At 64.7% G+C, this 108939-nt stretch carries 123 protein-coding genes and 1 pseudogene (2 of these 124 only partly in view); 82 read left to right on the top strand and 42 right to left on the bottom strand.

Annotated elements, in window-relative coordinates; translation table 11 throughout:
* The 14 genes from ACQY5B_RS15680 to ACQY5B_RS15615 form a co-directional block, all read left to right on the top strand.
* Window positions 1–479: the 3' portion of a carbohydrate ABC transporter permease gene (locus ACQY5B_RS15680; protein ID WP_305970705.1), read on the top strand. It extends 550 nt beyond the left edge of the window; the window shows 479 of its 1029 coding nt (coding positions 551–1029); its start codon lies off the left edge, out of view; its stop codon occupies window positions 477–479.
* A gap of 14 nt (window positions 480–493) precedes the next feature.
* Complete coding sequence (locus tag ACQY5B_RS15675) at window positions 494–1375, top strand: carbohydrate ABC transporter permease (protein ID WP_305970704.1); 882 nt, start codon at window positions 494–496, stop codon at window positions 1373–1375.
* 12 nt (window positions 1376–1387) lie between these two features.
* On the top strand, window positions 1388–2443 hold the full coding sequence (locus ACQY5B_RS15670) for an ABC transporter ATP-binding protein (RefSeq protein ID WP_420324542.1): 1056 nt from the start codon (window positions 1388–1390) through the stop codon (window positions 2441–2443).
* Entirely contained in the window at window positions 2440–2937 is a 498-nt protein-coding gene (locus ACQY5B_RS15665) for an ester cyclase (RefSeq protein WP_371931796.1), read from the top strand. Before ACQY5B_RS15670 ends, ACQY5B_RS15665 begins: the two co-directional genes overlap by 4 nt.
* The gene (gene hisD, locus ACQY5B_RS15660) at window positions 2934–4265 is read left to right on the top strand and encodes a histidinol dehydrogenase (protein WP_420324543.1); all 1332 of its coding nucleotides are present in this window, start codon (window positions 2934–2936) and stop codon (window positions 4263–4265) included. The genes ACQY5B_RS15665 and hisD (ACQY5B_RS15660) overlap by 4 nt, the downstream gene beginning before the upstream one ends.
* The gene (locus ACQY5B_RS15655; protein ID WP_420324544.1) at window positions 4262–5017 is read left to right on the top strand and encodes an SDR family NAD(P)-dependent oxidoreductase; all 756 of its coding nucleotides are present in this window, start codon (window positions 4262–4264) and stop codon (window positions 5015–5017) included. The genes hisD (ACQY5B_RS15660) and ACQY5B_RS15655 overlap by 4 nt, the downstream gene beginning before the upstream one ends.
* Window positions 5017–6033, top strand: a complete 1017-nt coding sequence (locus ACQY5B_RS15650) for a LacI family DNA-binding transcriptional regulator (RefSeq protein ID WP_420324545.1) — start codon at window positions 5017–5019, stop codon at window positions 6031–6033. The genes ACQY5B_RS15655 and ACQY5B_RS15650 overlap by 1 nt, the downstream gene beginning before the upstream one ends.
* On the top strand, window positions 6034–7056 hold the full coding sequence (locus ACQY5B_RS15645; protein WP_420324546.1) for a nuclear transport factor 2 family protein: 1023 nt from the start codon (window positions 6034–6036) through the stop codon (window positions 7054–7056).
* Window positions 7053–8063 (top strand): nuclear transport factor 2 family protein, encoded by a 1011-nt coding sequence (locus tag ACQY5B_RS15640; RefSeq protein WP_305970698.1) that lies wholly within the window; start codon window positions 7053–7055, stop codon window positions 8061–8063. Before ACQY5B_RS15645 ends, ACQY5B_RS15640 begins: the two co-directional genes overlap by 4 nt.
* Window positions 8064–8280: 217 nt before the next feature.
* Window positions 8281–9246, top strand: a complete 966-nt coding sequence (locus ACQY5B_RS15635; protein ID WP_420324547.1) for a cupin domain-containing protein — start codon at window positions 8281–8283, stop codon at window positions 9244–9246.
* A gap of 93 nt (window positions 9247–9339) precedes the next feature.
* Entirely contained in the window at window positions 9340–10461 is a 1122-nt protein-coding gene (locus ACQY5B_RS15630) for a cobalamin-independent methionine synthase II family protein (protein WP_420324548.1), read from the top strand.
* On the top strand, window positions 10458–11159 hold the full coding sequence (locus tag ACQY5B_RS15625; RefSeq protein WP_420324549.1) for an alpha/beta fold hydrolase: 702 nt from the start codon (window positions 10458–10460) through the stop codon (window positions 11157–11159). Before ACQY5B_RS15630 ends, ACQY5B_RS15625 begins: the two co-directional genes overlap by 4 nt.
* A complete protein-coding gene (locus tag ACQY5B_RS15620; RefSeq protein WP_420324550.1) occupies window positions 11152–11847 on the top strand; it encodes an RraA family protein in 696 nt (231 codons plus the stop codon). Before ACQY5B_RS15625 ends, ACQY5B_RS15620 begins: the two co-directional genes overlap by 8 nt.
* A gap of 1 nt (window position 11848) precedes the next feature.
* Complete coding sequence (locus ACQY5B_RS15615; protein WP_420324551.1) at window positions 11849–13195, top strand: amidase; 1347 nt, start codon at window positions 11849–11851, stop codon at window positions 13193–13195.
* Here the strand turns inward: ACQY5B_RS15615 and hisD (ACQY5B_RS15610) are convergent.
* Both hisD (ACQY5B_RS15610) and hpaR read right to left on the bottom strand, forming a co-directional pair.
* Window positions 13177–14499, bottom strand: coding sequence for a histidinol dehydrogenase (gene hisD, locus ACQY5B_RS15610; protein WP_420324552.1), 1323 nt, complete (start codon window positions 14497–14499; stop codon window positions 13177–13179). The genes ACQY5B_RS15615 and hisD (ACQY5B_RS15610) overlap by 19 nt on opposite strands.
* Window positions 14500–14628: 129 nt before the next feature.
* Entirely contained in the window at window positions 14629–15105 is a 477-nt protein-coding gene (hpaR, locus tag ACQY5B_RS15605) for a homoprotocatechuate degradation operon regulator HpaR (RefSeq protein WP_420324553.1), read from the bottom strand.
* Between the two features lie 422 nt (window positions 15106–15527).
* Here hpaR and ACQY5B_RS15600 point away from each other — a divergent pair.
* Window positions 15528–15760: pseudogene (locus tag ACQY5B_RS15600) on the top strand (VOC family protein); the annotation flags it as partial.
* 54 nt (window positions 15761–15814) lie between these two features.
* A complete protein-coding gene (locus ACQY5B_RS15595) occupies window positions 15815–17212 on the top strand; it encodes a pyridoxal phosphate-dependent decarboxylase family protein (protein WP_420328638.1) in 1398 nt (465 codons plus the stop codon).
* 53 nt (window positions 17213–17265) lie between these two features.
* Here the strand turns inward: ACQY5B_RS15595 and ACQY5B_RS15590 are convergent, their stop codons facing one another.
* Entirely contained in the window at window positions 17266–17577 is a 312-nt protein-coding gene (locus ACQY5B_RS15590) for a DUF6476 family protein (RefSeq protein WP_420324554.1), read from the bottom strand.
* Here ACQY5B_RS15590 and ACQY5B_RS15585 point away from each other — a divergent pair.
* Window positions 17576–18601: an RluA family pseudouridine synthase gene (locus ACQY5B_RS15585; RefSeq protein ID WP_420324555.1), complete on the top strand. Its 1026-nt coding sequence runs from the start codon at window positions 17576–17578 to the stop codon at window positions 18599–18601. The genes ACQY5B_RS15590 and ACQY5B_RS15585 overlap by 2 nt on opposite strands.
* Here the strand turns inward: ACQY5B_RS15585 and ACQY5B_RS15580 are convergent.
* A complete protein-coding gene (locus ACQY5B_RS15580; protein ID WP_420324556.1) occupies window positions 18585–19226 on the bottom strand; it encodes a DUF4386 domain-containing protein in 642 nt (213 codons plus the stop codon). The two genes, ACQY5B_RS15585 and ACQY5B_RS15580, sit on opposite strands and share 17 nt — an antisense overlap.
* A 283-nt stretch (window positions 19227–19509) precedes the next feature.
* On the opposite strand from ACQY5B_RS15580, the gene rpoH reads away from it, so the two are divergent.
* On the top strand, window positions 19510–20406 hold the full coding sequence (gene rpoH / locus ACQY5B_RS15575; protein ID WP_305970687.1) for an RNA polymerase sigma factor RpoH: 897 nt from the start codon (window positions 19510–19512) through the stop codon (window positions 20404–20406).
* A gap of 77 nt (window positions 20407–20483) precedes the next feature.
* Here the strand turns inward: rpoH and ACQY5B_RS15570 are convergent, their stop codons facing one another.
* Window positions 20484–21563 (bottom strand): leucine-rich repeat domain-containing protein, encoded by a 1080-nt coding sequence (locus tag ACQY5B_RS15570; protein ID WP_420324557.1) that lies wholly within the window; start codon window positions 21561–21563, stop codon window positions 20484–20486.
* A gap of 124 nt (window positions 21564–21687) precedes the next feature.
* Here ACQY5B_RS15570 and ACQY5B_RS15565 point away from each other — a divergent pair, with 124 nt between their 5' ends.
* Window positions 21688–22662: a Gfo/Idh/MocA family protein gene (locus tag ACQY5B_RS15565; RefSeq protein WP_420324558.1), complete on the top strand. Its 975-nt coding sequence runs from the start codon at window positions 21688–21690 to the stop codon at window positions 22660–22662.
* A gap of 168 nt (window positions 22663–22830) precedes the next feature.
* The gene (locus tag ACQY5B_RS15560; RefSeq protein WP_420324559.1) at window positions 22831–24789 is read left to right on the top strand and encodes a TonB-dependent receptor domain-containing protein; all 1959 of its coding nucleotides are present in this window, start codon (window positions 22831–22833) and stop codon (window positions 24787–24789) included.
* Window positions 24790–24848: 59 nt separating this feature from the next.
* On the opposite strand, the gene ACQY5B_RS15555 is transcribed toward ACQY5B_RS15560, so the two are convergent.
* Window positions 24849–25817, bottom strand: coding sequence for an NADPH:quinone oxidoreductase family protein (locus ACQY5B_RS15555; RefSeq protein WP_420324560.1), 969 nt, complete (start codon window positions 25815–25817; stop codon window positions 24849–24851).
* 291 nt (window positions 25818–26108) lie between these two features.
* Here ACQY5B_RS15555 and ACQY5B_RS15550 point away from each other — a divergent pair, with 291 nt between their 5' ends.
* The 4 genes from ACQY5B_RS15550 to ACQY5B_RS15535 all read left to right on the top strand — a co-directional run bounded on the left by ACQY5B_RS15550 (window position 26109) and on the right by ACQY5B_RS15535 (window position 29300).
* Entirely contained in the window at window positions 26109–26483 is a 375-nt protein-coding gene (locus tag ACQY5B_RS15550) for a helix-turn-helix domain-containing protein (protein WP_420324561.1), read from the top strand.
* Between the two features lie 49 nt (window positions 26484–26532).
* On the top strand, window positions 26533–27342 hold the full coding sequence (locus ACQY5B_RS15545; RefSeq protein ID WP_420324562.1) for an inositol monophosphatase family protein: 810 nt from the start codon (window positions 26533–26535) through the stop codon (window positions 27340–27342).
* An 87-nt stretch (window positions 27343–27429) separates the two neighbouring features.
* Window positions 27430–28791: an 8-oxoguanine deaminase gene (locus ACQY5B_RS15540; RefSeq protein ID WP_420324563.1), complete on the top strand. Its 1362-nt coding sequence runs from the start codon at window positions 27430–27432 to the stop codon at window positions 28789–28791.
* A gap of 11 nt (window positions 28792–28802) precedes the next feature.
* A complete protein-coding gene (locus ACQY5B_RS15535) occupies window positions 28803–29300 on the top strand; it encodes a CAP domain-containing protein (RefSeq protein ID WP_420324564.1) in 498 nt (165 codons plus the stop codon).
* 15 nt (window positions 29301–29315) lie between these two features.
* Here ACQY5B_RS15535 and ACQY5B_RS15530 read toward each other — a convergent pair whose 3' ends face one another.
* On the bottom strand, window positions 29316–29711 hold the full coding sequence (locus tag ACQY5B_RS15530) for a DUF6524 family protein (RefSeq protein WP_305970678.1): 396 nt from the start codon (window positions 29709–29711) through the stop codon (window positions 29316–29318).
* Between the two features lie 140 nt (window positions 29712–29851).
* On the opposite strand from ACQY5B_RS15530, the gene ACQY5B_RS15525 reads away from it, so the two are divergent.
* Both ACQY5B_RS15525 and ACQY5B_RS15520 read left to right on the top strand, forming a co-directional pair.
* Entirely contained in the window at window positions 29852–31147 is a 1296-nt protein-coding gene (locus ACQY5B_RS15525; protein WP_305970677.1) for an adenylosuccinate synthase, read from the top strand.
* A 31-nt stretch (window positions 31148–31178) separates the two neighbouring features.
* Window positions 31179–31406, top strand: a complete 228-nt coding sequence (locus ACQY5B_RS15520; RefSeq protein ID WP_420324565.1) for a DUF2842 domain-containing protein — start codon at window positions 31179–31181, stop codon at window positions 31404–31406.
* 1008 nt (window positions 31407–32414) lie between these two features.
* Here ACQY5B_RS15520 and ACQY5B_RS15515 read toward each other — a convergent pair.
* The gene (locus ACQY5B_RS15515; RefSeq protein WP_420324566.1) at window positions 32415–34601 is read right to left on the bottom strand and encodes a hypothetical protein; all 2187 of its coding nucleotides are present in this window, start codon (window positions 34599–34601) and stop codon (window positions 32415–32417) included.
* 139 nt (window positions 34602–34740) lie between these two features.
* Here ACQY5B_RS15515 and ACQY5B_RS15510 point away from each other — a divergent pair, with 139 nt between their 5' ends.
* Entirely contained in the window at window positions 34741–35427 is a 687-nt protein-coding gene (locus ACQY5B_RS15510) for a thiamine diphosphokinase (protein ID WP_420324567.1), read from the top strand.
* Here the strand turns inward: ACQY5B_RS15510 and ACQY5B_RS15505 are convergent.
* The gene (locus tag ACQY5B_RS15505; protein ID WP_420324568.1) at window positions 35348–36298 is read right to left on the bottom strand and encodes a DMT family transporter; all 951 of its coding nucleotides are present in this window, start codon (window positions 36296–36298) and stop codon (window positions 35348–35350) included. The genes ACQY5B_RS15510 and ACQY5B_RS15505 overlap by 80 nt on opposite strands.
* Before the next feature lie 167 nt (window positions 36299–36465).
* Window positions 36466–37731, bottom strand: a complete 1266-nt coding sequence (gene purD / locus ACQY5B_RS15500) for a phosphoribosylamine--glycine ligase (protein WP_420324569.1) — start codon at window positions 37729–37731, stop codon at window positions 36466–36468.
* A 141-nt stretch (window positions 37732–37872) separates the two neighbouring features.
* On the opposite strand from purD, the gene xseA reads away from it, so the two are divergent.
* Complete coding sequence (gene xseA / locus ACQY5B_RS15495) at window positions 37873–39414, top strand: exodeoxyribonuclease VII large subunit (protein WP_420324570.1); 1542 nt, start codon at window positions 37873–37875, stop codon at window positions 39412–39414.
* A gap of 101 nt (window positions 39415–39515) precedes the next feature.
* A complete protein-coding gene (phaR, locus tag ACQY5B_RS15490; protein WP_305970670.1) occupies window positions 39516–40052 on the top strand; it encodes a polyhydroxyalkanoate synthesis repressor PhaR in 537 nt (178 codons plus the stop codon).
* A gap of 72 nt (window positions 40053–40124) precedes the next feature.
* Here the strand turns inward: phaR and ACQY5B_RS15485 are convergent, their stop codons facing one another.
* From ACQY5B_RS15485 to ACQY5B_RS15425, 13 genes are all read right to left on the bottom strand, one after another.
* A complete protein-coding gene (locus ACQY5B_RS15485) occupies window positions 40125–41318 on the bottom strand; it encodes a DegT/DnrJ/EryC1/StrS family aminotransferase (RefSeq protein ID WP_424976275.1) in 1194 nt (397 codons plus the stop codon).
* A 197-nt stretch (window positions 41319–41515) separates the two neighbouring features.
* On the bottom strand, window positions 41516–42817 hold the full coding sequence (locus tag ACQY5B_RS15480) for an NAD(P)/FAD-dependent oxidoreductase (protein ID WP_420324572.1): 1302 nt from the start codon (window positions 42815–42817) through the stop codon (window positions 41516–41518).
* Window positions 42818–42917: 100 nt separating this feature from the next.
* On the bottom strand, window positions 42918–44291 hold the full coding sequence (locus ACQY5B_RS15475) for a glutamine synthetase family protein (RefSeq protein WP_420324573.1): 1374 nt from the start codon (window positions 44289–44291) through the stop codon (window positions 42918–42920).
* A gap of 17 nt (window positions 44292–44308) precedes the next feature.
* The gene (locus ACQY5B_RS15470) at window positions 44309–45007 is read right to left on the bottom strand and encodes a type 1 glutamine amidotransferase (RefSeq protein WP_420324574.1); all 699 of its coding nucleotides are present in this window, start codon (window positions 45005–45007) and stop codon (window positions 44309–44311) included.
* Between the two features lie 55 nt (window positions 45008–45062).
* On the bottom strand, window positions 45063–46409 hold the full coding sequence (locus ACQY5B_RS15465) for a glutamine synthetase family protein (protein WP_420324575.1): 1347 nt from the start codon (window positions 46407–46409) through the stop codon (window positions 45063–45065).
* 204 nt (window positions 46410–46613) lie between these two features.
* Window positions 46614–47420, bottom strand: a complete 807-nt coding sequence (locus tag ACQY5B_RS15460; RefSeq protein WP_420324576.1) for an ABC transporter permease — start codon at window positions 47418–47420, stop codon at window positions 46614–46616.
* The gene (locus ACQY5B_RS15455; RefSeq protein WP_420324577.1) at window positions 47417–48298 is read right to left on the bottom strand and encodes an ABC transporter permease; all 882 of its coding nucleotides are present in this window, start codon (window positions 48296–48298) and stop codon (window positions 47417–47419) included. The genes ACQY5B_RS15460 and ACQY5B_RS15455 overlap by 4 nt, the downstream gene beginning before the upstream one ends.
* Before the next feature lie 42 nt (window positions 48299–48340).
* Complete coding sequence (locus tag ACQY5B_RS15450; RefSeq protein WP_420324578.1) at window positions 48341–49066, bottom strand: transporter substrate-binding domain-containing protein; 726 nt, start codon at window positions 49064–49066, stop codon at window positions 48341–48343.
* A gap of 64 nt (window positions 49067–49130) precedes the next feature.
* Complete coding sequence (locus ACQY5B_RS15445; protein ID WP_305970661.1) at window positions 49131–49904, bottom strand: ABC transporter ATP-binding protein; 774 nt, start codon at window positions 49902–49904, stop codon at window positions 49131–49133.
* Window positions 49905–50003: 99 nt separating this feature from the next.
* Complete coding sequence (locus ACQY5B_RS15440; protein WP_420324579.1) at window positions 50004–50729, bottom strand: phosphate/phosphite/phosphonate ABC transporter substrate-binding protein; 726 nt, start codon at window positions 50727–50729, stop codon at window positions 50004–50006.
* Window positions 50729–51166, bottom strand: a complete 438-nt coding sequence (locus tag ACQY5B_RS15435) for a tellurite resistance TerB family protein (protein WP_420324580.1) — start codon at window positions 51164–51166, stop codon at window positions 50729–50731. The genes ACQY5B_RS15440 and ACQY5B_RS15435 overlap by 1 nt, the downstream gene beginning before the upstream one ends.
* Before the next feature lie 40 nt (window positions 51167–51206).
* Window positions 51207–51650, bottom strand: coding sequence for a tellurite resistance TerB family protein (locus tag ACQY5B_RS15430; RefSeq protein WP_305972432.1), 444 nt, complete (start codon window positions 51648–51650; stop codon window positions 51207–51209).
* Between the two features lie 52 nt (window positions 51651–51702).
* A complete protein-coding gene (locus ACQY5B_RS15425) occupies window positions 51703–52494 on the bottom strand; it encodes a 23S rRNA (adenine(2030)-N(6))-methyltransferase RlmJ (protein WP_420324581.1) in 792 nt (263 codons plus the stop codon).
* A gap of 125 nt (window positions 52495–52619) precedes the next feature.
* On the opposite strand from ACQY5B_RS15425, the gene ACQY5B_RS15420 reads away from it, so the two are divergent.
* A complete protein-coding gene (locus tag ACQY5B_RS15420) occupies window positions 52620–53111 on the top strand; it encodes a hypothetical protein (RefSeq protein ID WP_420324582.1) in 492 nt (163 codons plus the stop codon).
* Here the strand turns inward: ACQY5B_RS15420 and ACQY5B_RS15415 are convergent.
* The 5 genes from ACQY5B_RS15415 to ACQY5B_RS15395 all read right to left on the bottom strand — a co-directional run bounded on the left by ACQY5B_RS15415 (window position 53092) and on the right by ACQY5B_RS15395 (window position 57742).
* Window positions 53092–53751: a DUF2306 domain-containing protein gene (locus ACQY5B_RS15415; RefSeq protein ID WP_420324583.1), complete on the bottom strand. Its 660-nt coding sequence runs from the start codon at window positions 53749–53751 to the stop codon at window positions 53092–53094. The genes ACQY5B_RS15420 and ACQY5B_RS15415 overlap by 20 nt on opposite strands.
* 212 nt (window positions 53752–53963) lie before the next feature.
* A complete protein-coding gene (locus ACQY5B_RS15410) occupies window positions 53964–54872 on the bottom strand; it encodes an FRG domain-containing protein (protein ID WP_420324584.1) in 909 nt (302 codons plus the stop codon).
* A gap of 13 nt (window positions 54873–54885) precedes the next feature.
* Window positions 54886–56529, bottom strand: a complete 1644-nt coding sequence (gene pyrG, locus ACQY5B_RS15405; protein WP_420324585.1) for a CTP synthase — start codon at window positions 56527–56529, stop codon at window positions 54886–54888.
* A gap of 456 nt (window positions 56530–56985) precedes the next feature.
* On the bottom strand, window positions 56986–57363 hold the full coding sequence (secG, locus tag ACQY5B_RS15400) for a preprotein translocase subunit SecG (RefSeq protein ID WP_420324586.1): 378 nt from the start codon (window positions 57361–57363) through the stop codon (window positions 56986–56988).
* A gap of 94 nt (window positions 57364–57457) precedes the next feature.
* Window positions 57458–57742 (bottom strand): hypothetical protein, encoded by a 285-nt coding sequence (locus tag ACQY5B_RS15395; RefSeq protein WP_420324587.1) that lies wholly within the window; start codon window positions 57740–57742, stop codon window positions 57458–57460.
* Between the two features lie 127 nt (window positions 57743–57869).
* Here ACQY5B_RS15395 and nthA point away from each other — a divergent pair, with 127 nt between their 5' ends.
* From nthA to ACQY5B_RS15380, 3 genes are read left to right on the top strand one after another with little or no spacing between them, the layout of a single operon-like run.
* Entirely contained in the window at window positions 57870–58490 is a 621-nt protein-coding gene (gene nthA / locus ACQY5B_RS15390) for a nitrile hydratase subunit alpha (RefSeq protein WP_420324588.1), read from the top strand.
* Window positions 58487–59161 (top strand): nitrile hydratase subunit beta, encoded by a 675-nt coding sequence (gene nthB, locus ACQY5B_RS15385; protein WP_420324589.1) that lies wholly within the window; start codon window positions 58487–58489, stop codon window positions 59159–59161. Before nthA ends, nthB begins: the two co-directional genes overlap by 4 nt.
* Window positions 59158–59463: a nitrile hydratase accessory protein gene (locus tag ACQY5B_RS15380; protein WP_420324590.1), complete on the top strand. Its 306-nt coding sequence runs from the start codon at window positions 59158–59160 to the stop codon at window positions 59461–59463. The genes nthB and ACQY5B_RS15380 overlap by 4 nt, the downstream gene beginning before the upstream one ends.
* Window positions 59464–59466: 3 nt before the next feature.
* Here the strand turns inward: ACQY5B_RS15380 and guaD are convergent, their stop codons facing one another.
* Window positions 59467–60753 (bottom strand): guanine deaminase, encoded by a 1287-nt coding sequence (guaD, locus tag ACQY5B_RS15375; RefSeq protein WP_420324591.1) that lies wholly within the window; start codon window positions 60751–60753, stop codon window positions 59467–59469.
* 107 nt (window positions 60754–60860) lie between these two features.
* Here guaD and mgtE point away from each other — a divergent pair, with 107 nt between their 5' ends.
* Both mgtE and ACQY5B_RS15365 read left to right on the top strand, forming a co-directional pair.
* Window positions 60861–62246 carry a magnesium transporter gene (mgtE, locus tag ACQY5B_RS15370; RefSeq protein WP_305972421.1) on the top strand — a complete coding sequence of 462 codons (1386 nt, stop codon included), beginning with the start codon at window positions 60861–60863 and terminating at the stop codon, window positions 62244–62246.
* Window positions 62243–62806 (top strand): 5-formyltetrahydrofolate cyclo-ligase, encoded by a 564-nt coding sequence (locus tag ACQY5B_RS15365; RefSeq protein WP_420324592.1) that lies wholly within the window; start codon window positions 62243–62245, stop codon window positions 62804–62806. Before mgtE ends, ACQY5B_RS15365 begins: the two co-directional genes overlap by 4 nt.
* A 4-nt stretch (window positions 62807–62810) precedes the next feature.
* Here the strand turns inward: ACQY5B_RS15365 and ACQY5B_RS15360 are convergent, their stop codons facing one another.
* The 11 genes from ACQY5B_RS15360 to ACQY5B_RS15305 form a co-directional block, all read right to left on the bottom strand.
* Window positions 62811–63734, bottom strand: a complete 924-nt coding sequence (locus ACQY5B_RS15360; RefSeq protein ID WP_420324593.1) for a DMT family transporter — start codon at window positions 63732–63734, stop codon at window positions 62811–62813.
* A gap of 82 nt (window positions 63735–63816) precedes the next feature.
* Window positions 63817–64752: an AEC family transporter gene (locus ACQY5B_RS15355; protein WP_420324594.1), complete on the bottom strand. Its 936-nt coding sequence runs from the start codon at window positions 64750–64752 to the stop codon at window positions 63817–63819.
* 26 nt (window positions 64753–64778) lie between these two features.
* Entirely contained in the window at window positions 64779–65579 is an 801-nt protein-coding gene (locus ACQY5B_RS15350) for an MBL fold metallo-hydrolase (RefSeq protein WP_305972417.1), read from the bottom strand.
* Window positions 65576–66379 carry a TatD family hydrolase gene (locus ACQY5B_RS15345; protein ID WP_420324595.1) on the bottom strand — a complete coding sequence of 268 codons (804 nt, stop codon included), beginning with the start codon at window positions 66377–66379 and terminating at the stop codon, window positions 65576–65578. The genes ACQY5B_RS15350 and ACQY5B_RS15345 overlap by 4 nt, the downstream gene beginning before the upstream one ends.
* 63 nt (window positions 66380–66442) lie before the next feature.
* Window positions 66443–67309: a hypothetical protein gene (locus tag ACQY5B_RS15340; protein ID WP_420324596.1), complete on the bottom strand. Its 867-nt coding sequence runs from the start codon at window positions 67307–67309 to the stop codon at window positions 66443–66445.
* A complete protein-coding gene (locus ACQY5B_RS15335; protein WP_420324597.1) occupies window positions 67306–67707 on the bottom strand; it encodes a biopolymer transporter ExbD in 402 nt (133 codons plus the stop codon). The genes ACQY5B_RS15340 and ACQY5B_RS15335 overlap by 4 nt, the downstream gene beginning before the upstream one ends.
* A gap of 4 nt (window positions 67708–67711) precedes the next feature.
* On the bottom strand, window positions 67712–68089 hold the full coding sequence (locus ACQY5B_RS15330) for an ExbD/TolR family protein (RefSeq protein ID WP_420324598.1): 378 nt from the start codon (window positions 68087–68089) through the stop codon (window positions 67712–67714).
* 3 nt (window positions 68090–68092) lie between these two features.
* Window positions 68093–68752 carry a MotA/TolQ/ExbB proton channel family protein gene (locus ACQY5B_RS15325; protein WP_306043631.1) on the bottom strand — a complete coding sequence of 220 codons (660 nt, stop codon included), beginning with the start codon at window positions 68750–68752 and terminating at the stop codon, window positions 68093–68095.
* On the bottom strand, window positions 68752–69114 hold the full coding sequence (locus ACQY5B_RS15320; RefSeq protein WP_420324599.1) for a hypothetical protein: 363 nt from the start codon (window positions 69112–69114) through the stop codon (window positions 68752–68754). Before ACQY5B_RS15320 ends, ACQY5B_RS15325 begins: the two co-directional genes overlap by 1 nt.
* A gap of 1374 nt (window positions 69115–70488) precedes the next feature.
* Window positions 70489–71043 carry a hypothetical protein gene (locus tag ACQY5B_RS15310; protein ID WP_420324600.1) on the bottom strand — a complete coding sequence of 185 codons (555 nt, stop codon included), beginning with the start codon at window positions 71041–71043 and terminating at the stop codon, window positions 70489–70491.
* Between the two features lie 136 nt (window positions 71044–71179).
* On the bottom strand, window positions 71180–71854 hold the full coding sequence (locus tag ACQY5B_RS15305; protein ID WP_421917643.1) for a helix-turn-helix domain-containing protein: 675 nt from the start codon (window positions 71852–71854) through the stop codon (window positions 71180–71182).
* A 122-nt stretch (window positions 71855–71976) separates the two neighbouring features.
* On the opposite strand from ACQY5B_RS15305, the gene ACQY5B_RS15300 reads away from it, so the two are divergent.
* From ACQY5B_RS15300 to ACQY5B_RS15240, 13 genes are all read left to right on the top strand, one after another.
* Window positions 71977–72228 (top strand): hypothetical protein, encoded by a 252-nt coding sequence (locus tag ACQY5B_RS15300; protein ID WP_420324602.1) that lies wholly within the window; start codon window positions 71977–71979, stop codon window positions 72226–72228.
* Between the two features lie 85 nt (window positions 72229–72313).
* Entirely contained in the window at window positions 72314–72763 is a 450-nt protein-coding gene (locus ACQY5B_RS15295) for a hypothetical protein (protein ID WP_420324603.1), read from the top strand.
* Window positions 72764–72819: 56 nt separating this feature from the next.
* Window positions 72820–73032: a hypothetical protein gene (locus ACQY5B_RS15290; protein ID WP_420324604.1), complete on the top strand. Its 213-nt coding sequence runs from the start codon at window positions 72820–72822 to the stop codon at window positions 73030–73032.
* The gene (locus tag ACQY5B_RS15285) at window positions 73025–73291 is read left to right on the top strand and encodes a hypothetical protein (protein WP_420324605.1); all 267 of its coding nucleotides are present in this window, start codon (window positions 73025–73027) and stop codon (window positions 73289–73291) included. The genes ACQY5B_RS15290 and ACQY5B_RS15285 overlap by 8 nt, the downstream gene beginning before the upstream one ends.
* Window positions 73288–73527 (top strand): hypothetical protein, encoded by a 240-nt coding sequence (locus tag ACQY5B_RS15280; RefSeq protein ID WP_420324606.1) that lies wholly within the window; start codon window positions 73288–73290, stop codon window positions 73525–73527. Before ACQY5B_RS15285 ends, ACQY5B_RS15280 begins: the two co-directional genes overlap by 4 nt.
* Window positions 73520–74401: a ParB/RepB/Spo0J family partition protein gene (locus ACQY5B_RS15275; protein ID WP_420324607.1), complete on the top strand. Its 882-nt coding sequence runs from the start codon at window positions 73520–73522 to the stop codon at window positions 74399–74401. Before ACQY5B_RS15280 ends, ACQY5B_RS15275 begins: the two co-directional genes overlap by 8 nt.
* Window positions 74398–76515, top strand: coding sequence for a transposase domain-containing protein (locus ACQY5B_RS15270; protein ID WP_420324608.1), 2118 nt, complete (start codon window positions 74398–74400; stop codon window positions 76513–76515). The genes ACQY5B_RS15275 and ACQY5B_RS15270 overlap by 4 nt, the downstream gene beginning before the upstream one ends.
* A 14-nt stretch (window positions 76516–76529) precedes the next feature.
* Window positions 76530–77279, top strand: a complete 750-nt coding sequence (locus tag ACQY5B_RS15265) for an AAA family ATPase (RefSeq protein ID WP_069210629.1) — start codon at window positions 76530–76532, stop codon at window positions 77277–77279.
* On the top strand, window positions 77276–77818 hold the full coding sequence (locus tag ACQY5B_RS15260; protein ID WP_069210630.1) for a hypothetical protein: 543 nt from the start codon (window positions 77276–77278) through the stop codon (window positions 77816–77818). Before ACQY5B_RS15265 ends, ACQY5B_RS15260 begins: the two co-directional genes overlap by 4 nt.
* Window positions 77815–78183, top strand: a complete 369-nt coding sequence (locus tag ACQY5B_RS15255; protein ID WP_420324609.1) for a hypothetical protein — start codon at window positions 77815–77817, stop codon at window positions 78181–78183. The genes ACQY5B_RS15260 and ACQY5B_RS15255 overlap by 4 nt, the downstream gene beginning before the upstream one ends.
* Window positions 78176–78406, top strand: coding sequence for a hypothetical protein (locus tag ACQY5B_RS15250; protein ID WP_420324610.1), 231 nt, complete (start codon window positions 78176–78178; stop codon window positions 78404–78406). The genes ACQY5B_RS15255 and ACQY5B_RS15250 overlap by 8 nt, the downstream gene beginning before the upstream one ends.
* Window positions 78403–78624: a hypothetical protein gene (locus ACQY5B_RS15245; protein ID WP_420324611.1), complete on the top strand. Its 222-nt coding sequence runs from the start codon at window positions 78403–78405 to the stop codon at window positions 78622–78624. The genes ACQY5B_RS15250 and ACQY5B_RS15245 overlap by 4 nt, the downstream gene beginning before the upstream one ends.
* Window positions 78621–79259, top strand: a complete 639-nt coding sequence (locus tag ACQY5B_RS15240; RefSeq protein WP_069210633.1) for a DUF3164 family protein — start codon at window positions 78621–78623, stop codon at window positions 79257–79259. Before ACQY5B_RS15245 ends, ACQY5B_RS15240 begins: the two co-directional genes overlap by 4 nt.
* Before the next feature lie 50 nt (window positions 79260–79309).
* On the opposite strand, the gene ACQY5B_RS15235 is transcribed toward ACQY5B_RS15240, so the two are convergent.
* On the bottom strand, window positions 79310–79591 hold the full coding sequence (locus ACQY5B_RS15235) for a hypothetical protein (RefSeq protein ID WP_420324612.1): 282 nt from the start codon (window positions 79589–79591) through the stop codon (window positions 79310–79312).
* A gap of 80 nt (window positions 79592–79671) precedes the next feature.
* Between ACQY5B_RS15235 and ACQY5B_RS15230 the strand changes: the two genes are divergently transcribed.
* The 10 genes from ACQY5B_RS15230 (at window position 79672) to ACQY5B_RS15185 (ending at window position 83734) form a co-directional block, all read left to right on the top strand.
* Window positions 79672–80118 carry a gp16 family protein gene (locus tag ACQY5B_RS15230; RefSeq protein WP_420324613.1) on the top strand — a complete coding sequence of 149 codons (447 nt, stop codon included), beginning with the start codon at window positions 79672–79674 and terminating at the stop codon, window positions 80116–80118.
* The gene (locus ACQY5B_RS15225; protein WP_420324614.1) at window positions 80115–80378 is read left to right on the top strand and encodes a hypothetical protein; all 264 of its coding nucleotides are present in this window, start codon (window positions 80115–80117) and stop codon (window positions 80376–80378) included. The genes ACQY5B_RS15230 and ACQY5B_RS15225 overlap by 4 nt, the downstream gene beginning before the upstream one ends.
* Window positions 80375–80758: a hypothetical protein gene (locus ACQY5B_RS15220; RefSeq protein WP_420324615.1), complete on the top strand. Its 384-nt coding sequence runs from the start codon at window positions 80375–80377 to the stop codon at window positions 80756–80758. The genes ACQY5B_RS15225 and ACQY5B_RS15220 overlap by 4 nt, the downstream gene beginning before the upstream one ends.
* Before the next feature lie 65 nt (window positions 80759–80823).
* Window positions 80824–81450: a holin-associated N-acetylmuramidase gene (locus ACQY5B_RS15215; protein WP_420324616.1), complete on the top strand. Its 627-nt coding sequence runs from the start codon at window positions 80824–80826 to the stop codon at window positions 81448–81450.
* On the top strand, window positions 81441–81986 hold the full coding sequence (locus ACQY5B_RS15210) for a 3TM-type holin (RefSeq protein WP_420324617.1): 546 nt from the start codon (window positions 81441–81443) through the stop codon (window positions 81984–81986). The genes ACQY5B_RS15215 and ACQY5B_RS15210 overlap by 10 nt, the downstream gene beginning before the upstream one ends.
* 43 nt (window positions 81987–82029) lie before the next feature.
* On the top strand, window positions 82030–82362 hold the full coding sequence (locus ACQY5B_RS15205) for a DUF2730 family protein (protein WP_424976257.1): 333 nt from the start codon (window positions 82030–82032) through the stop codon (window positions 82360–82362).
* On the top strand, window positions 82359–82658 hold the full coding sequence (locus ACQY5B_RS15200; protein ID WP_420324619.1) for a VpaChn25_0724 family phage protein: 300 nt from the start codon (window positions 82359–82361) through the stop codon (window positions 82656–82658). The genes ACQY5B_RS15205 and ACQY5B_RS15200 overlap by 4 nt, the downstream gene beginning before the upstream one ends.
* A 1-nt stretch (window position 82659) precedes the next feature.
* Complete coding sequence (locus ACQY5B_RS15195) at window positions 82660–83226, top strand: phage protein Gp27 family protein (protein WP_420324620.1); 567 nt, start codon at window positions 82660–82662, stop codon at window positions 83224–83226.
* Window positions 83223–83420 carry a hypothetical protein gene (locus ACQY5B_RS15190; RefSeq protein ID WP_420324621.1) on the top strand — a complete coding sequence of 66 codons (198 nt, stop codon included), beginning with the start codon at window positions 83223–83225 and terminating at the stop codon, window positions 83418–83420. Before ACQY5B_RS15195 ends, ACQY5B_RS15190 begins: the two co-directional genes overlap by 4 nt.
* Entirely contained in the window at window positions 83417–83734 is a 318-nt protein-coding gene (locus ACQY5B_RS15185) for a ubiquitination-like system serine protease family protein (protein WP_420324622.1), read from the top strand. The genes ACQY5B_RS15190 and ACQY5B_RS15185 overlap by 4 nt, the downstream gene beginning before the upstream one ends.
* Here the strand turns inward: ACQY5B_RS15185 and ACQY5B_RS15180 are convergent.
* Window positions 83716–84228, bottom strand: coding sequence for a hypothetical protein (locus ACQY5B_RS15180; protein ID WP_420324623.1), 513 nt, complete (start codon window positions 84226–84228; stop codon window positions 83716–83718). The two genes, ACQY5B_RS15185 and ACQY5B_RS15180, sit on opposite strands and share 19 nt — an antisense overlap.
* Before the next feature lie 74 nt (window positions 84229–84302).
* Here ACQY5B_RS15180 and ACQY5B_RS15175 point away from each other — a divergent pair, with 74 nt between their 5' ends.
* The 24 genes from ACQY5B_RS15175 to rsmH form a co-directional block, all read left to right on the top strand.
* Window positions 84303–85931, top strand: a complete 1629-nt coding sequence (locus ACQY5B_RS15175; protein WP_420324624.1) for a hypothetical protein — start codon at window positions 84303–84305, stop codon at window positions 85929–85931.
* A 13-nt stretch (window positions 85932–85944) separates the two neighbouring features.
* Window positions 85945–87570, top strand: coding sequence for a DUF935 domain-containing protein (locus ACQY5B_RS15170; RefSeq protein ID WP_420324625.1), 1626 nt, complete (start codon window positions 85945–85947; stop codon window positions 87568–87570).
* Entirely contained in the window at window positions 87563–89044 is a 1482-nt protein-coding gene (locus ACQY5B_RS15165; protein ID WP_420324626.1) for a phage minor head protein, read from the top strand. The genes ACQY5B_RS15170 and ACQY5B_RS15165 overlap by 8 nt, the downstream gene beginning before the upstream one ends.
* A complete protein-coding gene (locus tag ACQY5B_RS15160) occupies window positions 89037–89243 on the top strand; it encodes a hypothetical protein (protein ID WP_420324627.1) in 207 nt (68 codons plus the stop codon). Before ACQY5B_RS15165 ends, ACQY5B_RS15160 begins: the two co-directional genes overlap by 8 nt.
* Window positions 89244–89249: 6 nt before the next feature.
* Entirely contained in the window at window positions 89250–89765 is a 516-nt protein-coding gene (locus tag ACQY5B_RS15155) for a phage virion morphogenesis protein (RefSeq protein WP_420324628.1), read from the top strand.
* 56 nt (window positions 89766–89821) lie between these two features.
* Entirely contained in the window at window positions 89822–90838 is a 1017-nt protein-coding gene (locus ACQY5B_RS15150; RefSeq protein WP_069210652.1) for a phage protease, read from the top strand.
* Window positions 90838–91275, top strand: coding sequence for a hypothetical protein (locus tag ACQY5B_RS15145; protein WP_420324629.1), 438 nt, complete (start codon window positions 90838–90840; stop codon window positions 91273–91275). The genes ACQY5B_RS15150 and ACQY5B_RS15145 overlap by 1 nt, the downstream gene beginning before the upstream one ends.
* 13 nt (window positions 91276–91288) lie before the next feature.
* Window positions 91289–92182 carry a Mu-like prophage major head subunit gpT family protein gene (locus tag ACQY5B_RS15140; RefSeq protein ID WP_420324630.1) on the top strand — a complete coding sequence of 298 codons (894 nt, stop codon included), beginning with the start codon at window positions 91289–91291 and terminating at the stop codon, window positions 92180–92182.
* Between the two features lie 10 nt (window positions 92183–92192).
* Entirely contained in the window at window positions 92193–92576 is a 384-nt protein-coding gene (locus tag ACQY5B_RS15135; protein WP_420324631.1) for a hypothetical protein, read from the top strand.
* Window positions 92577–92675: 99 nt separating this feature from the next.
* A complete protein-coding gene (locus ACQY5B_RS15130) occupies window positions 92676–93104 on the top strand; it encodes a gp436 family protein (RefSeq protein ID WP_420324632.1) in 429 nt (142 codons plus the stop codon).
* Window positions 93104–93538, top strand: a complete 435-nt coding sequence (locus ACQY5B_RS15125; protein ID WP_069208285.1) for a phage tail terminator protein — start codon at window positions 93104–93106, stop codon at window positions 93536–93538. Before ACQY5B_RS15130 ends, ACQY5B_RS15125 begins: the two co-directional genes overlap by 1 nt.
* Entirely contained in the window at window positions 93535–93669 is a 135-nt protein-coding gene (locus tag ACQY5B_RS15120; RefSeq protein ID WP_305970447.1) for a hypothetical protein, read from the top strand. The genes ACQY5B_RS15125 and ACQY5B_RS15120 overlap by 4 nt, the downstream gene beginning before the upstream one ends.
* A 3-nt stretch (window positions 93670–93672) precedes the next feature.
* Entirely contained in the window at window positions 93673–94605 is a 933-nt protein-coding gene (locus tag ACQY5B_RS15115; RefSeq protein ID WP_420324633.1) for a phage tail tube protein, read from the top strand.
* 12 nt (window positions 94606–94617) lie between these two features.
* A complete protein-coding gene (locus tag ACQY5B_RS15110; RefSeq protein WP_305970449.1) occupies window positions 94618–94929 on the top strand; it encodes a hypothetical protein in 312 nt (103 codons plus the stop codon).
* 104 nt (window positions 94930–95033) lie between these two features.
* Window positions 95034–95279 (top strand): DUF1799 domain-containing protein, encoded by a 246-nt coding sequence (locus ACQY5B_RS15105; protein WP_420324634.1) that lies wholly within the window; start codon window positions 95034–95036, stop codon window positions 95277–95279.
* Between the two features lie 12 nt (window positions 95280–95291).
* Window positions 95292–97409, top strand: a complete 2118-nt coding sequence (locus ACQY5B_RS15100) for a GumC domain-containing protein (protein WP_420324635.1) — start codon at window positions 95292–95294, stop codon at window positions 97407–97409.
* Window positions 97406–97831 (top strand): hypothetical protein, encoded by a 426-nt coding sequence (locus tag ACQY5B_RS15095; RefSeq protein WP_420324636.1) that lies wholly within the window; start codon window positions 97406–97408, stop codon window positions 97829–97831. Before ACQY5B_RS15100 ends, ACQY5B_RS15095 begins: the two co-directional genes overlap by 4 nt.
* Complete coding sequence (locus ACQY5B_RS15090; protein ID WP_420324637.1) at window positions 97828–98349, top strand: hypothetical protein; 522 nt, start codon at window positions 97828–97830, stop codon at window positions 98347–98349. Before ACQY5B_RS15095 ends, ACQY5B_RS15090 begins: the two co-directional genes overlap by 4 nt.
* Window positions 98346–102050, top strand: coding sequence for a TipJ family phage tail tip protein (gene gpJ / locus ACQY5B_RS15085; protein WP_420324638.1), 3705 nt, complete (start codon window positions 98346–98348; stop codon window positions 102048–102050). The genes ACQY5B_RS15090 and gpJ overlap by 4 nt, the downstream gene beginning before the upstream one ends.
* A gap of 8 nt (window positions 102051–102058) precedes the next feature.
* A complete protein-coding gene (locus tag ACQY5B_RS15080; protein ID WP_420324639.1) occupies window positions 102059–104185 on the top strand; it encodes an SGNH/GDSL hydrolase family protein in 2127 nt (708 codons plus the stop codon).
* A gap of 10 nt (window positions 104186–104195) precedes the next feature.
* Complete coding sequence (locus tag ACQY5B_RS15075) at window positions 104196–105098, top strand: hypothetical protein (RefSeq protein WP_420324640.1); 903 nt, start codon at window positions 104196–104198, stop codon at window positions 105096–105098.
* 288 nt (window positions 105099–105386) lie between these two features.
* Window positions 105387–107132 (top strand): DNA methyltransferase, encoded by a 1746-nt coding sequence (locus tag ACQY5B_RS15070; protein ID WP_420324641.1) that lies wholly within the window; start codon window positions 105387–105389, stop codon window positions 107130–107132.
* A gap of 809 nt (window positions 107133–107941) precedes the next feature.
* Window positions 107942–108394 (top strand): division/cell wall cluster transcriptional repressor MraZ, encoded by a 453-nt coding sequence (locus tag ACQY5B_RS15065; protein WP_420324642.1) that lies wholly within the window; start codon window positions 107942–107944, stop codon window positions 108392–108394.
* Window positions 108395–108939, top strand: partial view of a 16S rRNA (cytosine(1402)-N(4))-methyltransferase RsmH gene (rsmH, locus tag ACQY5B_RS15060; RefSeq protein ID WP_420324643.1) — the 5' portion only. Its footprint extends 448 nt past the window's final position; only the first 545 of its 993 coding nucleotides appear in the window; its start codon is at window positions 108395–108397; its stop codon lies beyond the right edge, outside the window.

Genomic DNA, 108939 nt, shown 5'->3' with positions numbered 1-108939 from the left:
GGGCCGGGCTGCAGGCGCTGTTCGGGGATCCGACCCTGTCGCTCAAGGCTTCTCCGACGCTGACCTGGATCACGCTCTTCGTCTACGGGGTCTGGCACTCCGCGCCATTCGCCTTTGTGGTCTTCTACGCCGGTTTGCAGACCGTGCCGCAGGATACGCTGGAATCGGCGATGGTGGACGGGGCAAGCCGGTGGGAGCGGGTACGTTTCGTGACCATCCCCTACCTGATGCCGCTGGCGACCTTCATCGCGCTGATGCAGCTGATGGACAACTTCCGTATCTTCGAGCCGATCATCGGCTTCTCTGCCGCGGCCAGTGCCACCTCGCTCAGCTACCTGATCTACAACGATCTTCGCGCCGCTGAATCGCCGCTGTTCGGCTCTGCCGCGGCGACCTCGATGCTGACCATTGTCGGCGTCGTCATCCTGCTGTTGCCGGTCCTGCGCCGCAACTGGCGCGAATTCAACCGCAAGACCTGAGGGAGGGCCCGGTCATGTCCGATCTTGCCAACAAGAAACCGCCATCGCTGGTGGCCCTGTCGACGATCTTCGTGCTGTTCTGGCTGATCGTCGCCGCCTTCCCGTTCCTCTGGACGATGTGGGGTTCGTTCAAGGTCGAGGGGGATTTCTTTTCCCGCGCCGACTGGATGAACGCGATCACGGGTCCGGTGACGGAACGCCAGCATGGGGCGCCTTTCACGCTGGACGGGTATCGCGGCGCCTGGATCGAACAGGAATTCTGGCGCGCGGTCGTCAATACCGGCATCGTCGTCTTCTTTACCGTGATCATCTCGCTGACACTCGGCACGCTTGGCGGCTATGCGCTGGCGCGGTCGGGGTTCAAGTACACCTTCTGGCTGCTGATGGCGGCGCTGGTGTTCCGCGCCATGCCGCATGTGACGCTGGTTTCGGGCTACCTGCTGCCGTTCTTCCAGATGAACATCTGGGGCTATCTGCCCACAACGATCATCGTGCTGGTGGCGATCAACCAGCCTTTCACCCTCTGGATGCTGCACAGCTTCTTCCTATCGATCCCCAAGGATCTGGATGAGGCGGCGATGGTGGACGGCTGCACCCGGTTCCAGGCGTTCCGGCTGGCGATCATCCCGGTGATGTGGCCGGGTGTGGTCACGACGGGGCTGTTCAGCTTCCTCTTGGCCTACAATGACTTCGCCGTCACTTCGATGCTGCTTACGCAGGAAAACGCGACGATGATCCCCAAGATCAACTCGTTCCTGGGCTCCACCCAGGAAGAGGGCAAGGTGATGTATGCCGTCGCCGCCGTCGTCTCGGCCATCGTGCCGCTCTTCGTGCTCATCCTGTTCTTCCAACGTCAAATCGTGAGCGGCCTGACCGCTGGCGCCGTCAAGGGATAAGGGGCTTTTCAAATGGCCAGACTGCAACTCAAGAACGTGAACAAGCGCTGGGGTTCCTTCGTCGGCGTGGACAATTTCGATCTGGATATCGCGGACCAGGAATTCCTTGTCCTGTTGGGGCCCTCGGGCTGCGGCAAATCCACCACCATGCGGATGATCGCCGGGCTGGAGGAGGTGACCGATGGCGAAATCTGGCTGGGCGACCGGGTGGTGAACAACCTTGAGCCCAAGGATCGCGACATCTCGATGGTGTTCCAATCCTACGGGCTCTACCCGAACCTCAGCGTCTACGAGAACATCCGCTTTCCGCTGCGGGTGCGGAAGGTGCCCAAGGACCAGCATCACGAGATGGTCATGAAGGCCGTCGAGATGGTCGAATTGCAGGACTTCATGGATCGCCGTCCCGCCGAACTGTCTGGCGGTCAACGTCAGCGCGTGGCATTGGGCCGCGCCATCGTGCGCAAGCCCACGGTTTTCCTGATGGACGAGCCTCTGTCGAACCTCGACGCCAAGCTGCGGGTCAGCACTCGGGCACAGATCAAGAACCTGCAGTCCAAGCTGAAGACGACAACCGTCTACGTCACCCATGACCAGATCGAGGCCATGACCCTCGCGGATCGTGTGGTCGTCATGAACAAGGGCAAGATCCAGCAGGTCGGCACGCCCACGGATATCTACGACAACCCCGCCAATACCTTCGTTGCCAGTTTCATCGGCTCCCCGGCGATGAACCTGGTTGAAGGCAGGCTGGAAAACGGCGTCTTCGAGGGTGACGGCATCCGGGTCGAGGGCCTCGCTGCCGGCCCGTCCGGCAATGTGACCCTCGGTTTCCGCGCCGAGGATGCAGAGATCGTCGAGGGCACGGGCGAGATTTCCGCGCCGATGTATTCCATCGAGCTCCTGGGCGAGGCCTCGATGATCACCTGGCGGCTGGGCGGATCGCTCGTCTCGATCAAGACCAACAAGGAATACCGGGCAGAGATCGGCGACACGGTGAACGCCAGCATCCCGGCCGGGATCTGCCACCTTTTCGACACCGCAAGCGGAGAAAGGATCGCACAACAATGACCCCCGAGGAACAGGCCGAGGCCACGCGCCAGGTCATCATCCGCATGGAAGAGGCGCTGGGCGCCAACTCCAACGACATGGATCAGCATTTCCATGAGGACTTCCGCTGGATGGGCAATCAGGGTTGCGGCACGAAACCGGGGCTGGACGCCTTCCGCCGTAACTGGCAGCTGCCCTTGCGCGCCGCCTTTACCGAACGGGAGTACAAGACCGAGAAATTCATCTGTGAAGGTGAATGGGCGTCCTGTTTCGGTCATATCGAGGGCACCCATTCCGGGACCTTCATGGGCATCGCGCCCACCGGCAAGCGGGTAAAGATCCCGTACATGGATTTCTGGAAGGTGACCGAGGGGCGCATCGCCGACAATTGGGTGTCGGTCGATTTCGCCTCTGTCCTCGCCCAGCTGGGGCGGGACGTTTTCGATGGGCAAGGCTGGGAGCATTTTGACGACGGCACGCTCACGCCGCCGAGTGCAGAAAAGGAAACGACATGACCATCACCTATCTCAAGCGTGGCAAACCCGAGGCGGATCGTGCCGAGGACGACGCAAAGACCGCGTCCGTCGTGGCCTCTACGCTCAAGGACATCGAGACGCGTGGCGACGCGGCGGTGCGCGAACTGGCGGTGAAGTTCGACAAGTACGACCGTGAAAGCTATCGCCTGACCGAGGCCGAGATCGAGGCGATCATCGCCAAGGTCAGCCCGCAGGATCTCGAAGACATCAAGTTCGCGCAGGAGCAGGTCAGGAACTTTGCCCAGGCGCAGCGCGACTCGATGCTGGATATCGAGGTCGAGACGTTGCCCGGCGTGATCCTTGGCCACAAGAACATCCCGGTGCAGTCGGTCGGCTGCTACGTGCCCGGCGGCAAGTTCCCGATGGTCGCCTCGGCGCATATGTCGGTGGCCACGGCCAAGGTGGCGTGCGTGCCGCGCATCGTGGCCTGCACGCCGCCTTTCAACGGTGAACCGAACCCGGGCGTGATCGCCGCGATGCACCTGGGCGGCGCGGACGAGATCTATGTGCTGGGCGGCATCCAGGCGGTGGGCGCGATGGCGCTGGGCACCGAGAGCATCGCCCCGGTGCACCTGCTGGTCGGCCCCGGCAACGCCTTTGTCGCCGAGGCCAAGCGCCAGCTTTTCGGGCGCGTCGGTATCGACCTCTTCGCCGGGCCGACCGAGACGATGGTAATCGCCGACGAGAGCGCCGCCGATGCGGAATTGTGCGCGACCGACCTGCTCGGGCAGGCAGAACACGGGTACAACAGCCCCTGTGTTCTCATCACCAACTCCGAAAAACTGGCAAGCGAGACACTGGCAGAGATCGACCGCATTCTGGAGATCCTGCCCACCGCAGAGACCGCGAAGGTCAGCTGGCAGGACTACGGCGAGGTCATCGTCTGCGATACCTATGACGAGATGCTGCAGATGGCTGACGAGATCGCCAGCGAGCACGTCCAGGTGATGACCGACCGCGACGACTGGTTCCTCGAGCACATGACCTGCTACGGCGCGCTGTTCCTTGGCCCGCGCACCAACGTGGCCAATGGCGACAAGGTGATCGGTACCAACCACACGCTGCCGACCAAGAAGGCCGGCCGATATACCGGCGGGCTCTGGGTGGGCAAGTACCTGAAGACCCACAGCTATCAGAAGGTCTTGACCGACGAGGCCGCGGCCCGGATCGGTGCCTATGGCTCGCGCCTCTGCCTGCTCGAAGGGTTTGTCGGCCATGCGGAACAGTGCAACGTCCGGGTCCGTCGATATGGTGGGGTGAACGTGCCCTACGGTGCGCCCGCGCATCTGGTGGAAGCGGCGGAATGATCCTGCCGCGCACACCTTCGCTGCGCCTCGACGGCAAGCGCGCTCTGGTAACGGGGGCCTCTTCGGGCATCGGTCAGGCCTGCGCCGTGGCGCTGGCCGAGGCCGGCGCGCATGTCGTCTGCGCCGCCCGCGGGACGGACCGACTGAACGAGACCGTGTCCGAGATGCGGGCCGAAGGCTGGAGCGCCGAGGCGCTGTCGCTGGACGTCGGCGACCTGGACGCGATGCAGGCGGCCCTGGCGGGGCAACGGCTCGACGTGGTGGTGAACTCCGCGGGCCTCGCCCGCCACGGCCCGGCGCTGGAGACGACCCCGGCGGATTACGACGCGGTCATGGGCGTCAACCTGCGCGGGGCCTACTTCCTGTCGGTGGCGGCGGCAAAGGCCATGGCCGAGGGCGGCGGCTCGATCATCCACATCAGTAGCCAGATGGGCCAAGTCGGCGGCATCGACCGGGCAGTCTATTGTGCGTCGAAACACGGCCTCGAGGGCATGATCAAGGCAATGGCCATCGAATGGGGCCCGCGGCGGATCCGCATCAACTCGATCTGCCCCACATTTATCCGCACGCCGCTGACCGAAGGCACCTTCGACAACCCCGAGCGCGTCGCCTGGATCGAGGAAAAGATCAAGCTGGGCCGGGTGGGCGAGGTCGAGGATATCATGGGGGCCGTGCTTTATCTGGCCTCCGATGCCTCAGCTCTGGTAACCGGCACCTCCATGTTGATTGACGGAGGCTGGACGGCGGACTGATGGCAAGTGAACGGGTGACTTCGATACAGGTGGCGCGACGCGCCGGGGTGAGCCAATCGGCGGTGAGCCGGGTCTTTACACCCGGCGCCAGCGTGTCCAAGGCGACGCGGGAAAAGGTGCTGCGTGCGGCGGAGGAGTTGGGCTACAGGCCCAACGTCCTGGCCCGCGCCATGATCACCGGCCGGTCGCGCATCATCGGCCTGGTCGTCGCCTACCTTGAAAATCAGTTCTACCCGGAAGTGGTCGAGCGCTTGTCCGTGGCGCTGCAGAACGAGGGCTATCACGTCCTCGTCTTCATGTCCTCGCCCACGGTTGGCGACGTTCAGGACGTGATGCGCGAGATCCTCGATTACCAGGTGGACGGCATCGTTCTGGCCTCCGTCTCGATGTCCTCGGTGCTGGCACGGCGCTGCCACGATCACGGGATTCCGGTAGTCCTGTTCAATCGCGAGCAGGACGATCCGAGCATGTCTTCCGTGACCACGAACAACTATCTCGGCGGACGCGCGGTTGCCGCGCATTTTGCCGCCGCGGGGCACCAGAAGATCGGCTATATCGCCGGGCTCGAAGAGGCCACGACGCAGCGCGACCGTGAGGCAGGCTTTCGCGACGGGCTGGAAGAGGCGGGGCTGACCCTGTCGGCGCGCGAGCTGGGCAACTTCGAATACGGCCAGACCCGGGCGGCGGCGCTGGAAATGTTCGCCGGGCGCGACTATCCCGACGCGGTTTTCGTCTGCAACGACCACATGGCCTTTGCCGCGATGGACGTGATCCGGTTCAAGCTGGGCCTGCGCGTCCCTGACGATGTGGCCGTGGCGGGTTTTGACGATGTGCCCATCGCCGCCTGGCCGGCCTATGACCTGACCAGTTACCGCCAGCCCATCAATCGCATGATCGCGCAGACGGTGAAGGTCCTTCTGCGCCGGATCGAGGACCGTGACACACCGCCCGAGCGCATTACGCTGGACGGCGAGTTGAAGCTGCGCGGCTCGACGAAGAACATTGGAGCGACCTGAATGCGCGGATTCGAACCGAAATGGCAGGATGTGCCGCATTTCATCATCGGCATCACCAAGGAGATCTGGGAGGATCGGGAAATCGGTTCGCTGCGGCACCGCTATGCGCCGGGGCTGATCGTGCGTTCTCCGGCCTCGGTCGTGGTGGACAATTCCAACGTCATCGCCGCGACGATGGCCACGCTGGCGGAATTTCCCGACCGTGAGCTCTTGGGCGAGGACGTGATCTGGTGTGAGGATCCGGATGGGGCGACCGAGACCTCGGATGCTTTCCTGTCCTCTCACCGGCTGATCTGTACCGCCACCCATAGCCACCCCGGCATGTACGGCGCGCCCACCGGGCGGCGCGTGGCCTATCGCATCCTGGCCGATTGCGCGATCCGCGACGACGCCGTCTATGACGAATGGCTGGTGCGCGACCAGTCCGCCATCGTGGCCCAGATGGGTTTTGACGTGATCGACTGGACCCGTGACCTGATCGCGCGCGAGGGCGGGCCAGAAGCCTGCGTGCAGCCGATGACCCCGGCGACGGATGTGGCCGGCCCCTATGGCAGGCGCGGCAACGAGAACGAATGGGGCCAGCGTTACGCCGATGTGCTCTCGGCGATCATGGCCGCCGACATGAACGTGATCCCCCGTGCCTACGACCGTGGTGCGAACCTGCATTACCCCGGCGGGCAGGATGGCCTTGGCTGGGGCGATGCAGATCGGTTCTGGATGGGCCTGCGCGCCGCCTTTCCCTCGGCAGAGTTTCGGATCGAGCATATCGTGGGCCGCGAGGACCCGCTGATGCCGCCGCGCGCTGCCGTCCGGTGGAGCCTGCACGGATCGCATTCCGGATGGGGCCGCTTTGGGCGGCCCACGGGCGCCGAGGTCTACATCATGGGCATCAGTCACGCGGAATTCGGCCCCTTCGCGGGCAGCGGCACATGGGGGGACCCCACGGTGCGCCGCGAATTCACCCTGATCGACGAAACTGCGATCTGGAAACAGATCCTCTTGCAAACCGGAGCACATGAATGAAGGGGTTTTCCGACAAGTTCAGCGACCTTCCCGATTACATTCTCAAGATCACTAGGGAAATCTGGGAAGACCGTGGGCTGGCCACGCTGCACCACTACTATGGCCGCGACATCCCCATGCGCTTTCCTTCGGGGCTTGTGACCGGCAATGCCGGCGTCATCGACGGGACATTGGCCACGCTGGCCGAGTTCCCCGACCGGCAGTTGCTGGGCGAGGACGTGATCTGGTCCGAAGGGCCGGAAGAGGGGCGCTACCTGTCCTCGCACCGGCTGGTGACGATGGGCACACATACCGGCCACGGGGCCTTTGGTGCGCCTACGGGGCGCGGCTTTGTCATTCGGGCCATCGCCGATTGCGCTGCCAAGGGGGACGTGATCGACGATGAATGGCTGATCCGCGACGTCGGCGGTATCGCGCGCCAGCTTGGCCACGACCCGGCGGACTATGCCCGCTATCAGATCGAGACAGAGGGCGGGCCGGATGCCTGCCAGCGCCCCTTCCATCCCAGCCACGATGTGCAGGGCCCCTACACCGGCCGCGGCAATGACAACGAATGGGGCGCGCGCCTGACCGACATCCTGACCCGGATGATGGACAAGGATTTCACCGTCATCCGGCAGGAGTACGACCGCGCGGTGCGCACCGAGCACTGGGGGGCGCGGGGCGGCTGGTCCTATGACTTTGCCGAAACCGACTGGATGCGCCTGCGCTCGTCCTTTCCGACCGCAACATTCGAGATCCATCACCAGATCGGCCGATCGGACCCCGGCACGCCCAACCGCGCCGCCGTGCGCTGGTCGCTGACCGGCACACATTCCGGACACGGCTATTTCGGGGCGCCCACCGGGGCCGAGGTGCACGTCATGGGCATCACCCATGCCGAGTGGGGCGAATGGGGCCTGCGCCGCGAATTCACCCTGATCGACGAGGTGGCGATCTGGAAACAGATCCACCTTCACACCGGCGACGTGACCTGCCGAGCTGCACCGCTGGCAGAGGCGGGATGACGGCCGTCCCTTCATATGAGGGGTGTCTGTCGGGGGCCGGACCCAAGGCGCGGGACATGATCGCCCTGGCGCACCGTCTGCGGCCCCTGCACGGGTTCCTGGCCAGCCGCCGCGCGCGGCGGTTGAACAACCGCCCGCCGGGGGCGCTGAACAGATCTCACCGGATTTGTTCAACCCGCCGCGCCTGACATTGCGCGGCAACCAGAGGAAGACCCACATGACACCGCAAGACATGGCCGCGCGCATCGTTCGCTACGGCGAACTTCAACCCTGCAAGACCGCCTTCATCGACGCCCATACGCCCGGCTCTGATCAGAAGGAAAACTTTACCATCATCGGCGGCGGCGTCTCCGAGTCGCCAGACCAGCACGTCCACATCACCATCCCGCACGGGTTCAACATAGGCGCGGCGGGGCAGCCGCCGAAGTGCCGCAACTCGATGCACAACCATCGCACGGCAGAGGTGTTCTTCATCCTTTCCGGGCGCTGGCGCTTCTTCTGGGGGGAAAAAGGCGATGCCGGCGAGGTGATCCTTGAAGAAGGGGATATCTTCAACATCCCCACCAATATCTTCCGCGGGTTCGAGAACATCGGCACCGACTACGGGATGATCATGGCGATCCTCGGCGGCGACGACGCCGGTGGCGGCGTGATCTGGGCGCCGCATGTGATCGAGGATGCCAAGGATCACGGGCTGATCCTGGGCGAGAACGGCAAGCTCTACGACAGCAAGAAGGGCGAGAGCCTGCCCGAGGGCGTCAAACCGATGCCGCTTCTGACAAAGGAGGAGCTGGCCAAGGTAGATTGCCCGACCACGGCGCAGGTGATCGGCGGTTACGTCCGGCGCTATCTCGACATGGTGGCCCTGGCCAATGACGGGGCCGTCAAGGTGATTGGCGAAACCGGCATCATCCGCGACAAGCCGGGGTTCGAGGTCGATTTCCTGACCCGAGCCAATGCCGCCACGGAAAAACACGCGCATGACAAACCCTCGGTCCTGATGCCGGTCAAGGGACATTGGCGCGTCGACTGGGAGGGCGGCAGCGCCATCCTGGCGCCGGGCGACACCATGAGCGTGCCCGAGAATCTTGCGCATTCCGCCGTGCCTTCGATGACCGGCGAGGCCGCGATGTACAAGGTGATCGCCACCGAGGATCCGGCCGGCCAGACCTGGAAGGGGTGAGCCACCGCACGGACCGGCCCCGGGCCTGACCCGGGGCTTCTCTTTCGAACCATGAGGTCCCGGACCAGGCCCGGGACGGAAGGAGCCAGCACTATGCCCATCCAGACAACGCACGTCGGGTCTTTGCCGCGTACCCAAAAGGTGGTGGATTTCATCTTTGCCCGCGAAAAAGGGCAGGACTACGACGCCGGTGCCTTCGATGCCGCCATGACAGAGGCGGTGAGCGAGACCGTGCGCAAGCAGGCCGACGCAGGGATCGACATCGTTTCCGACGGCGAGACCTCGAAGATCAGCTATGCGACCTACGTCAAGGACCGCTACACCGGTTTCGACGGTGACAGCCCGCGCAATGCGCCCGCCGACCTGAAGCTGTTTCCCTCTTTCCTCAAGCGCATCGCCGACGATGGCGGCACGCCGCAATATGCGCGCCCGATGTGCGTCGGAGAGGTGAAATCGAAAGGGCAGGGAGAGTTGGAAAAGGACATCGCAAACCTTCGGGCCGCGATGGCCGCGCACGGGGTGGAGCGGGGGTTCATGAACGCGGCTTCGCCCGGGGTGATCTCTCTGTTCCTGCAGAACGACTTTTACAAGACGCGCGAGGCCTACCTCGCCGCGCTGGCCGATGCGATGAAGGCGGAATACGAAACCATCGTCGCCTCGGGCCTTGACCTGCAGCTGGACTGTCCCGACCTCGCGCTGTCGCGGCACATGCTTTTCAACGATCTGAGCGACGCGGAATTCGTCAAGGTGGCCGCTGCCCATGTCGAGGCGCTGAACCACGCTCTGTCGGATGTGCCAGAGGACAAGGTGCGCATTCATATCTGCTGGGGCAACTACGAGGGGCCGCATGTCTGCGACATTCCGATGGCGCAGATGTTCGACACACTGATGTCGGCGAAGGCGCGATACGTCCTGTTCGAGACCTCGAACCCCCGCCACGGCCACGAATGGACCGTGTTCCGCGACCGCAAGGCAGACATCCCCGAAGGAAAGGTGCTGGTGCCCGGCGTCGTCGACACGACCACCAACTTCGTCGAACATCCCGACCTTGTGGCGCAGCGCATCCAGCGCTTTGTCGATATCGTCGGCGCCGACCGTGTGATTGCCGGGTCCGATTGCGGCTTTGGCACCTTCGCGGGCTTTGGCGCGGTCGATCCCGACATCGCATATGCCAAGCTCTCGGCCCTGTCCGAGGGGGCGAAGCGCGTCTCATGACCCCGCTTGTCCTGCTGCCGGGCATGATGTGCGACGCGCGGCTCTTTGCGCCGCAGATCGCCGCGCTGTCGGGTCGGCGAACGGTTCAATGTGCACCGATCGGTGCGCATGACACCATGTCGGACCTGGCGGCCGAGGTGCTGGCCCATGCCCCGCCGCGCTTTGCGCTGGCGGGTCTCAGCATGGGGGGCATCGTCGCGATGGAGGTCCTGCGGCAGGCGCCTGACCGGGTGGTTGGGCTGGCGCTGCTCGACACCAACCCCAAGGCGGAACTGGAAGAGGTGCGCGCCCGCCGCGTGCCGCAGATGGACAAGGTGCGCGAAGGGCGGCTGGACGCGGTGATGCGCGACGAGATGAAGCCGAATTACCTCACCGATGGACCGCATCGGTCCGAGATCCTGGATCTGTGCATGGATATGGCGCTGTCGCTGGGGGCGGAGGTCTTTCTCAACCAGTCCCGCGCGCTGGCCGGGCGTCCCGACCAGCAGGAGACGCTGCGCGCCTATGACGGCCCTGCTCTGGTGCTCTGCGGGCGTGACGATGCCCTGTGCCCTGTCGCGCGGCACAAGCTGATGCATGACCTAATCGCGGGCAGCACCCTGCGCGTGATCGAAGACGCGGGGCATCTGCCCACCCTGGAACAACCCGAAGAAACCGGCGCCGCCCTGGCGGCCTGGCTGGAGAGATGTGATGGATGACACCCTTCTGACGCTCTTGCGCGGCGTCGACACGCCAACCGTCTGCAACGCCATCGAAGTTGCCCAGGGCAAGCGCGGCTTCGACGGCTTCACCCGTGGCACGATGCTGTGTTCTGATCCCGAGGGTGGCGCGATGGTGGGCTACGCGGTGACGGCGAAGATCTCGGCCCTCGCCCCGCCGACGGAACCGGCTGACGTGATCCGCGCGCGCCGCATGGCCTATTACAAGGCTATGGCCGAAGGGCCGAAACCCTCGGTCGCGGTGGTCGAGGACATCGACTATCCGCACTGCATCGGCGCCTACTGGGGTGAGGTCAACACGACCGTCCACAAGGGATTCGGTGTATCTGGCGCGCTGACCAACGGCGTGATGCGCGACCTGGGGGACCTTGCGCCGGGCTTTCCGGTGGTGGCGGGATCCATCGGGCCAAGCCATGGGTTCGTGCATGTGACGGAGTTGGGAACCCCGGTCGAGGTTTTCGGGCTGACAGTAAACCCCGGTGATCTGGTCCATGCGGACCGGCATGGCGCTCTGGTGATCCCGGCGGATATCGTCACACGGATCGGCGCGGCGATCGAAAAGATGCAGAGCACCGAAACCCTTGTGCTTGGGCCTGCTCGGGAACAGGGCTTCGATTTCGCCAAGTTCGAGGCGGCCTGGGCCGCATTCGAGAAAGCCCGGACCTGACGTGTTTGCGACCAACCCCTGCGACCTGAGCATTGCCGAGGCCGGCGCCGCCCTGCGCGACGGCGGACTGACCTCCGTGGCGCTGACCCGTGCGCATCTGGATCGTATCGCCAGCCGCGACGGTGTGATCGGCGCCTTCACCCATGTGGCCGAGGCCGAGGCGTTGGCCACGGCAGAGGCTGCGGATAGGGAGTTGGCAGAGGGCAGGGATCGGGGGCCGCTGCACGGCATCCCCTTTGCGGTCAAGGACATAATTGATGTGGCGGGCTGGCCGATCCGATGGGGATCACGCGCGCAGGCGGGGCGGATTGCCCCTGCAAGCGCTCCGGCCGTCACGGTATTGCTGAATGCGGGGGCGGTCCCGTTGGGTGTCGTGGCGACCTACGAAATGGCGACCGTCGGTCCGGATGGCACGGCCCTAGGGCGTGCTCCGGTCAATCCCTGGAATGCCGCTCATATCACGGGCGGATCCTCCTCTGGGTCGGCGGCAGCGGTGGCGGTGGGGCTGGTGCGCATTGCATTGGGCACGGACACTGGCGGATCGGTGCGCAGCCCCTCCGCATATTGCGGGGTGGTCGGGTTGAAGTCCACCTATGATGCCGTCTCACGCGAGGGCGTGATGCCGCTCTCCCCCTCGCTCGATTGCGTCGGCCCGCTGGCGCGCAGCGTCGGCGATGCGGCGCTGGCCTTTGCGGCCCTGACCGGGGAAGAGTGGCAGGGGGGCGGCATCGACGGGATGTCGCTGGCCTATGGCCGTGGCTGGGCCGAGGATGCGGCGGCGCATCCGGCGCTCTTGCCGATGCTGGATGAGGCCGCCTCGGCGCTTAGCCTTTGTGGTGCACGGATCACGCCGATTGACCTGCCGGACTACGCCCCGGTCGAGGCCGCGGGATCCGATATCCTGCTTGCCGAAGGATGGGCGGCGCTTGGCGCAACGGTCGAGGCCGACCCGGCGGCCATTGGCGACATGGCGCGCGCCAGCCTGCGCAGTGGCAAACAGGTGGCAGCCGAGAGGCTTGCCGAGGCGCGTGCCTGTGTGAAACCGCTGACAGAGGCGCTGGATGCACTGTTTGCGCAGCACGCCGCGCTGCTCCTGCCGACCACGCTGGCCCCGGCGCCGCTCTTTGCCGCCTTTGCGGCGGGCAAGCCCGTCTGGACGGCAATGCGCACGATCCCCTTCAACATGACCGGCCATCCGGCCCTGTCGGTGCCGATGGGCTTCGTCGATGGCTTGCCGCTGGGCCTGCAGATCGTCGGACCGAAAGGCGGCGAGAATACCATCCTGCGGATCGGCGCCGCCTTCGAGGCGGCGACCGATCACTCCGTTCTTCAGCCGCCGCTGGCCTGAAGTCGCTCAAGCCGCAACTGCGCGGCGCGGCGATGGCCGTCCAGCCCCTCGCTGGCGCTCTGGCGGACTGCGGGCGGGGCCACCTGCCGGACGCCCTCGGGCTCCATCCATTGGTGCGTCGCCACCTTGACATAGGCGCCGACCCAGAGCCCGCCGGTATAGCGCCCGGCGGCCATGGTTGGCAGCGTGTGGTTGGTGCCGCAGCACTTGTCGGAATAGACCACGCTTGCCAGTTCACCGATGAAGAGAGAGCCGTAGTTGCGCAGTTTCAGCGCAAATTCCTTTGGGTCGGCGGTGTGGACCTGCAGATGTTCGGCGGCAATGTAATCGGAATAGGCGATCATCGCGGCTTCATTCGCGCAGACGGCGATTTCGCCGTAGTCGTCCCAGGCTTGCCGTGCGGTCTCTGCCGTTTCCAGCTCTTCCAACTGCCGGGTCACCTCGGCTTCGACTCTCTCGGCCAGCTTGGCATCGGTGGTGATCAGGCCGACACGGGTGCGCACGTCATGCTCGGCCTGTGCCAGCAGATCGGTGGCGATCATCGCCGCGTCGCCGGTGCTGTCAGCCAGCGTGTAGATCTCGGACGGGCCGGCCAGCTGGTCGATGCCGACAGGGCCAAAAACCTGGCGCTTGGCCTCGTTGACGAAGGCGTTGCCAGGGCCGACGATCTTGTTGACCGCAGGAACCGTCTCGGTGCCATAGGCCATGGCGGCGATTGCCTGCGCGCCGCCGATGCGAAAGATCCGGTCCGCCCCCGACAGGTGGCATCCGGCGATCATGGCCGGGTGGGCGTTGGGGGGCAGGCAGGCGATGATCTCATCCACGCCGGCGACCTTGGCGGGAACGATGGTCATCACCGGGGCCGAGAGCAACGGGTATCTCCCGCCGGGCACATAGCAGCCCACCCGTTCCAGCGGGATGATGCGGTGGCCCAGGTGCACGCCGTCGCGGATTTCGACCTCGAGCGGCAGCATCGTGGCAAGCTGCGCCTCAGCAAATTTGGTTACGTTTGCAATTGCGAATTCCGTATCCGCACGGGTCTGTGAGCCGAGGGCTTTCAGAGCGGCTGCCCGCTCTGCGTCGGTGGCTTCGAAGGTGGTCAGGTTGCTTTTGTCGAACCGGGCGGCGAAGTCGGCGACAGCGGCGTCCCCTTTGCCTTTAACTTCTGATAATATTGTTGAAACAGTTTGTTGAATATCCGATGTTCCGCTTTCGGAAGAAAGCCTCGGTGCGCGGAGCCAGGTGACGCCAGCGACCGGAGGTTGCGAGGTTGGCACAGTCTGTCCTTTCGTGTTCAGGAGCATGGTCTATGCGGGCGTATACTAAGGGCATCCGGAGTATTTGCAAACGTATTCATCCTCGTCTTGCAGCTCGCGTGACTCGCTCCGCCTGAGGCGGGCCGGGTGGGCTGTCGTGAGCGGGCAGTGACTCGGTCAGTCGCCGGACCGGGCGTTTTCCTGCGTCCTCAGGTCTTCGGTCAAGCGTTCCAGCGCGTCAAGAAGCTGCGCAATCCGCTCCGCGCTCAGCTTCGCCTCGATGTCGGCGTAGATCCGGGCACTGACCACCCCGGCTTGGTGCAGCAGCGCGTCGCCTGCTTCGGTCATGCGGACCAGTGTGCGCCGCCGGTCATTCCTGTCCCGCCCCTGGGTGATCAGGCCGCGTGACTCCAGCGACTTGAGGGTCCGCGTCAGGGATGGCGCCAGGACGCAGGCGGCGCGGGCCAATTGCGTGGCGTCGATCTCCTCGGCTTCCCGTACGACGGTCAGCACGCGCCATTGCTGCTCTGTCACGTCGATGTCGCGTAGCATCGGTCGAAATCGTTCCATCACCGCCTCGCGGGCCCGCAAGAGCGCGATGGGCAAAGTGCGTTGCGTTTCTGACAACGGAAATTCGTCTCTGGATCGGGTCATCGAAGCCTCCTGTTGCCAGTCAGATTAACGATTCACAAACCAAGTGGCGAAAGAGGGCACAGCCTGCCGCATCTGAAGCGAGAGCATTCGCCGGGTCTTGAGATGCTGGCCAGCATACAAGCGCTCTGCGGCGTCCCGCACGCGGTCATGCCGGCTACCAGCGTTTTTCCGCTCGCGGTTGTGGTGAATGGTCTTTGGATTTCGGCGCGGACACCGTCGGCGTCAGCTTTGCGAATGGGGTGCACAGGAGCCCTGGACAGAACCATTGCCCGCCGTTCAACATCGTGGAGTTGAGTCATGTCGTAGGCGGTCATCACTGCATGGCCGCACGCAAGGCGGAGGTGGCGGACGTGCCTTCCGTGGCCTGCAAGACTGTCTCGGAGGAGGATCATGAGCGCGCCGGGATGACCTTGGGGGCGATGCCTCTGAACGTCATCGACCTGCTGGACCTGATATCGACCACCGGCTATCTCGACAAAATCGAGCGCGGGCTGCGGCGGCACGGGATTTCAAATGCTTGTTCTTGTTTGTCCGTGGTCCGGAAGGGGACTGGATCGAGATCTGTTGTTCCGACATTCAGACTGTCGATCCGGGAATGGAGCCCGCCCGCTGGGATCTGAAGGGGCCGCAGCGCCAAACCCTTCGGGGCTTCCCCGGAGGTATTTTGGGTCCAAAGAAACACGGGCCGCAGGTGAGTGGAGAGACAGCGATGGACTGGGATGAGTTTGCGGCCTGGGGGGCGAAGGCGGCGGAATTCGGCGCGGGGTATCACAAGGGACTGCGGGAACGGCCGGTGCGACCGGCGATGGCACCGGGGCGTTTTGCGGCGCGGCTGGCCTCGGTCCCGCCCGAAGCTGGCGAGGAGATGGGCGCGATCTGGGAGGATTTCGAGCGCATCGTGCCCGAGGGGCTGACCCATTGGCAGCACCCGCGCTTCTTTGCCTATTTCCCGGCCAACGCGGCGCCGGTGTCCATGCTGGCGGAGATGCTGGTGAGCGTGCTCGCCCCGCAATGCATGTTGTGGCAGACCTCTCCGGTGGCGACCGAGATGGAAGGCGTCATGATCGACTGGCTGCGCCAGGCGTTGGGATTGCCGCAGGGGTTCTCTGGGGTGATCCAGGATTCCGCCTCGTCGGCGACCCTGTCGGCGGTGCTGACCATGCGCGAAAGGGCGACCGGGTGGACCGGGAACCGCGAAGGGCTGTCGGCGAAGGGGCGATTGCGGATCTATTGTTCGGACCAGGTGCACAGTTCAATCGATCGGGCCTGCTGGGTGGCGGGGATCGGTCAGGAGAACCTGGTGAAGCTGCCGACGCGGGGCGCACCGGAATTCGCTGTGGACGCGGATGCCCTGTGCGCGCGCATCGCAGAGGACCGGGCCGCCGGCCATGTGCCTGCCGGGATCATCGCCGTGACCGGGGCCACCGGGGTCGGCGCATGGGATCGTTTTCCGGATCTGGTGCAGATCGCGCGGGACGAGGGGCTGTACCTGCATCTGGATGCGGCCTGGGCCGGGTCGGCGATGATCTGCCCGGAGTTGCGGGCGCAGTTCTGGGCGGGGGTGGACGGCTGCGACAGCATCGTCTTCAACCCGCACAAGTGGCTGGGCGCGCAGTTCGATTGCTCGGTGCAGTTCCTGAAGGACCCGAAGAGCCAGATCGACACGCTGAAGATCGAGCCGGAGTATCTCAAGACTTCTGGTTCGGAGGTGGTGAACTACTCGGAGTGGACGATCCCGCTGGGCCGGCGGTTCCGGGCGCTGAAGCTGTGGTTCCTGATCCGCTACTACGGGCTGGAAGGGCTGCGGAGCCGGATCCGGAACCATGTGACCTGGGCCGGCGAGCTTTGCGAGGAGTTGCGGCGGGACGGATTCGAGATCGTGACGGAGCCGATCCTGTCGCTGTTCACTTTCCGTGGGCCGGGCGATGATGAGGCGCAACAGGCGCTTGTGGATGCGATCAATGCGGACGGGCGGATCTATGTCACGCAGGGCATGCACGCGGGTCGAAAGGTGATCCGCTTTCAGGTGGGTCAGTTCGACTGCACCCGGGACGACGTGATGCTGGCCGGCACGGTCATCCGGGAACTGGCTGGGGGCAGGACATGATGGCAACGGATTTCATGAGCTGAATCCAATCGGGCAACCCCGGCTGCGGTCTGTCACTCTGCCGGTTCGATCTGCATTTCCTGACGCAGTTTGCCGGTGGCGCGGTCGAAGATCAGGATGCGGTCGTCGGCGGTGACCACCGCGTACCAGTCCGTTCCCTGCGTGTAGGCGCTGGCCGTGGTGTCGTCGGGCAACGTGATGACCTCTGGCAGCGGCGCGCGCGCGTTGCTATAGCGGTTCCAGATCAAGCCGAGGATCCCGATGATCCCGGCAATCATCACCGCCGTCAGAACCGTGACCAGAATGCGCAGGAAGCGCAGGGAGGGCGGTTCGGGCAGATCGTCTTCGGGATCGGGAGAGGCCATGACCATCCTTCGTATCGTGATTTCGGCGGATCCGCCGGTGCGTCTTGATAAGGCGCTGGCGCGGGATGTGCCAGAGGCGGCGTCCCTGTCGCGCACGCGGTTGGGCCGGTTGATCGCCGAGGGCGCGGTCAGCTGTGGCGGGGTTACCGTGACCAACCCCAAGGCACGGGTCGCCGAGGGCGACGAGATCGAGATCACTGTGCCCGAGGCGCAGGAGTATGACGTTGTCGCCCAGGACATTCCGCTGACGGTTATCTGGGAAGATGAAGACCTGATCGTCGTGGACAAGCCCGCCGGCATGGTGGTGCACCCCGCGCCCGGATCCCCGGACGGGACGCTTGTGAATGCGCTGCTGCATCATTTCGGTGGGGCGTTGTCCGGCGTGGGAGGTGAAAAGCGGCCCGGCATCGTGCACCGGATCGACAAGGATACCAGCGGCTTGCTGGTTGTGGCAAAGTCCGATCGGGCGCATCACGGCCTGGCCGCGCAATTCGAGAAACATACCGTTCGCCGTGCCTATGTGGCGCTGGCCCACGGGGTGCCGGACCTGGCCGATCCGCGCCTGTTGAACACGCGGGGCGTTTCCGTCGGGGCTGAAGGCGGCGTGACCATCACCAGCGGGCTGGCGCGGCACAAGACCGACCGCCAGCGGCAGGCGGTCTATTTCGACGGGCAGGGGCGGCACTCGATCACCCATGTGAAGCTGCTGGAGCGGTTTGGCACTCCGCCCTGCGTCAGCCTTGTGGAATGCCGGCTGGAAACCGGGCGCACGCACCAGATCCGCGTGCATATGGCCCATGCGGGCCATGCGCTGATTGGTGACCCGGTCTACGGCGGGCGGCGGAAACTGTCGGAGAAGGCGCTGGGCACGGCATTTGACCTTGCGAAGGGCTTTGACCGGCAGGCGCTGCATGCGGCGGAACTGGGGTTCGACCATCCGGTGACCGGCGAGGCGCTGATGTTCCACAGCGAACTGCCGGAGGACATGGCGGGCCTACTGGCCGCGCTCAGAGCCGCCCCGTGATCAGGAGCCAGAGGCAGAGCGCGCTTTCGGCCAGGATGCAGACAAGGTAGGCGGGCTGAAAGGCCTCTGACAGCAAGGGCGCGGTCAGACGCAGTAGGCTGCCGGTGAGATAGACAAGCCCCGCCGCCGCAATGCCATGCGCGATGATCCGGGGCGTGGCCCCCAGGTACAGCAGGCGCGCCATCAAAAGACTGTTCACACCGAAGAGGATCAGCCCGATATCATAGCCCAGGGCATGCATGTCGGTCATGTGTACGGCCATGCGCGGCAGGTCGGCCAGCAGGGCAGGGGCGCTGGCAAGGGCGATCAGGCTGGCGCCGATCAGCACCGCCTGCCCCAGGCGAAAGACCATCGCGGCGCGGGCCAGCCCCTCGGCCCTGTCGCGCAGCAGGGCGAAGAACAGCAGCGCCAGCGCGATATCCGCCAGCAGCATGACGACATCCGCCAGAAGGCTCAGCCGGAACTGCGGCAGGTTCGCGGAGATGGCCCCGGCGATCTCTGCCGGCGCACCGGCAAGCAAAGGTCCACGCAGGGCGATTTCTGCGGTCAGGCCGCAGAGGATGATGACGAGGTAGAGCGCACCGGCTGTGCGGACATGAACAGGTGAGGGAGCGAGGGCTTGCATGGCGGCGTCCTTCTTGGCGATGGGCGAATGCGCCCTCTTATCCCATGCGAATAAAATTGATTATTCGCAAAATATGCACTATAATCATGCGTAAACGTATATGTTTCAATTCATCGGGAACCGAGCACGTCTCTGTGACGCTATGACATAAAGGATGACGCCGTCACCTATCGAGCTTAACTGCACCAACACCAACGGATACGGGACTTGAACTGTTCGGTTCAGGTTCCTACCTGATGTTAAAGCCCGTAACATGCGGGTCCGAACGGAGGGAACAGATAAGATGTCGAACTATGCAAATCTCCCGGCGCCCTCGCCGGAGGCGGGTCTGAGCCGCTACCTCCAGGAAATCCGGAAGTTCCCGCTTCTGGAGCCGGAAGAGGAGTACATGCTGGCCAAGCGCTGGGTCGAAAACGAGGACACCGAGGCCGCGCACAAGATGGTCACCTCGCACCTGCGCCTGGCGGCCAAGATCGCCATGGGGTATCGCGGCTACGGCCTGCCGCAGGCCGAGGTGATTTCAGAGGCCAACGTGGGCCTGATGCAGGCCGTGAAGCGCTTTGACCCGGAAAAGGGGTTCCGCCTTGCGACCTACGCGATGTGGTGGATCCGTGCCTCGATCCAGGAATACATCCTGCGGTCCTGGAGCCTTGTGAAACTGGGCACCACCAGCGCTCAGAAAAAGCTGTTCTTCAACCTGCGCAAGGCCAAAAGCCGCATCGGCGCACTGGAAGACGGTGACCTGCGCCCCGAACATGTCGAGAAGATCGCCACCGACCTTGGCGTGACCGAGGACGAGGTGATCAGCATGAACCGGCGCCTGTCGGGCGGCGATGCCTCTCTGAACGCCACCGTGGGGTCCGAGGGCGAAGGCACCATGCAGTGGCAGGACTGGCTGGAGGACGAGGATGCCGACCAGGCCGAGGATTACGCCGAACGCGACGAGCTGGAGGCGCGCCGCGCCCTTCTGGCAGAGGCGATGGACGTCCTGAACGACCGGGAAAAGGACATCCTGACCCAGCGCAGGCTGGCGGAATCGGCGGTCACGCTTGAAGAGCTTTCCGGCCAGTACGACGTGTCGCGCGAGCGCATTCGCCAGATCGAGGTCCGCGCTTTCGAGAAACTGCAAAAGCGGATGCGCGATCTTGCCAAGGAACAGGGGATGCTTTCGGCCCTCTGACGGGGCCCCTCCCTCCGTTGAACGCGAAAGGCGGGGCCATGCCCCGCCTTTTTCATGTCAGCGGCCCTGTTTAGGGATCATTCCTCGTAGAGCGGGCCGCGCTTCCAGCCTTCCTCGGCGATGAAGCCGGGCAATTTGCTGCTCATCAGGATGCGGTCGCTGTTGATCCGCAGCATGATGTCCGTCGGCGTGTCCAGAAGCGGCGTGAAATCCGTGACCTGCGTCACGTTCATGTAGATGGCGACGAGCTCGGGCAGGTTGGACAGGGCGGAAATGTCGGTCACGGGCGTGTCCGAAAAGCTGAGCAATTGCAGTGATTGCAAGCCGGCAAGAGGCGAAAGGTCACTGACCTGACTGCCAGTCAGGAACAGTGTTTGCAGCTTTGTCTTGCCCGCGAGGGCGGAAATATCCCCGATCCGGCTGTTCTTTCCCCGGAGCATCTCCAGGTTTTCCGCCGGAGCCAGGGCCGAAATGTCCGTCAGGCTGGCGCCTTCGGCCCATAGCTCGCGGAAGGCGGGACCGACGATCAGCCCATCGAGGCTGGTGATGTCCTCGCCCTCGATGTTGAGCAGTTCCAGCGCCGGGGTCGGGCCAAGGCCCGAGAGGTCGGGCAGGGACACATCGTTGAAACCCAGGATCTTTAGGTTGGTCATCGCACCGTCAGCACGAATGTCGTGCAGGTCCGGACCGTTCAGGCGCAGGTTCTCGACCCGGCCCAACGTCGCCCGGGGCAGGTCCGACAGACCGTGGGAGTCTTTCAGCCAGAGCGCCCTGAGCGCAGGCAGCCCGTCGAGAAAGGTGAAATCGGTGATGTCGTTGTCCTGCAGCCTCAGGGCCTGCAGCGCGGGCAGGTCCAGATCGTCCCAGCGCGCGCCGGGCAGGTCCTGAACCCGTAGGTGGCCAAGGTCTTTCAGCACGTTCAGCGCGGCCAGATCGACGACCAGGGCGGGATCGCCATTGCCGGCCAGTTCCAGCGACTGAACCCATGTGGCTCCGGCCAGTTTCGGCAGTTCGACCAGTTCCGCCGGACCAAGGACGATCCGCCTGTCCTCGGGCGAAATGCAACTGTCGCCAATGGGCAGGCAATCCTGCGCCCCGGCGGTTCCGGCGACGCTGCCCGCGACGATGGACAGGGCAATGAAAAGTTTACGCAGCATGGTCGGGCCCTCAACAATCGGCGATTTCAGATCGGATGCCTTGGCCGCCGCCAGAGGTCAATGCGGCGTTTTCAGTCCCCTCCGCTTGGGATAGGTTTGGCGCTAACAAATCTGGGAGAGAGACATGACCGATCACGTTCGCTGGGGCATTCTGGGCGCGGCGAAATTCGCGCGCGAACACATGGGGCCGGCAATTCACATGGGCCGCCGCGGCCGGCTTGCGGCACTGGCGACCTCCTCGCCCGACAAGGCCGCGCCCTTTGCGGCACTGGCACCGGGCCTGGCCGTGCATGACAATTATGACGCGCTGCTGGCCGATCCCGAGATCGACGCCGTCTATGTCCCGCTGCCCAACCACATGCACGTCGAATGGGCGCTCAAGGCGCTGGATGCCGGCAAGCATGTGTTGGCTGAAAAGCCGTTTGCGATGACGGCGGCAGACTTCGACCCCGTGATCGCCAAGCGCGATGAGACCGGTCTCTTGGCTGCAGAGGCCTTCATGATCGTGCACCACCCCCAGTGGCAAAAGGCGAGCCAACTGTACCAGGAGGGGGCAATCGGCAAGCTGGTGCGTGTCTCGGCGGCCTTTTCCTACGACAACCGCAGCGACGGTCAGAACATCCGCAACCGGCCCGACACCGGCGGCGGCGCGGTGCCGGACATCGGCGTCTATATCTACGGCGCGACGCGCTTCGTGACCGGCGAAGAACCGGAAGAGATCCTCTCGGCCGTGGTCGAGCGTGAGAACGGCGTGGACGTCTGGACCCATATCACCGCGCGCTTCCCGTCGTTCCATTATACCGGCGTGGTCTCGATGCGGATGGCGCCCTGGCAAGAGGTGGTTTTTCACGGCGAAGAGGGCGTGATGAAGCTGACCGCGCCTTTCAATGCCCAGGTCTACGGTGAGGCGCGTGTCATCGTGCAGTCCAGGGATCTGGTCGAGACGGTCCACCGCTTTCCTGCGGACAACCACTACGTCCACCAGGTCGAGTCCTTCAACACCAGCATTCTGGACAAGGTGCATTATCCCTGTCCGCTGGAGTTCTCGCGCGGGACCCAGGCGATGATCGACATGGTCTGGGCCAAAGAGCGCGGTTGATCGAATTTGCCAACACGCCCGGGGCAGGGGCCAGCACGGACCGTGCACCGGGCCTCCTTGACTTGACTCTTTTTGTCGACTACTTGCCCGGGAAACAAGATAGCACGCCAGACAGCCTGTCCCTGAAGGTCATCCAGCCGCTCGCACATCACGATCCGAGGGGACAACATGACCGGACCGACTGGCCGCGGCGCCTTGCTGCTGGGCACTTGCCTTTTTTCTTTTGCAACACCTTCTGCCGCGCAGGATACGGACCCGGTCTTTCTGGGCACGCTTCGGATCATCTCCGAATCCGCCCAGACGCTGCTGGGCAACCACAAGATCGACGAGGAACAGCTGGAGCAGCGCAACCCCGCCTCGGTCGCCGATGTGTTCCGGGGCGAATCCTCGGTCGCCGTCAGCGGTGGCGCGGCCATCGCGCAAAAGGTCTTCGTCAACGGGATCGAGGAAAGCCTGCTGTCTGTCACCATCGACGGCGCGCGGCAGAACAAGTCGGCCTTTCACCATACCGGCAACATCCTCTTTGACCCGGCATTGCTGAAATCGGTCGAGGTCAGCGAGGGCATCGCCCCCGCCGATGCCGGGCCGAATGCCCTGGCCGGCGGGCTGGCCTATACCACCATGGACGCGCGCGACTTCCTGGAGCCGGGCGAACGCATGGGCGGGCTGACCACGCTGCGCGGCAGCAGCAACGGGCAGGGCTTTCGGCGCTCGCTGACCCTGTTCGGGCAGGAGGAAGGCTTTGAATGGTTGCTCAGCGGCACCCGTCAGACCGGTGACGACTACAAGGACGGCGACGGCAAGACCGTGGCTGGGACAGAGGCGGACCTGTCGGCCTACGTTTTCAAGTTCGCCTTTACCTCGGACAGCGGCAAACGTCTGTCCTTCTCGGCCTCGGACACCGAGGACACCGGCCGCCGGTCGGCCCAGGCCGGTCCTGGCGGGATTCTCTTTACCCGTCCCGACTTCGCCGAGGTCGTCGGGCGGCCCAGCGTCTTTGTCGAGGGGCTGTCGCGGCGAACCTCCTACACGCTGACCTACCAGGACGAGGCGCCGCAGGGCTGGTTCGCGCCGTTCCTTCAGCTCAGTTACAACGAGCAGGAAATTGACGCATCCGGCGTCTGGGGGCTGAACACCAGCCTCAGCGGCATCGCCCGCAACGAATGGCAATTGGGCAACGGCACCCTGACCGCGGGGCTGGACTTCTTCCATGAAACCGCCGAGGGCCGGGGCCTCGGCCCGGGTGCCTTCGGCTCCTCGGGCGAAGAGACGCTGTCCAGCATCGGCCTGTTTGCGCAGGCGCGGCAGGATCTCAGCGACCGCCTGTCGGTCTCCTACGGCGCGCGCCTTGATCACCAGGAATTCAAGGGCGCGAACGGGGCGCGGTTCGAGGAAAACGGCCTGAGCATCAACGGGGCAGTTGACGTAACGCTGTCCGATACGCTGTCGCTGAACGCCGGTCTTGCCTCCAGCTGGGGCGGGTTCGAACTGGGCGAGGCGGCGCTGATCAACTTTGGCGGCGACTGGGACTATACCGGCTTTGCCTCGTCGCGGTCGGACACCGCGCGCCTTGGCCTGCGCTACGAAAGCGGTCCCTGGGCGATCAGCGGCGCGGTCTTTCACACCGAGATCCGCGACATCGCGGCGGTTTTGCCCTCGGGCGGGGCACGGGGCACGCTGGCGGACCTGACCTCGCAGGGCTTCGACGGGTCGGTGGGGTATACCGGGGCGCGAGGCTTTGCGCGGGTGAACTACACCTTCGCCGATGTCGAGTTGGATGGCGCACCGATCGGGTCGACCGCCTATTACTTCGGCCGGCCGGTGGGGCATCTGATCGGGCTTGAGGCCGGGTACGACGTCACGTCAGAGTGGCGCGTTGGTGGCAATGCCGAAATCGCGCTGGAAAACGATCTGGGGTCAGTCACCCTGCCGGCCTACGAGGTGGTGAACGTCTATACGGCCTACAAGCCGAAAAGCGTCGAGGGGCTGGAGGTGCGGCTGGACGTCGAGAACCTCTTTGACCAGACCTATGCCAGCCGCAGCGCCGACGGCCTTGGCCTTGGCAACGTCGTGCCCCTGAACGAGCCGGGCCGGACGGTTTCCCTCACCGCAAGCCTGCGGTTCTGAGGCCGGGAGGGCGGCCGGTGAGCAGGGCCGCCCTCTCATTTGTTGCAAAACGCCGGGCGTCAGAGATCGGCGATGCTGATGACCACCTTGCCGGTCGATTTGCGGCTGCGCAGCAATTCCATCCCTTCGGCGGCCTGCTCCAGCGGAAGGACGTGGCTGATATGCGGTTTCAACCGACCCTCGCCATGCCAGGCCATGAGCTGCGCCAGCGATCCGGTCAGCACCTCTGGCCGGAAGGCCAGGTAGCCGCCCCAGTACAGACCCATGACAGAGAGGTTCTTGACCATCAGGTGATTGGCCTTGATCTGCGGCACGTCCCCACTTGCGAATCCGATGCTCAGCAGGCGGCCCTCGGGGTTGCAGGAGCGGAAGGCGGCGGTGAACTGCTCGCCGCCCACCGGATCATAGACAACGTCGGCCCCGCCAAGCGCCTTCATCTCGGCGCGGATGTCGCCGGTCTCGGCGTCGATCAGGTGATCGGCCCCGGCAGATTGCGCCGCCGCCAGCTTGTCAGCGCCGCGGGCGCAGGCCACGACACGGGCGCCCATCAGCTTGCCGATTTCGACCGCGGTTAGCCCGACGCCCCCCGCGGCGCCCAGCACCAGCAGCGTCTCACCGGGTTGCAGGCGTGCCCGGTGGTTCAACGCCAGGTGACTGGTGCCATAGGCGATCTGGAAACCGGCGGCATCGGTCCATCCCATCCTGTCGGGCAGCTTGACCGCGCGCGAGGCCGAAAAACAGCCGTAGTCCGCAAGCCCGCCTTGGCCGCCGAAGACCGCGACTCGGTCCCCCTCGGAGAATCCTTCGACCCCGGGTCCCGTTGCATCCACGATTCCCGCAACCTCCATCCCCAGCACGAAAGGCAGGGGCGGCGTGTCCTGATAGGTGCCTTTCTGCATGAGAAGATCCGCGAAGTTCAGTCCGCAGGCCGCGATTCGAAGGCGGATTTGACCCTCCGCCGGGTCGGGCACGGCTATCTCGCTCAGGCGGGCCGGCGTGTCGTGATCGGTCAGGAAAAAGGCGCGCATACCATCCTCTGCATAGGGTTTTCAAATGCCTAGCCGAGTTTGCGTCCAAGGCAAAGTGCCTGTGCCCGTGGTCAAGCTAAAACAGAGTGTAACCGAATGCTTTCCGGTCAAGTTCAACTTTGTCGTGTTTTTCCCCGCTGCGCACCATCAGTAGGTGGTCATGCGACTTGATTTTGAACATGGTTATGATGTACCACGTTTGATTATAGCGTGTAGGATGATGCTGGTTCTGGGGGATTTGGGGTACGGTCCCGGCTCATCTGGTCACACCCATAGTACAGGAAGACACAGATGGCGCACCCCGTTGACGTTCATGTCGGCAAACGCATCAGGCACCGTCGCTGGCTCGTCGGCATGACGCAGCAGCAACTGGCTGAATGCGTTGGCATCAAGTTCCAGCAGATCCAGAAGTACGAGACCGGCGCGAACCGCGTCAGCGCCTCGCGGCTCTGGGATATCGCCGAGGCATTGGACGTGCCGGTCAGCTTTTTCTTCGAAGGCATCGAAAACGAGAGTGCCGCCGAAGAGGGGGCTGCGGAATCCGTGCCCGCAGACATCATGGGCGACAAGGAAGCCCTGGACCGGGTTCGCTCCTACTACGCGATCCCGGAAAACCAGCGCCGCCGTCTTTTCGAACTGGCGCGGGTTCTGTCCGACGTGGCTTGAGCCCCTTGCGCCGCTGCTGTAGCCCGCACAAGGGTTGCAGGAGGGGCGCATGGACCGGATCTCGTTAGAGCTAGCTCAAGAACTGATCGAAACGGCGGAGGCTTTGGCCGACGCGGCAGGCAAGGCGATCCTGCCCTTTTTCCGCCAGCGCGGCCTGACAGCCGAAAACAAGGACGCGGGCTCCGGGTTCGACCCGGTGACCGCAGCCGACCGTGCCGCCGAGCAGGCCATGCGTGCGGTCCTGGCCGACCGCCGACCCGGCGACGCAATCCTGGGTGAGGAATACGGCACGCAGACCGGCACCTCCGGTTTCACTTGGGTCCTTGATCCCATAGATGGCACACGCGCTTTTCTGGCCGGAACCCCGACCTGGGGGGTGCTGATTTCTGTCCGCGATGACTCGGGCCCGGTCTACGGCATCATCGCCCAGCCTTACACGCAGGAACGATTCCGCGGCGGACTGTCGCGCTCGGACTTCACCGGACCGCATGGCGCGGGTCCGTTGGGCGTGCGCGGCACGCAGGCCATCGATGAGGCGGTTCTCTTCACCACCTTCCCCGAGGTCGGCACGCCCGAAGATCGCGCCGGGTTCGAACGCGTCGCCGCCCGGACGCGACTGGTGCGCTATGGCATGGATTGCTACGCCTACGCGCTGTTGGCGGCAGGCCAGATCGACCTGGTCATCGAGGCGGGCCTCCAGGCCTATGACATCCAGGCCCCGATCGCCGTGATCGAGGCGGCGGGCGGGATCGTCACGAACTGGGAGGGGGGACCGGTGCATGACGGTGGCCGCGCTCTTGCCGCCGCGACGCCCGAACTGCACGCCGCCGCGCTGGACCTGCTGCGCAACGCGGGCTAATGTGCGGCTGGGCGATCACGTGTCCTTCCCTTTTCTGGCGTGCCGCACCCTGTCTCTCACCGAAAAGGGCTTTCGTGAGGGGCTGACATGGCACATTCCACAAATCCACAACCTGAAATCCTGATCCGCAACGCGCGGACCGTCCTGTGCATGAACGACGACGCGAGTGAACTGACCGACGCAGACATCTTGATCCGCGACGGAGTGATCACGCAGATCGGGCAGGGGCTGACCACCACCGGGCGTATCGTCGAGGCGGCCTCCTGCGTGGTCACGCCCGGTCTCGTCAACACGCACCACCACCTGTACCAGACGCTGACCCGCGCGGTGCCCGGCGGGCAGGACGCGCTGCTGTTCGGCTGGCTTCAGACGCTCTACCCGATCTGGGCGCGCTTCGGTCCTGACGAGATGTTCGTCTCGGCCCAGGTCGGGCTGGCGGAACTGGCGCTGTCGGGTTGCTCCATGTCCTCGGACCACCTGTACCTCTATCCAAATGGCGCCCGGCTGGACGACACGATCGCCGCCGCGCGCGAGGTGGGATTGCGGTTCCACCCCACGCGCGGCGCCATGAGTATCGGCGAAAGCGACGGCGGCCTGCCGCCGGATTCGCTGGTCGAAGGCGAGGCGGCGATCCTCGACGATTGCGTCCGGGTGATCGACGCCTTCCATGACCCTGCCGAGGGCGCGATGCTGCGCGTCGCTGTCGCCCCCTGTTCGCCCTTTTCCGTCAGCCGAGAGCTGATGCGCGACGCGGCGATCCTGGCCCGCGACAAGGGCGTGCGCCTGCACACCCACCTGGCCGAAAACGACGAGGACATTGCCTATTCCCAGGCGCAGTTCGGCTGCCGTCCCGGCCAGTACGCCGAGGATCTGGGCTGGACCGGCGAGGACGTCTGGCACGCCCATTGCGTGAAACTCGACGGGCAAGAGATCGACCTCTTCGCCCGTTCGAAAACCGGCGTGGCCCATTGCCCCTGCTCCAATTGCCGCCTCGGCAGCGGCATCGCCCCGGTGCGGGCGATGCGCGACGCGGGCGTGCGCGTGGGGCTGGGCGTGGATGGATCGGCCAGCAACGATGCCGGGAACCTCGCGGCAGAGGCGCGACAGGCGATGCTGTTGCAGCGGGTTTCGCGCGGCGCCGACGCCATGAGCGCGCGCGAAGCGCTGTGGATCGCCACGCGCGGCGGGGCACAGGTGCTGGGGCGCGAGGATTGCGGCCAGATCGCGGTGGGCAAGCGCGCGGATATCGCGCTCTGGGACGTTGGTGGGCTGGAAAGCGCCGGTAGCTGGGACCCGGCGGCGCTGCTGCTGGCCGGACCGCAGCGCGTCCGATATCTTTTGGTCGAAGGCCGGTTGGTGGTCGAGGACGGGCGGATCGTCAGCTTTGACATCGACGCGGCGGTGGCGCGGCAGAACGCGCTGGCGCGCAAGCTGGCCGAGGCGCTTTAGGGGGAAATGACATGCGGCTGGTCTGGATGATGGCGCTCTGCGCTGCTGTGGCTTCTTGCGGCTGGGTGCCGCAAGGGCGGTTTTCCGGACAAGGCGCGATGCGCGCCGAACCGGCCTCGCGCGGTTTTGGCGGCTTTGCCGAAGGGCAGGGCGGCGCGGCGCTGAACGCCTTTCGGGCCGAAAACGGCCTGCCGCCACTGACGCGCTCCGCCCGGCTGGAAGAGGCCGCGCGCCGCCACGCGCAGGACATGGACCGCAAGGGCTTTTTCGACCATGTCGGCCCGGACGGCAGCAACCCGATGAGCCGCGTGCAAAGGGCCGGCTACCGGCCCTGCGTGATCGCGGAAAACATCGCCCGGGGGCAGCGCACGCTGGGCGAGGTGATGTCTGATTGGGCCGGGTCGCCCGGACACCGGCGCACCATGCTGTCCCAGGGTGCCACGGAATACGGGCTGGTGCGCAGTTCCAATGACAGCTGGGTCATGGTGGTGGGGCGCGACGGCTGTTGAGCCGCCGCTGGCGCCTTATTCCTCGACGTCGTCCATGTCGATTTGGCCCGACAGCTTGCGTCGAATGATCGACCAGCTGAGGCCCACGCCCAGTACCAGCGACAGGGCAAAAATCCCGATCCAGGTCGACAGCTTGGGGTCCGACAGATCGAGCAATCCATAATAGACCAGCGCCCAGAGAATCGCGGCGACCAGCCCCAGCACCAACGCCATGCCGAAAACCCCGATCGAGCGCAGCGTCGCCCGCAGGTAGATGATATAGCCGATCAGCAGCACGATCCCGAAGAGCACCACCAGCGGCAGGTTCCCGTCGACATTGTTCATGGCCCAGCGGACATAATTGACCTGGCTCGGGTTGTAGGTTGCGGCCAGCAGGACGAAGGCAAAGAGCCAGCGCAGCAGGAAACTCATATGGGCACCTCCAGAGGTTTGCCGCCTTGCTGCCCTGACGGCGCGCGCCTGTCCAGTCTCTTGCGGCGATTTTGCGGTTTCGCAGGCGGCATTGCGCGCGTATACACGCGCGGGTTTGCAACGCCGTAAAGGGGAATGTGATGGCAAATGTCGTCGTGGTTGGCGCGCAATGGGGTGACGAAGGCAAGGGCAAGATCGTCGACTGGCTGTCGAGCCGGGCCGATGTGATCTGCCGTTTCCAGGGTGGCCACAACGCCGGGCACACGCTGGTCGTCGATGGCACGGTCTACAAGCTGCACGCGCTGCCGTCTGGCGTGGTGCGCCGGGGCAAGCTGTCGGTCATCGGCAATGGCGTGGTGCTGGACCCCTGGCACCTGGTGTCCGAGATCGAGACGATCCGCGCGCAAGGTGTGGAAATCACGCCCGAAACGCTGATGATCGCCGAAAACACGCCGTTGATCCTGCCGATCCACGGCGAGCTGGACCGCGCCCGCGAGGCCGCCGCCCGTCCGGGCGCCAAGATCGGCACCACCGGTCGCGGCATCGGCCCGGCCTACGAGGACAAGGTGGGCCGTCGCGCCGTGCGCGTCGCCGACCTGGCCGATGATGCCACGCTGCAGGCGCGGGTGGACCGGGCGCTGGCGCATCACGACCCGCTGCGCCGTGGCCTGGGAATCGAAGCGGTGGACCGCGACGCGCTGATCGCGCAGCTGCGGCAGGTTTCCGAGGAGATCCTGCAATACGCGGCCCCGGTCTGGAAGATCCTGAACGAGAAGCGCCGCGCCGGTGAGCGTATTCTCTTCGAAGGGGCCCAGGGCGCGCTGCTGGACGTGGATTTCGGCACCTATCCCTTTGTCACTTCATCGAACGTCATCGCCGGGCAGGCGGCCACCGGCACCGGTATCGGCCCCGGCGCCATCGATTTCGTGCTGGGCATCGTCAAGGCCTACACCACCCGTGTGGGCGAGGGGCCGTTCCCGACCGAGCTGGACGATGCGGACGGTCAGCGCCTGGGCGAGCGCGGTCATGAGTTCGGCACCACCACGGGCCGCAAGCGCCGCTGCGGCTGGTTCGACGCGGTGCTGGTGCGCCAGACCTGTGCGACCTCGGGTGTGAACGGCATTTCGCTGACCAAGCTGGACGTGCTGGACGGGTTCGAGACGCTCAAGATCTGTGTCGGCTACGAGCTGGACGGCAAGGTTCTGGACTACCTGCCCTTCGCCTCCGAGGAACAGGCGCGTTGCGTGCCGGTCTACGAAGAGATGGAAGGCTGGAGCGAATCGACCGAAGGCGCGCGCAGCTGGGCCGATCTGCCGGCCGCGGCGATCAAATACGTCCGCCGTGTCGAAGAGCTGATCGGTTGTCCGGTGGCCCTGCTGTCCACCTCGCCCGAGCGTGATGACACGATTCTGGTCACGGACCCCTTCGCGGACTAACTGCATCCGCAGGGTCGGAAAGGAGCAAGACATGGCACTCAGCTACAAGGCGCGCAGGCGCTGGTCCCTTTTCGTGCTGCTGGTGGGGTTCCCGCTCTATATCGTGGTGGCCTGGGGCGTGCTGAGCCGCCTTGACCTCTGGCACCTGCCGGTGGCGGTGGAATTCGTGATCTACGTCTTTTTCGGCGTGGCCTGGATCCTGCCGCTGAAGCCGATCTTCATGGGCGTCGGCCAGGCCGACCCCGACGACAGGGACTGACGGCAGGACGGACGCTCGTCGCCCGCGGTAGCAGTGCCCAGCTTTCGGTCCCTTGAGGCTTGCGGTGAGCGCGGCAGGTGACCGTGCCAGATGTGGTGCTGATCGTGCCTTGCTGGAGTATTTAGACCGCCCACAGGTCAGAAATGCAGGATATCGTGGCCATTCGATTTGATGTTTCGAATGGCCGTTCTTCTTGCGCTTCAAACAGCCGTCATTGCTTTGATCTCGAACAGAAGCTCCAGAATAGCCAGACGCGACACACTAAGGTAACCTGCCCCCCGCGAAATCCCTCACCGTGACGTAGCGTCTGCGCCAACTCTGTGCATTGCGGCGAAATCTGGCTGTTTCGGTCTTCTTGTGGGGTGGATCTAAATTTTTCATATATCTTCCAACATCCAAAGGTGAACTCCTATTGAGTTCGCTCCTTGGGCTGGCGTTTTACGTCTCCTTTTTCCGGCTGGTTTACCCACTTGGATTTACCGTGTTCGTCAATCGCCTGCCGAAACCAGATAGGAGGAGGTTTGAAGAAGGCGCTTTGTTCAAATTCTTCTTTGTTGAGGGGTTGTAACCACGAGTGTTGATTCCGGTTTGGCCGCAGAAATCAGCGAGATGGCTGCGGAGCCCGGAGTTGTTCACGTATCGGTCGATGGAGCGAAGCAGGTGATCCTGCGGCATGTGATCCTCGAGCGAGACCTTGTGGAGCAGCGCCAGAAGAGGGCCCACCCTGGCCGATCCTCCTACCCGGTGTTTTGAACCAGCCAAATCTCCCTCGATCAAGGCCGAGATTTTCAACGCGATCCGCCCCTTCCACGCCCTTCACTTGCGCGGCGAGAATGGAGTGTCCGAGGCGAACGGCAGGATGCCGGCATACCCGACAGGCGATGCGACAGCGCGCTCGCAGATTTCTGCAAGCGCGCGTTCATTTATGGCCCTCAGGTTGTGCGGCTGGACGTTCGTCACAGCTGACAGGTGGCTGGGACCCGGTACGGGGGCTTTCTATGGACGGGATCAGCCGTTGGCGGCGGGCTTGAAACTGATCGTCTCCGCGGCGGTGAACCGACCGCCCGAGGTCTTGCGGATCTTGCCCTCGCGCAGCAGCTGGCCAAAGCTGCGCAGCCGGTCCTCGCGTGAGCTGTCGGTGACCTCGGCCTGGCGCAGCGTCGTCATCAACTGCGGGCGCGAGAACTGATCGCGGCCTTCGACGTAGGACATGTAGGCGGCGGCGGCCTCCAGCAATTCGGGCAGTTCCGCGGCGCCCACGTTCTGGGCATAGGCGGCAAAGCCCGAGGCCGTGCCGGCCTGTGCCGGGCTGTGGGTTTCGGGCGCGGGAACGGTGCGGCGCACGCGGCGCGGGCGGACAGGGCCGGGCTCGCCGGCGTCGGAGGCCGCGGCGACACGCTGTTCCGCCACCAGTTTCAGTGGCGTCGGCGCATCGTCATGGGGCGCGGGGCGCGGGCTGGGGTGGCTCACGCTTTGCGGACGGCGCGGGCGCACCACGCTGGCCAGATCCTCGCGGTAGGGTTCCTGTTCCTCGGCGGCATCCGCCTTCTTGCTCAGGTGGCGATCCGCCTTGGTGGCGGCCACGGCGGCGCGCAGGTGGGCGATGGCGCTGCGGCGGCGGTTGCCTTCGGGTTCGTCCATCTCGGTGTTGGTCTGGTCCAGCAGGCGCGAGGTGTCGCCGTCGCCGACCTCTCCCTCGGTCAGCATGGCGCGGGCCGGGCTTGCCAGCTTGACGGCCTTGCGCGCGTTGTCCTGAATTGCTTCGGCAACCGTGTCTTCCAGGTCCGGGGCGGGCTCTGCCTCGGGGGCGGTGATCGGGTTGTCGAGGCGCAGCGGTGCGGCGTCCACATCTGGCGCGGCAGTCGCCAAAGCCTCGTCTTCATCCTCGTCCGTGACGGTGTCCCAGGTATCGGACAGCGCGGCATCGTCGTCCTCGTCCCAGGCGCCGAAGTCGCTGGCCAGTTCCGCCTTCACGGCGGCCAGTTCCCGGGCCAGTTCCTCTTCTTCCTCGGGGCTGAGGCTGCTGGTTTCTTCCGGGGTGAAACCGCCAGGCGCGGTGTCGTCCAGAACCTCTTCCAGCGTGCCCTCGTCGATGGCCTGTTCAAAGGCAGCGCGCTTGACCTTGACGATGCGGGCGCGCACCGGGGCGGGTTCGGGCTGATCCTCGGGGGGCAAATCGTCGACGGGCGCGGGGGCAGGGCCCTCGGCCTCCGGTTCCGGCGCCGTCTCTGCGGTCCAGGCCAGGTCCAGCGCCGCCTCGGGGGCATCCTCGGGCGCTTCGGCGATGTCATCGCTCTCGTCGGGTTCGGCATCTGGACGCATCGGGCCGGTGGCCAGCGCGGCAGCGGCGGCGGTCGCCGCGGTCCGGCGCAGGGGGGCGGCCTCGGGTGCGTCTTCCTTGTCGTCGTCTTCGGCCATCAGGCTGGCAACGGCGGCATCCAGCGCGCTGTCGTGATCCTCTTCCGGCGCGTCCAGGTCGACGTTCAGGTCCGCCGCCAGATCGGAGTCCTCGTCGTTGTCGGCAAACAGGGTCTCGTCCAGTTCTGCCGCCTCGGTGTCGCCGCTTTCGACGACCAGTTCATCCAGCAGCGTTTCCAGCGCCTCGCCTTCGGGGGCCACTTCGGGTGTGTCCTCCGGCGTGGCCTGTGGTGCGTCGTCCTCGTCCTCTTCCTCGGCAGAGGCGACGACGGCGCGAATCCGGTCCAGCTTGGCGGTGATATCGTCGGGAGCGGAGGGCCGCGGAGCAGGCGCAGCCTCCGTCCCGTCGGGGGCCACGTCGTCCGGCGCGGCCTCGGGCACGAGGTCGGCGGTCGCAGGCTCCGGTCTTTCGGTCAGAACGGCGGTGGCTTCGATGGTATCGTCATCGGGCAGCATGTCATCGGCAACGGCGTCCTGCTCGCGGCCCGACATCGCGGCGGCCATCGCCCCGGCAGAGGCGGCGGCGGCCATCACGCGCGGCGGGCTGCCGATGGACAGCGTGCCGCTGCCCGGCTCGGCCAGGCGGTCGCGCAGGTATTCCGAGGCAAGTTCGGGATCGAACTGCGGCGGTTCGGCGCCAAAGAACCGGTCCTCTCCGACGACGCCGCGGAAGAAATGCGTGGCTTCCTTGACCACGTCCAACGGATCGTCGAACCCCTCGGCGGTGCAGGAGAAGGTGCCGTAGGACACGGTCAGGATCTTGCTCGAACTCACCATAGTGCTGCTCACTTTCTATCGTTCTGCAACAGTGTGTTTACCACGCTGACCGGGACGAAAGCTGATCGAATCTGTGCCCGGAAGGGTATCATTTCGTGACCGGATTGTGGTCTGTTTCCCAAAAAGCCATTAATTCGCCATGAAGTCTAAAATTGTTCATAGCGACACGCCAGTCCTCCTCGTGGGGGGCGGCGAAGTCGACAACGCGGTGCTGGCCCGGGCGGTTCAGGCGGCGGAGGTGGTCGTAGCGGCCGACAGCGGCGCCGAAACGGTGCTGGCGCAGGGCCGGATGCCGGATGCCGTCTATGGCGACATGGATTCGCTGGCGCCAGAGGTGCAGACCCGGCTGGATCCCGGCGTTCTGCGGCCCATCGCGGAACAGGACAGCACCGATTTCGACAAGTGCCTGCGCCATATCTCGGCGCCGTTGGTCTTTGGCTACGGGTTCCTGGGCAAGCGGCTGGATCATCAACTGGCGGCCATGACGGTGCTGGCAACACGCCGCGATGTGCGTTGCATTCTGATCGGGGCCGAGGACGTGACCATGCTCTGCCCGCCCGACCTGGCGCTGGACCTTGCGCCGGGCACGCGGCTGTCGCTCTTTCCCATGGCGCCGGTCACCGGGCGGTCACGGGGGCTTCGCTGGCCGATCGACGGGCTGAACTTTGCGCCAACTGGCCCCGTGGGCACCTCGAACGAGGTGACCGGGCCGGTGCGCCTGTCGATGGACGGGCCGCAGATGCTGCTCATCCTGCCGGCGGAATGCCTGAATGTACTGCTTTCGGGACTGGCGGACGCGCCCGGTGGATGGCCCGCTCGCGCATGACGATGTACAGCCCGGCGGCGATGGTCACACCGATTCCCAGCGTCGCCAGCGGCCCCGGCAGGTCGCCGAAGATCACATAGCCCACGGCGGTGGCAAAGGGGATTTCCAGGTACTGCATCGGCGCTAGGGTCGAGGCCGGCGCATAGCGCAACGACCATGTCATCAGCAGGTGCGCCAGCGTCCCCGCCGCCCCCATCGCGGTGATCAGCCACCAACCGCGGGCCGAAGGTGCGATCCATGACAGAGCCTCGACCGTCTGGGTCGGGGTCAGCGCCATGACCGGGACCATGATCACGAGGGCGATCAAGGCAGAGACCGCCTGCATCGCGATGGGATCGGTCTCTCCGGCGATACGCCGCGTCACCAGCATGAACAGCGCAAACACCACGGCGACACCCAGCGGCAGCAGCGCGGGCCAGCCGACCTCGGAAAAGGCGGGCTGCACCACCATCAAGGTGCCGGCAAAGCCCACCGCACTGGCCGCCAGCCGCCGCCAGCCCACTTCCTCGCCCAGGAACCAGAACCCCAGCAAGAGCAGGATGAACGGCATGACATAGGCGATGGCAATGGCATCGGCCAGCGGCAGGTACAGCAGCGAGGTGAAGACCAGCGAGATCCCCGTGATATGCAGCAGCGTGCGCAGGGTGACGAAGAAAAGGATGCGCCCATCCATCCGCCAGACCCGGCGCGTCGCGATGCTCAGCGGGACAAGGATCGCCGCCTGAAACGCAAAGCGCAGCGTCACCAACTGGCCAACCGCCATCTCGGACCCCAGCAGTTTCGCCAGCGCATCCGCAAAGGGCGCCAGCAGGCAGAATGCCAGCATCAGGGCAATGCCCAGCATGGGACGGTCGAGATCGGTGTCGTTCATGCGCGGACCCTAGCGCCGGGGCGCCAGCGGCGAAACGGCAAAAGCAATCAGCGGCCTGCGAGGCGGTGCAGGTCGTCCGGCGGCGCCAGCCCCCCCAATCAACAGGCCCCGGCGCCGACAAAGCTGGCCCGCGCAACCAATGAGAGGTTGCGCGACGGCCTCCGGTCTCAGTCCAGCGCGCGCCAGCCGATGTCGCGGCGATGCACGCCTTCGGGCCAGTCCACGGCATCGACCAGCGCATAGGCGCGGTCGCGGGCCTCCTGCAGGGAGGTGCCACGCGCCGTGGCGTTCAGCACCCGCCCGCCATTGGCCAGCACCTTGCCGCCCTCGGCCTTGGTCCCGGCGTGGAACATCATGTGGAAACTGTCCTCGGGCAGGGCGTCCAGGCCGCGGATCTCGGTGCCTTTCGCATAGTCGCCGGGATAACCGTCGGCGGCCATGACCACGGTCATGGCGTGATCCTCGGCCCATGTGACCTGCGCCTCGGCCAGCCGCCCATCGGCACAGGCATTCATCAGGTCCAGCGCCTGTGCCCCCAGCCGCAGCATCAGCACCTGGCATTCCGGATCGCCGAACCGCACGTTGTATTCCACCAGCCGGGGCTGTCCGTTCTCGATCATCAGCCCGACATAGAGCACGCCCTGGTAGGGCATCCCGCGCCGGACCATCTCGGCCATCGTCGGGCGCACGATCTCGTCCAGTGCCTTCTGCGTCACGGCCTCGTCCATGATCGGCGCGGGGGAATAGGCCCCCATGCCGCCGGTATTGGGGCCGGTGTCGCCTTCGCCGATGCGCTTGTGGTCCTGCGCCGTGCCCACGGGCAGGCAGGTCTCGCCATCGACCAGCACGAAAAAGCTCGCCTCTTCGCCACTCATGAATTCCTCGATCACCACCTCGGCGCCCGCGCCGCCAAAGGCGCCGCCGAACATGTCGTCGACCGCCGCACAGGCGTCCTCGACGGTTTCGGCGATGATCACGCCCTTGCCCGCGGCCAGCCCGTCGGCCTTGACGACGATGGGCGCGCCCTGGGCGCGGATATGGTCCTTGGCGGCATCGGCCTCGGTGAAATGGCCATAGCCCGCGGTGGGGGCATTCACGGCGGCGCAGATCTCCTTGGTAAAGCTCTTGGAGGCTTCCAGCCGGGCGGCGTCGGCAGAGGGGCCGAAGACAAGGATGCCGGCCTCGCGCAGGCGGTCGGCCACGCCGGCGGCCAACGGTGCCTCTGGCCCGATGATCACCAGGTCGATGGCGTTTTCGCCGGCGAATTCCGTCACTGCGCCCGGGTCCTCGATGTCCAGCCGTGCGCATTCGGCGATCAGGGCGATGCCCGCGTTGCCCGGCGCCACGATCAACTTGTCGCACTTGGGGTTCTGCAGGGTGGCCCAGGCAAGACTGTGTTCGCGGCCGCCGCTGCCGAGGATGAGAATGTTCACGGGCGCACTCCTTTGCTGGCCGGGTGGACAGGTTGACCCGTCGCGCCTCCGGGGATTTGGACCAAGAAGACGCCGGGGGCGTCTTTTCGGGCGGTTGGCCGTCGTTTAAGGTCAGCCGCAGGCAAGAGCAAGCGAGGCGGCATGGACCTGATCGACGACGGACCAGAGGGCAACACGCCGGAATTCAGTGTCAGCGAGCTTTCGGGCGCGGTGAAACGCGTCATCGAGGGCGAATTCGGCTTTGTCCGGGTGCGCGGCGAGATTGGGCGCGTCAGCCGACCTCGGTCCGGGCATGTCTACCTGGATCTCAAGGACGACCGTTCCGTGATCTCCGGCGTGATGTGGAAAGGCGTCGCCGCCCGTCTGCAGACCCAGCCCGAAGAGGGGATGGAGGTCATCGCCACCGGGCGCCTGACCACCTTTCCCGGCCAGTCGAAATACCAGATCGTCATCGAGGACATCCGACCGGCGGGCGCGGGCGCGCTCATGGCGATGCTGGAAAAGCGCAAGGCGATGTTGCAGGCGGAGGGGCTGTTTGCCGCCGAACGCAAGAAACGCCTGCCCTACCTGCCAGAGATCATCGGCGTCGTGACCTCGCCCAGCGGCGCGGTGATCCGCGACATCCTGCATCGCCTGCGCGAGCGTTTTCCGCGCAAGGTGCTGATCTGGCCGGTGGCGGTGCAGGGGGCCAAATGCGCGCCCGAGGTGGCCCGTGCCATCGAAGGCTTCAACCGCCTGACGCCCGGCGGCGCGCTGCCGCGCCCCGACTTGCTGATCGTCGCGCGCGGTGGCGGCTCGGTCGAGGATCTCTGGGGCTTCAACGAAGAGGTGGTGGCGCGTGCCGCCGCCGCCTCGGACATTCCGCTGATCTCGGCCGTGGGGCACGAGACCGACACCACCCTGATCGACTTCGTGTCCGACCGGCGCGCACCGACGCCCACGGCGGCGGCGGAACTGGCGGTGCCCGTACGCATGGAACTGATCGGCGCCGTGCGCGATTTCGGCGCCCGGATGGAGCGCGCCATGTCGCAGCGGCTCGAGGTCCGCGGTCAGCGGCTGCGCGATCTGTCCCGCGCCCTGCCGCGCCCCGAGGAACTGCTGGACGGGCCGCGCCAGAGGCTCGACATACAGGGGGAACGGCTGCCGCTGGCGCTGTCGCGTTCTGTCGAGCGGCGCAAGTTGCACCTGTCCGAGACCGCGGGCAGCCTGCGCCCCGGTGTCCTGTCCCGTGCCATCGCGGTGGAACAGCGGCGGCTGGAGGATCGCGGCGCGCGGCTTGGCCCTGCGCTGGCGCGCCTTGTCAAGGCCCGGCGCGAGGCGCTGGGCCGCCGTGCCGACCGGCTGAGCCCACGCCAGATCACGCGCGAGATCGCCGTGGGCCGGGAACGGCTGGCGGGCCTGACCCGCCGGCTGGACGAGGCCATGACCGCCCGCCAGGGCGAAAAGCGCCGCAAGCTGGACGCGCTCATGCGCCTGCACGAGACGCTGGGCTACCGAGAGACGCTGCGGCGCGGCTATGCCGTGGTGCGGGGCGATGGCCACCTGGTGACGACAAAGGCCGCCGCCGAGGAGGCCACCGGGCTGGAAATCGAATTTGCCGATGGCACGCTAAAGCTTGGCGGGCGTTCCTCACCCCGCAAACCGGCCAAGCCGAAACCGCCCGAACAGGGCAGCCTGTTCTAGCGCCGAACCTTCATTCTGCGTCACAACCGCCCGCAGGCTTTCCTTTTCTTCTGCACTCGCATAGGATTCGCTGCATTGCACCAATGTCGGGGAGGGCACCTGTGGCCGAGAGTGAAAAACCGCTTCTGATCAAGCGTTACGCCAGCCGGCGGCTCTACAACACCGAGACCTCCGACTATGTCACGCTCGAGGACATCGCCGGGTTCATCCGTGACGGGCGCGACGTCCAGATCGTCGATCTGAAATCCGGCGACGACCTGACCCGGCAATACCTGCTGCAGATCGTGGCCGAGCACGAAAGCAAGGGCCAGAGCGTCCTGCCGATCAACGTGCTGACGGATCTCGTGCGCAGCTATACCACCCAGGCCACCAGCGCCGTGCCGCAGTTCCTGGCCGCCAGCTTCGAGATGTTCCGCGACAGCCAGTCGAAGTGGTTCGAGAACGTCAATTCCATGAACCCGATGGCCAAGGGCTTCGAGGCGATGCAGGCCCAGCAAGAGGCCTTCCTCAAGGCGATGGGCGGGCAGCTTCCCGGCGAGGACGGGGAAAAGCCGTCCAAGGAAAGCAAGGAAGACCTCGAGACCATAAAGAAGCAGCTGTCCGACCTGCAGAACAAGCTGTCCAAGCTCGACAAGTAATCCGCCGGGCAGAGGGCGCCCGGCCACCGTCCCCCATGTCAGGGAGGTGACCGGGGCGCCGGCTCACCCGCCTCAGGTGCCGTAGGCGCGTTGCGGCGCCGTGGCCGTTTCTGCCGCGCGGGTCAGCACGGCGGCCACGGCATCGCAGTCCGTGAGTGAGAGGCGGGCAGGCAGGCGGGTGTCGCAGGCGCGCATCAGCATCGCGCGGGTCCGCGGCAATTCGGGCATCTCGGGCAGGAACTGCCAGTTCCAGTAGGCGCGGGCATTGTCGCGGCTCAGGCCAAAGACCTGCACCTTGACGCCCTCGGCCTCGGCGGCATCGACAAAGGCACGCACTTCGGCGTCGGTCATGCCGCACAGGTTGAACTGCAGCGAATCCGGCGCGCGTTCCTCGGGCGCCAGTTTCGCGGGAACCTCGATCCAGGGGCTCTGATCGATCCGTGCCGCGACATGGTCATGGTTGCGGCGCCCGTCCGTCACACGCCGGTCGATATGCGGCAACTGCGGTCGGATCACCGCCGCCGAGAGGTTCGACATGCGCAGGTTGTACAGCGGCAACCGGTTCTGCCAGCGGGCAAAGGCCTCTTCCAGTTCGGCGGTATTGTCGCCCGCGCGCAGGTGCTTTTTCCAGGCGTGCTCGTAGGCGCCCGACAGGATCACGGCGCGGGCCACCAGGTCGGCGTCATCGGTCACCAGAATGCCGCCTTCGCCGGCATTCACCAGCTTGTAGCTCTGAAAGCTGAAACAGCCGACACGGCCCAGAGTGCCGATCTTGCGCCCGTGCCAGGTGGTGCCCAGGGAATGCGCCGCATCCTCGATCACCGGCACGCCGGCCTCGGCGCACAGGGCCAGGATCGCGTCCATGTCCGAGGTATGGCCGCGCATGTGGCTGACGATGACCGCCTGAACGCCGGGCAGGCGGGCGGCGAAATCCTTCATGTCGATGCGATAGTCCTCGCCCACTTCGCAGAGCACCGGCACCAGTCCCGCGTGCACGATGGACGAAGGCACGGCAGCAAAGGTGAAGCCGGGGATCATGACGCGCGCGCCCTTCGGCAGGTCCAGCGCCTCCAGCGACAGGAACAGCGCCGCCGAGCAGCTCGACACCGCAAGCGCGTATTTCACGCCCATGAACTCTGCGAATTCGCGTTCCAGCAGGGCGACGGGCGCATCCTCGGGGGCGGTGTAGCGGAACAGGTCGCCGGACTGCAAAAGGCGGTCGATCTCGGCGCGGGCCTCGGCCGGGATCGGCTCGGCATCGTGCATGTTCGGAAGCATGTTTTCAAAATCCTGAAGCTCGGTTTTCGAAAATGTAAATCAGTTAAGGATCTGAGGAAAGCCCCAAAGCGTCGCATTCCGCCCGGCCCGATCCCTGCGACGCCGGGTTTTCCGCAGCCGAAACCGCGCCGGACCCTGTCACGGGATCCGATCGGCTCGTCCGGATTGTCAGGGTAATCGCCGGGCTACAGTCCCAGACGGTCGCGCATCGCGTACCAGGTCATCGCCAGCGCCAGCAGCGGCGACCGGAATGCCGGCCCGCCGGGAAAGGCGGGGCTGGGCAGGGCGGCGAAAGCGTCGAACCCTGCCGATTGCCCGCGCACCGCCTCGGCCATCAGCTTGCCGGCCTGCACCGCGTTGCCCACCCCGTGCCCGGAATAGCCAGAGGCCGACAGCACGTTCGGGGCCAGCCGAGCCAGGTGCGGCAGGCGTTTCATGGTGATCGCCAGCGTCCCGCCCCAGGCATGGGTCAGCTCCACGTCCCGCAGATGCGGAAAGATCTCCAGCATCGGTTTGCGCACCGTCGCGCGGATGTCCGCGGGGAACCTGTAGCCATAACTCTCGCCCCCCCCGAACAACAGCCGCCCGTCGGGCGACAGGCGGAAATAGTTGACGACGAAACGGTCGTCGGACACGGCGATCTCTTGCGTCAAGACCCGCGCGGCCTCCGCCCCCAGCGGCTCCGTCGCCACGACGAAATTGTTGATCGGCATGACCCGCGCGGCCACCTGCCGGTCCAGCCCGCCCAGGTAACCGTTGCAGCCCAGCACAAGGTGATCCGCCACAACGCGCCCGGCCTCGGTCTGCACGGTCACGCTCTTGCCCTGCCGGATATGATGCACATGGCTGCGCTCGTGGATCCGTGCCCCGGCCGCCTCGGCCGCTCGGGCCAGACCCAGCGCCAGCTTGAGCGGGTTCAGATGGGCCGCCCCCCGGTCCAGCACCCCGCCGCGATAGGCGGGCGAGGGGCAGAGCGCGGCAAATCCGTCCCTGTCCAGCACCTCGAGCCCATAGCCGTACTGCCGCGCCATGTGGTCCGCGTAGTCGTGCAACTCGCGCACCGAACCGTCCGAAGACCCGGCCCAGGCGATCCCCGCGCGCAGGTCGCAGTCGATGCCGCGCCGCGCCGCCAGGTCCCGCACCAGCGCCTTGGCCTCCTCGCCCAGCTGCCAGAACCGGCGCGCGTCGTCGCGTCCCACCATCTTCTCCAGCTTGACCTGGTCCTGCCGCTGCCCGCTGCCCAGTTGTCCGCCGTTGCGCCCCGAGGCGCCGAACCCGACCCGGTGCGCCTCGACCAGCGCCACGTCCAGCCCGGCCTCCGCCAGGTGCAGCGCCGCCGACAGGCCGGTGAACCCGCCCCCCACCACGCAGACATCCGCGCGCACCTCGCCTTTCAGCACCGGGTAAGGCGGCAGCTCCGGCGTCACCGAGGCATACCAGCTCTCGGGATATTCCCCGCGTCGGTCATTGGAAAACAGCAGGTTCACGCCGCACCTCGTGGCTTCTTCTTTGCAGAAATACTCCGGGGGTTTGGGGGCAGAGCCCCCATTCCGCCAACCTGCGCGCGCGTCAGCGCGCACCGCCGGATCACACGTTCAGCAGCAGGTGCTCGCGCTCCCAAGGAGAGATCACCTGCAGGAATTCCTCGTATTCCGTGCGCTTGACGATGGAATAGACCCGCGCGAATTCCGGTCCCAGCACCTCGTGCAGGGCCGTGGCCCCGTCGAAGACGTCCAGCGCCTGGCCCAACACCCGGGGAATGTCGCCTTCGCCCTCGTAGGCATCGCCGCGGAACTGCTTGGACGGGCGCCGCTCTTCCATCAGCCCCAGGTAGCCGCAGGCCAGCGAGGCCGCGATGCCCAGGTAGGGGTTGCAGTCCATCCCCGCGAGCCGGTTCTCCACCCGCCGCGCGTCGGGGCCGGACAGGGGGATGCGGATGCCGGTCGTGCGGTTGTCGCGCCCCCATTCCAGGTTGATCGGGGCGGCATGGTCCTTCACGTAGCGCCGGTAGGAATTCACATAGGGCGCCAGCACCGCGATGGCCGAGGGAAGATGCGCCTGCAACCCGCCGATGAAGTGGTAGAAGGCATCCGTTTCCCCGCCCTGCGGGCCGGAAAACAGGTTCTGCCCGGTCTCCAGGTCCAGCACCGAATGGTGGATATGCATGGCGCTGCCCGGTTCGTCGGCGATGGGCTTGGCCATGAAGGTGGCGAAACAGTCGTGGCGCAGCGCCGCCTCGCGGATCAACCGCTTGAAATAGAACACCTCGTCCGCCAGCTTGACCGGCGAGCCGTGCCGCAGGTTGATCTCCAGCTGGCCGGCGCCGCCCTCCTGCGTGATGCCGTCGATCTCGAACCCCTGCGCCTCGGCGAAATCGTATATGTCGTCAATGACCGGGCCGAATTCGTCCACGGCAGTCATCGAATAGGCCTGGCGCGCCGCGGCGGGGCGCCCGGAACGTCCCATCATCGGTTCGATGTCCTTGGCCGGGTCGACGTTGCGCGCCACCAGGTAGAATTCCATCTCCGGCGCCACCACCGGCTTCCAGCCCTGCGCCTCATACAGCGCGACCACGCGCTGCAGCACGTTGCGCGGGCTGAAGGGCACCGGCTCGCCGTGCCGGTCAAAGGCGTCGTGGATCACCTGCAGGGTCCAGTCGCCGGTCCAGGGGGCGGCGGTGGCGGTGGTCATGTCCGGTTTCAGGATCATGTCCCGTTCGATGAACCCCTCGTCCGAGGCGGCCTCGCCCCAGTCGCCGGTGATGGTCTGGAAGAAGATCGAATCCGGCAGGTGGAAATAGCCCATCCGGGCGAATTTCGACGCCGGCACCGCCTTGCCCCGCGCGATCCCCGGCAGGTCCGAGACGATGCATTCGACCTCGTCCAGGCGGCGCCCCTCCAGGTAGGCGCGGGCCGGTTCGGGCAGGGTTTCGGTCCAGTCTCTCGGGGCACTCGTGTCCACGGGGTGTCCTTTGCGTTTCAGGCGGCGCTTTCCGGCAGCCGCTTGTGTTTCAGGAAATAAATCAGGTCGTCGATCAACTCGGCACTGTCCAGAGGCGCATCCAGCCCCGCCTCGGCCTCATGCAGGATCTCGTCCGGCACCACGCCGGGGCCGCGCGTGTCCAGCAGCCCCTTGGTAAAGGCGCGGTCGAACTCGGGATGCGGCTGCACCGTGTAGGCCTTGCCCGGATAGAGCAGGGCGGCATGGCGGCAGAAGTCATTGCCGGCCAGCGTCACCGCGCCCTCGGGCGGCTCTGTCACCTGGTCCTGGTGCCAGGCCATGACGGTTCTCGGCCCGCGTCCCTCGAAGTCATAGGTCTGCGGCCCGACGGCCCAGCCGCCGGGATACTTGACCGCCGTGCCTCCCAGCGCCTGCGCGATCACCTGGTGCCCGAAACAGATCCCCACCAGCGGCCGGTCCACCGCGACGATCTGGCGGATCAACTCCTCCAGCGGTGCCAGCCAGGCGTGGTCCTCGTAGACCCCGTGGCGCGACCCGGTGATCAGCCAGCCGTCGGCGGCCTCCGGTCCGGGCGGGAACTCTCCGTTCACCACGGCCCAGGTTTCAAATTCGAACCCGGCGTGGGAAAGGCGGTCGATGAACATCTCCGGGTACTGGCCGTGATCCCTGGCCAGTTCCGGCACCACGATGCCCGTCTGCAAGATACCGATTTTCATGAGACACCCATGTTCCTGGTCCGCAAGCTAGGCGCGCGCCGCGCGCCCTGCAAGATCAGACCGTATCCAGGTAAAGGTCCATCTGCTCGTGCTTGGTCAGCTCGTCGAGGTCGCGCAGCTCCTGCCGCTTGGTCAGGACAAAGTTGCGGATCAGCTCCTTGGGAAAGATCCGCGGCATCAGCGGGCTTTGCGCAAAGGCCTCGATGGCGCTGCCCCAGTCACGCGGGATATGCGGCAGGTCCTGGTCATAGGCGTTGCCGGTGATGCGCGCCGGCGGTTCGGTCTTGTCCTCCATCCCCATCAAGGCGGCGCCCAGCATCGCGGCCAGCGCCAGGTAGGGGTTCACGTCGCCCCCCGCGACCCGGTGTTCGATCCGGCGCGCCGCGGGTGGCCCCGAGGGCACGCGCACCGCCGCCGTGCGGTTGTCATAGGCCCAGCAGATCGCCGAGGGCGCGTGCGACCCGGGCACGATGCGTTCGTAGCTGTTCAGGTGCGGTGCATAGACCAGCGCGCTGTCCGACAGGGCGGCAAGGCAGCCACCGATGGCATGGCGCAGCGCGTCGGTGCCCTCCGGTCCGTCGTTGTCAAAGATGTTCCTGCCGTCTTCGTCCAGCACGCTGAAATGCGCGTGCATGCCGTTGCCGGAATAATCCTCGTAGGGTTTCGCCATGAAGCTGGCGGCAAAACCGTGTTTCCGGGCCAGCCCCTTGACCAGCATCTTGAACAGCCAGGCATCGTCGGCGGCCTTCAGCGGGTCCGCCTGGTGCATCAGATTGACCTCGAACTGGCCCAGCCCCGCCTCCGAGATCAGCGTATCGGCGGGGATGTCCATGACCTCGCAGGCCTCGTAGAGGTCGGTAAAGAAGATGTCGAAGGCGTCCAGCGCCCGGATCGACAGCACCTCTGCCGCGTCGCGCCGCTTGCCCGACCGGGGGCTGACAGGCACCTGCAGGCGCCGGGTGCTGTCGTCGATCAGGTAGAACTCCAGTTCCACCGCCACCACCGGGGTCAGCCCCTTTTCGGCAAAGCGCTTCTGTATGAACGAGAGCGCATGGCGCGGGTCGCCCTCGAAGGGGCGGCCGTCCTCGTGGAACATCCAGATCGGCAGCAGGGCGGTGGGCGCCTCCAGCCAGGGCATGGGCACAAAGCCGCGTTCGGTCGGGAACAGGATCGCGTCGCGGTCGCCACTGTCAAAGACCAGCGGGCTGTCGGCGATGTCCTCGCCCCAAATGTCGACGTTCAGCGCGGAAAAGGGAAAGCGCGTGCCGTCCTTGAGCATCTTGACGGCGCTGGGGATGGGCATGCGCTTGCCTCGGGCGACGCCGTTCACGTCACAGGCGGCGGCGCGGATGGTACGGATTTGCGGGCGGTCGTGCAGCCAGTCGGCGCTGGGGGCGGGCATGGGGAACTCGTGCTTTCAGAATTTGATCAAATTCATAGGCGAGCCCGCGCCATTGGGCAAGGGGGGCGTTCACGGCGCGTCGCGGGACGGCGCAGGGCGCCTGTCTCGCGGGCGTGTTTCGGGCAGGATTAACCGTTTCTTGCGCGTTTGTACGTTTTGCCGGAATCGACGTACGTTTTGTACAAAACGTACACAGCCAGAGCCTCAGCGGATCAGGTTCATCCGCATCTTCAACCGGCCCCGGACCTCCTGCGGCAGGTGCCGGTTCAATCGCCGGTTCACCAGCCCGAAGACCGAGATGATGACCAGCGTGACAAGGATGAAATACCCGGCCAGGATGGGGTAGGGCACGAAGGGGTTGAAGGTCTTGTCGGCAAAATAGTTGGCGTAATACAGCGCGTCGCCCTTTTGCCGCCAGGCCGGAAAGCCCGAGAAATAGACCAATGTCGTGGCATGAAAGAGAAAGATCGCCTCGTTCGTGTAGGCAGGCCAGGCCAGCCGCAACATCGTGGGCCAAGTGATCTTGCGGAACTTGGTAAGCCCCGAGAACCCGTAGGCATCCGCCGCTTCCGTGTCACCCTTGGGGATCGACAGCAGCGCGCCGTAGAAGATCTCTCCGGAATAGGCGGCGGTGTTCAGGAACAGGACGATCGCCGCCCCCAGCCAGGCCGAGGTGAGGGGATCAAAGACGGGCGAGACGGATTTCAGGCTGAGGAACGCGAAATAGGCAAAAAAGAACTGGATAAACAAGGGGCTGCCACGAAAGACAAATATGAACCACTCCGACGGTTTGCGCGCCAGCGGGTTCGAAGAGGCCTTTCCCAGGGCCACCGCCGTGGCCAGGAAGAACCCGGTCAAGAGCGCGATGAGCCCGAAATAGACGTTCCAGATCATCCCCGAGCCGATCAGGGTGAACTGCTGGCACAGCGTGAAATCCTCGCGCGGCAACAGCCGCTCGCCGATCCCGATGGAGCGCAGGCCATAGTCGGCGATGGTCTGCAAACAGCTCATGCCGCCTTCCTCTGCGCTTCACCGCCCGAGGTCGCCTGGCCGTGGGTCAGCCGCTTCATGATCCGGTCCAGCACGATTTCGGACACCCGCGTGAACATCAGGTAGAAAACCAGCAGCGCCAGGAAATACCACATGCGCCAGTCGGCATGGGGGTAGTCGGTGAACCGCGCCGTCTTGGCGCCGCCCAGTTCGCGTGCCCAGTAGACGATATCCTCGACCCCCAGCAGGAACAGCAGTGGTGTCGCCTTGATCAGCACCATCCAGAGGTTCGACAGGCCGGGCAGGGCATAGACCCACATCTGCGGCACCAGGATGCGCCAGTAGCACTGGCGCGGACTCATGCCATAGGCCTCGGCCGTTTCCATCTGGGCACGCGGCACGGCCCGCATGGCGCCGAACAGGACGTTCGCCGCGAAGGCCCCGAAAACAATGGCAAATGTCAGAACCGCCAGGAAGAAGCCGTAGGTTTCATGGACCCATTGCGCGGCGTTGCCCAGGGGCAGCTTGGCCTCGGCGCAGACCACGAAATCATTGCCCTGCCGGATCGGCTGATCCCAGTCGGGGCATTTCGCCTTGTGCCGGATCCATTCAAAGAACTGGTCCAGGGCGATGACGAAGAACAGGAAAAAGGCGATGTCCGGCACGCCGCGGACAATTGCGATATAGCCGCGCCCCAGCCAGCTGAGCGGCAGGATGCGCGACCGCGCCGCCGACGCCCCGGCAAAGCCGAAGGCCAGCGCGGCCGGCGCGGTGATCGCCAGCAGCAGCAGGACCGTGCCCACCGACCAGTAGATGGCCATGTGCTTGCCCGTGGTCAGGTAGCAGGCCATCCAGCTCAGGCCGGAGAGCGTATCGGGGTCAGTGCAAAAACCGAACATCGCGGAACCTGACGGGGCGGGAGATTACCCCGCCCCACCTTTTCAGAACGTTGCGCCGAGTTCCCATTTCTCGATCAGCGCATTCAGCGAACCGTCGTCTTTCATCGACTGGATCGCCGCGTCGAACTTCTCGCGCAGTTCGCCATCGCTTTCGCGCAGGCCAAGGCCGATGCCGCCGCCGATCAGGATGTCCTCACCCACAAAGGCAAGGTCCGCGCTTTCCTCGGCGATGGGTGCCAGGTAGGCCTTGTCGGCCAGAACCGCGTCCGCCTCGCCGTTGCGCACGGCGGCGATTGTTTCGTCAGGCGTGGCGAATTCGACCAGCGTTGCGCCCATCTCGGCGATGTACGAGGCCTGGATCGTGCCTGCCTGAGCCGCGAAGATGCCGCCCTCCATGTCGAGTTCCATGCCTTCCATCGCCAGGAAGGCGGACGGGTCGGGCTGGGTGTAGTTCTGGGTGAAGTCGATAACTTCGTCACGCTCTTCGGTGATCGACATGCCGGCGATGATGGCGTCGTAGTTGCCGGAGACGAGGTTAGGGATGATCGAATCCCACTCGTTCGTGACCCATTCGCAGGTCAGTTCCGCGCGCTTGCACAGCTCATCTCCAAGCTCGCGCTCGAAGCCGGCCACTTCGCCGTCGTCGTCGATGTAGTTGTACGGAGGATAGGCGCCCTCGGTGCCGAGGCGGACCACCGAATGGCTTTCCGCGAAGGCCGCACCGGCGAGCATCGCAAGTGCCGCGGTTCCGATCAGAAGCTTTTTCATGTCGTTACTCCCTGGTAGGTTCTGGCGGCTGTCCCGCCGATTTTAGGATGCTGGCCCTTTTGGCCTAGGCATGAACGGTCGACTTCAGGAACCCCTGCAGCCGTTCCGATTTCGGCGCGCCGAAGAGCGTTTCCGGCGGGCCCTGTTCCTCAATCAGTCCCTGGTGCAGGAACACCACGTGGTCACTGACATCAGAGGCCATCTTCATGTCGTGGGTCACGATCAGCATCGTGCGCCCTTCCTGTGCGAGCGACTTGATCACCCGCACCACTTCCTGCTCCAGTTCCGGATCCAGCGCGCTGGTCGGTTCGTCGAAGAGCAGCGCCTCCGGCTCCATGCAGAGCGCGCGGGCAATGGCGGCGCGCTGTTGCTGGCCACCCGACAGTTGCGCCGGGTAGACGTCGCATTTGTCGCCAATGCCCACCTTGTCCAGGTACCCGCGCGCGGCCTTTTCCACCTGCGCCCGGTCGCGGCCCAGCACCGTGACCGGCGCCTCCATCACGTTCTGCAGGATGGTCATATGGGCCCACAGGTTGAACTGCTGGAACACCATCGACAGGTTCGTGCGGATACGCAGCACTTGCTTGGCATCCGCCGGGCGGCGGTTGTGGCCTTCGCCTTTCCAGTGGACGGGTTCGCCCTTGAAGAGGATGTCGCCCTGTTGGCTGTCTTCCAGAAGGTTGCAGCAACGCAGCAGCGTGGATTTGCCCGAACCGGAAGATCCGATCAGCGAGACCACGTCGCCCTTGCGGGCCGTGATGTCGACTCCCTTGAGAACTTCAAGAGAGCCATAGGCCTTGTGCAGGTTGCGGATTTCGATGACGGGCGTGTCGGACAAGCGGAGCCTCGGGCAGATCGCAGGATGCCCGGTATCAACGCGCAAACCTGCGGGCTTGGCAAGGGGGCCAAGGGCAAAAAGTCCTGTTCTGACCTTCGGTCAGGCGGGCATCGGCGCCGCAAGGGGCAGGCTGCGATAGCTCTCGGCCCCGACCTGGGCCAGTCCGACCGGGCCGCCCATGATCCGCCGGTCCTCGTCTGCCAGCGCGTCCAGCGAGGCGGCGAAGGCCTCTCGCAAGGGCGCCGGATCCGTGCCGGGTGCCGCAATCAGGGCCAGACCGGGTGTCGGCGCGCTGCGGTCGATGACCTCCAGTGACGCCGCGACATCGGGCGCAACCTGTTCCAGGATACGCCAGCTGACCGCGTCGATGTAGGCGACATCGGCCCGGCCTTCGGCCACCGCGGTGGCAGAGGCACGGTGCGCCCCGGTTTCGAGGTATCCTGCAAAGTTATGGCCGCGGGTGCTGCCCCACCCTGACTGGCTGTCAGCGGAATTGTAGGCAAGCCGTAGTTCCGAACGAGCGCGGGCATCGTCGGGCCGGGTGACGACGACCGAATGATACCAGCCGGGGGGCGTGTCCGGCAGGGCAAAGTCGATCGAGGCGACATAAGTGACCCGTTCGGCGAAGGTGGTCGCAAAAGGCAGGCCGCAGACATGGGACAGGACCAGGTCAGGGGCGCCCCAGTGCGCGTACCAGTCGGCAGGCAGATCCTCGGGTGGAGTGATCGGGGGCAATTGGGGCAGGCGCGCACGCATGTCATCCCAGAATCGTGACCAGGCGGTGGCGTTTTCGGGCCACCAGTACATCGGAAGGCTGGCAATCATTACTTCTTCTCGACCCGTTGCCGTGCCAGGGCGCTGTCACGGTCGTTGATCCCCAGGAGATTGGACACAAGCCTGAGCAGCGCGTCTTCCTCGGCCTCGCGCACGCCATCGGCCAGCACCACCTGCCAGAGCGCCTCGATCACTGCGATACGGTCCTCGTAGGGGACGGCATCCTTGATCGCGCGGGTAAAGCGCACGGTGTCCGGCGCCTCGGATTCCAGCCCCTCGCCCTCGGAGCGCAGACGCGCAGCCTCGAAGGGCGAAAGGCCGTAACGGGTGGCGATGATCCGGTCGATACGGTCCCTTTCGCTGTCATCGAAGGTGCCGTCGGACCGGGCGACGCGGACCAGCAGCGCGGTGAGCGCGAGCCGTGCGTCCTCGTCGGGAAGTGGGGTGGGATCGGTCGCCGTCAGGCGCTTGAGGAAATCTGCGAACATGGTCGGGGATATAAGCCCGGTTTCGGGCGGGCACAATTCCTCAGGGGATCACGGCCGCACTGCGCGCCGCCTCGTTGTCATGTGGTGCGACGCCAAGCGCCTCTTCGACCAGGTTCACCAGCGCGGCCTCGCGGGCGTCGGTGATTCCGTCCGCCCAGGCCACCTGCCATAACGCCTGCACGGTTTCGACGCGGTGGGCATAGTCCACGTTTTCGCGGATCAGCGCCGTCATCCTCGCGTCGTCCTTGATCTCGCGGGCCAGCCTTTCGCAGGTGGCGCGCATCTTTGCGGCTTCCACCGGGTTCAGTCCGAACGCCGTCGACAGGGTCCGGTCGATCTGGCTGATTTCCTCGAAGAGATAGGTGTCGTCCGCCCGCGCGACGCGCACCAGCAGCGTGCCAAGCGCCAGCTTGGCATCCGGTTCCGGCAGCGGTGCTGGCTGGCGCGGACCGTGGTGGAAAAAGGCTTTCAACCGCTCGAACATGGCCGGCCTCCTGATGGTTCGGCAATGGCGTAGCATGACGCCAGAGGTCGCGTCACCTGCCCGTTGAGCCGGTCTTGGCGAATTGGGACGAGAGTGGTTTCAGTGCCGCGTCCAGCCCCCACGGCGGGTTCACGACAAAAAGGCCGGAGCCGATCATGCGGTGTCCGTCCCGGGCGGGTGGAAAGCGGACTTCGTGGCGCAGGGCCGCGGGGAACTCGTCCTCGAGCTGGCGCAGCATGGGCACATGTGTCCCGTCCCGCAGCAGTGGATACCAGAGCACCAGGATGCCCACGTTCCATTTCCGCGCGAGGGCCTGCATGGTCCGGGGGACGCTGGCGTAATCGGCTTTCACCTCCCAGCTTGGGTCGATCAGCATCAGACCGCGCCGCGGGGTCGGCGGGCAGAGGCTTTGCGCCATCTCGTAGCCGTCCTGCCTGTAGACGCGCGTGTTCGGCGCCCGCACAGCACTGGACAATGCCTCGTGCTCTTGGGGATGCAGTTCGGCCAGGTGCAGCCGATCGTCTTCGCGCAACAGGCTTTGTGCGATCAGCGGAGAGCCGGGATAGGCAGAGGGCCCCCTTTCGTCCCGCACCGTTTTCAGTGCCCGGGCATAGGGATGATCCGCGCCAAACCAGTTTTTGGCGCGGGCGATCCCCTGCGCGGCCTCGCCTGTCTTGACCGCTTCGGCCCCTTCAAGGTCGTAGAGCCCGCGCCCGGCGTGCGTCTCGATGTAGCTCAACGGTTTCGGCTTGTGGATCAGGTAGTCCAGCATCCACGCCAGCGCCGCGTGCTTGTGCACGTCGGCAAGGTTCCCGGCATGATAGGCATGTTGATAGGACAGCATGCGAGCGGCCTAAGAGTTTGCGGCGGGGCTGGCAAGGGCCATTGGGGCTGGCCGCTTGCGCATCACCTGCAACCCGGTATCACATAGGGGGTGATGACCCCGAGGGTCCTGATGAGGCGGAGTGAATGGCACAGAGCGGCGCGCAGGGTGTGGTCGACCGCGAGGCGCGGGAAAAGGAGCTGCTGGAATACCTGCGCGTCTATGTCATGATCTGGCAAAAGATCGATTTCATCTGGGGCATGTTCCTGACCTCCTACATCCCGATTTTCGGATTCCTGCATTTCTACCAGGGCGAGATGGGGGGCAGTTTCGCCGGGATGTTCGTGCTGGCCGTCGCCTTTTTCACCTATGTAAATGGGCAGGCCCTGCGGCAGCACTATGACATCGCCATCACCATGAGCCGTGAGTTCCGGCGTCTGAACCGGTCCTTTCCGGACATCAACGGGGCGCTGATCCGAACTGCGCAGGACAACCGTCCTCGCCTGGTCTGGGTCACGCATGGGGCGGCCTTTGCCGGGATGCTCTACATGATGGCGGGGCGGATCGGGACGGGGTTCTGCGCTGCGGGCACGGCAGAGAGCGGCTGGGACTGTATCCTCACGCTGGTTTTCGGCTGAGGCGACGTTCACCCAGAAACCAGAGTTCCAAAAGCGCGAGGTAGGGCAGGTAGAAGGCCCAGACCATCGCGCGGTCGAAGGGGCCATAAAAGTCGTCCACCCCGATGCCGCCCGTCGCGGCGAACCACAGCCCGTAGTGCAGGCGATAGAGGTAGGAGCCCACCGCCAGCACCATCAGCCGCAACGCCCAGCGGCGGTGTCGGGTCACGTCCTTGTCGATGGCATAATAGACGGTGTTGGCCGCGGCGAGGATTATCAGCACGCCATAAAGCGCGAACCAGCCTGACATCCAGGCGCCGCCGATGGTGCCCTGCAGCGCGATATAGAGCAGGCCCGCGAGGCCGGTGAACACGGCGGTCGTAGCCAGCGTATAGCCCGAGAGCCGATGCAAACGCGGCGCCCGGTGGCGGATCATGGGCAGGATCTGTAGCGGCACGGTGGCGGTGATGATCGCGCCGCTGATCATGTGGGCGTAGATCGCAAGGTTCGAGAGAAGTGCGCCGGGATGAAACAGCCGCCCCAGCGCCTCGGGCGCGCCTTGCAGCGCCAGCACCGGCCGGGTGAGCGCGTGCCAGGCAAAGGGCAGCACCATCAGGGCCAGAAGGATCAGCAGGACAGAGGGCAGGGCGCGGCGGATCATCGCGAAAGGGTAGGGCGGATTGGGTGGGGCGGGAAGGGGGCGCGAAGCTCCGGGGCGGCGCTTTGGTTGGTCTTGTGGATGACTGTGATGCTACTTCGCCTGTGTCCCGAAAAAGTGAATACGTTCAAGTGTCGCAGCGCTACCCCGCGGGTCGGCGCTTGCGCTGCTTGGGTGGCCGGAACCAACAAGTGAATTTTCACCCGAACTAAGGTTTAATTTTGAAAACGTTTCTTTATTTTGGAAGCCAGCCGGTCTAGTTCTGGATAAACAGTGTCTTCGTGAATGCCTACGGCGGACAGTGACTGTAAAATTTCTTTCTTCTTTGATGGAGTGATATCTATGACAGATCTCTCTATGTCTTTGGCGGTCTTTTCTGAAAAATCCTCCAGCAACCCAAACATCAAAAAGGCGCCGGCTTGCGCGCTAATCCGAGCATTATTTTTCTTTGGAATAACTGCTTGGATCGATAGGATGTCAATTGGATCAATTCTGTTCTCGAAATAGGGCTTTTCTTCTTTAATAAACTGGGCTAACCTTTTTGATGAGGGGTATGTATTCCAGTGATCTATGAAATCTCGATACTTGTCAGGGTTGGTTTTCCTTCGGGTGTTGAGGGCTGCGGGCCCTCTCTTTTTCCCATAAGTTTTTGTAAGTCCTGATGTAATGTTTTTTCTAAGCTCTTGCCGTTCATTCTCGGTCAGCAGAGCCAAGTTCGCTTTGCAGCTGACGGCGTCGCTAGGAAAGAATTTTACTTGGCTTCTTGGAATTTCATAAACAATTACCTGCCCTCTGTCGTCCGAGCAATTTTCACAGGCGAAATAAAGTGCCATCAATGGATTTGACGTTACGTCTAGTAAGCGCGTGGGGATTCCGTAGTGCTGCGCTCTTACTAATTTGTCAAAGGTCAAGCTATCGCTGTCAAACTCTCTGGGGCTTTCCGAGATCAGGTCGAGAAGCATGTCGCGTTCATGGCCCTTCAGTCCAGCATGCCTGAATACAGAAGGTTTAGAAAGGAATTTGTGGCTTGAGTGGCCACGAAAGAATAGATCGCCTGATTTTTCTTCACGAAGCTTTTCGAGTTTCCGAATGTAGCCCGTAAGTGAGGTTATTCCTTTAGGCATCTTCCCACCCCCATCAAACCAACCTCGACACCTCTTTCGCCGCCCGCACAAAATCCCTGAACAGCGGATGCGGGTCAAAGGGTTTCGACTTCAGCTCGGGGTGGAACTGTACGCCGATGAACCAGGGGTGGTCGGGCCATTCCACGATTTCTGGCAGCTTGCCATCCGGGGACATGCCCGAGAAGCACAGACCGCTGGTTTCCAACTGCTCGCGGTACTTGATGTCGACCTCGTAGCGGTGGCGGTGGCGTTCGTCGATGGCCGTCTTGCCATAGACCCCCGCCACCTTCGAGCCTTCGGTCAGCACGGCGTCATAGGCGCCCAGCCGCATCGTGCCGCCCTTGGCATCGTCCGGGCGGCGGTTGACCTTCTCGTTGCCCTGCACCCATTCCTTGAGGTGATAAACCACGGGTTCGAAACGCCTTTCCCCAGCCTCGTGGTCAAATTCCTCGGAGCCCGCCTTGGCGACCCCGGCGACATTGCGCGCGGCCTCGATCACCGCCATCTGCATCCCAAGGCAGATGCCGAGGTAAGGCACCTTGTGCTCGCGGGCGAATTGCGCCGCCTTGATCTTGCCTTCGGTCCCGCGCTCGCCAAAGCCGCCGGGGACGAGGATGGCGTCGAATTTCTCCAGGTGCGGCGCTGGGTCCTCGCGGTCGAAAATCTCGGCATCGACCCATTCGACCCGTACCTTGACCCGGTTCGCCATGCCGCCGTGGGTCAGCGCCTCGGCGATGGATTTATAGGCGTCCTCCAGCTGGACGTATTTGCCGACGATGGCGACGTTGACCTCGCCCTCGGGGTTGTGGATCCGGTCGCTGACATCCTCCCATTTCGACAGGTCGGGCTTGGGCGCCGGGCTGATCTGGAAGGCGTCCAGGACGGCCTGGTCCATCCCCTCGCGGTGATAGGCCAGCGGCGCGTCGTAGATCGACGGCAGGTCCTGCGCGGCGATCACGCTGTCGGGGCGGACGTTGCAGAACAGTGCCAGCTTCTCGCGCTCTTTCTGCGGGATCGGGCCTTCGGACCGGCAGACCAAGATATCGGGCGCAAGGCCGATCGACCGCAGCTCCTTGACGGAGTGCTGGGTCGGCTTGGTCTTCAATTCGCCGCTGGCCTTGATCCAGGGCAGCAGGGTGAGGTGCATGAAGACACATTGGCCGCGCGGCTTGTCCTGGGAAAATTGGCGGATCGCCTCGAAGAAGGGCAGGCCCTCGATGTCGCCGACGGTGCCGCCGATCTCGCAGAGCATGAAATCGACCTCGTCCTCGCCGATGGAGATGAAGTTCTTGATCTCGTCGGTGACGTGGGGAATGACCTGAATGGTCTTGCCGAGGTAGTCGCCGCGGCGCTCCTTCTCCAGCACGTTGGTATAGACGCGGCCCGAGGAGATGGAATCGGTCTTGCGCGCGGGGACGCCGGTAAAGCGTTCGTAATGCCCCAGGTCGAGATCGGTTTCCGCGCCATCGTCGGTGACAAAGACCTCGCCATGTTCAAAGGGCGACATCGTACCGGGATCGACGTTCAGATAGGGGTCCAGCTTGCGCAGGCGGACCGAAAAGCCGCGTGCCTGGAGAAGAGCGCCAAGGGCAGCGGAAGCCAGCCCCTTGCCAAGCGAAGAGACCACACCGCCGGTGATGAAGATGAAGCGCGCCATCTGGGTAACCCCGTGATTTTTGCAGGCAATTGCCTGCGTTCCTGCAAGTTTAGACGCGGCTTGTACCGGATGTGGCACCAGCTGCAACACGGGATTTGACACATAGTGGATTCGCGCGGATTTGTCCAGATGACCGCTAGATGCTGTTGCGCACCATGGGCAATCTGCAAGGGCTTGTAGGCGGTCTGGCGCTGTGTCGCGCTGGTCCCGCCGGTCTGCATTCCCGGGGCGGCAGCGATCTTGCGTTCTGAAATCCGGGTCCTGCGCGGACTGTCAAAGGCCTGTTGGAACAGCGGCAGCCCGACACGCGCGAGACAGGACATGGCGTTGGAGATATCCCTTCCGAGACCTTCAATGGCCAAGCCCAGGCTGAACTCGAACGACGGACTGCTGTGATCGTGCGGAACGAAAAAGGCGGCCAACAAGGCCGCCTTTGCGTCAATACCTTGGGTCGCGTCAGTCCGCGCGCGGAACCAAGGGCGCGTCGCCGTCCTGCGCCGAGGGCGGGGGGACAAGCGCGTTCGGGTCGATTCCATCAAGCCCGGTGGCTGGCGCCGGCGCATCGGCGGCGGGCTCCTGCGTTCCGAGACGGTCGAGGATGGAGCTGCCCGAGGCGTTCTGGGCGGCAATGATCGTCAGCGTGATCGAGGTGATGATAAAGCCGACAGCAAGGATCCAGGTCAGCTTGCCAAGCGCGGTCAGCGGCGCACGCTGGCTCATGGCTCCGCCACCACCGCCGATCCCCAGGCCGCCGCCTTCGCTGCGCTGAAGCAGCACGACGCCGATCAGGCCGAGAGCCAGAAGAAGGTGGACGATGAGGATGACGTTTTCCATGGGGCCTGCGCCTGTTGGGTCGGTTTCGGCTCATGTAGGCGAAGCGTTGCGCCGGTGCAAGCAATGAAACCACAAGCCAGCCGGTGCTGGCCGGTCACTCTGCGGGTTTCGCGGGCGGAACGCCAAGCGACATGCAGGCGGTTGGAGCCTCCGGACTGCCAGCCGTGCAGACCACGCACCAGTCCTCGCCGGGGATGCAGCAGTTCACCACGGTCGTGCTGTTGGTGTGTTTCCACGGTGCGCCGTCCTCGGCCTCGCACTGGGCAATCAGCTCGGCGGCCCGCGCGTCCGTGAGATCGAATGTGACGACGGCAGAGGCCGGTCCGGCGCCAAGTGTCAGGGCAAGCACGAAGGCGGACCCGAGACGGGCTTTGGTCATGAAAAGTGGTTTCCTTGCGATGGGTCAAGACTTTGGCGACCGTCGCACAACAGACGGTGTCTGTCACGCGCGGTCGCGCCCCTGCGGGATGCTTGCGTGGGCGGGTGCATCAGGGCAAGCTCTGTACATGCCCCACGATCACGCCGACGACGCCCCGCCGCATAGTCTCTTGCCGCCTGACCCAGAGCTGCGTGTGAAGGCGCTGGAAACGCTTTTGACACGCAAGGGACTGATCGATCCCGCCGCTCTGGACGAGATCATCGAGACCTATGCCCACAAGGTCGGCCCTAGGAACGGCGCAGCAGTGGTCGCCCGGGCATGGACCGATCCGGATTTCCGCAAGCGTTTGCTGAAAGATGCGACGGCGGCGGTGGCCGAGATGGGGTTCACCGGGCGGCAAGGCGAACATGTGGTCGCGGTAGAGAACACGCCGGAACAGCACAACATGGTCGTCTGCACCCTGTGCAGTTGCTACCCTTGGCCGCTGCTTGGGATCCCGCCGGGCTGGTACAAGTCCGATGCCTACCGGGCAAGGGCGGTGCGCGAGCCGCGCAAGGTGCTTGCCGATTTCGGCGTGACCTTGCCCGAGGGGCAACGGGTGCGCGTCTGGGATTCGACCGCCGAGGTTCGTTACCTGGTGCTGCCGATGCGCCCCGTCGGGACGGAGGGACTGGACGAAAGCACATTGGCGACGCTGGTCAGCCGGGACGCGATGATCGGCACGGCGCTGGCGGAGGCGCCCACATGAGCCGGGTTCATGACATGGGCGGGCGGTTCGGTGACGGTCCGGTGCGGCCGGAGCCCAAGGACGCACCCGTCTTTGCCAGGGACTGGCATGGGCGCGCGCTGGCGGTGACTCTGGCGGCCGGGGCGTTGGGGCAATGGACGCTCGACAGGTCGCGCTTTGCCCGTGAATGCCTTGCCCCTGCCGATTACCTGGCGTTTTCCTACTATGAAAAATGGCTGGCCGGGCTGGCGGACTTGCTGGTGGCCCAAGGTGTGGTCACGCGCGACGAACTGGCGGGAGCCGATCCGGCGCCGTCGCCCTTGGCTGAACGCAGGCTGCGGGCCGAGTCGGTGGCCGGCGCGTTGGCGCGCGGAGGGCCGGTCTTGCGCGACGGTCCCGCGTCGCGCTTTGGGCCTGGCGATCGGGTGCGCACGTGTCGCCCGGCGCGCAATCTGGCCGTGACGGGTGGACATACGCGCCTGCCAGGCTATGCCGCCGGACTGCGCGGTGTGGTCGAACGCGTGCATGGCTGCCATGTCTTTCCCGATACAAACGCACATGGATTGGGCGAACAGCCAGAACCGCTTTACACCGTGGTTTTCGACGCGGCCGATGTCTGGGGGACGGCGGAGGCGCCGGGGGATACGGTCAGTTGCGATCTCTGGGAAAGTTACCTGGAGCTAGAGACATGACCGAGCCGGTCTTTGAGGCGCCCTGGCATGCCCAGGCTTTTGCGCTGGCCGTGTCGCTTGAAGCGGGCGGGGCGTTCACATGGCCGGAATGGACGCAGACCTTTGGCACGGTGCTGGCGCAGCATGGCCTGTCAAAAGAGCTGGACGGCGGCGATGACTATTTCGTCGCCTGGGTTGCGGCGCTGGAGCGGATCTGTACCGAGAAGGGGATCGCCGGGGCCGAGGACCTGCGCGCGCTGCGGGTCGCCTGGGAGGATGCCTACATGGCAACGCCGCACGGAGAGCCCGTGCGGATCGGCTGAGCCTCAGACCACGCGCCGCCCGGCAACGTAGGTGGCCGCGATGGCGCGGTCGTCGCCCATCATGATCGTTGGAAACAACGCCTCCCATATGTCACCCGCCCGTGCGCTACGCTGGGCAATGGCCGGGGTCGAGGGGAGGTCGAGCGCGATGAAATCGGCCTCGTACCCCGGGGCGAGGCTGCCGATGCGGTCATCGAGACGGAGCGCACGGGCCGAGCCCGTGGTGGCCAACCAGATCAGTTCGGCGGGGTGCAGGGCGCGCCCGCGCAACTGGGCGATCTCGTAGGCGGCCGCCATGCTGCGCAGCATGGAAAAGGACGATCCACCACCGGTGTCGGTGGCAAGCCCCACGCGCTGGCCCGCGCGCGTCATCCCGTCCATGTCAAACAGGCCGGAACCGATGAAGGTGTTGGAGGTCGGGCAATGGACCAGTGCGGCACCGACTTCGCGCAGCCGGTCCTTTTCGCGCGGCTCCAGGTGGATGGCATGACCGTAAAGTCCGTTTGCGCCCAGCAGGCCGTGTGCTTCGTAAGTGTCGAGGTAGTCACGCGCCTGCGGAAACAGCGATCGAACCCAGGCGATTTCGTCGGTCTGTTCGCTGAGGTGGGTCTGCATCAGGCAGTCCGGATGTTCAGCCCATAGCGCGCCGAGGGCCGAGAGCTGTTCCGGCGTCGAAGTGGGCGAAAACCGGGGGGTGATGACATAAGAGGCGCGGCCCCGTCCGTGCCAGCGGGCCAGCAGCGTCTTGCTGTCGTCATAGGCGGATTGCGCGGTATCGCGCAGCCCGGCCGGCGCGTTTCGGTCCATGCAGGTCTTGCCACCCAGGACACGCATGCCACGCGCCTCTGCCGCCTCGAAAAAGGCATCCACCGACGCCGGATGAATCGTGCAGTAGCTGCAAACCGTGGTTGTGCCCTGCGCCAGCAGAAGATCGAGGTAGCGGCCCGCGATTTCCGCGGCATAGCCCGGGTCGCCAAAGCGCATTTCCTCGGGGAATGTATAGGTGTTCAGCCAGTCGATAAGCCGTTTGCCCCAACTGGCGATCATCGCGGTCTGCGGGTAATGCGCGTGGGCATCGACGAAGCCGGGCAAAAGCAACGCCTGCCCGTGGTCCGTGATGCTGGCAAAGTCACCTTCACTCAGTGTCCCGGCTTCGCCGACCTGCGTGATCACGCCGTCCTCGACCACCAGCGCGCCATGCCTTTGGTGCTGCGCGGCGCCTGGCCCTTCGACAAGAGGATCGGCGGTGAATGTCAGGGTCTGGCCCAGGTGCAGGTGACGTTTGCTCATGCAGAAAATCCTAGGCAGGTCGCGAAGAAAGGTAAATCGCCATAGTCCCCCTGTCGCCCGCCGACAGCTTGTCATAGTGTCGGGCTGAGACAGGTGGAGGGCAGGGCATGGCCGAAGAGCTGGAGGCAGAAACCACCGAGACCGAAGACGCCTATGCGCTGGATCGCAAGGCTGTTGCGGCGATTCTTTATGCGGTGGATGTCGAGGACAGGGAACAGCTGGTCGAGCTGATGGAGCCGCTGCACGCGGCCGACATCGCCGACCTGCTGGAACAGATCAACGCCTATGATCGCGGCAGGCTGATCCGCCTCTACGACAAGGAATTCGACGGTGAAATCCTGTCGGAACTGGACGAGGCGCTGCGCGAAGAGGTCTTTGCCGCGCTGACGCCCTCGGTTCTGGCGGAGGCGGTGCGAGAGCTGGACACCGATGACGTCGTCGACCTGGTCGAGGATCTGGAAAGCGATCAGCAGGACGCGATTCTGGATGCACTGGAGGCCGGCGATGCGGCCGCGGTCCGCCAGTCGCTGAGCTATCCCGAATTCTCCGCCGGGCGCCTGATGCAGCGCGAGGTGGTCATGGCGCCCGAACACTGGAGCGTGGGTGACGCCATCGACTACATGCGCAGCTCCGACCGGCTGCCGGAACAGTTCTATCATGTCGTGCTGGTGGATCCCCGGCTACGGCCCGTAGGCAACGTGACGTTGGGCAAGATCATGTCGTCGCGTCGCGATGTGCTGCTGAAATCCATCGTCGAAGAAACCTTTCACACCATCCCCGTCACGCGGGACGAGGGCGAGGTGGCCTATGCCTTCAACCAGTACCACCTGATCTCGGCGCCGGTGGTCGATGACAATGAGCGGCTGGTCGGCGTCATCACCATCGACGACGCGATGGCGGTTCTGGACGAGGAAAACGAGGAAGACATCCTGCGTCTGGCAGGCGTCGACGGCGAAAGCCGCCTTTCCGACCGGGTGATCGAAACGACAAAACGGCGTTTCCCCTGGCTGGCGGTAAACCTTGTGACGGCGGTATTGGCCTCGCTGGTCATCGCCCAGTTCGAGGCCGCCATCGCGCAGGTAGTGGCACTGGCGGTGCTGATGCCCATCGTGGCGTCGATGGGGGGCAACGCTGGCACCCAGTCGTTGACCGTGGCGGTGCGCGCGCTGGCAACAAAAGACCTGACCGGCGCCAACCTCTGGCGGGTGATCCGGCGTGAGGTCGCGGTGGGCCTGATCAACGGGCTGGCCTTTGCCGTTATCATGGGAATTGTCGGCATCATCTGGTTCGGCTCTTTCCAACTGGGCGGCGTGATCGCGACCGCCATGATCATCAATTTGGTCATTGCGGGGCTGGCGGGGATCGTGATCCCGGTGATCCTTGAAAAGGTTGGCGTCGACCCGGCGCTGGCCTCTGGCGCCTTTGTGACCACGGTGACTGACGTGGTCGGTTTCTTTGCCTTTCTCGGGCTGGCAGTGCTGGTGTTGCTATGATGACGTTGGACGATCGCAAGGCGGCGGCGCGCAAGGCGGCCTTTGCCCGCCGGAAAGACGCTTTTGCAGGACAGGCGCCCGGCGCTGCGGGCAAGCTGAGCGAGGTTCTCGCGGGGTATCGCGGCGTGCCACTGTCCGGCTTTCTGCCGATCCGCACGGAAATCGATCCGGTGCCCGCAATGGCCGAGGCCGCTGCGCATGGCCCCGTCGGTGTGCCGGTGATCCAGGCCAAGGGGCAACCGCTGAAATTCGCGCGATGGGAGCCGGATTGCACGCTCGTCGACGGGCCTTTCGGGGCGCAAATCCCGGAGCACCAGGTTTATTTCGAACCGGAGGTGCTGATCGTGCCGCTGGTCGCCTTTTCCCGCGATGGCGGGCGCCTGGGCTATGGCGGCGGGTTCTATGACCGCACGCTGGAGATGCTGCGGTCGCGGCGGCCCACCTTGGCGATCGGTTTCGCCTTCGGCGCCCAGGAGGATGCCGATTTGCCGCTGGAGGAAACCGACCAGCCGTTGGACCTGATCGTGACAGAGGCCGAGGTCATCACTCCGGCACGGTAAACGCTCAGACCGGTGGCGGCGGCGTCTTGGCGCGCAGTTCCAGCCGCCGTTCCCGTTCAAAGACGTATAGCCCGGAGGCGACGATCACCGCGATTCCGACCCATGTCAGCGGTGTCGGGAAATCGCCGAATGCAAAATAGCCGATCACCGTGGCTCCGACGATTTCCAGGTACTGCAGTGGCGCGATGGTCCCGGCAGGCGCCAGCCTCAGCGCATAGGTCAGAAAAAGGTGAGAGATCGTCGCCACCACGCCGACCCCGACCAGCGTCCAGATCGCTAGACCCTGTGGCCGGACCGGATCTAACAGCGCGTTACCCGTCCCCTCCATCAGCAGCAGGGGCGGCACGATCAGCACCGTGGCCGCCAGCGCCGTGTGCCCTTGCAGGACAAGCGGATGCAGGCGCCGCGCCATCGCGCGGGTCATAAGCATGTAGATGGCGAAGAGCGCCGCCGTCACCAGTGGCAAAAAAGCCACCAGTCCCAGGTCGGAAAAGCTGGGCCGGATCACCAATAGCGCGCCACCAAAGCCAACGGCGCATGCGCTCAGCCGCCGCCAGCCGACAGGTTCCCCAAGGAAGACGGCGCCCATGAGGATCAATACGAAAGGCTCGACGAAAAAGATCGAGATCGCGTCGGCGATGGGCATGTAGCGCAGCGCAGTAAAGAAGCAGCCCGTGGCGGCCAGCAGCGCGGCGGCACGGGCCACGTGACGAGCCAGATCGCCCGGTGTGATCCTGTGGCTGTGACCCAGGGCCGCGGCCAGCGGCATCAGGATCACCACCTGGATAGCAAAGCGAAAGGCCAGGATCTGCGGCACGGGTACCTCTGCCGGGGTCGCCTTGGCCAACGCGTCCATCATCGGCGCAAAGGTGCAGAAGGCCAGCATGAAGAGGATACCGATGGTGGTTCGGTCTGGCGATGTGGTCATCTCGGCCCCTCCGTTGGTCAGCTCGAATCAAGAAACCGCCCGCGAGGAATGTCAAAGCGGTCGGGCCCGTTTTTCCGGGCCGTCAGGGCAGCAGGGTCAGCCAGACCCAGGCCGTCACAACCGACAGCGCCGTGGCGATCAGTACCGAAGAGGCCGCCACGCGGCGCGCGCGTCCGTACATGTTCGCGAAGACGTAGATGTTTACTCCGGGCGCCATGGCAGCCGTCAGAACGGCCGAGCGGAAGGGTTGCGTTTCCAGGCCAGTGATCGATCCCAACACCCAGGTGATCGTTGGATGCAGCAGCAGGGTGATCGCGCAGATAAAGGCGATCACCCGACCGTCGCCTTGCGGCCGATAGCGGAACAGAATGCCGCCGGTGGCAAAAAGCGCGACGGGCAGCGCGGTTTGGATCATCATGTCCAGCGCGTCACTGGCGGGGCTGGGCAGGTCGATGTTGGAAAGATTGGCCGCAAGGCCGAGGGCAATACCGATCACCAGCGGATTGCGGAACATGGCTTTGCCAACCTTGCCGGGCAGTGCCCTGTTCGACAGCCCGGCGGCACGGGCGCGCGCGATTTCCATCGCGGTGATGCCAAGGCCGTAGCAGAACGGAGAATGCAGCGCGATGATGACATAGTTGGGTTGCAGGGCGTCGCTGCCATAGGCGCGTTCGGTCAGTGCCAGGCCGATCATCACCGAGTTGGTGAACAGGCAGCAGAACCCGATGGCGACGGATTCCTCCCAGTCGCGGTTAAAGAGGTGACGCGCGCCCAGCAGGCCGGCGGCAAAGCAGGCCCCCGATCCGGTGTAGAAGCTCACCAGCAGCCAGGGTTCGAAATCATCGCCCAGTTCCAGGGTCCAGATCGCGCGGAACAGCAGGCAGGGAATGGCGAAGGTCTGGGTAAAGTTCATCAGACCATCCACCCCGGAGGCCGAGAACCAGCCGCGCCATGCCACGGCATACCCGGCGCCGATGACAAGAAAGACCGGGAGGATGATGTCCAGCAGCGCCTGCATCTCAGCCCGTCTTGTTCCGTCGGGGCTCAGATCGCATGGCGGATGATCATGCCGTCATAGGCCGGCGTGACGTGGTCGGGTGTTTCCGCCTCCACCTCGGCATAATCGAGGTCGATGTGCATGTTGGTCAGCACCGCGCGCCGGGGGGCGGCGCGGGCGATCCATTCCAGCGCCAGGTCGAGATGCGCATGTGTCGGGTGGGGCGTGCGGCGCAGCGCGTCCAGCACCCAGCAGTCGAGGTTTTCCAGATGCGGCCACGCCGCGTCGGGGATGGTGGCCACGTCCGGCAGGTAGGCCAGGTCGCCGATGCGAAAGCCAAGCGCGTCGATGCTGCCGTGGTTGACCTCGAACGGGGTCAGGGTCACGGGCCCGCCGGCGCCCTCGATTGTGACGGGGCCATCGATCGTGTGCAGGTTCAGGATCGGCGGATAGGGTGAACCCTCGGGCTGGACGAAGGCATAGGCAAAGCGCGACAACAGATCGTCCTGAGTGTCGCCGTCGGCCCAGACGTTCAGCCGCTCTCGCGTGTTGAAGACGATCTGGCGCAGGTCGTCCAGGCCGTGGGTATGATCCGCGTGGGCATGGGTATAGACCACCGCGTCCAGACGCCCGATGCCGGCGTCCAGCAGCTGGTCGCGCATGTCGGGCGTGGTGTCGATCAAAACGGAGGTCGTGCCGTCCTGCGTCTCGCGTTCGACCAGCATGGAACAGCGTCGGCGGCGGTTCTTGGGGTTCTGCGGATCGCAGGCACCCCAGTTGCCGCCCAGTCGTGGCACACCGCCGGAAGACCCGCAGCCAAGAATTGTGAAGCGCAATTCACCTGTCATGCAGCGCGCTCCCAGCGGGCGGCCTTGGAGAAGAGCGCGTCGAAATTCGCCTCTGTCCGCGCGGCGAATTCCTCGTAGGGCAGGCCAAAGACCTCTGCACCTTTCTGCGCGGTATGGGCGACATAGGCCGGTTCGTTGCGCTTGCCGCGATGCGGCGGGGGCGCAAGATACGGGCTGTCGGTTTCCACCAGGATCCGGTCGAGCGGCGCACTGGCAAAGATGTCGCGCAGGTCCTGCGACTTGGGGAAGGCGGCAATGCCCGACATGGACAGGTAGAACCCAAGGTCCAGCGCGGCCTTGCCGAGCGCGGCACTGGAAGAGAAACAGTGCATGACACAGGTGTATGGCTGCACCTTGTGTCCTTCCGTCAGGATACGGGCCATGTCGTCATCGGCGTCGCGCGCATGGATGATCAGCGGCAGACCGGTTTCCTGTGCTGCCTCGATATGGATGCGCAGGCTGGTTTTCTGAACATCGGCGCTTTCGGCGGTGTAGTGATAGTCCAGCCCGGTTTCGCCGATGCCGACGAATTTCGGGTGTTTCGCGAGGGCGACAAGCTCATCGACCGTGGCCAGGGGTTCTTCGGCGGCGGACATCGGGTGCGTCCCGGCGGCGTAGAAAACCGGCGCATGTGCTTCGGCGATGGCCCGGACCTGGGGTTCGTTCCTGAGGCGGGTGCAGATGGTGACCATGCGATGCACGCCCGCGCGCAGGGCACGGTCGATCACCTCGGGGCGCTCCTGGTCGAAGTCGGGGAAATCGAGGTGGCAATGGCTGTCTGTAATGGCGGGAACGGTCATGACGGCTCCTTGGTTGGGGGTGGTATCTAGGATGCCGTCGGGAGGGTCAAGGTGGGGCGCCGGTCAGGGGTCGCCCAATCCCGAGGGGCGCGCCACTGGGCGCGGCAGGAAAGGATCGGGCCGGAGGAAGGGGCGTGCGATCGGGCGCAGGGCGGTCGCCGGAGCCTGTGCCGTGGGCGGGCCAAGCTCGGGGTCCGCGCGCTGCGGGTCAAGAGCGCCGAGAGGCGGCGCAGGCGTTTCCGGCGCCCGGTCGGGTCGTGGTTCGGGCTGTAGATCAGGTTCGGGTTGAGGGATTGGTTCCGGTTCTGGCGCAGGAGGCGTGGCCGGATCGGGGGTCGGCTCCGGTGCGGGTTGCGCATCGGGGGTGACGGCGGGGGCCGCTTCGCGCGCCGGCTCAGCCGGAGGCGGTGCGGCTGGCTCCGTGTCGATCCGGGGCAGGGCGCCGGTTGTTGGTGCCACGATCCCCGCGCCGGGCGCACGCGGTGCGGTTGGTGCACCGCGCAGCGCTGCGCGAGAGGTCTGCAATTCGGTTGCGGAAAAGGGGGCGGGCAAGCGCGGAGCGTCCGGGGCGAGGCCGCCGGAGACGGGCCGCGGACGCGGGGTCGGATCTGCCTCGGGCGGTGCGCTTGGCACAGCGGGCATGCCGGGCGCACGGGGCACGGGCGTACGTGTTGGTGTCAGCGGTCCCTTGGCGGGGGCTGCGGGTGCGGCCTCGTCCGGCGGCGCATCGGGCGTTTGCGGAATGTCCGTGTCCGGAGGTCGATCCCAGGCGGCGACAAGCGCGCCCATTTCCGGAGAGGCCGGGACCAGATTCAAGGCCGGATCGGAGGTCTCTCCATTCGGTAGCGCGATCAGGGCCAGAACCACTGCGTGGACGGCCAGCGCCAGACCCAGGCAGACCAGGCCTTCGAAGAGGCGACGCCCGGTCATTCCGTGCCCTCTCCGGTGGTCACAAGATCGACACGGCCCGCCCCGGCCTCGGCTAGGCGGGAGAGGAGGCGGGCTAGCAGGGCTGCCTGGGTCTGTCGGTCGGTCTGCAGGCGTACCATGCCCGCAGAGGCGGCGGCGCGAATGGCCTCTTCCCCGCGCAAGGTGCCGAAGGTGACCATGCCCGACGGCGCGAGCACCAGAACGCGTTGCATTTCTGCGGGCCTGTCGACTGCCAGCTTGCTGCGCCCTGTGCCGCCGGGATCGGCGAATTGCGCAGCCAGCAGAAAGAAGATGAGCAGCAGGAAAACCACGTTGATCATCGGCACCACGGGTTCGCGCCCGGGTTTGGCCGGGCCGGGCCAGAAGCGGCGGGGGATGTGGAGACGGGAAGGAAACATGGCACTACTCTACCACGGTCAACCCGGTCAGCCCGGCCTTGCGCAATGTTTCCAGCACCTCGACCAGGCGCACGACGCCGGTACCGGGCTCCGGGCGGACCACCACGATGTCCTGCGGTGAGGCCATCAGCGGGGCCAGCGCGCCCGGCAGGTCCATGACGGGCCGTCCGTTGAGCGTGACGCCTTCGGGCAGAACGCGGACCAGCCGGGGCGGGCCGCTGTAGGCGCTGCCGCCTTCGGGGGTGGCCAGCACCAGCGACAGCCCCTCTGTCCCGCCGAAACGCGCCACCAGCATGAAGAAGACCAACAGCAGGAAGACCACGTCGATCATCGGCGTCAGGCTGGGGCGGCGTCGGCGCGGGGAAGCGGGAAGGTTCAGCATGGGTCAGGCGGTGTCCGGGGCGTCCTCTTCTTCCCCGGCATAGGCCCAGGGCGTGGTGAAGACGCGGGTCACGATGTCCTCGAGATCATGCGCCAGCCGATCTGTCATGCCATCGAAGACCGAGAGCATGACGCTGGCCGGGATGGCGACGGCCATGCCGGCGGCGGTGGTCAGTAGGGCCTCCCAGATGCCGCCGGCCAAGGTCGCCGGGTCGGCCTGCTGTCCGCTGTCCTGCAGTGCCTGGAATGCGTCGATCATGCCCAGGACCGTTCCCAGCAAGCCGATCAGCGGCGCGATGGTCACGACGAGGTCCAGCATCCGAAGGCCAAGCCGCGTTTCGGTCAGCACCGCGCGAGCCTGGCGGGCCGCCTCTTCGCGGGCGTCTTCCTCTGGGATCGAGAGGCGCGCCTGCATCGCGGCCTGTGCCACGCGAGACCGCGGTGCCGGATCAAAGGAGATATGGCTCATCGCCAACGTGGTTTGCCCCTGGCCCCAGAACCGCAGGGCGGTCTCGGCCCCGACGCGTTTCCAGGTGCCCAGACGCAGGAGTTGCCACAGCTTCCACAGGATGAGCGTCAGTGTCAGTACCGAGAGGATCGCGATGGCCCAGAGTGCGGGGCCGCCGCGGTCGAGGAACTGGGTGAGGGTGCTCAGGCTGGTCATCATGGACGGGTCTTTCTGAGGCGACGATCGGGGCCTGCAACAGTGTTCTCATGAAACGGCGCGTGGTGCGAGACCCGCAATCCTTTTTCAGGCCGACTTTGATCCGGACAACGATGGACATGAAAGGGGGCTGGCCTTTGACGCAGGGGGATCAGCGAGGTTTGACCGATGACCGTTGCCATCCAGAGGCCGCGCCTTTCCCTGAACCTGGCAACGATCCGCACGCATGGCAGCGCTTTTGTCTGCTTGGTCGGGATCGGTAGGAACTGTTGTTTGGCATTTCCGGCGCTTGGGACCATGGCGGCGGCAAATGAACCGCGATGGTGTCGCTGTCCGCCAAACTCAAAGGTCACGGTCATCATGCGTCGCAAGTGGGTAAGGGTCTAGGGAACGCTGCCCAGTCCAAGTGGCAGTCGGACGGTCTTCCTGGGATTGCCCCAAGGAGAGATTGACAAGCTCCTCCGACAGGTCACTGGTCAGGGCAAAGCGCGCAGCCTCCGACCGAAAGTCTGCCGTTCACTGTCATGTCACCGTTGTGCTCCCTCGCATCACGATAGGTGATCGAAGGAGCAGCACTAATCCCGGGCCCGGACTTTGTTGGCCTGCGCAGGCCGCAACGCCTTGGCGGAACAACCAAGTTCAATTCACTGGAAAATCGGCGGCTGGCTGTTAGGTGACACTTACTTTTACAGTGAAGCCGGAAGAGGGTCGATGAAGGCGGTAGAAGCCGGATCGCCAATAAAATAAGGCCCTTCACAAGGGGAGAGGGTGACCTGGCGCGCCGCGTCGATGTATTTCAGTAACCCCCGAAACCGGGTGAATCGAGCCGAACTGAGCGCCAGGCGCTGAAACCTGGGCGGTGGAGGGCCGGAACGCGCAAACCCCTTTCAATACTAGTTTCATCGGTGTTTCAGGGGGCTGTAAACCGGCTTTGATCGGGTGTTCGAGGGTCGGAAACTGGGACGGTCGGCGTCCAGTTCGGTTTCAGCGTCCCAGATAGAGATTATGGGCACAAAAACAAAGGCCTGACAGGTTTGATACCCTGTCAGGTCTTCGAGATAAGTGGGACGCGATTTTGGGGTTCTTGAGGGTCAGGCGTCGGGTAGTCCGGCCTTCCGGCACATACCATCTACGACAGGGGGGCTATCCATAATGGCAACGCCAGGCCCTTGCCCGATCACGCTGACATAGAACCGCCTGCGCCCCGCGTAAGCCCCAAAGCCGTTGCGAGCGTTGACGTATCCGCACACCGTGACTGACACTGCGGACCTTGTGACGACCATTCCATCGAAGCGGGCACTGTCAGGGTCCTTCAATCGCCCGCGAACCGCGTCCATAACGCTTTTTCGTTCAGTGTATGACATGCCGTCATGGATCGGCGCGAGGAAGTAGAACAAGGCTCCCACAGCGGCTATACCAGCACCCAAAATCAATGCCTTCATTTCGACGTCCTATCGCTATTCAAGACCATCGCGGCCATCACTTCCACAGATGCCCGGACCAAACGACCTAGCCCAGGATGTTCTGTGAGATCGCGTTCATGGCGGGGCCGGTGTGGTATTCGGGAAGCGTTTCTGGTCGGGGTTGTCGCTGCGGGCGATAATCGCTGTGTCTAGGACAGTTCGAGGCGTTTGACCCTCGTGCCATCTGCGGGCGCGTTGTAAAGGTAGAGCTTGCGGCAGGGTCATAGTTGCAGCGTTCTGCCAAGTCATGCCATCATCGCTTAAGTTCAGTTATCACTGTGTGCTCATCTGTGATGGAACTTGAAGTGAAGCCTCGGCATTCAGCAGGGGTTGGATGACATAGTTGACGTTTCTGATCGCCAGCATCCGGTTGAAAACAATTGTAGAGATTTCCGCCCAAAGAGCATTCTCATCTATACGTGCCTTCACTTCCGTCAATGTCACATGGTTTCCTTTTCCTGTCCGTATTGTATGGAATACCTCTTCCTTATCCATCGCGGAGATCACGTCTTCGGCAGTGAAATCATTATGCCATCCAGCCAGAATACCGGCATCGTCCCACGATTTTCGTTCATGTGCCAAGATCGTCTCAATATCCTTGTTGCTACAAATCTCTTGCAGAAAGTTGCACATTCTCTTGAAGTTTGCCGGCTCTTGACCAGAAAAGTGCCGATAGTCGGTTAGAAAACTCTTCAAGCGGTAGTTGTTAACTCCGACATTGGTGCCTGATCTGGTGATTCTTGAACCTTCTGCAGAGTATGACCCGGATGGGTTGAAGCCCATCGAGCGCATATCTTCATAATTTTTCCACAACTCATGAAATCTCAAGGAAAACTGCTTGAGCCTATAGAGTTCTTTGTCGGTGACCTCTCGCGATACCGGTACAAGTATACCTGAATACGACAATTTGAGTGCTCCTGCTTGAGTTGCTTTACGTTACTCGCACATGCAGGTCCTGGCGGGGCTATCGCCACAGATGCCCCGACCAAACAACCTCTCCGAGGATGTTCTGCGAGATCGCGTTCATGGCGGGGCCGGTGTGGTATTCGGGCGGGAAGCGTTTCTGGTCGGGGTTGTCGCTGCGGGCGATGATCGTCGCGGCACCCGGTATTAGCTCCAGGCGTTTGACCCGGGTGCCATTGTCGGGGTCGTTGTAGACATAGAGCTTACCCGAGGTGATCTCGGTCTGGTGCCGGTCGATCATGACCAGGTCACCGTCGGAGATCGCCGGTGCCATGCTGTCCCCGCGGGCGGTGATCAGGATGCAGCGGTCGGGGCGGATGCCGGTTTCGATCAGCCAGTCGCGCGGAACGGCGAGGTGATCCTTTGGCGGGGCGTCGAGGTTGACCACGCCGTGCCCGGCTGCGGCGCTGGCCTCGTAACGCGCGATGGTGGCGAAGCGTTCGCCGTCGAGTTCGGCAGTCGCTTCTGAGGTGCGCCGACGACCGATGTAGAAGTCTAGGTCGAGCGCTTGGCAAATAGCCTCGGCGCGCTCTATCGAGGGCGCGCTTCCTCTCTTGATGTCGGCGATTGCCGAAGAAGTGCGCGATCCAAACGCTCTTTGAGACAGGTCTGCCACAGACCATCCCAACTCCTCCCGGCGCCCTTCGATAAGGGCAAGGAAATCCTCGCGACGCATGGTGCCAAAATGCACTGATTGGAAATTTCCAGCAAGAGGGATGTTGTGACTTGACTGGTGGAAATTTCCATGAGTATTGTAATGGAAAATTCCATTAATGGCGAAATGCCGACGGAGAGCAGATGAGGCTTCAGGACCTTTTGAAACTTGCAGACGCTTACTGCGCCCATGTTGGGCGTAGCGACGCGACAGTCTCGAACCAGATCACGACCCATGCCAGGCTTTTCAGACGGCTTCGGCAGGGGCAGGGCTGCAACGTCTCAACCTATCTTTCCGCCCTGATCTGGTTCTCCGAGAACTGGCCCACCGACCTGGAATGGCCTGCGGACATCGAGCGTCCCGCTTCCAAGACCGCCAGCAAAGGAGCCGCGTGATGCCGCACGGCTGGTGGATGATCCCCTTTGGTTTTGCAGGGCTTTGCCTCTGGCTGGCCGTTATCAAGCTGACAGGAGTGCTGTGATGTTGACCCGTGCCGACATCGTCCTGCGCGCGCATGCGGCCGGCGCGGGCCTCTCCGACCGCGAGCGGATTGCCCTGGGCGCCATGCTGATCGAGACGGTGATCGATCCCCGCTATCATCCGGAACTGGCCTACACGGTCACGCATCTGCGCGACCATGCCGAGGCGCTTCGGGACGCTTTCTTTGACCTCGAAACACCGGACGGGCCTGACACAGGCAAGGCCACCACTCACGAGCAGATGGGCCTGTCCGGATCCTGCGGCGCCCCGGCGCTGCAGCCCCTCACGCCGCGTGCCGGCAGCTCCTCCCGGTGGCGCGCGGCGTGGGGCCGGATCGTCCGCGCTGAACGGTGGATCAGTGACAGCTGGATCGGCGACGGGATCGCCGGTGTCTGCATCGCGATCCTGCTGATCGGCGCGTTGTTTGCCCCCCTGTTCCTGCCCGTTTGAAGGAGCGTTCAATGCCCCCTGAAACCCGGAAAAACCTGTGCGACCTGCGCTGTCTAATGGCACAGGCTCGCGCCCATCGCCGCCTCGCCTCCACGGCTCAACGCCTGGGCCAGATTGACACGGCTGGCCAACACATCGGGGATGCCCTGGCGCTGGAACGCGACGCCATCGACCGGCTGAACGCCTTGGAGGCCAGCGGCACGCTGATCGCCATCGAGGCCCTGGTGGCCAGCGCCACCAGCTACGCACGGGAGAGGCGCCATGTTTGAGCCATACCAGGTCAGACAGAGCGGCTATGGCTGGGCCGTGTTCAATCGCCGCACGCGTGAGAAGGTCAGCAACCAGGTCAGTTCGCGCAGTGTTGCCGAGGACCGCTGTGTCGAGATGAACCGCGAGGCGCGGCGTCGTCGCCGCCCCTGCCTTAGCTGCGGCGCGCCCTTCATCAGCGAAGGACCGCACAACCGCATGTGCAACGGGTGTCGGCGCGGAGCCGATCCCTTCGACCGCCGCCAGGGGCTGTCTGTATGAACCATGCCTCGATCAAGTCCGCGCGGCTGCAGCGTGTCCTCAAGGTGCTGAGCGACAAGCGCGAGCATTCCACGCTGGAGATCATGATGCGCGCCAAGGCGCCCGCCGTCAGCGCGATCATCTCCGAGTTGCGGTGCATCGGCGCGAAGATCGACTGCACCCGCCGCAACGACGGGCCGAACGGTGAGCCCCGCTGGTACTACAAGATGACGAAAGGGCCGCGCGCCGATGGGTAAGATCCTCACGACGATCACCGAACTGCCAGTTGACGAGATCGACATGGGCAACCGCCTACGGCCGGTCAGCTCCGCCGGGGTCGAGGCGCTCAAGACCTCGATCCGCGAACTGGGGGTGATCAAGGACCCGATCCATGTCCGCAAACTGAAAAAGGGCGGCAAGATCGTCCTGTTGGCAGGTGGGCACAGACTGACCGCCGCGCGTGAGCTGCGCGACGAGGGCGTCGAAGGTTACGAGAGGATCAAGGTCACTTGCTGGAGCTGTACCGACGACTTCGCCCAGTTGATGGAGATCGACGACAACCTGGCGGGGGCAGAGCTGTCGCCGCTGGATACCGCCGTCTTTCTCGCACGTCGGAAGGCAGTGTACGAAAAGATGCATCCCGAAGCCAAAGCCCAGATCGGGGCGGGCCTCGTGGCCAAGCGCTGGGATACGGAGGAAACGATTTCCGTCGTATCCTTTGCAGAATCGATTGCTGAGCGGATGGGGGTGACGCCCCGACACGTTCGCAATTTCATCCGGGCAGGTCAGGCTCTGGGAGCGAAAGAGGTCGTTGACCTTCGCAAGGCGCCGAAGCCGGTCGGTGTTGTCGACCTGATGCAACTGGGAAAGATCGCGGATCCGGTCACACGCTACGACGTGGTCGACCTGATGTCCAAGGGCGAGGCCAAAAACGCCGCCGACGCCGTGCGCCAGGTGAAGGCCGCGCGCGGCGAAGGCCCTGCGCCAAAAGACCCGACCGACGCGGGTTATGCCCGTCTGGCCGACGCCTGGAAGCGCGCGAACAAAGAGGCGCGTCGCCGGTTCCTGGAGGAGCATGGCACCGAGGTTTGGTCGCTTCTGGACGAAATGGACAAGGGGCTCTCCGAATGACAGACGCCCCCTCCCAGACCTGGTGGACCGCCGCCGAGATTGCCGAGGCACGGCTGCCCGACATGCCCACGACCAAGCGGCGCGTGAATGATCTCGCCCGTCGTCATGGCTGGGCAAACCAGCTCGGCAAAGTGCGCCGCCGCAAGGGCCGGGGCGGGGGCCTCGAATACCACGTCAGCCTGTTCCCGACGCGGGCCAAGGTTGCGCTGAGCAAAATGCATGGAATGCATAGCGAGGCCCCGTTGGCGCCCAAGCGGCCCCGCGACCAGGCTTGGGCGGAGTTCGACAAGCTGAAGGCCAAGGCCAAGAAAACCGCCGAGACACGCCTGGCGGCACTGCGCGAGGTCGATGCCCTGGAAAGCGCAGGCCTGACCCGCACCGAGGCCGTTCGGGTCGTTGCCCGCCAGACCCAGCGGTCGGAAAAGACCCTCTGGAACTGGCGGGCCCTGGTCGAGGGCATCGCGCCCGAAGATTGGCTGCCTTACCTAGCGCCCGCGTCAGGTAGGGGACGCAAGACGCAGACGCCGCTGGATGACGCGTTCCTCGACCTGGTGAAGACCTACTTCCTGACCAAGTCGCAGCCGCCTTTGACAGCGGCCTATGACTGGGCCGAGGAGGTTGCGCAGAAGGAAGGCATCCCGGTTGCACCGCTCTGGAAGGTGCGTCGCACCATTGCCGAGACCGTGCCCGAACATGTGCAGGTCTACCTGCGCAAAGGCGCCCATGCGCTGAGCCGGTATTTCCCGCACCAGACCCGCGACAAGACTTACATGCATGCGATGGAGGCGGTGCAGACCGACTACCACAAGTTCGACGTCTTCATCCAGTTTCCGGACCGCGAGAAGCCGGGCCGGATCCAGATGATCGCGATCTCCGACATCTACAGCGGCAAGTTCCTGGCCTACCGCCTCTCGGAAACGGCGAACGGGCACACTGTGCAGCTGGCCTTCGGTGACCTGGTGCGCCGCTACGGCATCCCGCAGCACTGCCTGATGGATAACGGGCATGAGTTCGTCAACAAGGTGATGACCGGCCAGACCGAGCATCGGAAGCGCTTCAAGCTGGTGCAGGGTGAGGTGCTGGGCCTCTTCCCACTCTTGGGGATCGAGCTGCATTTCGCGACGCCGGGCTGGGGCCAGGCCAAGCCCATCGAGCGCGCCTTCCGGGATCTGTGCGACCGGGTGGCCAAGAACCCGGCCTTCGTGGGCGCCTACACCGGGCGCAACACGGTCGAGAAGCCGGAAAACCACGGCGCACGAGCCATCCCGCTGGAGGATTTCCGCGCGGTCCTGGAACGCGAGATCGCGGCGCACAACGCCCGGCGGGGACGGCGGTCGGAAGTGGCCAATCATCGGTCCTTCGACGAGGTGTTCAACGAGAGTTACGCGGCCTCGCCGATCACCAAGGCAACGGAGGAACAGCAGCGCCTCTGGCTGATGCGGGCCGAAGGTGTCCGGGCGGATCGCAAGAATGGCGAGGTCTCGATTTACGGCTCGCGCTACTGGGCCGAGTGGATGTGGCAGATCGCAGGCAAGGACGTCACCGTTCGGTTCGACCCGGACGATCTGCATGCCGGTCTACTGGTCTACCAGATGGATGGCACCTTCCTGGGTGAGGCGCCGGTCAAACGTGCCGGAGGGTTCCTCTCGGTGGCGGATGCCAAGGAACACAACCGCGATAAGAAGGCGTTCAAGCGCCTGACGCGGGAACAAGCCCGGATCGAGAAGAAGATGACCGATGCGGCCGCGTCCAAGCGACTTGCGGCAGCGCGAGAGGATGCGCTGGGCGACGGGTTGCCGGATGCGGGCGTGATCCGACTGCCCAAGATCCATCCAGCCGCGCCCAAGGGCGGACGGCGCAGAGCCGAGGTTCCCGAGGAGGAAGAGCGCCTGACGGCCCGGATAACGAAGTTGGAACAGCGCCGCGCCTCCCCGAAACCGGATGAGCGCGATCCGGACGAGGATTTCGCTCGGGCGCTGGAACTGGAGCAGATGCAGGTCGACGGTCAGCCCATGACGCCCGAGCAGGCGGACTGGCTCGCCCTGTACCAGACCACGTCGGAATACCGCTCCCGTGTGCGGATGCACCGGGCGCTGGGCAAGAACAACGAATGAAAAAGGAGCAGAACATGCAAGGCGATCTGGCCCCCCTCCGCAACGTCGCCGCGTTGCTTGAAATGGTCGATCAGTTGCAGCACCGCAGCGTCACCCTTCCGGGGATCGGTGTTTTCTTCGGGCGGCATGGCGCGGGGAAGACTTCGGCAACGACCCTGGCCGCGAACGAGTACAACGCGCATATCGTGCAGGCCAAGAGCACCTGGACGCGCCAGCACATGGCCGACGTGCTGCTGGAAGAGCTGGAGATGAAGGGGGTGCGCGGCACGCTGCCCCGCAAGGCCGACGCGATCAGCCGCGCCCTGGCGCTCTCAGACCGCCCGCTGATCATCGACGACGCCCAGTACCTGATGAAGTCCGGCATGATGGACGTGGCCCGCGACATCTACGAGGGCTGTTTCACGCCGCTGATCTTCGTGGGCGAGCCTGACTTCGAGGCGAACCTGACCAAGTGGCCGAACATCTATGACCGGGTCTTGGTCAGTACCGAAACACTGCCATGCAACGCGGCTGATGCGGGTCACCTGGCGCGCATCTATTGCGCCGGGATCGAGGTTTCACCTGACGCGATTGATGAATTGCTGCGCCTGACCGATGGCAGCGCGCGCAAGCTGAGCGTCAACTTCGAGAGGATCCGCGAGGCGGCGCGACGGCGGGGGCAACGCCAGGTCGACACTGATTTCCTGTCGCTGGTGAAGCTCCACGGGATCGGCGGGGCAATCAGCGCGCAGACCGGCACCCAGCGCAAACGGGGGGCAGCATGAGCGACGACTTCCGCAGCCCGATGGAGCGTGACGCCTGGCGTAAGGTCGAAGGGCTGGCCGAGTTCCATTGGAAGGACCTCGAAGAGATGAACATGTGCGCCGAGACTGCGCAGAAGTTCATGCGTCGCTGGGCGCGCCTTGGGTGGATCCGGGTGTCCCGCAAGGACGGCCATCGCAAGATCTACGTCAACGCGGCGCGGGCGATCCCCGTCGTGCCGTCGGTCAAGGCCGACCCGACGCCCGAGGGAAACATGTGGCGCGCCATGCGCCGCATGCCGAACTTCACCCCGACCGACCTGGCGGCGCACGCCAACGCGGGCGGGGTCGAGGTCACCGTTGAGAAGGCTCGCTCCTATTGCCGGTCCTTGCTGGCGGCGGGCTATCTGAAGGTGCGTGAGACCGCGATCCCTGGAAGACGTCAGCCGCGCTACCAGCTGATCCGCAACACCGGCCCGCAGGCCCCCGTGGTTCGCCGGGTCAAGGGCTTGATGGACCCTAACGAGGATGCCTTCCAGCCGTTGACCGGAGGGACATCATGAGCGCCCTGGAGAAAGCCCGCACCGGCTGGGGCGCGGAGATGCCCGCCTGGATCCGCGAGTTGGCCGAGGAATGCGACCGTACCAGCCAGAACAAGGCGGCGCTCCGGATCGGGCGCAGCGCCTCCCTGGTCTCGACCGTCCTGGCCCGGACCTACACCGGCGACATGGCGGCGGTCGAGGAGCGGGTCCGCGGCGCCCTGATGGGCGAGACGCTGATCTGCCCGGTCCTTGGCGAGATCGACAAGAAGGTCTGCCGCGACTGGCGCGGGCGCTCGACCTCCTTCTCGTCCCGTAACACGCGCGCGGTGCAGATGTTCCGCGCCTGCAATCGCTGCCCCATGAACAAGGAGACCAGGAATGCCTGACACCCCCATGACTGAGGCCGAGATGCTGGCCAAGGCTGGCTCTGCCATCGCCAAGATCGACCGCAGCGGTCAGCGCGGCGCTTCGATGGTGACGATGGAAGAGACCATCGCGATGGCCGCGCTGATCGAATGCCTGGGCGCAGGCCCGGTCTGCCAACGGGCATTTCACGAGGCGCAGGTCAAGACCGCGGACGCTGCCCGGGCGGCGGGAGTGGCGCTGTGAGCCGCTTTCCGCCTCCCGAACCGCACGCAATCCACTGCAGCAACCCGAACCGCCACGATTACTGGACCTGTCCCGGTTGCTACACCGATCTCGGCAACGTCGGGGTGGGCGATCAAGTCTGCCCGACCTGCGACCGCCCGATCCGCTGCACCGTCGAAATGGAGGCAGCGTGCCATTGCTCGCTGATCGAAGCACAAGAAGAGGAAACAGACCTATGACCGAGCAGAACATCCCGGGTGTCATCGACATCGATGGCACCCCGCACATGAAGGACGCCAAGGGGCGGCTGCAGCCGCTCTCGACCGTCAAGGCACAGGACCAGCTGCAGGACGAGGTGGTTCGCAAGGTGATCGGCTACGCCAAGGAACTGAGCTGCCAGGTCAGCCGGTTCAAAAACCATACCTTCGAGGATCTCTCGGGCTTCGAGGCGCTGCTGGCGCAGGAGTACGGTGAGACCAAGGGCGGGGCGAAAGGCAACAAGACCTTCATGAGTTTCGACGGCACGATGAAGGTGCAGGTCCAAGTGGCCGACCAGATCGACTTCGGCCCCGAGCTTCAGATCGCCAAGGATCTGATCGACGAGTGCTTGAACGAATGGGCGGCGGATGCCGGCGACGAGTTGCGCGCGGTCGTGACCCGGGCCTTCAATACCGACAAGGCGGGCCAGATCAACCGCGCCGAGATCTTTATGCTACTGCGCCTGGAGATCGCGGACGAGCGCTGGAAACGGGCGATGGAGGCGATCCGGGATGCCATGCGCGTCGTCGGTTCCAAGACCTATGTCCGGTGCTACCAGCGCGACCACGGCGAGGCGCCCTGGGAAGCCATCACCATTGATTTGGCCAAGGCGTGAGGGGGAGTGAGATGTCCACCTGTCGCGCAGGAGCAATGGGGGAAGCGTTGTCAGTCGCGCTTCGCAACTGCTTTGCGCATTGCGCCCCTTATGTTCAGCTGCGGATTGGCCGCACATATCGCGGTGAACGCCGGCACGACATCCGTGCCTCCACGCCCCAATTGGCTGCCTTCCAAGAATGCGTCGAAGGCCACCCTCGCTTCGGAGTGAAACGTCGAAGGTGCGGCTTTGTAGGCGATCAGCGCCAAGCAGTTCTCGCTAAGGATTTTATCCGCGTCGGCCCAAGCGATTGCCGGCAGAAATGTGAGAACGGAGGCAAAGACAAAGCGCATTTTCTCAATCTCTCAATTGTACAAAAGCGCAATCGAGACTGCCGTGCGTTTGTTCCACTGTCAATTCGGAGGGCGTTGCCATGACCAGCGCCCTGATCCGCACCATCCACGTCGGTTGCCGCCAGCTCGGGATCGACGCAGAAACCCGGCAGGATCTGCAGTTGCGCCTGGTGGGCAAGGCCAGTCTTTCGGAGATGTCCGACGATGAGCGGAAGCGCATCCTGGATGAACTGAAGGCGCGGGGGTTCCGGCCATCTTCGGGCAAGCGCCCCAAGGCGCCGCGCGCGGATCTGCGGCTGGTTCATGTGCTCTGGGCGAAACTGGGCCATGCGGGCGAGCTGAAGGACCCGACCCGCAAGGGGCTGAACAAGTTCATCCAGAAGAGGTTTGGCGAGGCCTGGGGCTTTGTCCCGGCCGACATCGACGGCCTGCGCGATCACGACAAGATCGACGCGGTGCTGCAGGCGCTGATCCAGTGGGGCAAACGCGCGAAGATCGACTTCGACTGGTCGAGGATCGGAAAATGAAAAAGCCGCGCCACAGGGTCACCGACCATGCCGTCTTGCGCTACCTGGAGCGGGTGCAGGGCATCGACATCGAGGCCCTTCGGCGCGAGCTGGGCGCGCGGATCGACGCGGCTTGTGAGGACTTTGAAGGCATGTGCGCCGTCAATATCGAAGGCATCTCGTTTCGCCGGAGCCAGAACGGCATTGTCACCACTTGCTTCGAGCAGAACCGCCCCGACAAGGGTCACAGCGGCCCGCCCCGGAAACGCGACATCGAATGACCGACCCGGTGGCATATCCCCGCCACCCGGCGCACCTGGACCCCTATATCGAGGTCCTGGGGCCGCGCATGGCCGTCAGCTTCCTGGTCATGTTTGGCGGCTCGCCTCTTTATTTTCCCGACGATCCCCGGGGCCGCAGTGCGGCCGAGCAGCTGATCGGAGCCGACAAGCTGCGGGCGCTGGGGGCGCGCATGCGCTCAAACCTGACCGAGATCCCGATGCCCAAGAACTGGCTGATCCGCGCACTGCATGCGGAGGGGCTGACCGTCGGGCAGATATGCCGTGCCCTTAAGACCAGCAGCACCAACGTCAAGCGCACCCTGCGCGAGGCAGGGGCCAGCAAGCCCCCTTCCGATCCCGATCAGCTGTCGCTGTTCTGACAACCTTCCCAATGTAGACACCGGTTTCAACCCGGCATTCTGACCCCGTTCAACGGGGGTGTCAGATGTCCACGAAACATGACGTGCGCCGGATGGCCGAGGAGATCGTCGCGCGAGAAGGCGGGTTCGTGAACGATCCCGACGATCCGGGCGGCGCGACCAAATACGGCGTCACCATCCACACGCTGCGCAATATCCCCTGGGGGGATCTGGACGGTGACGGCGACATCGACGTGATGGACGTGCGCGCGCTCTCGCAAGAGCATGCCGTCACGATCTTCGAGGAGCGCTACTTCTTCGGGCCGCGCATCGACGAGTTGCCCGAGGCCCTGCGGGCCACCGTCTTCGACATGTATGTCAACGCGGGCGCGAACGCCGTGAAAATCCTGCAGCGCTTGCTGTGCGAAATGGCGCCGCCCGAGATCGCCATCGATGGCGTCATCGGCCCGCAGACCATCGCCGCCGCGAACCGGGCATGGGAGCGGGCCGGGGAGCACCTGGTGGATGCCTACGGGATCGAGCGGCGCAATTTCTATTTCCGGATCGCTGACCGCCGCCCAGCAAGCCGCAAGTACGCCCGCACTCGCGCGGGCGGCAAGGGTGGCTGGATCAAGCGCGCCGAGGAGTTCATCTCGCCTGAGTACCACATGACCGATGCGCAGTTTCAGGCGCGGGTGGCGGTATGGGGCTGATCCAGCAACTCCTCACCACGCTCTTCGGTGGTGACCGGAACGCGGTGCGAGAGATGGCCGAGGTGTTCCGCGTCAACGCTGAGGCGGCATCGAAACGCGGCCATGACCTGGACAGCGCGGCGCTGGACCAGTTCGCGGCCGAGTTCTGCCGCCGGACACGCCGCACCTGGTGGGACAGCCTGATCGACGGCCTCAATCGCCTACCGCGTCCGTTGCTGGCGCTCTGGGCGCTCTGGGTGCTGGTCTGGACCCCCTATGATCCGGTCTTCATGGCGCAGGTCTTTGCCGCCTGGGCCGTGATCCCGCAGAGCGTCTGGGCTGTGATCCTGGTGATCGTCACCTTCTTCTTCGGTGGGCGCCAGCAGGTGAAGGGCCTCGACTTCCAGCGCGACGTGGCGGGTCTCCTGACCCAGACGCAAGCCGTCCTGAAGAGCCGCGACAGCCTGCGCGCCCTCGATGCCGGCGAGACGCCCCAAGCCTCCGCTCCCGTGCTTTCCGACAATCCCGCCCTCGATGCCTGGCGGGCGTCGAAGTGATCCAGAAAGGACCCGCCTTGTGACTGCCACCGATCTACTCGACATGTCCCTGAAGGCCATCCCGATCCTGCTTTCACTCACCGCCATGATCGTGGCGGTGATCCGCACCCGGCGGTCCGAGGTCGATGAACGGTTCAAGGCCGGGTCCGACCGTATGGACCGGCACGAGGGCCGGATCGCGCGCGTCGAGCAAACCATCAGCGGCATGCCCTCCAAGGATGATGTCCACAGCATCCAGCTGAGCATCGCCGAGATGAGCGGGTCGCTGAACCGGATGGAGGCCGTGATCGGGGGCAATGCGCAGATCATGCAGCGGCTCGAAACCATCGTCAGCCGCCACGAGGACCACCTTTTGAACGACAGGAACCGGCCATGAGCTACGCCGAAGAACTGCAGCAACACGCCCGCCTGGCGATCCTGCGGATGCTGGAGGACGCGCCGCGCTACACCTCCAACGTCTCGATCATGACCGATCTCCTGCCGCGCTTCGGGATCACCTATTCGCGCGACCAGGTGGTGACCGAGCTGAGCTGGCTGGCCGAACAGGGCATGTTGACCACCGAGGAGCTGGCGGGCGGGTTCATCGTTGCCACGGCCACCACGCGCGGCGTCGAGATCGCCCAGGGCATCGCCAAGCATCCCGGCATCCAGCGTCCCCGGCCGGGGAGCTGACATGCCGCCGCCAAAGAAGCTGGACCTGATCCCGGAGGAGCTGCGCCGCTGGCTGGCCGAGGAGCTGCGCGACCGGGGCTTCGCCGACATCGTCGATGTCACCGAGGCGCTGAATTTCCGTCTGCAGGAGGCCGGGCTTGAACTGTCGGTCGGCAAGACGGCCGTGGGCGATTTCTCGAAGGCGCTGAAGGATCAGCGTGAGGCCTTCGCGATCGCCGAGACCCTGCTGTCGGACCTGGACATCGAGGCCGAGGGCGAGCTGCACAAGGTGCTGATGCAGATGATCGCCACCAGCGCGGTGCATCTGATCCGGGAGGTGCGTGACAAAGGCGAGAACCTCGACCCGAAAGAGCTGATGAGCCTTGGCCGAATGCTGAAGGACCTCATGAGTAGCTCGGGCATGCGCGAGAAGCTGCTGGCGGACGAACGCTCCCGCGTCGCGCGAGAGGCACGCGAAGCGGCCCAGGCGGAAATGGACGAGGCGCTGGAGGCCACGGCCACCGAGGCCGGGCTCTCGGCCGAAATGCTCGACCGGCTGCGCAGGGGCGTGCTGGGGCTGCGGACATGAATCGGTCGCGTGAACAGATCGACGCGATCCTGCTGGTTGGCGACTACCACTGGCGCAGGGGGTCGAAGTGGCGTGCCGCGCTGGCCTGGTGCCTTGGCCGCCGCGAGGTTTTTGTCACCCATCTGGGCGATGTTGCCAAGGTGAGCTGGTGGCGGGGCGAACCATACCTGGTCACACTCAAGGAGGCGTCATGACCGAGCCACTGCGCGCCATTGTCCTCACCGACCGGCGAGAACATCGCCGCAGAGCTGATTGCGGCTCAATCTGGATCGCGCCTTGCGAGGAAGGCGAGGAGGCCGCGCTCTGGTTCGTCTGCCCTTGCGGGTGCGGCCAGATCAGCCGGATCACGGTCGGCCACCGGCACAAGCCCAAGGCGCATGGCGCGACCTGGCGTTGGAACGGCTCGCGCACTGAGCCGTCCCTGCACCCCTCGGTCAACGTCCACCGCAACGAGACCTGCGTTGGCTGGCACGGCTGGCTGCGGGATGGCTACTGGGAGGTGGCGTAATGCCATACCGTGGGCTCGGCGAAGGAACTTTGGTTCGGAAAGGCGCTCTTGCACAGCGGACATTTCAAATCGATTGCTTTCCAACTCCCCTGCAGAGGAATGAGCTCACGAGTGCGGTTGGCGCAGATTGGGCAAATGACCTCCCAATCTTCATCCACTCGAAGGTCTTCCCGCAAGCGGAGAACACGACCTCCTTGTGGAAGCGTGAATGGCGCGTAGTTGGACAATTTTTCTCGTGTTTCATCTTCACGTTGGAAATGAAGCTGCAAAGCTTGAAGCTTTGTAACGACTTCCAAATTAGCCATCCTCGCTTGCATCAGTTGTTCTGCGAGTTCGCCAACGAGAGCTTGAAGTTCCGTGTCGCTGGCGTTTTGGGACCCGTCAGAAAAGAGCTTCTTGACGCGCTGTGCTACGTCAAGAGCGCCCCTGAGTGTCTTGGTGCTCTGGCCCGCTACTTCGATAGCTTCGCCGATTTGTTGTGGGTCGAATTCCATTCACGTCTCCAATCTTTGGAATCAATTGTTCGGAGCATGGGAGCCTTCTGGTACCTGGACAAGGCCCGCGCCGCATGACCCAGCCCGTCCTCTCCCGCAATTCCGAGGAGCTCCCCACCGACCTGCCGCGCGGCGGGGACATCCCGGCGGATCTCGACCCGCTCGCCGAGGGCATCCTCATGGAGCACCAGAAGACCTGGCTGGAAGACCAGTCGGATCTGAAGGTCTGCGAAAAGGGACGCCGGACGGGGATCACCTTTGCCGAGATGCTGGGCTGCACCCTGGTTGCCGCCGGGTCGCGTTCGGCCGGCGGGCAGAACTGCTTCTACATCGGCGATACCAAGGACAAGGGCCGCGAGGCCATCGGCTACGTCGCGCACTTCGCCAAGGTGGTGGCTGGCGAGCTGGGGCAGGTCGAGGAGTTCCTCTTCGAGGACCAGCAGCCCGACGGCACGACGAAGCAGATCGCCGCCTACCGTGTCCGCTTCGCCTCCGGTTTCCGGGTCGAGGCCCTGTCGTCGAACCCTGCCAACATCCGCGGCCTTCAGGGCACCGTGGTGATCGACGAGGCGGCGTTCCACCGCGACGTGCGCGAGGTCATCGACGCGGTGAACGCCCTGCTGATCTGGGGCGGCAAGGTACGGGTGATCTCCACCCACAACGGGCATCTGAACCCGTTCAACGAACTGATCCGCGAGGCACGGGCAGGCAAGAACGGCTTCCACGTTCACAAGTACACTTTCGGCGACGCGGTGTTGAACGGCCTCTTCAAGCGGGTCTGCCTGATGATGGGCGAGACGTGGTCGCAGAAGGCTCAGGACGCCTGGGAAGCGAAGATCCGCAGCTCCTACGGCGCGCGCGACGCCGCGATGAAGCAGGAGCTCGACGCGATCCCCTCGGAGATGGCCGGCGCCGCGCTGACCCGGGTGCAGATCGAGGCCTGCCTTGTGGAGGGCGTGCCATTCGAACGCTGGCACCAGCCGGACGCCTTCAAGAACGCGCCGGAGGAACAGCGCAAGGCCGAGACCCTGGCCTGGTGTGAGGAACACCTGAAGCCAGCTCTCGACGGCCTGGACCCCAAGCGCCGCCACAACCTGGGCGAGGACTTTGCCCGCACCGGCGACGCGACCGACATCGTGATCCTGGAAGAGGGGGAGGACCTGCGCCAGCGCTGCAGGCTGATCGTCGAGATGCGCAACATCCCCTTCGGCCAGCAGAAGCAGGTCTTCTTCTACATCGCCGACCGTTTGCCCCGCTTCATGAAGGGGGCCGTCGACAAGACCGGCAACGGCGCCTACCTCGCCGAGGAGGCTGCCATGCGCTACGGCAGCCGGATCGAGGAGGTGAACTTCAGCCGCGAATGGTACGCTGCGGAGATGCCCTCCTACATCGAGGCTTTCACTGACCGCACCATCGAACTGCCCAGGCACGCCGACGTTCTGGCCGATCACCAGGCGCTGCAGTTCGTCGACGGGATCATCCGCGTGCCGCGCGATTTCCGCTTCAAGGGATCGGACGGGCTGGATCGTCACGGCGACAGCGCAGTGGCCGGGGCGCTTGCCTGGTACGCCAGCCGGCAGACCGGCACCGAGATCGCCTACCAGCCGGTGACAGAACGCCGGGACGGTCCCGACGACAGGGACAATGACCGGCCCTGGTGGCGCCAGCCGCTGGGCGCGCGCCTGCGCGGTGGCGTTTTTTGACAAGGAGTGACCAATGACCCAACTGGTCGATCAATGGGGCCGCCCAGTCCGTAAGCGCGAGCTGACGCGCGAAGTGGCAGGCCCCTCCCTGACAGGCGTGCGCTCGCCGCTCACGGGCTATCCCGGCGACGGGCTCGATCCGCGCCGCTTGGCGAACATCCTGCGCGAGGCGGACGAAGGGCATCCCGAACGCCAACTGGAGCTGGCCGAGGCGATGGAGGAGCGCGACCTGCACTATGTTGGAGTGCTGGGGACGCGAAAGCGCTCCGTCACGCAGCTCGACATCACGGTCGAGGACGCCAGTTCGGACGCGACGGACAAGCGGATTGCCGAGGAACTGCGCACCTGGCTCCTGCGCGACGAGCTGGGGGAGGAACTATTCGACATCCTGGATGCCATCGGCAAGGGCTACAGCTTCACCGAGATCATGTGGGACAACTCGATGGGGCAGTGGCAGCCGTCCTACCTGGAGCAACGGGATCCGCGATGGTTCCGCTTCGACCAGGGCGATCTGCGCACCCCCATGCTGATCGGCGAGAACGGCCAGGACGAACCTCTGCCCGCCTACAAGTTCATTCATCCCCGCATCCGGGCAAAGAGCGGGATCACGCCCCGGTCTGGGATTTGCCGGGCCGTGACCTGGGCCTATCTCTTCAAGATGTACACCCTGCGGGACTGGGCGATCTTCACCCAGACCTACGGTCAGCCCCTGCGCGTGGGCAGATATCCGGTGGGAGCCTCCGAGGATGACCGGAACACGCTGTTCCGGGCTGTGGCGAACATCGCCGGCGATTGCGCCGCGATCATGCCCGAGGGCATGGAGATCGAGTTCGTGGAAACCGGCAATGTCGGCGCTTCTGTGGATCTCTACGAGAGCCGGGCCGACTGGCTGGACAAGCAGGTCTCGAAGGCCGTCCTGGGCCAGACCGCGACCACCGACGCCGAGGTCGGCGGGCTGGGGTCCGGCAAAGAGCACCGCATGGTGCAGGAGGACATCGAGCGGGCGGATGCCAAGGCGCTCTCCGGGGCGCTCAACCGCGACCTCGTGCGGCCTTGGGTGGATCTGAACTATCCCGGGCATGGCCGATACCCCCGGATCGTCATCGCCCGCCCCGAGGCCGAGGACCTGGTCAAGTGGATGCAGACCGTGGGCGCGGCAGTGGACCGCGGGCTGGCCGTCTCGGAGGACGATGTCTATTCCAAGCTCGGCCTGCGACGGCCCGCTGAGGGGGCCAAAATCCTGCGTCCCGGGGGGCAGAATGCGCCGCAGGTGCCCGGTCAGCCGGGGGCGGGGGACAGAACCCCTCCTGAGAGCGCCGTTAAATACCCATTTAATACCCTCGCCGCTCTTTCGGCGACGGAGGCCCGTGACGAGACGAAAGACCCCTCAGCGGGCGACACAGCGCCTCTCGACATTGCGGTCGATCGACTGACCGAGGAGGCCGCGCCCGAGATCGAGGTGATGCTGGGGCAGATCGAGGCGATGATGGGCTCGGCCGAGAGTCTGGAGGAGCTCCGCGAGATGCTGCTCGGGGCGTACCCCTCGGTGTCGCAGGGTGCCCTGGCAAAGGTCCTGGCGCAGGCGTTCATCGCGGGTGACCTGGCAGGGCGCCTGATGGCCGGGGACGATGATGGCTGATCTCGCCGCGAGCTTTCGGAAGCCGTTCAAGGAACAGGTGGCGGCCTTCCGGCTGCGCCTGGGCAAGCAGGTGCCCACGGCCAAGTGGGACGATCTGTGGAAGGCGCAGCACGACCGCGCCTTCATGGTGGCCGGTGCTGCTAAGGCGGATCTGCTGGCGGACCTTGCCAAGGCCGTCGAGAAGTCCATCGCCGAGGGCACCAGCCTGGAAGAATTCCGGCGTGACTTCCGGCAGATCGTCGAGCGGCGCGGCTGGCATGGTTGGACCGGGGAGGGCACGAAGAAGGGCGAGGCCTGGCGCACCCGGATCATCTACCAGACGAACATGCGCACCAGCTACGCAGCCGGGCGGCACGCCCAGCTGGTCGAGGGCGGGTTCAAATACTGGGTCTATCGCCACGGCGGTGCGCTGGAACCACGCGAGCAGCACCTTGCCTGGGACGGGTTGATCCTGCCGGCGGATCACCCGTTCTGGGCCACGCACTATCCCCCGAACGGCTGGGGCTGCAGCTGCTATGTTGTAGGCGCCCGCTCGTTGCGGCAGGCGATACGCCTCGGGGGCAACCCAAAGGTCACGCTGCCCGAGAACTGGAGGGATCTGAACCAGAAGACCGGCGAGCCGGATGGGATCGATCGAGGCTGGGGCTACGCGCCGGGCGGCAGCGTGGTCGACGAGCTGCGCAAGCAGATCCGGCGCAAGGCCAATGCCCTGCCCGAGGGATTGTCCACGGCGCTGACCAAAGATGCCGCCGACCCGCCGTCGCCATCCGTGCCGCCTCTGCGACCGGCGACGTCCCTGAAGGATGCGGCGGTGCTGGTGGTGGAAAGCGGGCTGGCCGAGAAACAGGTTTCTTGGCCGGGGAAGGTGAAGCTCGATGCGGTCAACGAGGTGATGCAAACGCTCTGGGAGCTGAAAAACCGCTTCGATATGGTACCGTTGCAGGCCGTGGGCTCCGCGAAGGTCATAGCCACGGCAACCGGAGGAAGGCTCAAGCCTTCGCCGAACGCCAGTGCTTGGTACGCTCCCGGATACAAGGTCATGGGCTGGAACAGGGTCGGGCTGTCCAGGGAACCCTGGTATGCGCCCGAGGCACAAGCCAAGAGACTGGAGGCCTGGGCAACGGCGCATGCGAAGGCGGTTTCGAACCTGCCGGATGGTCCGGCCCGCCGCGCGGCCGAACGCGCAACATGGCAGCACACAGTGGTGATCGGGGGCGACGACTATCCACGCTCCGTGGCCATTCACGAGACCGGTCACCAGTTCCACTTTTCCCATTGGGAGGCGGTGAACGCAGCGATTGAAGGCTGGGATCGCGAGGGGTGGAACTTCGCGGTTTCGATCTACGGGTCGACAAACTTCAAGGAGTTTGTCGCTGAGAGCTTCGTGCTGTATATGTTGGGGCCGGAGCATCACGCCCGGATCAAGCCCGAGCTGCTCGCTCTGTTCAAGGCAAGGGACCGCCAGAATGTCTGACGTCACGCAGCAGATCATGGACCTGATCAACGCGGAGCCACTGCCGGCAGATGCGGAGGATCGCTTGTCAGTGCTGATCGAGCAGTTGCCGGAGGAAGACCGGGACATGGCACGCGCTACCTGGTCGGAGGCGCTGTTCACGGCGCGGCAGTCCGCAGGTTTCGATCCCGCCGCACCAACGGTCGAACTGGATCTCTGAGCCGGCATGATCACCGTCGATGTCACCACGGACACGCTGCGCCCCGCCCTGGCCGAGGCGGAACAGGCGCTTTCCGACCTGACGCCGCTCCTTCAGGACATCGGCGAATTGATGGTCGAGCGGACGAAGGGCAATTTCAAGACTGGCACAGCGCCGGACGGCACGGCCTGGGCACCGCGTAGCCAGACAACGCTGGACGCCTATGCCGCGCGGGGCGACACGCCGAAAGGTGGCCCGCTGGTCGGGGTGACACGCGCCCTTTCGACCACGATTGCCTATGAGGTTGCGCCGGGGCACGTCGACTGGGGATCAAACATGATCTACGCCGCCGTGATGCAGTTCGGCGCGGCCCGGGGGCAGTTCGGTGCGCGCATCGGCAAGGATAAGAACGGCCGCGACTACTTCATGACGATCCCCTGGGGCGACATTCCGGCCCGGCCTTTCGTAGGCATCGGTCCCGAGGATGAGACGGCTCTCCTGGAGACCATTGAAGAGTATCTTCAAGACCTGGTCGAAGACTGATCTTCCGCGCAACCTTCCCAATGTAGCGGGGGCGTGTTGGCGGGCATTTTGCCCTCATGAACACGCGTCCCGATATCTCGTCCTTCGAGGCGGTGGCCCTTTCGCTGGAAGGCGAGGCCCCGCCCGACTGGATCCAGCTCCTGCCCGCGCCGGGCAAGAAGTTCCGCTCGATCGATGGGCGGGGCCCCTGGTTCTACGACAGCGCCGAGGAGCTGATTGCAGCCAGCACCGCCTCCGGTGAGCGGATCTTCATCGACGTGAACCACGCCACCACGCGCTCCGCCCCGAAGGGTGGCGATGCGCCGGCGGTGGGCTGGATCGAGGAGCTTCAGGGCCGTCCGGACGGTATCTGGGGCCGTGTGACCTGGAACAGCAAGGGCGCCGAGCTGATGGCGGACCGCGCCTATCACGGCATCTCGCCGGTGATGTCCTTCAACAAGGCCACCGGCAAGGTGGCGCGGATCTTCCACGCCTCCCTGACCAATACCCCCGCCCTGGGTGGGGCCATCGCATCCCTTTCCGAGGAGACAGACGACATGAACATGGCCGCAATCGCGAAGGCTCTGGGCCTCGCGGAAGATGCCGGTGAGGACGCGATCCTCGCCGCCATCTCGAAGCTGAAGAAGGGCGCGGAGAAGCCCGCCGAGCTCTCCACCCTGGCGCTTGCGCTGGGGGCCGAGGAGGGCGCCAGTGTGGCGGAACTGACCGTCCTGGCCAAGGCGGCCGTGGCGAATGCCGGCGACGCCGACGAGGTGGCCGAACTGACCCAGCAGCTGGGCGATCTGCGCGCCGAGCGGTGGCTGGACCAGAAGGTGGCCGAAGGTCGCGCCATCGATGCGGAGCTGCGCGCGGAACTGTCGGCGCTCTGGATCGACAATCCCGAGCGCGCGGAGAAGCTGGTTAGCCGGCTGCCCAAGCTCTCGCGGACCCACACCGCCAATCCCGCCCCGAAGGGCGAGGCGATCACCGAACTGAGCGCCGACCAGAAGGTGGTCGCTGACCAGCTCGGGGTGTCCCACGAGGACTTTCTTGCGCAGCTGAAGGCTGACGCGGGCGAAGAGGAGGCAGCCTGATGGCCGCACTGACCGCAGACCGCAACACACCCCGTTTCGAGGGTGACATCCGCCAGGGCGATGTTGCCGCCTCGACCCTGATCTATGCCGGCGCGCTGGTGATGCGGGATGCCTCGGGCAACCTGGTCGAGGGCCAAACCGCCACGGGCATGGTCGGCGCAGGCCGCGCCGAAGAGCGGATCGACAACTCCGCAGGATCGGCGGGTGACCTGACCTGCGATTACCGCCCCGGCATCTACCGCTTCGCCAACTCGGCGGCGGCGGACGAGATCACCAAGGCCGAGATCGGCGACGTCTGCTACGCCGTCGACGATCAGACCGTTGCCAAGACCGATGGCACCTCCACGCGCTCGCCCGCCGGGCTGATCGAAGGTGTCGACGCCAACGGGGTCTGGGTCCGCCTGGACGAGGCCCTGACCGCCGCAGCCGCGGCCTGAGAGGAGACCTGACATGCTCATCAATGCCGCAAACCTGAACAGCCTTCGCGTCGGGTTCTCCGGGGCCTTCAAGAACGGCCTGGGCATGGCGCCCAGCCAGTGGAGCAGCGTCGCGACCGAGGTTCGTTCCTCGCAGACCAGCCAGAAATACGGCTGGCTGGGCCAGATGCCGAACGTCCGCGAGTGGATCGGGCCGCGCGCCGTCCAGAACCTCGAACAGCACGATTACTCCATCGAGGAGAAGGGCTTCGAGCTGACGGTCGGGGTCAAGCGCCGCCATGTCGAGACCGACAACCTCGGGATCTACGCGCCCATGTTCACCGAGATGGGGCGCGCCACCGGGGCCAAGAAGGACCAGCTGATCTATTCCCTGCTGAAGGCCGGGTTCACCACAGAGTGCTACGATGGCCAGAACTTCTTCGATACCGACCACCCGGTGAAGGACGAGAATGGCGACGATATCTCCGTTGCCAACACCGACGGCGGCTCCGGCACGCCCTGGTTCCTGCTGGATACCTCGCGCGCGCTCAAGCCGCTGATCCTGCAGATCGGCAAGGAATTCAAGTTCGTTTCCAAGGACCGCGAACAGGACGACAACGTTTTCGACAACGCTGAGTTCGTCTACGGCGCCGACGGCTACATGAACGCGGGTTTCGGCTTCTGGCAGATGGCCTGGGGGTCCAAGCAGACCCTGAATGCCGCCAATTACGCAACGGCGCGCGCCGCGCTCTCGGGCATGAAGGGCGACTACGGCCGCCCGCTGGGCCTGATGCCGAACCTGCTGGTGGTGCCGCCCTCGCTGGAAAGCGCGGGCCGCAAGATCCTCAACTCCGAGTACGCCTCGGGTGGCGAGACCAACGAGTGGAAAGGCACCGCCGAACTGCTCGTCGTGCCCTGGCTGGCGTGAGGGGTGAGGCATGACCCGCGAGGAGCTTGACGCGCGCGCCGACGAACTCGGGATCAACACCAACTCGCGCTGGAAGGACGAAACGGTGGCCGAGAAGATCGCCGAGGCAGAGGCGGCGCTGGAGGCGAAGGATACCACGCCGGGAGGGGCCTTCGACGGCTCCGGGCCGGTGCAGGGGGCGGGCGAAGGCGCCGCCCCCATCAAATCCTCCGACCCGGAGCAGCCGCCCGAAGGCGTGCTGACCGTCGTCGGCCCCAAGAAGGGCCGCAGGCGCATCAATCGACACTTTACCCCCGAGCCGGTGAAGATCCCCCTTGCCGAGCTGAGCGATGACGAGATCGCCATGCTGGCCGATGATCCGAAACTTACCCTGTCCGGTCTGCCTCAAGACTGACACCGCGCGCCGTGCCGGAGGGGGCGCGGCGGGCCACTTTCCCGGCGGTTGCGCCCCCGCGCCGCCGGGGCTTTCCACCCCTGTTGAACGGTCCTTCACATGCCCTACTGCACCCAGCCAGATCTCGAAGAGCGCTACGGCACCCAGCTGCTGATCGACCTGACCGACCGGGGCGAGCTGGCCACGGGAACCATCGACACCGACACCGTAACCCGCGCGATCTCCGAGGCGGACGCGCTGATCGACGGCTACGTCAAGGGCCGCTACACGCTGCCCTTCGCTGTGACGCCCGACCCGATCCCCAAGATCAGCCGTGAGATCGCGATCTACACGCTGCATGTCTACGAGCCGAACGAGAAGATCGTCCGCGACTATCAACAGGCCATCAAGACGCTGCAGGAGATCGCCAAGGGCAACGTGATCCTGGACGCCGACGGCGTGACCCCCGCGGAGACCGGGGCAGGCGGCGTACGCGTCAACGATCGCGAGCGGCCGTTCACGGCCGAGAACCTCAAGGGCTTCATCTGATGCTGTCCGAGGTCAAGGCACGCCTTGAGGCGCAGGTTCCAGAGCTGGACGGCCGGGTCGGTCTCGCCGCCGAGTTCACCGCCATCCTGAAGGACGGCCGTGTTCCGAGCGGCGGCGTGAACGCCTATGTCCTGCCCGGCACGACCACGGGCGTGCCCGCCCAGACGATGGGCGCCGGTCTCTTCATCCAGCCGGTGCGGCGCGGCGTCTCCATCGCCACCTTTGTGCAGTCGACCGACGCGCGCGGCCAGCGCGCCCTGGGCCGCCTCGATGACTTCCTGGCCGACATTCAGAGCGCAATCTGCGGCTGGGCGCCGGGGGGCGAGGTCGGCGTTTTCGAACTCTCTGCCGAGCGCCCGGCACCCTCGCAACGTGGACTGATGGCCTTTGTCACCGAGTTCCGCATCAACGACCAGCTGAGGATCACCACATGACCAGGCTCCCGCAGTCCGGAGGCAGCTTCACCCGCACCGAGAAGGGCGCGCTGAAGCAGACCGTCAAGCCTCCGAAACCCGCGCCACGTCCCAAGCCCGAACCGGCAGAGCCTGCAAAGAAGGAGGCCTGATCCATGCCGATGTACTTCCGCAAAAAGGTCATTCTGGCCAAGATCGAGACCACCTACGGCACCGATGCGGCCCCCACGGGCGCGGCCAATGCCATCCTCGCCTCCGAGATCAGTATCCAGCCGATGCAGGGCGCCGATGCCGACCGGGGCCATGACACGCCTTACCTCGGCGCCAATGCCACGATCCCCTATGATCTGCATGCCGTGATGAGCTTCAAGGTCGAACTGGAGCCTTCGGGCACCGCGGGGACTGTCCCCGCCTGGGGACCGCTCATCCGCGCCTGCGGCTGTGCCGAGACGGTGACCCCCGGCACCTCGGTGGTCTACAACCCCGTCTCGGACAGTTTCGAGAGTGCCACATTCTACCTGCACATCGATGGGCATCTGTTCACCCTGACCGGGGCGCGCGGAAACTGCGACATCACCATCAACGCCAGTGGCATCCCGGTGCTGGAGTTCAACTTCACCGGCCTCTGGACCAAGCCCGCCGCCGGCACGCTGCCCACGCCCGACTACAGCGCCTGGCAGAAGCCCCGCGTCGCGTCGAACACCGCCACGCCGCTCTTCACCATCGACAGCGAGGAAATGGTGATGCGCAGCTTCAAGCTGGGACTGGGCAACCAGGTGGAGGGGCGGTTCCTGGTCGGCGCCGAGGAGATCGTGATCGTCGACCGGTCCGACATGATCGAATGCCAGGTCGAGGCGGTGGCCGTTGCGACGCTCGATCCCTGGGCGCTGGCCCGCGACCAGACTTCCGTCGCGGTGGCCCTGACCCACGGCACCGGCGCCGGCCGCATCGCGGCGCTCTCGGCGCCGACCTGCCAGATGCAGCGCCCCGGCAACCCGACCGAGGCTCAGGGCATCATGGAATGGCCGCTCAACCTGGTCCCGTTGCCCGGTTTGGGCAACGACCAATGGACCCTCACCCTGACCTGACGGAGACCCCCAATGGCATTTCGCATCGCTGAAGAGCGTGTGTTCACCCGCACCGTCCAGACCGCCGATGGACAGGACTTTCGCGCCGAGTTCGTCATTCTGCCCGACGACGAGATGGGCGAGGTCAGCGCGGAGGGCGTCGAGGGCGAGAAGGCCGTCATGCGCAAAATCGTGCGGCGCCTCGATGACATCGAGGGCGAGGACAAGAAACCGATCCTGTATTCACCCGAACTGCTGGAACGGGTGATCGGCTTTGCCGACCTGCGGATCGCGCTCCTGCGTGCCTACAACGAAGGTCGGATCGAGGCCCGCCGGGGAAACTGAAATGGGCCGGGCGCGCGCTGATCGAGGGGCATTTCTCGGACCAGTCCGGCCCGGCCCGACAGATCGACCAGGACGCGGCGTTCTGGGGCATCCCGCCCGAACTCTTGCGGACAAAGGATGCACAGGAGGCGCTCTGGCCCGAGCATGTCGCCGCGCTGGAGGCCTTTGCCGTGGTCAGCGGCCAGTGGCGGATCGAGCCGCGCTTCGGTGCCGCGACCCGCTGGCTGGGTCTGGACTACACCGCCGCGGAGGCCGGGCTACGCCTGGCCGGGATCGATGTGACGCCCGACCTCTGGGCGGACATCCGGCAGATCGAGCAGGGCGCCAAAGAGGCCTTGAACCGGGATTGAATGGGGGGTGACATGACGCTGAACATGCATGCGCGCCTCACGGCCGATGGCAAACAGGCGCAGGCGGAAATCGGCAAAACCGCGCAGGCGGCGGGCCATCTCGGCGACGAGATCGAGGAAGTCGGCCGCAAGGCCCCGCGCGCGAACCAGGCGACCTCGGCCTTTGCCGGCGGTGGTTTGCGCCAGATGTCCATGCAGTTCAGCCAAGTCGCCCAGCAGGGCGCGGTGACGGGGAATTACCTGCAAGCCCTCGCGGTCCAGGCTCCTGACCTTGCGCTTGGCTTCGGCACCGTTGGCATTGCTGTTGGCGCACTTGTCCCGATCCTCTTCGGACTGTCGCAAGGTCTGTTCGATGTGGGGGAAGAGGCAGAGGATCTCACTGACCAGCTGGACGCGCTGGAGGCTGCGGTCAAGAAGTTCCAGAACGCATCCCGTGATGGCGCCCTTGGTCTCACCGATCTGCGCGACGAATACGGTGCTCTGACCGATGAGGCGCAGGCTTTCTTCGAGATCCAGCGCGAATTGGCCAGGATCAGTGCGCAGCAAGCTTTCGGCGCGGCGATGGGCGGGCTGGCTGACGCCTTCAGCCTGGGCAGCGCCCTCGGTCTCAGCCCTCGGCAGGTGGCTGACCAGGCAAAGGCCTTGCGCGATGCGCAGGCCGAACTGGACAGGTTGAACGCGGGGGTCGGCGAGTTCTCCGACAAGCAGATGGTGGCCGCAATCCGGCGCACAAAGGAGCTTCGCAAGGAGATCCGCGACTTGCGCGATGTTGGCCGGGCCATCGACCAGCTCGCTGAAAAGTTCAACATCTCGGCTGAAGCGGCCACTGAGTTCGCCAAACTGTTGTCAGAGGTCGATGCCGCAAAAGGTCCCGAGGAACAGGCCGCCGCCGCGCAGAAGCTCGCTCAGCATCTTTACGATGCCACGGATGGTCTGAAGGGCGCCGACAAGGAGACGATCTCACTCTACCAGAACCTGCTGGATGTCGTGAAATCGGGTCTGGATTTTGCCTCTCTAGACCTGTCGTCGGGTGTCGGAGCCGCTGCCGATGAGGCCGCTCGCCTGGCTGACAACCTGGCACGCGCGTCACTTGCGGACACGATGGCCCGGAACATGGCCGGTGCCGCCGCTGCTGATGCAGCCCGACGCTTCAACGAGAACCTCCCCAAGGGGATGACGACCGGCACCGGGATCACCTTGCTGGACCTGGAGTATGGCGACTGGACGCCACCGGGCGGCCCGCCCCGGGAGCCAAGGCGATCCAGCGGGGGCGGGCGCTCCGCCAAAACCGAACGCAACGCCGTCCGCGACCTGATCGCGGCTAAACAAGAGGAACTGGACCTGCTGCGGGAGAGCGATCCGATCCAGCAGGAGATGATCCGGCTGCGCGAGGATCTGACCGGTGCGACGGAGGGCGAGATCCGGGCTGTGGCTGGCCTGATCACCAAGATCCAGGCGGAAGAACTGGCCAAGGCCCAGGCTGCAGAAACCTCAGAGTTCTTCCGCACCAGCATGTCGGATTTGATCCCTGACCTGGTGCGTGGCGGTGACGATGCGGCTTCGGCCTGGCAGCGGTTCGGCCGGGCGCTGGAAGACGCTGCCTGGCAGGCGCTACTGCTGGGTGAAGGCCCGCTGATGGGGCTGGTCAATACGCTCTTCGGGATCTCGGGCGGCGGCGGCGGTGGGCTGCTGGGATGGATCGGCGGGCTGTTCGGCTTTGCCGAAGGCGGCAGCCACGAAGCGGCTGGAATGCACTACGGGCTGGGCGGACCGAAGTCCGACAGGATCCCGATCATGACTTCCGCCGGCGAGTTCACCGTCAACGCGAAGGCTACGCAGAAGCACCGCCCGTTGCTGGAGGCAATCAACGCCGGCGCGCCGATCCCGGGTTTCGCGGAGGGCGGCGCGCATGGTGGTGGCAGCTACAGCCCGGCACCGGTCGAGGTGCAATTCGAGCTGATCGACCAGACGGAGCGGGGCTTGAAGATAGAACGCCAGGAGCGTGGTGACGGACGTCAGCCCGCCTTCGTCGCTTCCGACATGGTCGATGAGGCTATGAACCTGCCCGGAGGCAAGGCCCGCCGCAGCCTGCGCCGCAAGGGGCTGCGCGATCCGATGGTGCGCACATGACGGTTCCGACATGGCCCTCCGAACTGCCCCGGCCGCTCCGCAGTGCCTACGCCGAGACGCCGCAGGACAACCGCCGCCGCCGCGCCGCCGAACACGGTGTGCCACGCTATGCCCCGCGCTATTCCGCGGTGCCCGCTCTGGTGCAGCTGACCCTGTTGCTCGATCCGGAACAGCAGGGCATCCTCGACCGGTTCTACCGGGCCGACCTGGCCACCGGGACGTTGCCATTCTGGATGCCGGACCCGCGTCGCGACGGATTGCCGTTGCTGGATACAGACGGCACTCCGCTGCTCTTCGAGGACGACACGCCGATCCTGGGCGAGCGCGTGATGCTCTGCCTCTGGGGTGATGAACCCCCTCTTAAAGGCCCCGTTCGCGGGACCTCCGTTGACTATTCCTTTGCCGTCTACGACCTGCCATGAGCCGTTCTGTTTCCATCACAGCCCGCCGCCACGACGAGGCCCTCCACTCCGACCAGGTCGAAGTTCTGCTGATGCAGTTCGAACATGCGGACCTGGAAGCGCCAATCCGGATCTCGTCTGACGCGACCCGTTTGTCGGTTGATCCGCTGCTCTACGGCACGCGGTCGACCTGGAACGGTGCCGACCCTGAGACCGAGCCTTACGAGTTCGCATTCGCCAGCTACCAGATGCCCGGCGACCAGGAGGATGCGCCGGCCGCGGCACGCGTCATTCTCGACCTCTTCGATGATACTCTGGTCAAGAAGTTGCGCTCGACCATCACCCCGGCGACGGCGCACCTGGCCGTGGTCTATGCCGCGTCCCCGGATTCGGTCGAGATCGAGTACCGGGGTCTTGAAGTTCCGGACTTTTCCTATGGTGAGCAGCTCGTAATCACCTCCGCCCGCCGGGCCATCGAGGAGCGGGGCGTGCCCCGCGACCTGATGACCAAGGATCGCTTTCCGGGGCTGTTCCGGTGAGTTGCTGGGCGGTCAAATACCTTGGCATTCCTCAGCAGGATCATGGGCGCACGCGCGATGGCGCCGATTGTTGGGGGCTGGTGCGCCTGGTCTATGCCGGCGAACTGGGGATCGAGCTTCCGAGCTATACCGAGGTCTGTCCGGATCTCGCGGAGCGCGCCGAACTTGGCGCGCTGATCACCGGTGAGCGGGACAAGGGGCCCTGGCGCGAGGTGGACGAAATCGCCGCCTTCGATGTGCTGCTCTTCCGCATCGGCCCGCATGCCACCCATGTGGCCGTCGCCGTCGATGACCGGGATATGCTGCATATACACGGGCACAGTGAGAGCTGCATCGTTCCGATCCGGGAAGCCATGTGGCGCAAGCGCTTGGTGGGAGCCTACCGCTACGCAGGGCCTGCGCCGGTGCGGGTGATCGCTGCACGCGGGATGCTGCCCGACCAGATGCGCCAGAGCTTCGAGCTGGCACCGACGCTGACGATCGCACAGATCGTCGACCAAGTGTTCCCCGGCGCTCCTGAAAGCGTGTTGAGCCGGGTGCGCGTGACGATGGCGAGCGGGTGCGATTGGCATCCCGTGCCGCGGGCCTGGTGGTCCCGCGTCACGCCGCATGCGGGGACTGACGTTGCCCTGCGTCTGGTGCCGGGTGATCCTTTCGGCATCGCAATCAATGCGGCGCTCTGGCTGTCTGCAAACACTGGGCTCGGGACGTTGGCTATCAACGTCCTGGCCTACGGCGGCGCACTGGCGGTCACTGCTCTTGGTGCCGCTGCCCTGACTTCGCTGATCCCTTTGCCGGAAATCCCAGACGGTCCAGGCAACCCGGAAGCGGACTATGCCATTTCGGGATGGCGCAACCAGGCGATCCCCGGCGAGCCAGTCCCGATGCCGATGGGCCGGGTGCGCGTCGCACCGGTCTTTGCCATGCAGCCCTACCAGGAGATTGTCGGTGACGACCAATACGTCCGCGCGCTGTTCCTGTTTGGTTACGGGCGGCTGGACATTTCGGATCTCCGCATCGGCGATACGCCGATCGATGCCTTCGACGCTGTCACCTGGCAAGTGCGCGAAGGGGTAGAGACGGACGATCCGGTTTCGATCACCCCCGTCCAGGTGCTCGAAGAACCGGAGCGCGTCGAATTGGTCTACACTTGGCCGAAAGACGCGCAGGGCAATGACGACAAGAGCGGCAGCCGCCAGGAGCAACCTGTCGTGCGTACCACGGCCGGCAATGCGATCCGGGCCAGCGTGATCTTCAACTTCCCGGGCGGTCTCTACCGGGTCAATGACGATGGCGATCGCAAGGCGCAGAGCGTCACGATCCGCATTCGCCATCGCGAAAAGGGCACCGTCACATGGTTGGATGTCGACACGCTCGAATACCGTGAAGCCAAGGGTGGCGGGTTTTTCCGGCAGTACTCCTGGGGGCTGCCGTCGCGCGGCACCTGGGAGATCGAGGTCACACGGCTCAGTGCCAGCGACGCGGACGCCAAGCGGTCGCGCACGGTGTTTCTCGCAGCCGTGCAGTCCTTCCGGCCGGAGTACCCGATCAACCTGGACCGGATGAATGCGCCGCTGGCGCTCATTTCGCTCAAGATCCGAGCTACGCATCAACTGTCTGGAACACTCGACAATGTAAACGCTCTGGTAGCGCGGTACGCCCCGGAGTGGGATGGCGAGACTTGGAACCAGGCGCTGACCCGTAACCCCGCCTCGGCCTACCTCATGGCGCTGCAGGGACCGGACAACCCCGAGCCGGTTCCGGACGGGGAGATCGACTGGGACGCGCTGGCCGAATGGCATGAATTCTGCGTTGCCAAGGAACTGCACTACGACCGCGACCAACGGCGTTGGGAAAGCCTGTTGGACCGCCTGACGGCCATCGCCGCCGCCGGAAGGGCCAGCCCTTGGCACGATGGCGCCAAGTGGTCGGTGATTTTGGACCGCCAGCCTGCGCGCGAGAGGACCCATATCGCGCCACGCAACAGCCGGAACTTCCAGGGTCAGCGTTCTTTCCTGCGCACGCCGGATGCCATCCGCGTGCGTTTCAAGGACGAAGAGAACGACTATCTCGACGGAGAGATCGTGGTGCCCTGGCCGGGCAAGAGCGCGCCTTTCGACCTGGTCGAGGAGTGGTCGAAACCGGGTAAGACCAATGCCACGGAAATTGCCCGCGAAATCTATCGCGACATGCTGGTGGTCGAGTACCGGCGCGACCGCTGGACCGTCGAACGCGACGGTGCGGTGCGTGTGGAAACGCGCGGCGACTGGGTTTGGCTGACCCATCCCGTCCTGGACAGCGCCCAGGCATCGGCCCGGGTGCTTTCGGTCCAGGACGCGCTCATCATCCTCGACGAGGTGGTGACGATGGAGGAGGGGCGGAATTACGCGATCCGCTTCCTGGACTTCGACGAGACGGACCCGGTCGGGCACTCTGTGCTGAGCGCGGTGCAGACCGTGCCGGGTGAGACGCGGACATTGCATGTCACCGGCGCCGATGTTCCGGAAGCTGGCGCGATCGTCCTTTTTGGACCTGCATCGGACGTGTCCGAGCGAGCGTTGGTTCTGGACATCGAGCCGGGTGAGGATTTCTGGGCGACGGTCACCCTGACCAATGCTGCCCCCGAAATCGATGAACTGACCGATGCCTATGTGCCAACGACCTGGTCTCCCATCGTGGGGCAGATCGTAGACACGGGCGTCGACCCGCTGGCGCCGGTGTTCGCAGGCGTGCAGACCACGGCCGCTGCAGGCGAGTACGGAAGCTCGGCACGGACGCTCCTTGTCAAATTGGCCCAGGCCGCCGACGAAGTCGCCTATGTAGGCTATTACGAACTGGACCACCGGCTACAGGGCGCCGGTTCCTGGACTACGGTCGATGTCTTCACCTTCGCGAGCCTCAGCTACGATCACGACGATGTGGTCGAACTGCGCGCGAGGGCTATCGACTTCGAAGGGGACGTCGGTACCGACACATCGGTAATAACTTTCACGGTCGGGTCCGATACAGCGGCCCTGGCCGCCCCGATCGACCTGGAGAGCGTCACGGTGACGGCGGGCCTGGGTGTTGTCGATATCTCGGTCGTGGTCGGGGATGGGAACACAGCCAGTGTGCAGATCTTCCGCACCGAGGAAGGTGAGACCTTCGATCCCGTCGCGGATGCGCTCGGTGCACCAGAGACGGAAACGGAGGTGGACTTTCTTGGCCAGCCTGTGTCCTCCGGTCAGCCCGTCTCCTACATCGATGGCGACACCACCCGCACGGACCTGGTCGGGGCGACCTGGACGCAAAGCGGAGGCTGGAACAGTGCAACGCTACCCTCCACCCACACGCCGGGCACGGCGGACACGCTGGACCAGGCATTCGCCTTTGTCGCAGGCGAGACCTACCGCATCGCGGTCACCGTCTCCGGGCGAACTGCCAGCAGCTTCGACGTGCGCCTGACCGGCGGCACTGCGGTGGTCAGTGATCTCATTACCGAGAACGGTGTGACGCTGATCAAGCTGACGGCCCTGAGTGGCAACAACAACCTGCGGATCAGCTGCTACGGCGGGTTCGACGGCACGATCGAGGCCGTCCAGATGCTGCGGGAAACCGCGGGTTGCGCCCCGCAGGGCAACTTCGAGTACCGCTTTGCGGCCCTGAACAGCGACGGCATCGGCTCGGCCGTGTCGTCGGAATTCACAGTTACAATCGTCTGAGGCATCACATGAGCACAGGAATTCGCATCTCGGACAAGGACGCCCTGGCAGGGCTCGACTATGTCTTTGCCCTTCACAACGGATCAACGGGACCGCTGTCTTCGACCGCATTGGCGACCGCACTCGTGGCCTCCGGCGCCGTGGCGGATGCACTGGCGTTGACGGCGTCTGCATCTGACGTCTCCACCTTGGCCGGTCGGGTTGACGACTTGGAAACTGGCAAAGCTGACACGACCGTAACGGACGGTTTGGATACGCGGGTTGAGGCGCTGGAAGCGTCGGGTGTCGATGGCGCGGCATATACCTCCGGCGGGCCGGTCGCCTGTGCTACGACGGCGAACATCTCGCTGAGCGGCGAACAGACCATCGACGGAGTGCTGACGTCCACCGACCGCATCCTGGTCAAGGACCAGGCAGATGCCAGCGAGAACGGGATCTACGTCACCGCGGCGGGCGCCTGGTCGCGCGCGACAGACATGGACGCGGCAGGCGAGGTGCAAGGCACCGCGGTGCGCGTATCCGGTGGCATGGCGAACGGTGGGCGAGTCTACGTGACCTACACCGAGGTCACGACGCTGGATTCCGACGACATTATCTTTGTGGACAGCGGCGATTTTACTGGGCTTCAGGACCAGATCGACCTGAAGGCGCCGCTGGCCTCGCCGGCGCTCACCGGGACACCCACCGCGCCCACGGCGACGACAGGCACGGACACGACCCAGGTCGCGACGACCGAATTTGTGCAGCAGGAGCTGGACGCATCGGGTGCCCTGGAGTTCGAGACCTTCGAGACGCTGGCGGAGGGCGGCCCTTACCTGGTGGATGAAAGCGGTAACGTCATTGCCGACCTTTCCGAGGTTGGGGCGGGCGTGGCGGATGCGGCGACTGCGCAAGCGGAAATCAACGCGGCGCGGGGTGATGCGGCGAGCCTCACCGAGAGGCTGGATCGCGGCCTGACGGACTACGGTGACCCGCTCGGGCCGGTGCTCAACGCGCACCAGGCCAAAAACTGCCGCCGAAAGCTGCGCCTGATCCAGCAAGGCCAAAGCGCGCAGCTTGTCTTGGCCCTGTTCGGGGATAGCTGGACCGGCGGGGAGTATTTCCGGGGCGCCCTTGCCAAGGCGCTGCACGATGCCTGCGGCATCGCGGGCCTGGGCTTCGTGGGGTTCCAGTTTTTCGGCGTGCCTGATGCCCCGCCCTGGGTGCCGGGCAGCAACCAGCCCGGCGGAGTCAAATCCGGCGGCGGAGGGGCCGCGATCCTGGGCTGCGCGCGGTTCGATCTGGTGCCATACCCGGCCCTCTCCGGATCATGGACGGGTGTCAACGCAGGGCCATCGGCCAACGGCACGCCCTCAATCGGGCATGTAACCTCCTCGACCGCCGGCGATCAGGTGAGTTTCTCCTGGTCGGGGGCCACGCATGACGGGGCTGATCTCTATTACCCCGGCTTGAATGCCGGTGTCGTGCGTTACTCCTGGGATGGTGGCAGCACCTGGGAGGCGAGCCTCAACCTGACCGCCGGCGGGCCGGCCAAGGTCGCGCTTTCCAACGTGCCGGGCACGTCGTCCGGCTCACTGGTTTTCGACGTTGTGTCCGGCACTGTCGATCTCTCCGGTGTCGATTTGAAATCGACAGGCGACGGGGTGCGGCTGCACGCCCTCTCTGCGCCGGGTTCGAACTCGAGCCATTGGGCGGTGGACGTGGATCCTGCCGAGTGGGCCGCAACCACGATCACCGACATGGGCATCGAGGCTTTCGCGGGCATCCTGGCCGGTAACGACCAGTCCGGGGGCGTGCCCGCGGCAACGGTTGCGGCCAATGCCGAGGCGATCATGGCGGCCCTGCGGGCGGTCTCCTCGACCGCCGATCTGATCTGGATCACCCAGGCCGAGCTCGACCGGGCCAGCGCCCCCGCCGTGCCGATGGCGGATTACACCGCCGCCGCCCGCAAGAAGGCGGTTGATAACGGCTGGACGTTTATCGACCTGCAAGCGGCCTTTGGCGATGATGTGGCCGATTACAAGAACGGTTCCGCCCTTGGCTTGCTTGATAGCAGCGGCACCCACCCGAGCCGCCCGGCCGGCGGCATGGCGATCACCGACGCGATCCTGCGCGTCCTGGCCCCCTATATCTGAGGTTGAATGAATGACGGATTATTCCGCGAAAACCCTGACCGTCCCCGGCGCCACCGGCACCGGCGCCATCCTGCGCGATCCGATCCTCGCGGGCCTGCCGGCCGGCGCGGCGCGCTTCGTTTTCGATGTTGATTTTTCCTGGTGCTATCGCGGCCAGGACGATCCGACCGGCGGCGACACGATCAAGGACTTGGCCGAGCGGGCAGACGGCGACTATACCATGAACACGGTTTTCGAGGCCCCGGCCGCCACCTTCGTGAGCGGCGGCTTCGACTTCACCGATCTGACGCATTCGCCTTTCGGCGTGCGCGCGCCGGCCGACGCCTGGGATTCGATCTTTGCCGGGGATCAGCATTTTCTCTGGTTCGGTTACTACAAGCTGCCGACGGCCGGGGAATGGAAGCCGTCGAACGGCTATTCGCCCTTCTTTGATACAGCGGAGGGGACGGGCAGCTATATCACCGAGGATCAGGGGCTCATCGTCACCGGGATCACCCCGTACAGCACAAATCTCCTGCGCTTCGCGCGCCAGACGGCTATCGGGAGCATCGACGAGCTGGACCTCATCCCGACCGCGGATCACTTCGGGAAGATGTGCCAGCTCGCTTTCTGGCGCACGGCAGACGGGAGTGGCGCCCGCTGCAAATCGGCAGATGGCGAGGTGTCCGGCGTGGCGGCGGTCGGTTCGGACAATACGGCGGACCCCTCGGGCGTCGGTCCGGTGTGGGGCAATTCGGCGCGGCCGAACGTCTCTCTCAGCACCGAGAACAGGGCGGCAACGAATTTCCGGGTGTATCGCGGCGGACTCATCGACATGGCCAGTGTCACCGCGGACCCGGTGGAAATGATGGACGCCGATTGGTCCCGCGTGCAGGCGCGCAAGACGGCCTCCGGCGACACGATCTTCGTGTGATCGCTGGTGCCTGACCAGACACTCCTCGACCAGGTGCGGGTCGCAGTGGGCGCTGCGCCCGCCGGTGTGACCGAGCTCGCGGCGCAGTTCTGAGGAGGCGTGAAGGGCAGGTTAATCGGGGGTTGAACATTTAACGGGCAACATTTGGGGGGACTAGAAGTCGTCCACCCACAATGTCGCGGTAAGCTGCCAATCAGTCACAGTTTTCAAGGATTTGGGCGTGCCGACAAAATTTGAACCCGAATGCATGCTTTACTGACCGGGCCTTGGGGGAGGCAGAGGTGATACATGAACAACTCATTCTTCTTCGGCGACAACCTTCATATCCTACGCGAGTATATTCCCGACGAGAGCGTGGATCTGGTCTACCTCGACCCTCCGTTCAATTCGAACGCGACCTATAACCTGCTATTCAAGAGTCCTGACAAGGACCGCTGGGCCGACGCTCAGATCGCGACATTCGATGATACCTGGCGCTGGGGAGAAGTGGCCGAGGAAGCCTTCAACGAAGTAACGTCCGTTCCCGGGCGGGTGGCCGATGTTCTGATGTCCCTCCGGCTGATCCTCGGTACCAATGACATGCTTGCTTACCTGACGATGATGTCGGCCCGGCTGCAGGAATTGCACCGGGTTCTGAGACCATCCGGCAGCCTGTATCTCCACTGCGATCCAACCGCTAGTCACTACCTCAAGATCATCCTGGACGGGGTGTTCGGCCCTTCGAATTTTCGGAACGAAGTAATCTGGAAACGAACCAGCGCCCACTCAAGCGCCAAACGCTGGGGGCCAGTGCATGATGTGATCCTGTTCTATTCTGCGGGGGAGAAGTTCACCTGGAATCGGGCGAAGCAGCCTTACGATCAAACCTACATCGATGCCTTCTTTACGCATAAAGACCCTGACGGACGACGGTGGCGCCGCGCAGACCTCACAGGGGCGGGAACCAGAAATGGGCCATCAGGCGACCCTTGGAGAGGAATAGATGTTCGTGCCAAAGGGCGTCATTGGGCTGTTCCGCATGACAAACTCGACCAGATGGACGCCCAAGGTCGAATACATTGGCCCAAGAAAGTAGGAGGCGTACCGCAGCGAAAACGGTACATTGATGAGTTGCCGGGAATGCCTTTGCAAGACATCATCGATGACATTCGCCCCTTGCACAATGTTTCGCGGGAACGCTTGGGTTACCCGACACAAAAGCCTGTCGAATTGATGAAACGCATACTGGAAGCCTCTAGCAAGGAAGGTGACGTCATACTCGACCCGTTTTGCGGTTGTGGAACCACGTTGCACGCCGCTGAGGAACTTGGACGCCGTTGGATCGGTATAGACGTGGCGGTTCAATCCATGCATGTCGTTCAAGACCGGTTGAAGCACCATTTTCCGGCCGTTGACTATGAAGTGTTCGGGATCCCCAAGAGCGCCGACGGCGCTCTATGGCTTGCCGAAAACCACCCGTTCAAGTTCGAGGAGTGGGCGGTCAGTGCTCTGGGGGCGATGCACTCTGGCAAGTTCCGCAACGACGGGGGGATCGATGGGACCTTCTATTACCTGACTGGCAGCGATGATCGGAGCAGAGGGATCGTATCGGTGAAGGGAGGGCGCAGCCTGAACCCCGGGATGGTGCGTGATCTGGCTGGTACCGTTGAAACCCAACGACAGCTTACCAGGGACCCCAAGGCCATCGGGGTCCTGATCTGCGCTCATGAACCCACCAGGGGGATGCGTGACGCCGCCCGGGAGTTCGGCAAGGTCGATACCCTCTTCGGATCTATTCCAGGCCTTCAGATCATTACTGTGGAAGAGATGTTCGCAGGATCCACGATTGACGTTCCCGCGATGCTGGACACGGTTGCCGCTGCGGCCATCGGGCGGAAGCAGTCGTTCAAGGATGCCTACAAGAAGCCTCGCGATCTGGCTCAGCGCGAGATGATGTTCCCGATCAAGGGCGGCTTGGAAGATACTCCGGCCGAGATCGCAGCCGAGGCGACCAATGTCATGCCCGCCTTCCGAACGCGTCGGGCTGCAGGGTAGGGCGCCGGGGCCAAAACCGCGTTGCTGTAAATCTTGGTGTAATTCACTGCAAAAATTAGCGTCACGCTACACTGGCTAAAGCCGGGCTGCACAGCGAGCGGGTCGACTGGCTCCGCCCGTGGCCCGTTTGGGAATTGATGGCACCCGGGGTGGGAAACCATGGGTCGATTGGGCAGATCTGCGCCGGGAGCGCCAGGTGCGGTCAGATTTAGGGTGATTCGAGGGCCGAGATCAGGCATTTGACGCGTGTGGCCGGGGGCGCGACCGCCCGGCACGCCTTTTCCCAGGATTTCATGGGACTGTAGGGGAAGTTTTTTCTCACGTCTGTTCGTGTCTATATCTTGTATTGGGTTTCTGGCGTCCCGCTAGGTTTGTGTCAGTTTTGCCCTGTGGTCGCGATTTTCCCTTTTTTGCAAGGCTCTGATCACCAGTGCTTTCCGCAGTTTCCCCCAAAAAGGGATTGATTACCATGAAGTGACATGGCATCAATAGTTCACACGATGAGACGCGGAGGCAGGGGCACCCAAGGCCCAGCACCGAACTCACAAAAACAAAAGAGCAGGTTTCATACAGGCGTTCGCTCTCATCGTTACAACAAGGATCCGGCGCGCGGGCGAGCAGACATCCCCCCCAGGTGGCGCGCGCAGTCGGAGACACCCGCTTAGCGGGTCAAGCGGCGGGTTGATCAATGGCAGCTGATCAACCCGCCGTATTTCGTTTCAAACGGGGGAGTTGAGGGGCCGAGGGCAGTGAGCCGCAGGCTGAGGTTCAGAGGCGAGCATCGACTGAAGGTCGATGGCAAGGGGCGGATGAGCATTCCCGCCTCCTTTCGTCGTGTCCTCGAGGCCGGTGACCCTGATTGGGAAAAGGATTCCAAGGACAACGGCAACCCGGGATTTGTCATGGTCTACGGCAACCCGCGTCTGCCCTACCTGGAGTGTTATACCGTCGAAGAGATGGAGCGCATCGAGGATCGTATCGACGCGATGAAATCGGGCGAGCGCAAGCGGGTTCTGTCCAAGATCTACTCCTCGGGTTCGGTCAATGCCTCGGTCGACGACACCGGGCGCATCGTGATCCCCGCCAAGCTGCGTGCGCGTTATGGCATCGATGGCGAAACCTATGCCGTGGCCAGCCTGAACAAGTTCCAGATCTGGGCGGCGGACCGCTATCAGCCGACCGATGCGATCGAAGAAGGCGACCTGATGGACGAGTTGCCCGAGGACCCGATGGAATGGCTGGACGAGGTCGAGGAGGTCTGAGTGAGTGATCCCGCGGCGCATAACGGCGGCGCACCTCATGTTCCGGTGCTGCTGCGCCCGCTGCTGGAGGTGGTTGCGCCGGTCGAGGGTATCTGGATCGACGGCACCCTCGGCGCTGGCGGATATACTCGTGGCCTGCTGGAGGCGGGCGCCGACAAGGTGATCGGGATCGACCGTGATCCGCTTGCGCATGACCTGGCGCGCGACTGGGGGGCGGCCTACGGCGACCGGCTGGAACTGGTCGAAAGCAATTTCGCACAGATGGACGAGGCCGCAGAGGCCGTAGATGGCGTGGTTCTGGATCTGGGCGTCTCTTCGATGCAGCTTGACCGGGCCGATCGCGGTTTCTCCTTCATGAAGGATGGGCCGCTGGACATGCGCATGGGGCAGGCCGGGCGCACTGCCGCGGACATCGTCAACACCGCAGGCGAGTCGGAACTTGCCGACATCCTCTATATCTACGGCGAAGAGCGGCAATCGCGCCGTATCGCGCGGGCCATCGTGCAGGATCGGCCCTTTGACCGGACATTGCCGCTGGCCGAACT

Origin of the sequence: Antarctobacter sp., assembly GCF_965277915.1 — a bacterium.
In the GTDB taxonomy this organism is placed as follows: domain Bacteria; phylum Pseudomonadota; class Alphaproteobacteria; order Rhodobacterales; family Rhodobacteraceae; genus Antarctobacter.
The sequence above is the reverse complement of the archived record's forward strand: the minus strand, read 5'-3'. Positions and strand labels throughout refer to the sequence as shown.

Bases quoted from the DNA above. Each gene is read 5' to 3' on its own strand.
- ACQY5B_RS15135 (WP_420324631.1), top strand. From the start codon at position 92,193: ATGACCCGCGAGGAGCTTGACGCGCGCGCCGACGAACTCGGGATCAAC.
- ACQY5B_RS15325 (WP_306043631.1), bottom strand. From the start codon at position 68,752: ATGACCAGCCTGAGCACCCTCACCCAGTTCCTCGACCGCGGCGGCCCC.
- ACQY5B_RS15580 (WP_420324556.1), bottom strand. From the start codon at position 19,226: ATGCAAGCCCTCGCTCCCTCACCTGTTCATGTCCGCACAGCCGGTGCG.
- ACQY5B_RS15380 (WP_420324590.1), top strand. From the start codon at position 59,158: ATGACCGAGCCGGTCTTTGAGGCGCCCTGGCATGCCCAGGCTTTTGCG.
- ACQY5B_RS15155 (WP_420324628.1), top strand. From the start codon at position 89,250: ATGATCACCGTCGATGTCACCACGGACACGCTGCGCCCCGCCCTGGCC.
- ACQY5B_RS15645 (WP_420324546.1), top strand. From the start codon at position 6,034: ATGCGCGGATTCGAACCGAAATGGCAGGATGTGCCGCATTTCATCATC.
- pyrG (WP_420324585.1), bottom strand. From the start codon at position 56,529: ATGGCGCGCTTCATCTTCATCACCGGCGGTGTGGTCTCTTCGCTTGGC.
- ACQY5B_RS15345 (WP_420324595.1), bottom strand. From the start codon at position 66,379: ATGACCGTTCCCGCCATTACAGACAGCCATTGCCACCTCGATTTCCCC.
- ACQY5B_RS15450 (WP_420324578.1), bottom strand. From the start codon at position 49,066: ATGAAAAAGCTTCTGATCGGAACCGCGGCACTTGCGATGCTCGCCGGT.
- ACQY5B_RS15430 (WP_305972432.1), bottom strand. From the start codon at position 51,650: ATGTTCGAGCGGTTGAAAGCCTTTTTCCACCACGGTCCGCGCCAGCCA.
- ACQY5B_RS15665 (WP_371931796.1), top strand. From the start codon at position 2,440: ATGACCCCCGAGGAACAGGCCGAGGCCACGCGCCAGGTCATCATCCGC.
- ACQY5B_RS15160 (WP_420324627.1), top strand. From the start codon at position 89,037: ATGTCTGACGTCACGCAGCAGATCATGGACCTGATCAACGCGGAGCCA.
- ACQY5B_RS15080 (WP_420324639.1), top strand. From the start codon at position 102,059: ATGAGCACAGGAATTCGCATCTCGGACAAGGACGCCCTGGCAGGGCTC.
- ACQY5B_RS15190 (WP_420324621.1), top strand. From the start codon at position 83,223: ATGAATCGGTCGCGTGAACAGATCGACGCGATCCTGCTGGTTGGCGAC.
- ACQY5B_RS15560 (WP_420324559.1), top strand. From the start codon at position 22,831: ATGACCGGACCGACTGGCCGCGGCGCCTTGCTGCTGGGCACTTGCCTT.
- ACQY5B_RS15145 (WP_420324629.1), top strand. From the start codon at position 90,838: ATGGCCGCACTGACCGCAGACCGCAACACACCCCGTTTCGAGGGTGAC.
- ACQY5B_RS15330 (WP_420324598.1), bottom strand. From the start codon at position 68,089: ATGCTGAACCTTCCCGCTTCCCCGCGCCGACGCCGCCCCAGCCTGACG.
- ACQY5B_RS15110 (WP_305970449.1), top strand. From the start codon at position 94,618: ATGGCATTTCGCATCGCTGAAGAGCGTGTGTTCACCCGCACCGTCCAG.
- ACQY5B_RS15535 (WP_420324564.1), top strand. From the start codon at position 28,803: ATGCGGCTGGTCTGGATGATGGCGCTCTGCGCTGCTGTGGCTTCTTGC.
- ACQY5B_RS15125 (WP_069208285.1), top strand. From the start codon at position 93,104: ATGCTGTCCGAGGTCAAGGCACGCCTTGAGGCGCAGGTTCCAGAGCTG.
- ACQY5B_RS15225 (WP_420324614.1), top strand. From the start codon at position 80,115: ATGAAAAAGCCGCGCCACAGGGTCACCGACCATGCCGTCTTGCGCTAC.
- ACQY5B_RS15290 (WP_420324604.1), top strand. From the start codon at position 72,820: ATGGCACAGGCTCGCGCCCATCGCCGCCTCGCCTCCACGGCTCAACGC.
- ACQY5B_RS15075 (WP_420324640.1), top strand. From the start codon at position 104,196: ATGACGGATTATTCCGCGAAAACCCTGACCGTCCCCGGCGCCACCGGC.
- ACQY5B_RS15200 (WP_420324619.1), top strand. From the start codon at position 82,359: ATGAGCTACGCCGAAGAACTGCAGCAACACGCCCGCCTGGCGATCCTG.
- ACQY5B_RS15305 (WP_421917643.1), bottom strand. From the start codon at position 71,854: ATGCGTCGCGAGGATTTCCTTGCCCTTATCGAAGGGCGCCGGGAGGAG.
- ACQY5B_RS15220 (WP_420324615.1), top strand. From the start codon at position 80,375: ATGACCGACCCGGTGGCATATCCCCGCCACCCGGCGCACCTGGACCCC.
- ACQY5B_RS15505 (WP_420324568.1), bottom strand. From the start codon at position 36,298: ATGAACGACACCGATCTCGACCGTCCCATGCTGGGCATTGCCCTGATG.
- hisD (WP_420324552.1), bottom strand. From the start codon at position 14,499: ATGCTCCTGAACACGAAAGGACAGACTGTGCCAACCTCGCAACCTCCG.
- ACQY5B_RS15570 (WP_420324557.1), bottom strand. From the start codon at position 21,563: ATGCTGCGTAAACTTTTCATTGCCCTGTCCATCGTCGCGGGCAGCGTC.
- ACQY5B_RS15455 (WP_420324577.1), bottom strand. From the start codon at position 48,298: ATGTTCGGTTTTTGCACTGACCCCGATACGCTCTCCGGCCTGAGCTGG.
- ACQY5B_RS15235 (WP_420324612.1), bottom strand. From the start codon at position 79,591: ATGCGCTTTGTCTTTGCCTCCGTTCTCACATTTCTGCCGGCAATCGCT.
- ACQY5B_RS15335 (WP_420324597.1), bottom strand. From the start codon at position 67,707: ATGTTTCCTTCCCGTCTCCACATCCCCCGCCGCTTCTGGCCCGGCCCG.
- ACQY5B_RS15230 (WP_420324613.1), top strand. From the start codon at position 79,672: ATGACCAGCGCCCTGATCCGCACCATCCACGTCGGTTGCCGCCAGCTC.
- rpoH (WP_305970687.1), top strand. From the start codon at position 19,510: ATGTCGAACTATGCAAATCTCCCGGCGCCCTCGCCGGAGGCGGGTCTG.
- ACQY5B_RS15410 (WP_420324584.1), bottom strand. From the start codon at position 54,872: ATGCCTAAAGGAATAACCTCACTTACGGGCTACATTCGGAAACTCGAA.
- ACQY5B_RS15185 (WP_420324622.1), top strand. From the start codon at position 83,417: ATGACCGAGCCACTGCGCGCCATTGTCCTCACCGACCGGCGAGAACAT.
- ACQY5B_RS15095 (WP_420324636.1), top strand. From the start codon at position 97,406: ATGACGGTTCCGACATGGCCCTCCGAACTGCCCCGGCCGCTCCGCAGT.
- ACQY5B_RS15350 (WP_305972417.1), bottom strand. From the start codon at position 65,579: ATGACAGGTGAATTGCGCTTCACAATTCTTGGCTGCGGGTCTTCCGGC.
- ACQY5B_RS15470 (WP_420324574.1), bottom strand. From the start codon at position 45,007: ATGAAAATCGGTATCTTGCAGACGGGCATCGTGGTGCCGGAACTGGCC.
- ACQY5B_RS15165 (WP_420324626.1), top strand. From the start codon at position 87,563: ATGGCTGATCTCGCCGCGAGCTTTCGGAAGCCGTTCAAGGAACAGGTG.
- ACQY5B_RS15590 (WP_420324554.1), bottom strand. From the start codon at position 17,577: ATGGCCTCTCCCGATCCCGAAGACGATCTGCCCGAACCGCCCTCCCTG.
- ACQY5B_RS15650 (WP_420324545.1), top strand. From the start codon at position 5,017: ATGGCAAGTGAACGGGTGACTTCGATACAGGTGGCGCGACGCGCCGGG.
- ACQY5B_RS15630 (WP_420324548.1), top strand. From the start codon at position 9,340: ATGCCCATCCAGACAACGCACGTCGGGTCTTTGCCGCGTACCCAAAAG.
- ACQY5B_RS15090 (WP_420324637.1), top strand. From the start codon at position 97,828: ATGAGCCGTTCTGTTTCCATCACAGCCCGCCGCCACGACGAGGCCCTC.
- ACQY5B_RS15360 (WP_420324593.1), bottom strand. From the start codon at position 63,734: ATGACCACATCGCCAGACCGAACCACCATCGGTATCCTCTTCATGCTG.
- ACQY5B_RS15280 (WP_420324606.1), top strand. From the start codon at position 73,288: ATGAACCATGCCTCGATCAAGTCCGCGCGGCTGCAGCGTGTCCTCAAG.
- ACQY5B_RS15530 (WP_305970678.1), bottom strand. From the start codon at position 29,711: ATGAGTTTCCTGCTGCGCTGGCTCTTTGCCTTCGTCCTGCTGGCCGCA.
- ACQY5B_RS15520 (WP_420324565.1), top strand. From the start codon at position 31,179: ATGGCACTCAGCTACAAGGCGCGCAGGCGCTGGTCCCTTTTCGTGCTG.
- ACQY5B_RS15395 (WP_420324587.1), bottom strand. From the start codon at position 57,742: ATGACCAAAGCCCGTCTCGGGTCCGCCTTCGTGCTTGCCCTGACACTT.
- ACQY5B_RS15355 (WP_420324594.1), bottom strand. From the start codon at position 64,752: ATGCAGGCGCTGCTGGACATCATCCTCCCGGTCTTTCTTGTCATCGGC.
- ACQY5B_RS15670 (WP_420324542.1), top strand. From the start codon at position 1,388: ATGGCCAGACTGCAACTCAAGAACGTGAACAAGCGCTGGGGTTCCTTC.
- ACQY5B_RS15100 (WP_420324635.1), top strand. From the start codon at position 95,292: ATGACGCTGAACATGCATGCGCGCCTCACGGCCGATGGCAAACAGGCG.
- ACQY5B_RS15550 (WP_420324561.1), top strand. From the start codon at position 26,109: ATGGCGCACCCCGTTGACGTTCATGTCGGCAAACGCATCAGGCACCGT.
- ACQY5B_RS15540 (WP_420324563.1), top strand. From the start codon at position 27,430: ATGGCACATTCCACAAATCCACAACCTGAAATCCTGATCCGCAACGCG.
- ACQY5B_RS15250 (WP_420324610.1), top strand. From the start codon at position 78,176: ATGCCTGACACCCCCATGACTGAGGCCGAGATGCTGGCCAAGGCTGGC.
- ACQY5B_RS15240 (WP_069210633.1), top strand. From the start codon at position 78,621: ATGACCGAGCAGAACATCCCGGGTGTCATCGACATCGATGGCACCCCG.
- ACQY5B_RS15270 (WP_420324608.1), top strand. From the start codon at position 74,398: ATGACAGACGCCCCCTCCCAGACCTGGTGGACCGCCGCCGAGATTGCC.
- ACQY5B_RS15675 (WP_305970704.1), top strand. From the start codon at position 494: ATGTCCGATCTTGCCAACAAGAAACCGCCATCGCTGGTGGCCCTGTCG.
- ACQY5B_RS15175 (WP_420324624.1), top strand. From the start codon at position 84,303: ATGACCCAGCCCGTCCTCTCCCGCAATTCCGAGGAGCTCCCCACCGAC.
- ACQY5B_RS15170 (WP_420324625.1), top strand. From the start codon at position 85,945: ATGACCCAACTGGTCGATCAATGGGGCCGCCCAGTCCGTAAGCGCGAG.
- ACQY5B_RS15565 (WP_420324558.1), top strand. From the start codon at position 21,688: ATGACCGATCACGTTCGCTGGGGCATTCTGGGCGCGGCGAAATTCGCG.
- ACQY5B_RS15545 (WP_420324562.1), top strand. From the start codon at position 26,533: ATGGACCGGATCTCGTTAGAGCTAGCTCAAGAACTGATCGAAACGGCG.
- ACQY5B_RS15340 (WP_420324596.1), bottom strand. From the start codon at position 67,309: ATGACCGGGCGTCGCCTCTTCGAAGGCCTGGTCTGCCTGGGTCTGGCG.
- ACQY5B_RS15140 (WP_420324630.1), top strand. From the start codon at position 91,289: ATGCTCATCAATGCCGCAAACCTGAACAGCCTTCGCGTCGGGTTCTCC.
- ACQY5B_RS15435 (WP_420324580.1), bottom strand. From the start codon at position 51,166: ATGTTCGCAGATTTCCTCAAGCGCCTGACGGCGACCGATCCCACCCCA.
- ACQY5B_RS15420 (WP_420324582.1), top strand. From the start codon at position 52,620: ATGGCACAGAGCGGCGCGCAGGGTGTGGTCGACCGCGAGGCGCGGGAA.
- ACQY5B_RS15215 (WP_420324616.1), top strand. From the start codon at position 80,824: ATGTCCACGAAACATGACGTGCGCCGGATGGCCGAGGAGATCGTCGCG.
- ACQY5B_RS15440 (WP_420324579.1), bottom strand. From the start codon at position 50,729: ATGATTGCCAGCCTTCCGATGTACTGGTGGCCCGAAAACGCCACCGCC.
- ACQY5B_RS15210 (WP_420324617.1), top strand. From the start codon at position 81,441: ATGGGGCTGATCCAGCAACTCCTCACCACGCTCTTCGGTGGTGACCGG.
- ACQY5B_RS15205 (WP_424976257.1), top strand. From the start codon at position 82,030: ATGTCCCTGAAGGCCATCCCGATCCTGCTTTCACTCACCGCCATGATC.
- ACQY5B_RS15415 (WP_420324583.1), bottom strand. From the start codon at position 53,751: ATGATCCGCCGCGCCCTGCCCTCTGTCCTGCTGATCCTTCTGGCCCTG.
- ACQY5B_RS15625 (WP_420324549.1), top strand. From the start codon at position 10,458: ATGACCCCGCTTGTCCTGCTGCCGGGCATGATGTGCGACGCGCGGCTC.
- ACQY5B_RS15115 (WP_420324633.1), top strand. From the start codon at position 93,673: ATGCCGATGTACTTCCGCAAAAAGGTCATTCTGGCCAAGATCGAGACC.
- ACQY5B_RS15150 (WP_069210652.1), top strand. From the start codon at position 89,822: ATGAACACGCGTCCCGATATCTCGTCCTTCGAGGCGGTGGCCCTTTCG.
- ACQY5B_RS15295 (WP_420324603.1), top strand. From the start codon at position 72,314: ATGTTGACCCGTGCCGACATCGTCCTGCGCGCGCATGCGGCCGGCGCG.
- ACQY5B_RS15640 (WP_305970698.1), top strand. From the start codon at position 7,053: ATGAAGGGGTTTTCCGACAAGTTCAGCGACCTTCCCGATTACATTCTC.
- secG (WP_420324586.1), bottom strand. From the start codon at position 57,363: ATGGAAAACGTCATCCTCATCGTCCACCTTCTTCTGGCTCTCGGCCTG.
- ACQY5B_RS15300 (WP_420324602.1), top strand. From the start codon at position 71,977: ATGAGGCTTCAGGACCTTTTGAAACTTGCAGACGCTTACTGCGCCCAT.
- ACQY5B_RS15510 (WP_420324567.1), top strand. From the start codon at position 34,741: ATGAAGTCTAAAATTGTTCATAGCGACACGCCAGTCCTCCTCGTGGGG.
- ACQY5B_RS15555 (WP_420324560.1), bottom strand. From the start codon at position 25,817: ATGCGCGCCTTTTTCCTGACCGATCACGACACGCCGGCCCGCCTGAGC.
- ACQY5B_RS15065 (WP_420324642.1), top strand. From the start codon at position 107,942: ATGAGCATTCCCGCCTCCTTTCGTCGTGTCCTCGAGGCCGGTGACCCT.
- ACQY5B_RS15275 (WP_420324607.1), top strand. From the start codon at position 73,520: ATGGGTAAGATCCTCACGACGATCACCGAACTGCCAGTTGACGAGATC.
- ACQY5B_RS15260 (WP_069210630.1), top strand. From the start codon at position 77,276: ATGAGCGACGACTTCCGCAGCCCGATGGAGCGTGACGCCTGGCGTAAG.
- ACQY5B_RS15485 (WP_424976275.1), bottom strand. From the start codon at position 41,318: ATGCACGATGCCGAGCCGATCCCGGCCGAGGCCCGCGCCGAGATCGAC.
- ACQY5B_RS15255 (WP_420324609.1), top strand. From the start codon at position 77,815: ATGAGCGCCCTGGAGAAAGCCCGCACCGGCTGGGGCGCGGAGATGCCC.
- hisD (WP_420324543.1), top strand. From the start codon at position 2,934: ATGACCATCACCTATCTCAAGCGTGGCAAACCCGAGGCGGATCGTGCC.
- ACQY5B_RS15425 (WP_420324581.1), bottom strand. From the start codon at position 52,494: ATGCTGTCCTATCAACATGCCTATCATGCCGGGAACCTTGCCGACGTG.
- ACQY5B_RS15515 (WP_420324566.1), bottom strand. From the start codon at position 34,601: ATGGTGAGTTCGAGCAAGATCCTGACCGTGTCCTACGGCACCTTCTCC.
- nthB (WP_420324589.1), top strand. From the start codon at position 58,487: ATGAGCCGGGTTCATGACATGGGCGGGCGGTTCGGTGACGGTCCGGTG.
- hpaR (WP_420324553.1), bottom strand. From the start codon at position 15,105: ATGACCCGATCCAGAGACGAATTTCCGTTGTCAGAAACGCAACGCACT.
- ACQY5B_RS15620 (WP_420324550.1), top strand. From the start codon at position 11,152: ATGGATGACACCCTTCTGACGCTCTTGCGCGGCGTCGACACGCCAACC.
- ACQY5B_RS15180 (WP_420324623.1), bottom strand. From the start codon at position 84,228: ATGGAATTCGACCCACAACAAATCGGCGAAGCTATCGAAGTAGCGGGC.
- ACQY5B_RS15195 (WP_420324620.1), top strand. From the start codon at position 82,660: ATGCCGCCGCCAAAGAAGCTGGACCTGATCCCGGAGGAGCTGCGCCGC.
- ACQY5B_RS15320 (WP_420324599.1), bottom strand. From the start codon at position 69,114: ATGATGACCGTGACCTTTGAGTTTGGCGGACAGCGACACCATCGCGGT.
- ACQY5B_RS15595 (WP_420328638.1), top strand. From the start codon at position 15,815: ATGGACTGGGATGAGTTTGCGGCCTGGGGGGCGAAGGCGGCGGAATTC.
- ACQY5B_RS15130 (WP_420324632.1), top strand. From the start codon at position 92,676: ATGCCCTACTGCACCCAGCCAGATCTCGAAGAGCGCTACGGCACCCAG.
- ACQY5B_RS15585 (WP_420324555.1), top strand. From the start codon at position 17,576: ATGACCATCCTTCGTATCGTGATTTCGGCGGATCCGCCGGTGCGTCTT.
- ACQY5B_RS15655 (WP_420324544.1), top strand. From the start codon at position 4,262: ATGATCCTGCCGCGCACACCTTCGCTGCGCCTCGACGGCAAGCGCGCT.
- ACQY5B_RS15635 (WP_420324547.1), top strand. From the start codon at position 8,281: ATGACACCGCAAGACATGGCCGCGCGCATCGTTCGCTACGGCGAACTT.
- guaD (WP_420324591.1), bottom strand. From the start codon at position 60,753: ATGAGCAAACGTCACCTGCACCTGGGCCAGACCCTGACATTCACCGCC.
- ACQY5B_RS15070 (WP_420324641.1), top strand. From the start codon at position 105,387: ATGAACAACTCATTCTTCTTCGGCGACAACCTTCATATCCTACGCGAG.
- ACQY5B_RS15285 (WP_420324605.1), top strand. From the start codon at position 73,025: ATGTTTGAGCCATACCAGGTCAGACAGAGCGGCTATGGCTGGGCCGTG.
- ACQY5B_RS15465 (WP_420324575.1), bottom strand. From the start codon at position 46,409: ATGCCCGCCCCCAGCGCCGACTGGCTGCACGACCGCCCGCAAATCCGT.
- ACQY5B_RS15365 (WP_420324592.1), top strand. From the start codon at position 62,243: ATGATGACGTTGGACGATCGCAAGGCGGCGGCGCGCAAGGCGGCCTTT.
- ACQY5B_RS15120 (WP_305970447.1), top strand. From the start codon at position 93,535: ATGACCAGGCTCCCGCAGTCCGGAGGCAGCTTCACCCGCACCGAGAAG.
- xseA (WP_420324570.1), top strand. From the start codon at position 37,873: ATGGACCTGATCGACGACGGACCAGAGGGCAACACGCCGGAATTCAGT.
- ACQY5B_RS15265 (WP_069210629.1), top strand. From the start codon at position 76,530: ATGCAAGGCGATCTGGCCCCCCTCCGCAACGTCGCCGCGTTGCTTGAA.
- mgtE (WP_305972421.1), top strand. From the start codon at position 60,861: ATGGCCGAAGAGCTGGAGGCAGAAACCACCGAGACCGAAGACGCCTAT.
- ACQY5B_RS15525 (WP_305970677.1), top strand. From the start codon at position 29,852: ATGGCAAATGTCGTCGTGGTTGGCGCGCAATGGGGTGACGAAGGCAAG.
- nthA (WP_420324588.1), top strand. From the start codon at position 57,870: ATGCCCCACGATCACGCCGACGACGCCCCGCCGCATAGTCTCTTGCCG.
- ACQY5B_RS15460 (WP_420324576.1), bottom strand. From the start codon at position 47,420: ATGAGCTGTTTGCAGACCATCGCCGACTATGGCCTGCGCTCCATCGGG.